Source organism: Bacillus sp. OK048 (genome assembly GCF_900103525.1).
GTDB lineage: Bacteria > Bacillota > Bacilli > Bacillales > Cytobacillaceae > Neobacillus.
In genome coordinates this window covers 230,686-346,028 of the sequence record NZ_FNHN01000003.1, presented here as the reverse complement: position 1 = coordinate 346,028, position 115,343 = coordinate 230,686, and the positions used below count along the sequence as shown (strand labels likewise).

At 36.1% G+C, this 115,343-nt stretch carries 105 protein-coding genes and 4 pseudogenes (2 of these 109 only partly in view); 88 read left to right on the top strand and 21 right to left on the bottom strand.

The window, feature by feature from the left end:
- The 5 genes from BLR86_RS07930 to BLR86_RS07910 all read left to right on the top strand — a co-directional run.
- Positions 1 to 817, top strand: partial view of a glycosyltransferase gene (locus tag BLR86_RS07930; RefSeq protein ID WP_090760057.1) — the 3' portion only. The gene continues 608 nt to the left of window position 1, outside the view; 817 of the gene's 1,425 nt are visible here — the last part of the coding sequence; its start codon lies beyond the left edge, outside the window; it ends in the stop codon at positions 815 to 817.
- 13 nt (positions 818 to 830) lie between these two features.
- A complete protein-coding gene (locus tag BLR86_RS07925; RefSeq protein ID WP_090760055.1) occupies positions 831 to 1,520 on the top strand; it encodes a glycosyltransferase family 2 protein in 690 nt (229 codons plus the stop codon).
- Positions 1,521 to 1,877: 357 nt separating this feature from the next.
- Entirely contained in the window at positions 1,878 to 3,386 is a 1,509-nt protein-coding gene (locus BLR86_RS07920; RefSeq protein WP_090760053.1) for a hypothetical protein, read from the top strand.
- Positions 3,383 to 4,129, top strand: a complete 747-nt coding sequence (locus BLR86_RS07915) for a DUF6063 family protein (RefSeq protein ID WP_090760051.1) — start codon at positions 3,383 to 3,385, stop codon at positions 4,127 to 4,129. The genes BLR86_RS07920 and BLR86_RS07915 overlap by 4 nt, the downstream gene beginning before the upstream one ends.
- A complete protein-coding gene (locus BLR86_RS07910; RefSeq protein WP_090760049.1) occupies positions 4,107 to 8,564 on the top strand; it encodes a coiled-coil domain-containing protein in 4,458 nt (1,485 codons plus the stop codon). The genes BLR86_RS07915 and BLR86_RS07910 overlap by 23 nt, the downstream gene beginning before the upstream one ends.
- Positions 8,565 to 8,915: 351 nt before the next feature.
- Here BLR86_RS07910 and BLR86_RS07905 read toward each other — a convergent pair whose 3' ends face one another.
- Entirely contained in the window at positions 8,916 to 9,554 is a 639-nt protein-coding gene (locus BLR86_RS07905) for a hypothetical protein (RefSeq protein ID WP_217642368.1), read from the bottom strand.
- A 401-nt stretch (positions 9,555 to 9,955) separates the two neighbouring features.
- Here BLR86_RS07905 and glpK point away from each other — a divergent pair, with 401 nt between their 5' ends.
- Both glpK and BLR86_RS07895 read left to right on the top strand, forming a co-directional pair.
- The gene (glpK, locus tag BLR86_RS07900; RefSeq protein ID WP_090760047.1) at positions 9,956 to 11,446 is read left to right on the top strand and encodes a glycerol kinase GlpK; all 1,491 of its coding nucleotides are present in this window, start codon (positions 9,956 to 9,958) and stop codon (positions 11,444 to 11,446) included.
- 44 nt (positions 11,447 to 11,490) lie between these two features.
- The gene (locus BLR86_RS07895) at positions 11,491 to 13,152 is read left to right on the top strand and encodes a glycerol-3-phosphate dehydrogenase/oxidase (protein ID WP_090760045.1); all 1,662 of its coding nucleotides are present in this window, start codon (positions 11,491 to 11,493) and stop codon (positions 13,150 to 13,152) included.
- A 316-nt stretch (positions 13,153 to 13,468) separates the two neighbouring features.
- On the opposite strand, the gene BLR86_RS07890 is transcribed toward BLR86_RS07895, so the two are convergent.
- The 3 genes from BLR86_RS07890 to BLR86_RS07880 all read right to left on the bottom strand — a co-directional run bounded on the left by BLR86_RS07890 (position 13,469) and on the right by BLR86_RS07880 (position 16,103).
- Entirely contained in the window at positions 13,469 to 14,344 is an 876-nt protein-coding gene (locus BLR86_RS07890; RefSeq protein WP_254782279.1) for an IS3 family transposase, read from the bottom strand.
- Between the two features lie 11 nt (positions 14,345 to 14,355).
- The gene (locus BLR86_RS07885) at positions 14,356 to 14,649 is read right to left on the bottom strand and encodes a transposase (RefSeq protein WP_175492821.1); all 294 of its coding nucleotides are present in this window, start codon (positions 14,647 to 14,649) and stop codon (positions 14,356 to 14,358) included.
- A 536-nt stretch (positions 14,650 to 15,185) separates the two neighbouring features.
- Entirely contained in the window at positions 15,186 to 16,103 is a 918-nt protein-coding gene (locus BLR86_RS07880) for a DNA-3-methyladenine glycosylase 2 (protein WP_090760364.1), read from the bottom strand.
- Positions 16,104 to 16,284: 181 nt separating this feature from the next.
- On the opposite strand from BLR86_RS07880, the gene BLR86_RS07875 reads away from it, so the two are divergent.
- Entirely contained in the window at positions 16,285 to 16,833 is a 549-nt protein-coding gene (locus BLR86_RS07875; protein WP_090760040.1) for a methylated-DNA--[protein]-cysteine S-methyltransferase, read from the top strand.
- Positions 16,834 to 16,986: 153 nt separating this feature from the next.
- On the opposite strand, the gene BLR86_RS07870 is transcribed toward BLR86_RS07875, so the two are convergent.
- Positions 16,987 to 17,556: a biotin transporter BioY gene (locus tag BLR86_RS07870; protein WP_090760038.1), complete on the bottom strand. Its 570-nt coding sequence runs from the start codon at positions 17,554 to 17,556 to the stop codon at positions 16,987 to 16,989.
- Between the two features lie 244 nt (positions 17,557 to 17,800).
- On the opposite strand from BLR86_RS07870, the gene BLR86_RS07865 reads away from it, so the two are divergent.
- From BLR86_RS07865 to BLR86_RS07855, 3 genes are all read left to right on the top strand, one after another.
- On the top strand, positions 17,801 to 18,229 hold the full coding sequence (locus BLR86_RS07865; protein WP_090760036.1) for a MarR family winged helix-turn-helix transcriptional regulator: 429 nt from the start codon (positions 17,801 to 17,803) through the stop codon (positions 18,227 to 18,229).
- A 92-nt stretch (positions 18,230 to 18,321) separates the two neighbouring features.
- Positions 18,322 to 20,085, top strand: a complete 1,764-nt coding sequence (locus BLR86_RS07860; RefSeq protein ID WP_090760034.1) for an ABC transporter ATP-binding protein — start codon at positions 18,322 to 18,324, stop codon at positions 20,083 to 20,085.
- 43 nt (positions 20,086 to 20,128) lie between these two features.
- Positions 20,129 to 21,919, top strand: a complete 1,791-nt coding sequence (locus BLR86_RS07855) for an ABC transporter ATP-binding protein (RefSeq protein ID WP_254782277.1) — start codon at positions 20,129 to 20,131, stop codon at positions 21,917 to 21,919.
- A 70-nt stretch (positions 21,920 to 21,989) separates the two neighbouring features.
- On the opposite strand, the gene BLR86_RS07850 is transcribed toward BLR86_RS07855, so the two are convergent.
- Positions 21,990 to 22,553 (bottom strand): cysteine dioxygenase, encoded by a 564-nt coding sequence (locus tag BLR86_RS07850; RefSeq protein WP_090760032.1) that lies wholly within the window; start codon positions 22,551 to 22,553, stop codon positions 21,990 to 21,992.
- A gap of 12 nt (positions 22,554 to 22,565) precedes the next feature.
- Entirely contained in the window at positions 22,566 to 23,492 is a 927-nt protein-coding gene (locus BLR86_RS07845; RefSeq protein ID WP_090760030.1) for a DMT family transporter, read from the bottom strand.
- A gap of 176 nt (positions 23,493 to 23,668) precedes the next feature.
- Between BLR86_RS07845 and BLR86_RS07840 the strand changes: the two genes are divergently transcribed.
- The 39 genes and pseudogenes from BLR86_RS07840 (at position 23,669) to BLR86_RS07650 (ending at position 73,037) form a co-directional block, all read left to right on the top strand.
- Complete coding sequence (locus BLR86_RS07840; protein ID WP_090760028.1) at positions 23,669 to 24,670, top strand: Gfo/Idh/MocA family protein; 1,002 nt, start codon at positions 23,669 to 23,671, stop codon at positions 24,668 to 24,670.
- On the top strand, positions 24,671 to 25,774 hold the full coding sequence (locus BLR86_RS07835; RefSeq protein ID WP_090760026.1) for a Gfo/Idh/MocA family protein: 1,104 nt from the start codon (positions 24,671 to 24,673) through the stop codon (positions 25,772 to 25,774).
- A gap of 117 nt (positions 25,775 to 25,891) precedes the next feature.
- Positions 25,892 to 26,242, top strand: coding sequence for a hypothetical protein (locus BLR86_RS07830; RefSeq protein ID WP_090760024.1), 351 nt, complete (start codon positions 25,892 to 25,894; stop codon positions 26,240 to 26,242).
- A 190-nt stretch (positions 26,243 to 26,432) separates the two neighbouring features.
- Positions 26,433 to 26,849 (top strand): annotated as a pseudogene (locus tag BLR86_RS07825) (PTS glucose transporter subunit IIA); the annotation flags it as partial.
- A gap of 173 nt (positions 26,850 to 27,022) precedes the next feature.
- Positions 27,023 to 27,739: a (Fe-S)-binding protein gene (locus tag BLR86_RS07820; RefSeq protein WP_090760020.1), complete on the top strand. Its 717-nt coding sequence runs from the start codon at positions 27,023 to 27,025 to the stop codon at positions 27,737 to 27,739.
- A 60-nt stretch (positions 27,740 to 27,799) separates the two neighbouring features.
- Positions 27,800 to 29,224 (top strand): LutB/LldF family L-lactate oxidation iron-sulfur protein, encoded by a 1,425-nt coding sequence (locus BLR86_RS07815; protein WP_090760018.1) that lies wholly within the window; start codon positions 27,800 to 27,802, stop codon positions 29,222 to 29,224.
- Position 29,225: 1 nt separating this feature from the next.
- Positions 29,226 to 29,945 (top strand): LutC/YkgG family protein, encoded by a 720-nt coding sequence (locus BLR86_RS07810; protein ID WP_090760016.1) that lies wholly within the window; start codon positions 29,226 to 29,228, stop codon positions 29,943 to 29,945.
- Positions 29,946 to 30,016: 71 nt separating this feature from the next.
- Entirely contained in the window at positions 30,017 to 30,991 is a 975-nt protein-coding gene (locus BLR86_RS07805) for a Gfo/Idh/MocA family protein (protein WP_368086763.1), read from the top strand.
- A 176-nt stretch (positions 30,992 to 31,167) separates the two neighbouring features.
- The gene (locus BLR86_RS07800; protein ID WP_090760012.1) at positions 31,168 to 31,830 is read left to right on the top strand and encodes a rhamnogalacturonan acetylesterase; all 663 of its coding nucleotides are present in this window, start codon (positions 31,168 to 31,170) and stop codon (positions 31,828 to 31,830) included.
- A gap of 143 nt (positions 31,831 to 31,973) precedes the next feature.
- Positions 31,974 to 33,059, top strand: coding sequence for a beta-galactosidase BglB (locus BLR86_RS07795; RefSeq protein ID WP_090760010.1), 1,086 nt, complete (start codon positions 31,974 to 31,976; stop codon positions 33,057 to 33,059).
- A gap of 451 nt (positions 33,060 to 33,510) precedes the next feature.
- The gene (locus tag BLR86_RS07790; RefSeq protein ID WP_090760009.1) at positions 33,511 to 34,830 is read left to right on the top strand and encodes a Gfo/Idh/MocA family protein; all 1,320 of its coding nucleotides are present in this window, start codon (positions 33,511 to 33,513) and stop codon (positions 34,828 to 34,830) included.
- Between the two features lie 83 nt (positions 34,831 to 34,913).
- Complete coding sequence (locus BLR86_RS07785; RefSeq protein WP_090760007.1) at positions 34,914 to 35,942, top strand: glycoside hydrolase family 88/105 protein; 1,029 nt, start codon at positions 34,914 to 34,916, stop codon at positions 35,940 to 35,942.
- Positions 35,943 to 36,002: 60 nt separating this feature from the next.
- Positions 36,003 to 38,078 (top strand): glycosyl hydrolase 115 family protein, encoded by a 2,076-nt coding sequence (locus tag BLR86_RS07780; RefSeq protein ID WP_368086762.1) that lies wholly within the window; start codon positions 36,003 to 36,005, stop codon positions 38,076 to 38,078.
- A gap of 164 nt (positions 38,079 to 38,242) precedes the next feature.
- On the top strand, positions 38,243 to 40,117 hold the full coding sequence (locus BLR86_RS07775; protein WP_090760006.1) for a rhamnogalacturonan lyase: 1,875 nt from the start codon (positions 38,243 to 38,245) through the stop codon (positions 40,115 to 40,117).
- A gap of 25 nt (positions 40,118 to 40,142) precedes the next feature.
- A complete protein-coding gene (locus BLR86_RS07770) occupies positions 40,143 to 40,808 on the top strand; it encodes a rhamnogalacturonan acetylesterase (protein ID WP_090760004.1) in 666 nt (221 codons plus the stop codon).
- Positions 40,809 to 40,845: 37 nt separating this feature from the next.
- Positions 40,846 to 42,837, top strand: coding sequence for a beta-galactosidase (locus BLR86_RS07765; RefSeq protein WP_090760002.1), 1,992 nt, complete (start codon positions 40,846 to 40,848; stop codon positions 42,835 to 42,837).
- Between the two features lie 22 nt (positions 42,838 to 42,859).
- Complete coding sequence (gene rhaM, locus BLR86_RS07760; RefSeq protein WP_090760000.1) at positions 42,860 to 43,174, top strand: L-rhamnose mutarotase; 315 nt, start codon at positions 42,860 to 42,862, stop codon at positions 43,172 to 43,174.
- A gap of 373 nt (positions 43,175 to 43,547) precedes the next feature.
- Positions 43,548 to 44,744 (top strand): oligogalacturonate lyase family protein, encoded by a 1,197-nt coding sequence (locus BLR86_RS07755; protein ID WP_090759998.1) that lies wholly within the window; start codon positions 43,548 to 43,550, stop codon positions 44,742 to 44,744.
- A gap of 218 nt (positions 44,745 to 44,962) precedes the next feature.
- The gene (locus BLR86_RS07750) at positions 44,963 to 46,492 is read left to right on the top strand and encodes an extracellular solute-binding protein (RefSeq protein WP_090759996.1); all 1,530 of its coding nucleotides are present in this window, start codon (positions 44,963 to 44,965) and stop codon (positions 46,490 to 46,492) included.
- Positions 46,493 to 46,574: 82 nt separating this feature from the next.
- Positions 46,575 to 47,567, top strand: coding sequence for an ABC transporter permease (locus BLR86_RS07745; RefSeq protein WP_090759994.1), 993 nt, complete (start codon positions 46,575 to 46,577; stop codon positions 47,565 to 47,567).
- 33 nt (positions 47,568 to 47,600) lie between these two features.
- Complete coding sequence (locus BLR86_RS07740; RefSeq protein WP_090760357.1) at positions 47,601 to 48,485, top strand: carbohydrate ABC transporter permease; 885 nt, start codon at positions 47,601 to 47,603, stop codon at positions 48,483 to 48,485.
- A gap of 195 nt (positions 48,486 to 48,680) precedes the next feature.
- Entirely contained in the window at positions 48,681 to 51,041 is a 2,361-nt protein-coding gene (locus BLR86_RS07735) for a helix-turn-helix domain-containing protein (protein WP_090759992.1), read from the top strand.
- Positions 51,042 to 51,152: 111 nt separating this feature from the next.
- On the top strand, positions 51,153 to 51,776 hold the full coding sequence (locus BLR86_RS07730) for a YesL family protein (RefSeq protein ID WP_090759989.1): 624 nt from the start codon (positions 51,153 to 51,155) through the stop codon (positions 51,774 to 51,776).
- Between the two features lie 137 nt (positions 51,777 to 51,913).
- Positions 51,914 to 53,659, top strand: a complete 1,746-nt coding sequence (locus BLR86_RS07725) for an ABC transporter ATP-binding protein (RefSeq protein ID WP_090759988.1) — start codon at positions 51,914 to 51,916, stop codon at positions 53,657 to 53,659.
- A gap of 6 nt (positions 53,660 to 53,665) precedes the next feature.
- Complete coding sequence (locus tag BLR86_RS07720; RefSeq protein WP_090759986.1) at positions 53,666 to 55,447, top strand: ABC transporter ATP-binding protein; 1,782 nt, start codon at positions 53,666 to 53,668, stop codon at positions 55,445 to 55,447.
- 235 nt (positions 55,448 to 55,682) lie between these two features.
- Entirely contained in the window at positions 55,683 to 57,455 is a 1,773-nt protein-coding gene (locus tag BLR86_RS07715; RefSeq protein ID WP_090759984.1) for a cache domain-containing sensor histidine kinase, read from the top strand.
- Positions 57,448 to 59,007, top strand: a complete 1,560-nt coding sequence (locus BLR86_RS07710; RefSeq protein ID WP_090759982.1) for a response regulator transcription factor — start codon at positions 57,448 to 57,450, stop codon at positions 59,005 to 59,007. Before BLR86_RS07715 ends, BLR86_RS07710 begins: the two co-directional genes overlap by 8 nt.
- A gap of 24 nt (positions 59,008 to 59,031) precedes the next feature.
- A complete protein-coding gene (locus BLR86_RS07705; RefSeq protein ID WP_090759980.1) occupies positions 59,032 to 60,321 on the top strand; it encodes an ABC transporter substrate-binding protein in 1,290 nt (429 codons plus the stop codon).
- 200 nt (positions 60,322 to 60,521) lie between these two features.
- Positions 60,522 to 61,823 carry an ABC transporter substrate-binding protein gene (locus BLR86_RS07700; RefSeq protein ID WP_090759978.1) on the top strand — a complete coding sequence of 434 codons (1,302 nt, stop codon included), beginning with the start codon at positions 60,522 to 60,524 and terminating at the stop codon, positions 61,821 to 61,823.
- 87 nt (positions 61,824 to 61,910) lie between these two features.
- On the top strand, positions 61,911 to 62,870 hold the full coding sequence (locus tag BLR86_RS07695) for a carbohydrate ABC transporter permease (protein WP_090759976.1): 960 nt from the start codon (positions 61,911 to 61,913) through the stop codon (positions 62,868 to 62,870).
- Between the two features lie 8 nt (positions 62,871 to 62,878).
- Positions 62,879 to 63,718 (top strand): carbohydrate ABC transporter permease, encoded by an 840-nt coding sequence (locus BLR86_RS07690; protein WP_090760354.1) that lies wholly within the window; start codon positions 62,879 to 62,881, stop codon positions 63,716 to 63,718.
- A gap of 109 nt (positions 63,719 to 63,827) precedes the next feature.
- Positions 63,828 to 64,463 (top strand): YesL family protein, encoded by a 636-nt coding sequence (locus tag BLR86_RS07685; RefSeq protein WP_090759974.1) that lies wholly within the window; start codon positions 63,828 to 63,830, stop codon positions 64,461 to 64,463.
- An 88-nt stretch (positions 64,464 to 64,551) separates the two neighbouring features.
- Positions 64,552 to 67,737 carry a glycosyl hydrolase gene (locus BLR86_RS07680; protein WP_090759972.1) on the top strand — a complete coding sequence of 1,062 codons (3,186 nt, stop codon included), beginning with the start codon at positions 64,552 to 64,554 and terminating at the stop codon, positions 67,735 to 67,737.
- 26 nt (positions 67,738 to 67,763) lie between these two features.
- A complete protein-coding gene (locus BLR86_RS07675; RefSeq protein ID WP_090759969.1) occupies positions 67,764 to 68,564 on the top strand; it encodes a polysaccharide deacetylase family protein in 801 nt (266 codons plus the stop codon).
- 27 nt (positions 68,565 to 68,591) lie between these two features.
- Positions 68,592 to 70,076 carry an alpha-N-arabinofuranosidase gene (locus tag BLR86_RS07670; protein WP_090759967.1) on the top strand — a complete coding sequence of 495 codons (1,485 nt, stop codon included), beginning with the start codon at positions 68,592 to 68,594 and terminating at the stop codon, positions 70,074 to 70,076.
- A 1-nt stretch (position 70,077) separates the two neighbouring features.
- Positions 70,078 to 70,353 carry a DUF6171 family protein gene (locus BLR86_RS07665; RefSeq protein ID WP_090759965.1) on the top strand — a complete coding sequence of 92 codons (276 nt, stop codon included), beginning with the start codon at positions 70,078 to 70,080 and terminating at the stop codon, positions 70,351 to 70,353.
- A 300-nt stretch (positions 70,354 to 70,653) separates the two neighbouring features.
- The gene (locus tag BLR86_RS07660) at positions 70,654 to 71,274 is read left to right on the top strand and encodes a hypothetical protein (protein ID WP_090759963.1); all 621 of its coding nucleotides are present in this window, start codon (positions 70,654 to 70,656) and stop codon (positions 71,272 to 71,274) included.
- Positions 71,275 to 71,360: 86 nt separating this feature from the next.
- Positions 71,361 to 72,686: a branched-chain amino acid transport system II carrier protein gene (gene brnQ / locus BLR86_RS07655; RefSeq protein WP_090759960.1), complete on the top strand. Its 1,326-nt coding sequence runs from the start codon at positions 71,361 to 71,363 to the stop codon at positions 72,684 to 72,686.
- A 105-nt stretch (positions 72,687 to 72,791) separates the two neighbouring features.
- The gene (locus BLR86_RS07650; RefSeq protein WP_254782261.1) at positions 72,792 to 73,037 is read left to right on the top strand and encodes a hypothetical protein; all 246 of its coding nucleotides are present in this window, start codon (positions 72,792 to 72,794) and stop codon (positions 73,035 to 73,037) included.
- 38 nt (positions 73,038 to 73,075) lie between these two features.
- Here BLR86_RS07650 and BLR86_RS07645 read toward each other — a convergent pair whose 3' ends face one another.
- Complete coding sequence (locus BLR86_RS07645) at positions 73,076 to 73,384, bottom strand: hypothetical protein (RefSeq protein WP_090759958.1); 309 nt, start codon at positions 73,382 to 73,384, stop codon at positions 73,076 to 73,078.
- 243 nt (positions 73,385 to 73,627) lie between these two features.
- Between BLR86_RS07645 and BLR86_RS07640 the strand changes: the two genes are divergently transcribed.
- On the top strand, positions 73,628 to 74,593 hold the full coding sequence (locus tag BLR86_RS07640; RefSeq protein ID WP_090759956.1) for a 2-hydroxyacid dehydrogenase: 966 nt from the start codon (positions 73,628 to 73,630) through the stop codon (positions 74,591 to 74,593).
- 31 nt (positions 74,594 to 74,624) lie between these two features.
- On the opposite strand, the gene BLR86_RS07635 is transcribed toward BLR86_RS07640, so the two are convergent.
- A complete protein-coding gene (locus tag BLR86_RS07635; RefSeq protein WP_090759954.1) occupies positions 74,625 to 75,413 on the bottom strand; it encodes an alpha/beta hydrolase in 789 nt (262 codons plus the stop codon).
- 292 nt (positions 75,414 to 75,705) lie between these two features.
- On the opposite strand from BLR86_RS07635, the gene BLR86_RS07630 reads away from it, so the two are divergent.
- From BLR86_RS07630 to aspA, 5 genes are all read left to right on the top strand, one after another.
- On the top strand, positions 75,706 to 76,917 hold the full coding sequence (locus tag BLR86_RS07630) for a GNAT family N-acetyltransferase (protein ID WP_090759952.1): 1,212 nt from the start codon (positions 75,706 to 75,708) through the stop codon (positions 76,915 to 76,917).
- A 389-nt stretch (positions 76,918 to 77,306) separates the two neighbouring features.
- Positions 77,307 to 79,265 carry a lipoteichoic acid synthase gene (locus tag BLR86_RS07625; protein WP_090759949.1) on the top strand — a complete coding sequence of 653 codons (1,959 nt, stop codon included), beginning with the start codon at positions 77,307 to 77,309 and terminating at the stop codon, positions 79,263 to 79,265.
- Between the two features lie 458 nt (positions 79,266 to 79,723).
- Positions 79,724 to 81,511, top strand: coding sequence for an oligoendopeptidase F (pepF, locus tag BLR86_RS07620; protein WP_090759947.1), 1,788 nt, complete (start codon positions 79,724 to 79,726; stop codon positions 81,509 to 81,511).
- 339 nt (positions 81,512 to 81,850) lie between these two features.
- Entirely contained in the window at positions 81,851 to 82,735 is an 885-nt protein-coding gene (locus BLR86_RS07615) for a YitT family protein (protein WP_090759945.1), read from the top strand.
- Between the two features lie 178 nt (positions 82,736 to 82,913).
- The gene (aspA, locus tag BLR86_RS07610) at positions 82,914 to 84,359 is read left to right on the top strand and encodes an aspartate ammonia-lyase (protein ID WP_090759943.1); all 1,446 of its coding nucleotides are present in this window, start codon (positions 82,914 to 82,916) and stop codon (positions 84,357 to 84,359) included.
- Positions 84,360 to 84,567: 208 nt separating this feature from the next.
- Here the strand turns inward: aspA and BLR86_RS07605 are convergent, their stop codons facing one another.
- Both BLR86_RS07605 and asnA read right to left on the bottom strand, forming a co-directional pair.
- Positions 84,568 to 84,906: a hypothetical protein gene (locus BLR86_RS07605; protein ID WP_090759941.1), complete on the bottom strand. Its 339-nt coding sequence runs from the start codon at positions 84,904 to 84,906 to the stop codon at positions 84,568 to 84,570.
- An 82-nt stretch (positions 84,907 to 84,988) separates the two neighbouring features.
- Positions 84,989 to 86,002 (bottom strand): aspartate--ammonia ligase, encoded by a 1,014-nt coding sequence (gene asnA / locus BLR86_RS07600; RefSeq protein WP_090759939.1) that lies wholly within the window; start codon positions 86,000 to 86,002, stop codon positions 84,989 to 84,991.
- Positions 86,003 to 86,486: 484 nt separating this feature from the next.
- On the opposite strand from asnA, the gene BLR86_RS25965 reads away from it, so the two are divergent.
- From BLR86_RS25965 to BLR86_RS07580, 4 genes are all read left to right on the top strand, one after another.
- Positions 86,487 to 86,654, top strand: a complete 168-nt coding sequence (locus BLR86_RS25965; RefSeq protein WP_175492820.1) for a hypothetical protein — start codon at positions 86,487 to 86,489, stop codon at positions 86,652 to 86,654.
- A 105-nt stretch (positions 86,655 to 86,759) separates the two neighbouring features.
- The gene (locus tag BLR86_RS07590; protein WP_090759936.1) at positions 86,760 to 87,107 is read left to right on the top strand and encodes a PadR family transcriptional regulator; all 348 of its coding nucleotides are present in this window, start codon (positions 86,760 to 86,762) and stop codon (positions 87,105 to 87,107) included.
- Positions 87,088 to 87,726, top strand: a complete 639-nt coding sequence (locus tag BLR86_RS07585; protein WP_090759933.1) for an HAAS signaling domain-containing protein — start codon at positions 87,088 to 87,090, stop codon at positions 87,724 to 87,726. Before BLR86_RS07590 ends, BLR86_RS07585 begins: the two co-directional genes overlap by 20 nt.
- A gap of 69 nt (positions 87,727 to 87,795) precedes the next feature.
- A complete protein-coding gene (locus BLR86_RS07580) occupies positions 87,796 to 89,256 on the top strand; it encodes a DUF4153 domain-containing protein (protein WP_090759931.1) in 1,461 nt (486 codons plus the stop codon).
- A gap of 94 nt (positions 89,257 to 89,350) precedes the next feature.
- Here BLR86_RS07580 and BLR86_RS07575 read toward each other — a convergent pair.
- Positions 89,351 to 89,710, bottom strand: a pseudogene (locus BLR86_RS07575) (AIM24 family protein); the annotation flags it as partial.
- 761 nt (positions 89,711 to 90,471) lie between these two features.
- Between BLR86_RS07575 and BLR86_RS07570 the strand changes: the two are divergent.
- On the top strand, positions 90,472 to 90,684 hold the full coding sequence (locus tag BLR86_RS07570; RefSeq protein WP_090759929.1) for a helix-turn-helix transcriptional regulator: 213 nt from the start codon (positions 90,472 to 90,474) through the stop codon (positions 90,682 to 90,684).
- Positions 90,685 to 90,701: 17 nt separating this feature from the next.
- Positions 90,702 to 90,989 carry a hypothetical protein gene (locus BLR86_RS07565; protein WP_090759927.1) on the top strand — a complete coding sequence of 96 codons (288 nt, stop codon included), beginning with the start codon at positions 90,702 to 90,704 and terminating at the stop codon, positions 90,987 to 90,989.
- A gap of 54 nt (positions 90,990 to 91,043) precedes the next feature.
- On the opposite strand, the pseudogene BLR86_RS07560 reads toward BLR86_RS07565, so the two are convergent.
- Positions 91,044 to 91,931: pseudogene (locus BLR86_RS07560) on the bottom strand (IS1595 family transposase); the annotation flags it as partial.
- Positions 91,932 to 92,038: 107 nt separating this feature from the next.
- On the opposite strand from BLR86_RS07560, the gene BLR86_RS07555 reads away from it, so the two are divergent.
- From BLR86_RS07555 to BLR86_RS07525, 7 genes are all read left to right on the top strand, one after another.
- Positions 92,039 to 92,242 carry a hypothetical protein gene (locus BLR86_RS07555; RefSeq protein ID WP_254782260.1) on the top strand — a complete coding sequence of 68 codons (204 nt, stop codon included), beginning with the start codon at positions 92,039 to 92,041 and terminating at the stop codon, positions 92,240 to 92,242.
- A 229-nt stretch (positions 92,243 to 92,471) separates the two neighbouring features.
- Positions 92,472 to 92,975, top strand: a complete 504-nt coding sequence (locus BLR86_RS07550; protein ID WP_090759925.1) for a hypothetical protein — start codon at positions 92,472 to 92,474, stop codon at positions 92,973 to 92,975.
- A gap of 488 nt (positions 92,976 to 93,463) precedes the next feature.
- A complete protein-coding gene (locus BLR86_RS07545; RefSeq protein WP_090759923.1) occupies positions 93,464 to 93,850 on the top strand; it encodes an ACT domain-containing protein in 387 nt (128 codons plus the stop codon).
- Positions 93,851 to 93,941: 91 nt separating this feature from the next.
- Positions 93,942 to 94,487 carry a hypothetical protein gene (locus BLR86_RS07540; RefSeq protein WP_090759921.1) on the top strand — a complete coding sequence of 182 codons (546 nt, stop codon included), beginning with the start codon at positions 93,942 to 93,944 and terminating at the stop codon, positions 94,485 to 94,487.
- A 140-nt stretch (positions 94,488 to 94,627) separates the two neighbouring features.
- Positions 94,628 to 95,098, top strand: a complete 471-nt coding sequence (locus BLR86_RS07535; protein WP_217642367.1) for a DUF3888 domain-containing protein — start codon at positions 94,628 to 94,630, stop codon at positions 95,096 to 95,098.
- Positions 95,099 to 95,343: 245 nt separating this feature from the next.
- On the top strand, positions 95,344 to 95,691 hold the full coding sequence (locus tag BLR86_RS07530; protein ID WP_254782259.1) for a DUF3888 domain-containing protein: 348 nt from the start codon (positions 95,344 to 95,346) through the stop codon (positions 95,689 to 95,691).
- Positions 95,692 to 95,852: 161 nt separating this feature from the next.
- Positions 95,853 to 96,449, top strand: a complete 597-nt coding sequence (locus BLR86_RS07525; protein WP_090759917.1) for a hypothetical protein — start codon at positions 95,853 to 95,855, stop codon at positions 96,447 to 96,449.
- 278 nt (positions 96,450 to 96,727) lie between these two features.
- Here BLR86_RS07525 and BLR86_RS07520 read toward each other — a convergent pair whose 3' ends face one another.
- Positions 96,728 to 97,423 carry a DUF2569 family protein gene (locus BLR86_RS07520; protein WP_175492819.1) on the bottom strand — a complete coding sequence of 232 codons (696 nt, stop codon included), beginning with the start codon at positions 97,421 to 97,423 and terminating at the stop codon, positions 96,728 to 96,730.
- A 481-nt stretch (positions 97,424 to 97,904) separates the two neighbouring features.
- Here BLR86_RS07520 and BLR86_RS07515 point away from each other — a divergent pair, with 481 nt between their 5' ends.
- From BLR86_RS07515 to BLR86_RS07495, 5 genes are all read left to right on the top strand, one after another.
- Positions 97,905 to 99,542 carry an SIR2 family protein gene (locus BLR86_RS07515; RefSeq protein WP_090759913.1) on the top strand — a complete coding sequence of 546 codons (1,638 nt, stop codon included), beginning with the start codon at positions 97,905 to 97,907 and terminating at the stop codon, positions 99,540 to 99,542.
- Positions 99,543 to 99,779: 237 nt separating this feature from the next.
- Positions 99,780 to 100,787, top strand: a complete 1,008-nt coding sequence (locus tag BLR86_RS07510; RefSeq protein ID WP_090759911.1) for a hypothetical protein — start codon at positions 99,780 to 99,782, stop codon at positions 100,785 to 100,787.
- Positions 100,788 to 100,875: 88 nt separating this feature from the next.
- Positions 100,876 to 101,133: a flagellin gene (locus BLR86_RS07505; RefSeq protein WP_090759909.1), complete on the top strand. Its 258-nt coding sequence runs from the start codon at positions 100,876 to 100,878 to the stop codon at positions 101,131 to 101,133.
- A gap of 502 nt (positions 101,134 to 101,635) precedes the next feature.
- Complete coding sequence (locus tag BLR86_RS07500; protein WP_090759907.1) at positions 101,636 to 102,040, top strand: hypothetical protein; 405 nt, start codon at positions 101,636 to 101,638, stop codon at positions 102,038 to 102,040.
- A 16-nt stretch (positions 102,041 to 102,056) separates the two neighbouring features.
- The gene (locus tag BLR86_RS07495) at positions 102,057 to 102,257 is read left to right on the top strand and encodes a hypothetical protein (RefSeq protein ID WP_090759905.1); all 201 of its coding nucleotides are present in this window, start codon (positions 102,057 to 102,059) and stop codon (positions 102,255 to 102,257) included.
- Between the two features lie 341 nt (positions 102,258 to 102,598).
- Here the strand turns inward: BLR86_RS07495 and BLR86_RS07490 are convergent, their stop codons facing one another.
- A complete protein-coding gene (locus BLR86_RS07490; RefSeq protein WP_090759903.1) occupies positions 102,599 to 102,808 on the bottom strand; it encodes a hypothetical protein in 210 nt (69 codons plus the stop codon).
- A 158-nt stretch (positions 102,809 to 102,966) separates the two neighbouring features.
- Here BLR86_RS07490 and BLR86_RS07485 point away from each other — a divergent pair, with 158 nt between their 5' ends.
- The 12 genes from BLR86_RS07485 (at position 102,967) to BLR86_RS25950 (ending at position 106,484) form a co-directional block, all read left to right on the top strand.
- The gene (locus BLR86_RS07485) at positions 102,967 to 103,245 is read left to right on the top strand and encodes a hypothetical protein (protein ID WP_090759901.1); all 279 of its coding nucleotides are present in this window, start codon (positions 102,967 to 102,969) and stop codon (positions 103,243 to 103,245) included.
- Positions 103,246 to 103,250: 5 nt separating this feature from the next.
- Entirely contained in the window at positions 103,251 to 103,400 is a 150-nt protein-coding gene (locus tag BLR86_RS25960) for a hypothetical protein (protein WP_175492818.1), read from the top strand.
- A gap of 130 nt (positions 103,401 to 103,530) precedes the next feature.
- Complete coding sequence (locus BLR86_RS07480) at positions 103,531 to 103,839, top strand: hypothetical protein (protein ID WP_090759899.1); 309 nt, start codon at positions 103,531 to 103,533, stop codon at positions 103,837 to 103,839.
- Positions 103,839 to 104,009, top strand: coding sequence for a hypothetical protein (locus BLR86_RS25955; protein WP_175492817.1), 171 nt, complete (start codon positions 103,839 to 103,841; stop codon positions 104,007 to 104,009). Before BLR86_RS07480 ends, BLR86_RS25955 begins: the two co-directional genes overlap by 1 nt.
- A gap of 89 nt (positions 104,010 to 104,098) precedes the next feature.
- The gene (locus BLR86_RS07475; protein WP_090759898.1) at positions 104,099 to 104,308 is read left to right on the top strand and encodes a hypothetical protein; all 210 of its coding nucleotides are present in this window, start codon (positions 104,099 to 104,101) and stop codon (positions 104,306 to 104,308) included.
- Between the two features lie 66 nt (positions 104,309 to 104,374).
- Complete coding sequence (locus tag BLR86_RS07470) at positions 104,375 to 104,701, top strand: hypothetical protein (protein ID WP_090759897.1); 327 nt, start codon at positions 104,375 to 104,377, stop codon at positions 104,699 to 104,701.
- A complete protein-coding gene (locus BLR86_RS07465) occupies positions 104,691 to 104,903 on the top strand; it encodes a hypothetical protein (protein ID WP_090759895.1) in 213 nt (70 codons plus the stop codon). The genes BLR86_RS07470 and BLR86_RS07465 overlap by 11 nt, the downstream gene beginning before the upstream one ends.
- A 20-nt stretch (positions 104,904 to 104,923) precedes the next feature.
- Entirely contained in the window at positions 104,924 to 105,415 is a 492-nt protein-coding gene (locus BLR86_RS07460) for a hypothetical protein (protein WP_090759893.1), read from the top strand.
- Complete coding sequence (locus tag BLR86_RS07455; protein ID WP_090759891.1) at positions 105,412 to 105,672, top strand: hypothetical protein; 261 nt, start codon at positions 105,412 to 105,414, stop codon at positions 105,670 to 105,672. Before BLR86_RS07460 ends, BLR86_RS07455 begins: the two co-directional genes overlap by 4 nt.
- On the top strand, positions 105,669 to 106,028 hold the full coding sequence (locus BLR86_RS07450; protein ID WP_090759889.1) for a hypothetical protein: 360 nt from the start codon (positions 105,669 to 105,671) through the stop codon (positions 106,026 to 106,028). The genes BLR86_RS07455 and BLR86_RS07450 overlap by 4 nt, the downstream gene beginning before the upstream one ends.
- The gene (locus tag BLR86_RS07445) at positions 106,018 to 106,326 is read left to right on the top strand and encodes a hypothetical protein (protein ID WP_090759887.1); all 309 of its coding nucleotides are present in this window, start codon (positions 106,018 to 106,020) and stop codon (positions 106,324 to 106,326) included. The genes BLR86_RS07450 and BLR86_RS07445 overlap by 11 nt, the downstream gene beginning before the upstream one ends.
- Entirely contained in the window at positions 106,326 to 106,484 is a 159-nt protein-coding gene (locus BLR86_RS25950; RefSeq protein ID WP_175492816.1) for a hypothetical protein, read from the top strand. The genes BLR86_RS07445 and BLR86_RS25950 overlap by 1 nt, the downstream gene beginning before the upstream one ends.
- A gap of 213 nt (positions 106,485 to 106,697) precedes the next feature.
- Here the strand turns inward: BLR86_RS25950 and BLR86_RS07440 are convergent, their stop codons facing one another.
- From BLR86_RS07440 to BLR86_RS07415, 6 genes and pseudogenes are all read right to left on the bottom strand, one after another.
- On the bottom strand, positions 106,698 to 107,264 hold the full coding sequence (locus tag BLR86_RS07440) for an MreC domain-containing protein (RefSeq protein WP_090759885.1): 567 nt from the start codon (positions 107,262 to 107,264) through the stop codon (positions 106,698 to 106,700).
- Positions 107,222 to 109,117: a site-specific integrase gene (locus BLR86_RS07435; protein ID WP_090759884.1), complete on the bottom strand. Its 1,896-nt coding sequence runs from the start codon at positions 109,115 to 109,117 to the stop codon at positions 107,222 to 107,224. The genes BLR86_RS07440 and BLR86_RS07435 overlap by 43 nt, the downstream gene beginning before the upstream one ends.
- Entirely contained in the window at positions 109,101 to 111,428 is a 2,328-nt protein-coding gene (locus tag BLR86_RS07430) for a site-specific integrase (protein ID WP_090759882.1), read from the bottom strand. Before BLR86_RS07430 ends, BLR86_RS07435 begins: the two co-directional genes overlap by 17 nt.
- On the bottom strand, positions 111,425 to 112,849 hold the full coding sequence (locus BLR86_RS07425) for a tyrosine-type recombinase/integrase (RefSeq protein ID WP_254782258.1): 1,425 nt from the start codon (positions 112,847 to 112,849) through the stop codon (positions 111,425 to 111,427). Before BLR86_RS07425 ends, BLR86_RS07430 begins: the two co-directional genes overlap by 4 nt.
- Positions 112,797 to 113,318, bottom strand: coding sequence for a helix-turn-helix domain-containing protein (locus BLR86_RS07420; RefSeq protein WP_254782256.1), 522 nt, complete (start codon positions 113,316 to 113,318; stop codon positions 112,797 to 112,799). Before BLR86_RS07420 ends, BLR86_RS07425 begins: the two co-directional genes overlap by 53 nt.
- 291 nt (positions 113,319 to 113,609) lie before the next feature.
- Positions 113,610 to 114,044: pseudogene (locus BLR86_RS07415) on the bottom strand (AIM24 family protein); the annotation flags it as partial.
- Between the two features lie 225 nt (positions 114,045 to 114,269).
- Between BLR86_RS07415 and BLR86_RS26390 the strand changes: the two are divergent.
- Both BLR86_RS26390 and BLR86_RS07410 read left to right on the top strand, forming a co-directional pair.
- Positions 114,270 to 114,482 carry a hypothetical protein gene (locus tag BLR86_RS26390; RefSeq protein ID WP_217642366.1) on the top strand — a complete coding sequence of 71 codons (213 nt, stop codon included), beginning with the start codon at positions 114,270 to 114,272 and terminating at the stop codon, positions 114,480 to 114,482.
- Between the two features lie 257 nt (positions 114,483 to 114,739).
- Positions 114,740 to 115,343, top strand: partial view of a SulP family inorganic anion transporter gene (locus BLR86_RS07410; RefSeq protein ID WP_254782255.1) — the beginning only. It continues 1,145 nt past the right edge of the window; the window shows 604 of its 1,749 coding nt (coding positions 1–604); its start codon is at positions 114,740 to 114,742; its stop codon lies beyond the right edge, outside the window.

The window sequence follows — 115,343 nt, the reverse complement described above, 5'->3', positions numbered from 1 at the left end:
AATGCACTCTAAAAATGTTATTACCTGTATTTTCCCTGAAAATAGCAAGACTACACTTAAGGTGTTAAACACGAAAAGGAATACAACAGTTTCAAATGCATTAAAAAACTATCAGCACTCCAACCAATCCCCTTATCCGCTTCTGAATAAAACGAATATATTCAATCAATCTTATAAAAGTTTAATCGTTAAGACAAATGGATGGTTTAACGTAATCACTCAAAATTTTGGTGAAGAGTTAAATGGATTCCAATTCCCATGGATGGCATTTATAACAGGAAATGTTTCATTTACTAAAGAATTAATTGAAAATTCAGGGATGTTTGACGAGGATTTTATTAAATATGGATATGAAGATTGGGAGTTAGGGTACCGTTTATATAAAAAGGGAGCAAAATTTTTCGTCAGGGATAATTTGGTCACTTATCACCAAATGCACCCTGTTGGAGAGAGAAAATGGAAAGAGGCAATTGAAAATTATCATCTTTTTATTACCAAGCACCCAGAAGTTGAACCACTAATCCTAGGAATAGAGCTTGCTCGAATGACAGATTTATTAACAATGAATAAAATTATGCAGGAATATAATCAGCTTGTCAAAAAAGGAATTTCTCGATCATTTCAAGCAAAATTTATTTCAATCCTTAAAGCTATTGCCTTACTATTGAGAGTTGATATTAGGCATTTCAATGTTTTGGGGGCTGCTGGTATTGGAACAAATCAAAAAAGGGAGCTTGAAAATGACATCTTTGCGTTGGAAAAGCTAAAATCTTATCCTACTTTAACAAAGTTTTTGACTAAAATTATAGACTCATGATGGGGGAAAAGGGATGGTTTCAGTCATTACTTGCACGATGAGAGAAAATTTCATTGACAATGTGTTTGAAAATTACTCGCGACAAACCTTAAAAAATAAAGAACTGATTATTATTTTAAATAAAAATTCAATGAATATAGATAAATGGGTAGAAAAAGGAAGTGCTTACCCTAATGTTAGAGTATATCAACTTCATGAAAAAGCTACACTAGGCGATTGTTTAAATTTTGGTGTCATAAAATCTAAATATGATATTATTGCAAAATTAGATGACGACGATTATTATGGACCAAACTATTTAACTAGTGCTATGAGGGCCTTGAGACAGGATAAAGGTTCAATTGTCGGAAAAAGTGCTTATTATATCTACTTTAAACGTAAAAATGCATTGGTCTATGTACAAGGGCCGGAGAATAGTATTACAGATTCCGTTGCAGGGGCAACATTGGCTTTTAAGAAGGAAATATTTAAAGATGTACAATTCGAAAAAGTAAATCGGGCAGAGGACTATTTTTTTATTGACCAAGCTAAACAATTTGGTCATACCGTTTATGCCCTTGATCGTAATGATTTTGTGGTAATTCGTCACGATACAGAAAATCACACTTGGAAGGTTTCTGATGAGGAATTAATGGGCTGGGGCAAATTGATTACTAATAGGGACGAAATCCGATCAATTATTTCAAATATAAAAATAGTATGAAATACATTTATTTACCGCTGATCATCTCACTTTAGCTCTCCTTACCAATAAGGAGAGTTTTTAAATGAATAAAATGGTATAGGTAATACGGATGTTCCTAAATAAGTGGAATAATCATTATTTTTAATTAACTGTACCATACTGTGATATGCACAAGACTATTAAGGAAATTTCATTTACCAACCATAACGCAACTAGTTTATAATATAAGGATGTCCAAAAAGGATAGCATGGGTCTATTCCTATGAAACTAGGAAGAACTAAGTAGGTGAAACCAATCGACATCCTTGTAACACGGGTGAGAGGTTAACGGATTCCGAAAGAAGTTTTAACAATTGAAACAAGGAGGGGATGGCTGTGAACGAATCATGGGAAGGATTTGCCCAGCGAATCCAACGACTAAATCCACTGTTTGAGCTTGGGAGGGGAATGGAAGTAGGGGAATTGAAACCTCATATTCAAACCATTCTCATGCAAGTGCTTCTTACCATCTTTTACCGAGAATTAAATGATGATGACCATCGGCGTAAGTTAGATATTAAGTATATGGTGGAAGACTCTATTAAACAAATGAAGCTGTTAGCAGATGAGAAACAGGTCGAACGGATTACCAGTGGGCTCCTATATCAGGGAAAAGAAGAGTATAGTAAACCGTTTGAAGCTTTATATTACGATGAAATTAGACAATCATGGGAAACACAGACATTCAGGTATGTCACCATGGATGACTTATATACAAATCTTGAGATGGGCGGATCGATTGTTTATAAACTAACCGATGTCGCACAGGAAATGATTTTTATGAGCAGGGAAATGGCTGAGGAATTCTCAATAACGATTGAACAACTCTATAGTATGCAGCTGATAAAGAATGGTAATTTTAGAAAAGCTACCCGAAACCTCGATCACCTCATTTCACGCGTAAACCGCTTAATGTCCAAGGAATTCTCTTTCCAAAAGGAGATGATTAATAATCCCAAAATCTTATTGATTGAAGAAGAATGGCAAAGAGCCGACAATCGTGTAGAAATTGAAAAGCAATTTGAAGAAGAAAAAAACCACTTCCGTACTATTACTAGGATGATAGATAAAACGAAACGAAGAAATGAAGAGGACGATTCTATTCAAAAAGAATTGATTCTACTTCAAGAAAAAATTGGCCATACTAGGCAACTGCATGACCGTTTTGCCAAGCTAGTCATTCAAAACATCTCCTATGAGATGAAATTAAAAGCGGAAAACCCTTCCTTGTTTTGGGAAACCAGCCTGGTTTCATTTCGAGAACATATTTATGAAAATATGCTAATGAAGGATGGAGTTCAACGTTTCGAGTCTATTGAAAGTGTACTTTCGCCTTTGTTTTCACCGAAGAATGAATTTATTTTGCCACTTGATTGGATATGGGGTGAACAAGAATTTGATGAAAAACAAGTGACGGATGCGCCAGTCGAAGAGGAACCAGCAGAAAGTATTACTCGTTCGCGAGTGACAAACTGGGATTCTGTTGTTAAGGCATGGAGTTATGTTTTTCAGCATTTACAAACATACAGAGAGTTTTCATTAGCTGATTTATCGACACTGCCATTTGAAGTGCAGGATTTATGGTTTGAAGAATCTGAAACGATTGATTTGTGGATGATGTTTGATAAAAAACCGCTGAAGGTTCAAGTGCTGCACCGGAAGGAAGAAACATTAAGTGACGAGCGAGAAATCCTTCTTCGTAAACTAATGATGGAATATCCGCAATTTCAAGTGTTTGAAGGCTTGAAAATTTTCACTATGTTTGATCATCGAGCGGAGCCGCATCATTGGTATCAAATGAAAATTACCCCGTTTAAGATATGTATGCAGGAGGAAAAAAGATGAATGCAGAATCAATCAAAAAAGCTTCAGCTGTCTATTTTACTCTATTAAAAGATAAAGTAATCGACGAAAATAGCGAACACTTCCAGACGTATTTTGATCCGGAGGTGAGACAGACCGTTCTTTTATTAGCAGACGAATCAGGTACATATATCATAGAATCGCCTAAGCGAATCCACTTGGTTGTCCAACCGACCGGATCTGTCTTTGCTACGAATTTTACACATTTGAAAGACAAGCATAAGCAAGTTGAAACGAAAAAACATTTTCATCTAATTAGCGTTGTGATTATGTCTTTTTTAGCAAGCATTGACCGTAACCAGGCTGCAAAAATCCGCACGAAGCGGGAGGGGATTAGCTACTACGCATTAGAGCGGCAGGTCAACGATCTCATCATGAGCTGGGATAACATTCTTAAAGTGAAACCTGCCTTCGGGGAAGAAGAACGTATCGATATGAAGGACGCTGTGACATCGTGGAAATACATGGAAGTGGACAGTGATGATTTTGGGGCAAAAAAAGCCAATCGACGAACGAGGATTGGTTTAATCGCTGGCGCCATGCGCTTATTAGAGACGGAGGGGTTAATCGTCATTCTGGATCGCGACGATATAGCAAAGGCGATTCCAAAACAAGAGCTTTTTGAGCGGATTGAATACCTATATCATGACTATGATCGATATGAATTATTTAAAAAATTAATGACTGTAGAGGAGAATCAGCATGCCGAAAATCCATCGAATTAGAATTGTTGGCCTGAAGTATGATGGCATGCAAAAGCAATACAAGGATACTACTTTTAACTTCCATAATGAAGAGACATCTACAAATGGTCTCATTGCGATGATGAATGGTGGCGGGAAAGGTGTATTCCTGCAAACCATCTTCCAAATACTTAAACCTGGAACCTCGTGGGGGAAACAAAACAATCGGTATTATCAGCAGTTCTTTTTTAATAATAAAGAGCAATTTATTCCCTATACCTTTCATGTTCTCATTCAATGGGAATTGGACGGTTCTGACCACCGGCACCTGGTAACCGGAGGAATGTTCTCAGCAGAACAGCGAATCTCGATGAGTGAGGAGAGTGGTAATGAAAGCAAGCCATTGGACCAGGAAGCAAAGATCCTACCCAATATTACCTTTTATACAAGAGAATTTGAGCGGAAAGAAGAGGCTTCACTTGAGCATATTCCACTCTTTGAAAATGATGAGGTGGCTGAAACCGAAAGCTTGAAGGACTATTTAAAATGGAATGGATATGATGTTTACCGAGATACGAAGAAGCACTATCGCATTCTAGATACATACGGAATTAACCGTAAAGACTGGGATATCATGAAAGAGATTAACAAGGATGAAGGCGGAGTTGGGAAATACTTTGAGGGAGCGGAGGATGATCATTCTCTATTCCAAAAACGAATTATTCCTACTGTTAGTCAAGTCTTGCATCGGACAGAACATCAAAAGAATGATCTTGTAGAGATTTTCAAAAGTCAGGCAAGTATTGCGAAGGATCTGCCTGTTCTTTTAAAAAGAGAGCAAGCACATAAAGAGTTCTTAGAAGACATTGTCCCTTTTGAAGACAATCTAGCAAAAGGAGTAGAGCATAAAGAAATTGTTACTGACAGTGTAAAGGTAGGAAGACAACTGCTTGGTGCGCTACAGCATCTGAAGCAAACCGAAGAGGAGACGCTACTTACTTTAGCGAAGGACATTGAAAAGTTAACAGTAAAGCAGTCAGATTTACGTTACCAAAAAGATAACTTAGAGTATGCAAAAGCTCACAGAGAAGTATTAGATTGGGAGAAGAAATTAGTAGAAGAAAAGAATCAGCATACTACCTTACAAGAAATTGTTAAGGAAAAACAGGAACGAAAAGAACAGCTATCCTTTCAACTACTACTGAAAGAGTGGAGTGAAAACGAACAAACGATTCGCTCTCTTTCACAGCAGATTGCGACATTGGAACAAAATAGCGGTTTAGAGCAAGTGAATCAAAGAATGGATGAAATTAAAATAGAAGCAAAAAAACAGTGGGACCAATCTTATTTATCCATACAAGAAGCAGTTAAACAGTATTTAGGATATCAAAAGTTTCTCAAGAAAAAAGGAAATGATTTATTACAGCAGGATAAACAAAAGACAAGAGATATTGTACAGCTTGGTTCTGAGGTTGATTCACTATATACGCAAATACATTCATTTGAGACTAAGGAAGAAGAGCTAATTAAGGAATTTGGTGATCGCTTAACCTATGACCTAAAGGGCTTTATCGATTTTCTTTCTAAACAAATAGAAGATAAAAAAGCTAGGATAGAAGAACTGCATGCTTCTATAAAAGACACTAGTGAATCGCAAAATCTCCTTGCAACATCACATGGTACGCTCGTCCAATCGATTCAGTTTTCAGAAGAAAAATGTGAAGAGTTAAAGACAGCAAATGAAGAGCAAAAGCAAAAAGAAGCAAAACTAGTAGAGCGACTCCATGGATTATTAGATGATATTACGGCACCGTTAACCCATGCTTTATTATCGAAATATGCAATACAGATTGAAGAAATACTAGGTAATAATCGTGAACAAGGTGAACTAATAAAGAAAGATCTATGGGAAATACAATTGGACCATACCTTAAATGATGAGCACTTCTGGATTCCTAATAAAGATGTGAAAGAATTAAAGGAATGGATTGATGAAAAGACTGGCATTGATGTGTTTTATGGAACCCAATTTCTCCAATCATTAAGTAAAGAGGAACTTGCGACCTATCTTGTAACCTATCCACTCCTGTCATATGGTTTAGTCGTAAACGGGCAGCAATGGCAAAAAATTAATCAGCAGGTACTTTCAGGTAGAATGTTTAAAAGTCCGGTTCCGATTTTCCTGCGTGAGGAAATGAACAGCGAAAATCACCAGCCATCCTTTGTGATTATTAACGGAACAGAGAAAGAGTTGTTAACTGATAAAAATCAATTTACCGACTGGAAAATAAAGATTGCTAAACAAATAGAAGAAAAGAAAGAAACTCTAATTGAAATTGAAAAAACAGAAACGTCATTACGTCGTATTTTAAAAGAAATCGATCGATTTTTATCACGTGAGCTTACTGTTGATCTTGAGAGAGCTTTCAATCAGGAACAGGACTCCCTTCTCTCCAAGAAAGCTCAATTACAAGAAATCACAACACAGCAGCAAAAAGAAAAAGAATTACAGCTTGAGCTAAAAGAAAAGTTGGAGACGACAAAGGGAAAAATCGAAAAGCTTACTACAGATGTAGAAACATTAGAGGATTATGAACGTAAAAAGCTTGTTCAACAAGAAAATAAACGTGTAAAAGGAGAGAAAGAGAAACAAAAGGAAGCCTTAGGTTTAGGGCAGCAAGAACTAGTGAAAGAGCACCAAAATATAGTTGAACTGCAAAATAAGTGGCATCAAACGTATTTAGAATGGAAGGTTTCAACCGAACAAACGATAAAAGAGATAGCCCTTTTTATTGAAACAGCGGTTTTTCCTGCTGATGAAAAAGCAGAAGGTTGTGAAGATGTGCCACGTTTATCACCACATTTATTAGAGGAGATAAATGGCAGCATTGAAGAGCTAAAGCAGCTTCAAAAATCTAAAGAAGAACAGGCTAGAGAATTACTGGTGATTCAAGCAAAAAGAGAAACAGAACAAAAGCAGCAAAAGAAATTAGAGAAAAAACTTGATACTCATAACAAGGAGTGGAAGGAAGCTCCGGAACCCAATGAACCTATAAGTATAGTAGAAAATATGCTGCAAACTGCACAGAAGGAAGCAAAAGCTGCAGATAAAGAAGAACGGGTGCAAGGAACAGCTGTAACGGTTGCTGAAACTTCACTAAAACATGCGAACGAACAGCGAGAGAAGTCTGCCAAGAAAGTAGCGAAGCATGAAAAACAGCCTGAACAATGGGAAAACCTTGACTTAGAAGTAAAGGCAATTGAAATAAAAGACCTAACCAAACAAGCGCTAGATGAAGTAAAGAAGGCTGAAAAGCTTCAAAAAGAAACTGAAACGAACATTGCTGGTTATGAGGGGGATTTGTTAACCTTATCCGTTATCCTTAAAGAGGAAGCAGCAGCATTTACAGATCACGATGTGGAAAAAATTAATAGTCAAGGAAAAGCATGTATCTTATCCTGGTGTGAACAACACCAAAACATTCAAGAAGAAGGCAAAGAGAAGCATGCGAAAATCGAACAATCGTTGCGAAATTTAAAGCTGACCATTGAAGGGAAAGATTGGGAGATTCGTTTTAAAAATGAAGTTTTAACCACATTAGACCATATGGATACGAGGCATTATTCACATATTCAAAGTGTCGTAAAAAATATGAAGCGTTTTTCACAAAGTGGATTGGAACAATTAGAACGCGACAAGGAAAGGGCAGAAAAGGCACAAAACTTCTGGGCGAGCCGTGCCAGCATGAAGGTCATGAGCATTTCAGAGGCGATTCGTTCCATGATTGCAAAAATGAAGCTGAAAAATGAACGCGGATCCTTTCCACTCGTTCAGTTAAAAGAAGACATCTTACCTAAAAAGCCTGAAGATATTGAGCCACTCTTGAAACAGCATTTTGTAGCGGCTATAAATAAAATTACTAAACAATTTGATATGATTGACGATCAAAATCGAGCCTTAGACGAAGAAATAAAACAACTAATTGGTGATGAACAGATTTTGTTTGTATCATTAAGAAATCGATATCCTGAACTTTTGGTCTACAATATGCGAACAGATAATGCCTTTATGTACGGAAAACCGCAAAGAGAGCATTATTCCACCTGGCAGACCATTAATCAAGGTTCAAAAACCAAATCCGATGGCAGCGGCGGACAAAAGCTTTCTGCCCGAATGGTGATGATGATGATGTTATTATCAGTGAAAAACGAAACAGATCAAAGCTGGGTTCCGTTAGTCTGTGACAATCCATTTGGACAAGCTGCATCAGCACATGTCCTCGACCCGATATTCTCAGTTGCAGAGAAACTGAAGTTCCAATTCATCGTCGTCACACCGCCAGAACTTGTGAAAACGGAAATCAGTCAGCGATTCGATGCCTATTATAAATTGGACTTCATTCGTGAAAAAGGAAAAGAAATTGTTTCGGATACCATCGTCCCTGCATTTCGGATTTACCAGGGAGCGCAGCTATGATGAAGCAATGATAAATCTACTTTTCTTTAAGTTTACGATAAACATATTCACCCTCTTCTGGCAGATCATACATTCAGAGAAGCAGAAAGGTTCTTGGAGATTATTGATATGTTTGAAGCTAATTTGAGTAGAACTTAATAAACTAGTTGTGGGATGATTGAAACACATAAAAAAGACTTAACCTAAGGTTAAGTCTTTTTTAAAGACCATATATTGTTAGCAATTCACCTTTAGTAGGTTGGCGCTCCTTTCCCTTTTTATGAACATATTTTTCTATCGAAAAGGATTATTCATTTAATCCTATATTTCGATAAGGATCGGTATGAAATTGTGTATAACTTAATGGATGATTTATATCACCATCCCCTCATGACAAAATAGTAGGTTATGATCACCTGGACCGATAAAATCTAATGCGGCAGGAGAATATACCGTAACTTTTCTTTTAACTTCCTCCGATAGTATTCGGATTATCCCAAAAACTCCATTATCCTGTAAGGCAATGCCTCCCAAGTTTCGGTCTAACTTAGACCTCATTCCAAGCTTCACCATATTTTTCATACTAACAGTAGTAACTGCGACATAATCTTTCTCTTTTTCTTCAATTGGAAGTGAAGCTTTCTCTGTAAGTATCACTTCATCTTCAAACGAAGCGACCATTCCAATTTCACGGTTATTTAACTCCAAGACGAGGTGATATCCTGTTTTTGTTTTCTTTTGCACGATAGCTACTTCATCTGTAATAAACGTTACATCATCTTCAATTTCATTCATAAGTGAGTCAGGTGAGGATTCTTTTTTCTTGATAACTCGGAAAAATGCTTTTGCTCCGATTGCTTCATCCGTAAAGTCAAAAGGTTTTATACTCTGTGTACGTACAAGGTACAAATTATTAACCTTTTCTTTGCTGTTTAATTGGATACATAAAGCAACTTCTTCTTTCACTGCCGTACTCACTTCGTTCGAGAGATTAGGAACATTCATCTTCATTCCTGGAAATTGAATGAAGATGTAGCTGAAGTTTTTCTTAGGTTGGACATCTAGAAGCCTCATAAACTCACAACCTTTCTAATTTGATACAAGATTATTTTCCTTGTAGGAGTATTAATTCAATATTCTTCTTTTCTTTCCTTTATTAGTATGAAGACTTTTCATCGTCACTTTCTTATGAAATGCGATGGATCATACCTTTTATTGAGTTATTATGAGTAAATCTTCTATCGAAAAACAAAGATTGAAAGTTTTTTGTCGGAGCTTTATCAAGTTAAGTTCAACTAATTATTCAAATTGGTTGCTTCTGTGTGAAGCTTTTTTTGCATAAGTTCTTTAATAATGTTTAACTTTTAATTATAAAACGAGTAGGAAATTGTAATGAAAAGGGAGAAAATGAAATGGAAAAATATATTTTGTCTTTAGATCAAGGAACGACAAGTTCAAGAGCCATTCTGTTTAATAAGAAGGGAGAAATTGTTCATTCCGTTCAAAAGGAGTTTACACAGTATTTTCCAAAACCAGGTTGGGTAGAACATGATGCCAATGAGATATGGGGCTCCGTCTTAGCCGTAATTGCGGGTGTACTAACAGAATCAGGAACTAAAGCTGAACAGATTGCGGGAATTGGAATCACGAACCAGCGTGAAACGACAGTGGTCTGGGATCGACAAACAGGAATACCGGTGTATAACGCGATTGTATGGCAATCCAGGCAAACAATGGGGATATGTGATGCGTTAGTTGAAAAAGGGTATCGTAATCTTTTTAAAGAAAAAACAGGACTGTTAATTGATGCTTATTTCTCGGCTACAAAAGTAAAATGGATCCTGGACAATGTTGAAGGAGCAAGAGAGAAAGCCGAAACAGGAAACTTGTTATTTGGAACCATTGACACATGGCTTATTTGGAAGCTGTCTGGTGGGAAGGCCCATGTCACGGACTATAGTAATGCATCCCGGACATTAATGTTTAATATTTACGATTTAAAATGGGATGAGGAATTGTTAGCAATTTTAGGAATCCCTAAATCTATGCTGCCAGAAGTGAAATCTTCTTCTGAAATTTATGCGAAAACTGTAGGTAATCAATTTTTTGGACAGGAAATTCCGATTGCAGCAGCTGCTGGTGACCAGCAAGCTGCTTTATTCGGCCAGGCGTGTTTTGAAAAGGGAATGGCCAAAAATACGTATGGGACAGGATGTTTTATGCTGATGAATACAGGTGAAAAAGCCGTAAGGTCTGAGCATGGGCTTCTCACCACTATTGCTTGGGGATTAAATGGAAAGGTTGAATATGCGCTTGAAGGTAGTATTTTTGTTGCTGGCTCTGCGCTTCAGTGGCTTCGTGATGGAATGAGGATGTTAAAAAGTGCAAAAGACAGCGAAAGTTACGCTTCTAAAGTAGAGTCCACAGACGGAGTTTATGTTGTCCCAGCATTTGTAGGCCTTGGGACACCTTATTGGGATAGTGATGTTAGAGGAGCAGTTTTCGGACTTACAAGAGGAACAAGTAAGGAACATTTTATAAGGGCAACTTTGGAATCGCTTGCTTATCAATCAAAGGATGTTTTATCTGCCATGGAGGCAGATTCTGAAATTCGTTTAAAAAGCCTCCGAGTGGATGGCGGTGCTGTCATGAATAATTTCTTAATGCAGTTCCAGAGTGATCTCCTAAATGTTCCTGTTGAAAGGCCGTTGATTAATGAAACGACTGCACTCGGTGGAGCTTATCTTGCCGGGCTTGCAACTGGTTTTTGGAGCAGCAAAGAAGACATTACAAACCAGAGGGCCATTGACAGGTGCTTTGAGCCTAAAATGGCAAAAGAACAAAGGGAAAGTCTTTATAGTGGTTGGAAAAAAGCAGTTCATGCAGCAATGGCATTTAAATAAGATTGATGGTGTTGCATCATGAAATGAGTGAGAGGGAAGAAATAATGACAAGATCATTTTCAGCGCGTATAAGAGAAAATTTACTAGGAATGATGCCGGATGAACAATATGACTTGCTCGTTATTGGAGGTGGAATCACTGGGGCAGGAATTGCGTTGGATGCATCCCTTAGAGGGATGAAAGTAGCCTTGATAGAAATGCAGGACTTTGCAGGGGGCACATCAAGTCGTTCAACAAAGCTTGTACATGGCGGTTTGCGTTATTTGAAACAATTTCAAGTAGGAATGGTAGCTGAAGTAGGGAAAGAACGGGGAATTGTTTATGAAAATGGCCCTCATGTCACTAAGCCAGAATGGATGCTCCTGCCGCTGTATAAAGGCGGAACATTCGGTCCCTTGAGCACATCTATCGGTTTACGAATATATGATTTTTTAGCTGGAGTGAAAAGGGTAGAGCGCCGAAGCATGCTTTCTAGGAAGGAAACACTTACGAAAGAACCGCTTGTCAAACGAGAGGGACTTACGGGCGGCGGCTACTATGTTGAATATCGCACCGATGATGCCCGTTTAACAATTGAAGTCATAAAGGCAGCTTTTGATAAGGGAGCTCATATCTTGAATTATGTTAAAGCAGAGGAGTTTATCTATCAAAATAAAATGATAACGGGTGTCCGGGTCAAGGATATGCTTACAAACAAGACGTTAACTCTACTGGCAAAAAAAGTGGTGAATGCGGGTGGCCCATGGGTTGATAACATTCGTAAAAAAGATTACTCGAGGAATAACAAACAGTTGCGTTTAACCAAAGGTGTTCACCTTGTGATAGATCAGTCTGTTTTCCCGCTCCGCCAAGCGGTATATTTCGATACTCCCGATGGGCGTATGATGTTCGCGATTCCCCGTGACGGAAAAACCTATGTGGGAACAACCGATACATTTTATGAGGGCGACGCATCCCATCCAAAAATGCTTGTGTCAGACCGTGAATATATTCTAAATGCGATTCATTTTATGTTTCCGGAAGTGAAGGTTACAGATAAAAATGTTGAATCCAGCTGGGCCGGTGTTCGGCCATTAATTTATGAAGAAGGAAAGGATCCTTCAGAAATATCCCGTAAAGATGAAATTTGGGAAACGGAAAGCGGACTAATCACGATTGCGGGTGGAAAGCTTACCGGGTATCGGAAGATGGCAGAATCAGTCGTGAATCTTATTGTCAAATGTCTGGGGGAGAATGGGCAAATATATAAAGGATCAAAAACGAAAACATATCCAATCTCTGGAGGGGATGTCGGGGGTTCTAAAGGCTTTTTGCAATTTATTTCAGTTAAGGAACAGGAAGCAACTGAATATGGATTCACAAAGGAAGAAGGTCGTTGGTTTGCTCAACTATACGGTTCAAATGTGAACCAAATATTTCAATACGCTAGAAACTATGATGATGAAATCGAAAAGCTAAAGCTAACAAGGAGCGTTTATTCGCAATTACTGTACGCCATCGAACATGAAATGGTGATAACTCCTGCAGACTTCTTTATCCGACGGACAGGTGCATTATTTTTTCATATTGAATGGGTCCATACATGGAAGGATGAGGTAATTTCCTTCATGGAGGATAAATTGGGTTGGAATATGGACCAAACGGCTCAATATAAAGAGGAACTTGAAAAAGAGTTAAGAGATGCGGTTACGCTTGTTGATTTATAACCTATCAAGGGCATTTGAGGGGTGAGCTTCAAAACAAATTCCCCGATTGGTGATGCTATTTCGATGAAGGACAAAACCTTTTAAAATTGCAAAAGAAATGTCCTTCATAGCGTGGATGAAGGACAAAACTTACTAAAGATTGCATAGAAATGTCCTTCATTGCGTGGATGAAGGACAAAATGGTCTTCTGTCAAGAAAGTGGACAATAAAATTTGAGACTTTTTAAACCAAAATCACTACCGCACTTCGTTTGGTACGGTTTTAGAAATGGGCAGTCAAAAACATGACTGACCATTTCTAAAACCAAATGTCTTATTTATGAGATAGATTCCACTTCATTTTGTTGGTGGTTTCTCTCAAATTGATTAGGCGAAATATTCCCTAAGGTTGAATGCCTTCGTCTCTCGTTATAAATGCAGCTAATATAATAATTTACTGCTTTTATAGCCTCTGCTTTTGTTTTAAAACGCCTTCTATAAATCAATTCTTTTTTGAGTGTGGCGTGAAATGATTCAATACAAGCATTATCGTAAGGATCACCTTTCTTGCTCATACTGATTTGCATTTCATTCCCCTTCAATATGTCAATATACTCATGTGAACAATACTGGGAACCACGGTCTGAATGATGAATCACGCCCTTACCAGGCTGTCTTTGGATAATAGCCATTTTCAATGCTTGAATAGACAATTCTTTTTTCATATGTGAATCTAGACTCCAACCAACTATCTTTCTTGAAAATAAATCCATTACGGACGATAAATAAACCCATCCTTCAAGTGTCCAAATATAAGTAATATCTGTAACCCACACCTGATTAGGCTCTTCTACGTTAAATTGACGATCTAGTACGTTAGGATAAATATTAAAGTCATGATTTGAATCTGTTGTGACTACGAACTTTTCTTCTTGTATGGCTTTCAAACCCATTTCCGACATAATCCGAGCGACTGTTTTTTGCGAGATTATAAAACCCCAGTCAATCAAATCGGCATGTACTCTGGGGCTTCCGTAGGTTCCAAGGCTCTCATGAAATGACTTGCTAATTTTCTGCTGGACCTCTAACCGATATTTTTCCTTATCGGATAGAGGACTTGATTGTTGTTTGAGCCATTTATAATAACCACTCGTGGAAACTTTTAATGCCTGGCACATCTTCAATACAGCGTGTTCATTTGAGTGGGCTTTAATAAAGGTGTAAACTACGCTTGGTTTTTGGTGAAGATGTGCATGGCCTTTTTTAAGATTTCAATTTCCTCTCTAGCTTCAGCCAATTCTTTCTCATGTTGCTTTTTTAATTTTTCAAGCTCCGTTGGTGTAATATAAGTCTCATTCGTTTTACCGACATTACTTTTTGTCCTGTAAGCTTTCACCCAGCGACTTATCGTCTTAGGTGAAAGTTCCATTTCAAAAGCAACATCTGTTGCCGTTCGCCCTTCCTCCACAACTAACTTTGAAATATAGTCCTTGTACTCCTGATCAGCACGTTTACCCAAAGTGAACACGTCCTTTTAAATGATGATTGTATTATAAACTAAATCTCATTTTTACGTGTCCACTTTTAAGACTAACCCCAAAAACTTACTAAAGATTGCGTAGAAATGTCCTTCATAACGCCGATGAAGGACAAAACTTACTAAAGATTGGTAGAAATGTCCTTCATAACGTGGATGAAGGACAAAGCTTACTAAAGATTGCGTAGAAATGTCCTTCATAGCGTGGATGAAGGACAAAGCTTACTAAAGATTGCGTAGAAATGTCCTTCATAGCGTGGATGAAGGACAAAACTTACTAAAGATTGCATAGAAATGTCCTTCATAACACCGATGAAGGACAAAACTTACTAAAGATTGCATAGAAATGTCCTTCATAGCGTGGAAACTTACTAAAGATTGCGTAGAAATGTCCTTCATAACGCCGATGAAGGACAAAACTTTTTGAAATGGCATTAGAAATGTCCTTAGAAATGTCCTTCATAATGCCGCTCCACTGCTGTGCTCCTAGCAAATAAAAGCAAGATAGTGAAGACTTTTTAGTAAAGCACTCGCCATAAATAAAACGTAGCATAGGCTTGCCAATTCTCCCACCTTTGTGACAGGTTTAAGAGCTCTTCCTTCGCAGGCTTTTTCTCGGATCTGGTTAGGTGTTTGATGGCGTTATGCAGCCCGACATCATCAATTGGATAGGCTGATGTATAGCGTAAGCAGCGCATTAGTACATAATTCGCTGTCCATGGACCAATTCCACGAATCTTTACTAAACTTTTTTCAGCTTCTTTAAGACTATCCATTCTCAATAATTTTTCCTTCGATAATTCCCCACTTGCCATTAGTTGGGCTATACCGATAATATATTCACTTTTTTTCAAGGTCATTTTAATATCTGCTAGGTCTTGAGGTGTTAATTTTGAAATTTGTTCAAAGGTCGGAAAGACCCAATATTTCTTGCCATTCCAATCGATGGATTCTCCAAAATTTTCAACAAATTGCCTCTTTAGTGTGTAGGCAAATGCTAAGTTTATTTGCTGCCCTAATACACCCCAGCAGAGGGCTTCAAATAAATCAGGAACACCAATTAGGCGTAATCCATAGAATTCCTGAACAGGCCCTTTAAGCAGCGGGTCTCCTTTTGCCATTTTATAAAATGGTGTTAAATCGCGATCAAGGTCAAACCATTCGCGAATGTATTTTACAACTTCAATTTGCTCTGACTGTTTAAGAGATCCAGAGTCGTTTAAAAGCTGCACGATCATCTGATTTCGTTCATTTACCTGTATTTGTACTATAGTTTGGATTGTGCCAACCCCAATCCCCTTTGTGATTATTCCGTTTTCGACTTCAAACATACATTCATTTTTATTACGCTCTAAATAGCCCAGATTGGCCTTTATATCAAAATCTGCTGGCAAGTTAATGATGATAACCTCATTGAAATCATGCCAACAGTTCATTTTATTTTGTCTATCAGCCACATTCAACTCTCCACATCATTTTCAATTATTATTTATAGAAATTTCATTAGCTTGCTTTTTTACTTTCCACAACGTCCATTTTACAAGACTTGGAGTTATAATAATAGTACTGGAGGTTATATGCTTCCGGAGGATTCTAGTGTCAAATGGAGGAATCAAAATGAAAACACAAAATAATAAGACTACTATTTATTGGTCACTGTTGAGTTATAAAAATTGGAGTCTATATATTGCAGCGACCGAGAAGGGACTTTGCTATGTAGGCTCAAAGACCAAATCATTTGAGGAATTGTCTTATTGGGCGGAAAAAAGGTTCCCTGGCAGCCCTCTTGTAGAAGATTGTGAGAAACTAGAGCTTTATGCAGCCGAACTAATCGAATATTTTGAGGGGAATCGAAAGAATTTCTCTGTTCCTTTTGATTATCATGGGACAGAGTTCCAAGTAGCGGTATGGAATGCGCTTTGTAAGATTCCGTTTGGAGAAACAAAATCCTACTCTGACATCGCAAATTATATCAATAAACCTGCCGCTGTTCGGGCAGTAGGAGCGGCAATTGGTGCTAATCCGGTGTTAATTACTGTACCGTGCCACCGTGTTGTCGGAAAAAATGGCTCGTTGACCGGCTATCGTGGCGGATTAGAGATGAAGACACAACTCCTTGATTTAGAGCGTCAAGTTTTAGCAGTCGTTACCGGCGGTACAAAATGAGTATCAAATAGCGATTGCATACACAAAAGTAGAACCTGCTGCCGATGATATTGAGATTATTATGGTATGAATAGATTTTAAATTGAAAAGAGTCAGCCTCTGTTCTAAATGAACGGAAACTGACTCTTTTATTTTTGGGAAAAATTTATGAAATTAACTGGACATTTGATGTGGTGAAGATAAAAGATTTGCTGAAACAAGTCTTTTATAAACTGTTATCCCAATCCATGATGCTAAAAATGCTTTTATTAAACCAACAACAATAAATGGTAAAAATCCTGACCCAAATGCAGCCGTCCAAGTCGTATCAATGGCAAATTTTAACCAAACAGTCCCAATGGACAAGGTCACAAGCATACCGATTGTATTGGCAATCATACCGTTTTTGATAGTAAAGCTAGTTTTTTCTAAATAAAGACCTATTAAAAATGCTGCAGGGATGAATCCAATTATAAAACCGCCTCTAGGACCAACAATGACCCCGAGACCACCTGACATTGCACTAAAAACCGGAATCCCAATAGCACCAATTAAGGCATATATAATGACAGATTGAGTGCCATATCTAGAGCCCAAAATGGTCGCTGCTAACCCAACTGCAAGAGTCTGTCCTGTAATTGGAACCAGTGGTAATGGGATGGTAACCTGTGCTAAAATTCCAATGATTGCAGCAAATAATGCACTCAAAATCCACATTTTTAATTGATTGTGAGATCGAAGCATAAACTATTCCCCCTTATTGACTATATGTTAACTAATATTATGTATAGGTTAACATATAAAGTATAAAATGACCTATAAATCTTTGTCAATGTTTTTCTAATAATAAAGATTAAAAATGATCCTCTTCCGTATGATTTCAGCTATACGGTAGGGGTTTTATTTTTCAACAAAAAATTATTGACAAGAAAGTTCAAACTGAATATATTTATCTAATAGTATTAGATACTTCAGAAAGGGGTTTGGAATGGATTATAATGCTTTGGCGAATGAACTAGTTAGAAATATGACAAAATCACCTAAAATGCCGTTTCAGAAAAAGGTTGACGACATTTCACAGGGAGAAAGAAGGATATTAGGGTACTTAACTTTTTTTAAAACTGAAGGTGCGTCATCAGGTGAACTCAGTGAAAAACTGTTTCTCAGCACCCCTCGTGTTGCCTCGGCACTTAAAAGTTTATCCAAAAAAGAATTTATTGAACGAAATAGGGATGAGAATGACAAACGCATTGTCATCGTGACGATAACGATAGCTGGAAAAAGCTTTATGTTGGAAGAACATGAAAAGGCAATATCCATGCTTGAGAAAACGCTAGAAAAACTAGGCGAAAAAGATGCACAGGAGTTTGTTCGAATTTTAAATAGGATTATTGAAAATACCACGGAAGATGAATGATTGTTTTGCAGGCTTAAATGAGAGGCTGCTTTATTTTGAAAAAGTATCTAACACTATTAGATTGTTGTGATTGGAACATAGGAGGTATGTGTATGCTGAAAATTTTTAAATATCTACAGAAAAAAGATTACCTGTTAATAATGTTCAGTTTGGTATTCATTGTGACACAGGTGTATCTAGATTTGAAGCTACCTGATTATATGCGTGAAATAACCATACTTGTACAGACAGAAGGTAGTAAGATGAGCGATGTGCTCATTCATGGCGGATATATGATTTTGTGTGCAGTTGGCAGTATGATAGCTTCTATCATTGTTGGCTTCTTTGCAGCTAAAGTCGCAGCAGGTTATTCTGTTCGCCTGCGTGGAATGGTGTTTGAGAAAACGATGTCTTTTTCGATTGAAGAAATCAATGGTTTTTCAACATCAAGTTTGATTACGCGATCCACAAATGATATTACCCAGATACAGCTGCTTATCGCAATGGGACTTCAAGCCATCGTAAAGGCTCCGATATTAGCTGTTTGGGCAATCTTAAAAATCATGGGTAAGAGCTGGCAATGGACGGCAGCTACTGGATTTGCGGTTTTATTCCTGCTAATTATGCTGTCTATCCTAATTTTAGTTGCACTTCCAAAATTCAAAATTATCCAGAGTTTAACAGATAACTTGAATCGGGTAACAAGAGAAAACTTGACTGGTATTCGTGTTGTTCATGCCTACAACGCAGAAGGATATCAGGAAGAAAAATTTGAAGAAGCCAACAATGCCCTTACAAAAACAAATCTATTTACCAGCCGAATGATGGCAATTATGATGCCGACGATGGGAATCATTATGTCAGGTATGAGTCTAGCCATATATTGGATTGGTGCATTCTTAATTAATGGCGCTGCACTGCCGAATAAATTACCTTTATTCTCGGACATGGTTGTATTCATGTCTTATGCCATGCAGGTGATTATGGCCTTTATGATGCTTTCTTTCGTGTTTATCATGCTTCCCCGTGCTTCTGTCTCTGCTAAACGAATTGCAGAAGTACTTGATACCAAAGCAAAAATCATTGATGGAAATGAGACAAAAGGGAAAAATGGTCTTACCGGAGAAGTTGAATTCCGGAATGTAAGCTTTAAATATCCTGATGCAGCCGAGTATATCCTTCGCAATGTGAGTTTCACTGCAAGTAAAGGTGAAACGGTGGCTTTTATAGGCTCAACTGGCAGTGGAAAAAGTACACTTCTCAACCTTATTCCTCGCTATTATGATGCAACAGAAGGGGAAGTTTTGGTTGATGGTGTCAATGTAAAAAATTATAAGCAGCAATCATTACGAAATAAGCTGGGTTATGTATCCCAAAAAGCAGTATTGTTCAGCGGTACGGTTAAGTCCAATGTAGCTTATGGGGATAATGGGAAGATGTCTTCAGATGAAACAGCGGTCAGGAAGGCAGTTGAGATTTCCCAAGGAAAAGAATTTGTTGAAAAGATGGAAGATCAATATAGTGCAGCAATTGCTCAAGGAGGTACCAATATCTCTGGTGGCCAGAAACAAAGGCTGTCCATTGCGCGTGCCGTTTTCAAACAGCCTGAAATCTATATTTTCGATGATTCTTTTTCAGCACTAGATTACAAGACGGATCGAGCATTGCGCTCCGAACTCAAAAAAGAAACGAAAGATGCTACTACACTAATTGTGGCACAGCGTATAGGTACCATTAAGGATGCAGATCGAATCGTTGTGTTGGAAGATGGCGAAGTTGTCGGTATTGGTACCCATCATGAACTTATGAAAAATTGTGAGGTCTACCAGGAAATTGCCTATTCACAGTTGTCAAAGGAGGAACTTGAAATTGGCTAAGGAAAATAATTATAGAGACGAAAACATGAAATCTCCCAGAGGCATGGGTGGCCCTGGAGGTCATATGGGTAGTCCAGGTGCTAAAGCCAAAAATTTTAAGAAAACGATCAAACAGCTTGTTTCCTATTGTAAGGTGTATTTACCGATTATTATTATCGCATTGGTACTTGCCATGGCAGGTGCAATTTTCAATATCATTGGTCCGGAGATGCTTAGTGAGATAACCGATTTAATTACTGCAGGATTATTGACAAGCATCGATCTTGATGCAGTAGTCAATGTAGCAAGCATTCTTGCTTTCCTGTATGGCCTAGGATTTTTATTTAACTATATTCAAGGCTTCATTATGGCCACGGTCACACAGCGTGTTTCAAAGAATTTAAGGACTGATATTTCAAAGAAAATTAACCGTCTGCCTTTAAAATACTTTGACTCTACTAGTACCGGGGATGTTCTAAGCCGTGTAACGAATGATGTTGATTTGATTGGGCAGACAATGAACCAGAGCTTAGGTACGCTTGTTTCTGCTATAACGATGTTCTTAGGTTCACTCATCATGATGTTTTACACAAACTGGATTATGGCTATTTCAGCAATCGTATCTACCATTTTAGGGTTTGCTTTAATGACTGTCATCATCTCAAAGTCTCAAAAATACTTCGCACAGCAGCAAAAAGAGCTTGGAAAACTGAACGGACATATTGAAGAAACGTATTCAGGTCACAATGTTGTAAAGGTGTATAACGCAGAAAAAGTAGCAAGGGAAACCTTCCATGAGATTAATACAAGACTATATAATAGCGCGTGGAAATCACAATTCATGTCAGGGTTGATGATGCCATTAATGATGTTTGTTGGTAATTTTGGCTATGTGGTAGTGAGCATTGTTGGTGCCGTACTTGCCGTGAAAGGTATCATTTCATTTGGTGTGATTGTTGCGTTTATGATATATATTCGATTGTTTACGCAGCCACTTACACAGATTGCACAAGCGGCTACAAATCTTCAGTCCACGGCGGCTGCCAGTGAACGTGTTTTTGAATTTCTTGCTGAAGACGAGCTCGCAAATGAAAGTGAAAAAAGTAAAAAGCTTAAAACGGCAACAGGTGATGTGGAGTTTAAGAATGTTCGCTTTGGCTATGGTGAAGATAAAATGGTTATCAAAAACTTTTCAGCTGTGGCAAAGGCAGGACAAAAAGTGGCGATTGTCGGTCCTACTGGTGCCGGTAAAACAACTTTGGTCAATCTGCTAATGCGTTTCTATGAAATTAACGGTGGAGAGATTTTGATTGATGGTGTTCCAATCCATGAACTCACACGGGAAAATATTCACGATTTATTCAGTATGGTGCTTCAAGACACCTGGCTATTTGAAGGAACCATTCGTGAAAATATTATCTATTCGAGACAGGGAGTTACGGATGAAGAAGTAAAGGGTGCCTGCAAAGCAGTGGGACTGCACCATTTTATTAAAACTTTACCGAATGGATATGACACGATTCTCGATGATAAAGCAAATCTGTCCGCTGGTCAAAAACAACTCATTACCATAGCGCGGGCAATGGTTGAGCATAAACCTTTATTGATTTTGGATGAGGCAACAAGTTCGGTTGATACCCGTACAGAAGTACTGATTCAGCAGGCAATGGATAAATTGACAGTCGGCAAAACCTCATTTGTGATTGCCCACAGACTTTCGACCATCAAAAATGCTGACTTGATTCTAGTTATGAAGGATGGAGACATTATTGAAAGTGGAACTCATGAAGAACTACTTTCGAAAAATGGATTCTATGCTGAGCTTTATAATAGTCAGTTTGAAGTGGCTTCATAACTTAAAAATTATTGGAAACTGCAATGGCAGTTTCCCTGAAAAGCTAAGAGAACAATTCGTAACTGGAAAATTACGATTGTTCTCTTTTAATTTTTATCTCTTTCAACTTCTGATATTGTTCATCCGGCCACCATGCTCCGCAATCATCCGATACAACACATGCAGCACATTTTTCTAGGTCATAGACGATCATGCCGGTAATAGGAGGAGAATAAAGGTGAAGAGTGACCATTTCGGTATTATTGGATGCTTTCATTTTATGGATAGACTTTTTAGGGGCAAAAAAATATTTGCCTTGTTGATGGTACTGATGAAATAATTCAGTGGGTAAGCCTTTTCCTTTCATCACATAAACAGAGTTAAGGGAAGCACCGGAGACAACTTGTATCCAGCCATGTGATTGGCCATGATCATGAGGGGCACACTCCAACTGTGACCAATTCATTACGAGCAGTTCAACTTCTTCATTTTTAAAAAGAAGCTTTCGATTGTACGGCTTTCCTTCCGTTGGTTCTGGTAAGTCAGTAAGATCATCAAGTGTCATATTCAATTGTAAAAGAGCATTTTTTAACTCTGTTATAGATGGGCTTTTTAATGGTTCAAGAACATTTTTAATTTTGCTTATCAAAGTCATGAAGCTTTCCTCCTATGGTCGTTTTTTCTTAAGTACCCTGAACAACATAGGCACAAGCTGACCGTTAACAATAATCACCCCAATTATAATTATGATTCCTCCAGCAACACTTATGAGAAAAACTTTTTCATTTAAAAGTAATACTGCAGCTATTAACGTTGCAATAGGTTCCAAATATAGAAACATCGATACCTTTGAAGCTTCTAAAACTTCAAGTGCCTTCGCCCAATACCAATAGGCAATGCCTGATACAAAGACTCCAAGAAATAACAAATGAGCCAACTCTGACTGATTTAATAAGGAGAGAGATTCCCAGCCTTTGTTTCGGATAATAAAAGGTGTAGTTAGAATCAAACCTAGCAAACACATATAAAATGTTACGACAATTGGGGGATAAGGAATCTTTAAGCTTTTTAAAAGTACCGAATAAATAGCCCAATTTAGGGTGCTCAATATCATAAGAAGAAAGCCAATATTCATGGCGATATGGAAGGATTGTCCACTTCTTGATGTTGAGACTATGAGTACACCTGTAATCGCTAGGACCATTCCAATAGCCTTCATACTACTCATTTTTTCATGCAAAAAAAGTATTGAAAGGATGACGGTGAAAATTGGGGAAAATGAAATGAGCCATCCCGCAGAGGAAGCATCAATGGTTAACAATGCTGTCGCCTGGAGCACCTGATGAACAAATACGCCAAGAATGCCAAGAACCATTAAATGTGGGACATATTTAATGGAGACAAGTAGACGATAACGCTGCATAAGTACTATCAAAAGCAAAAATAAGGCCCCAATTCCAAATCGAATAACTAGTAACGAATATGGGTCGAGCTTTCCTAGCACAGCCTTTGTTGAAACAAAAGAAACTCCCCAAAAACTAATCGACATCATCGCATACAACGATGCAGTAAGCTTCGACCTATTAGAAGGCATGAATGAGCAACCCTTTCAGAACAAAAAGATAGTTAATCAATCTTATGCTTGTCCAATAAGAAAATGATTGTTCTCGACAAAAAAACTATGTTTTTTAAATACATGGCAGGTATAATATATGAAACAATAACATTTTTACATAAATAAATATTGATTTGTTAGAGGGAGGAAACACATTGAATTTTGAAAAGGTCCAGTGGGGAATTATAGGATGCGGTAATGTTACGGAAGTGAAAAGCGGGCCGGCCTTCCAAAAGATTGAAAACTCCGAGCTCGTTGCCGTCATGCGAAGAACAGGAGAGCTTGCCAAGGATTATGCACAACGGCACCATGTTCCTAAATGGTACGATGATGCTGAAGCGCTAATTAATGATCCTGATGTCAATATCATCTATATTGCAACACCACCAGGGTCACATAAGGAATACACTGTTATGGCAGCACAGGCGGGGAAACCGGTTTATGTAGAAAAGCCGATGGCACGGAATTATGCAGAATGCCAAGAAATGATTTCTGCATGCAAGAACGCTGGAGTACCTCTATATGTAGCCTACTATCGGAGAGGGCAAGCCCGTTTTATCAAAATAAAAGAGCTCTTAGAAAGTAATACAATTGGAGACATACGGTATGTCTCTTCAACCCAGTATCAACCGGCTTCGGAAGAAATAGTTGAATCAAAAAATCTTCCTTGGAGAGTCCAACCTGAATTAGCAGGAGGAGGGCTATTTTTTGATTTAGGAAGTCATACATTAGACATATTAGACTTTTTATTGGGTCCGATTAAATCTGTTCAAGGCTTTGCATCTAATCAAGCTGGACTTTATCATGCAGAGGATATCGTTTCTGGTACATATCTTTTTGAATCGGGTATCCACGGTATCGGTAATTGGTGTTTTACTGCTTTTGAACATGTGGATGTTAATGAAATCATCGGAAGTAAAGGTAAAATAACCTTTTCAACCTTTGGGAACGATCCTGTTACTTTGACTACAGCTAAAGGAACAGAAGAGTTTAGCTTCGAACCGCCGCAACATGTCCATCAACCTCTCGTGGAAACCATTGTGAAAGAGTTAACAGGAGTTGGTAGTAAGTGTCCAAGCACAGGCATTTCAGGTGCGAGGACGAGCTGGGTCATGGATGAATTAGTGAAGAATTTTTATCAGAAAGGGGTATTGTAGATGAGCGTAGTTAAAGTTGGATTAATTGGGATAGGAAATATGGGTAAAACCTATGCACTTCAGTTGGATAAAGCTCAAGTTAAGGGGGCCGAGTTAAGCGCAATTTGTGGCCGGGAGAAACAGTCAGCTTGGGTGACAGACAATTTGTCAGAAAATGTCCAATTTTATACAGATGAAGATACATTTTTAAACGAATCGGAAATAGATGCTATTATTATTGCTACACCGCATTTTAGTCACCCGGAAATAGCAATTAAAGCCTTTGCTAAAGGAATCCATGTCCTTCTAGAAAAACCGGCGGGAGTCTTTACGAAAAATGTAATAGAAATGAACGAGGCTGCAGCAGTATCGGGAAAAACATTTGCAATGATGTATAACCAACGCACAAATCCAATTTTTCAAAAATTACGGAGTCTCATTCAATCTGGAGAACTGGGTGAAATTAAGCGAACAAATTGGATTATTACCGATTGGTACCGCTCACAAAGTTATTACGATTCCAGTAGTTGGAGAGCAACATGGCGTGGCGAAGGCGGCGGCGTTTTATTAAACCAAGCTCCTCACCAATTAGATTTAATGCAATGGACAACCGGAATGGAGTTAAAGAATGTACATGCATTTTGCCATTATGGTAAGTACCACAATATAGAGGTAGAAGATGATGTTACTGCCTATTTTGAATATGAGAATGGGGCTACTGGTGTATTTATTTCTTCAACAGCTGAAGCACCTGGAACGAATCGCTTTGAAGTGGTAGGGGATCGCGGGAAACTAGTGATTGAAAATAATGAACTTACTTTCTTCCGTTTAACACAATCAGAAAGAGAATTTAATGCAACCTATAAAGGTGGCTTCGGTGAACCGGAGTGCTGGAAAATTGATGTTCCTGTGAAAGGTGAATATTTAGGTCATATTGGTATCATTCAAAACTGGATCGATGCAATTTTGAAAGATACACCGTTACTGTCACCTGGTGATGAAGGAATAAAGGTTGTCGAGCTGGTAAACGCTATTTATTTATCATCATGGTTGAATCAGACAGTCGAATTTCCTGTTGACCCGGATGAATATCTTAAATTATTAAACGAAAAAATGAAATCCTAAGTATCCTAGAAGCTGTTCAAATTATTGAACGGCTTCTTTTTTTTCTGGGCAGTGTCATATTATCTCAAAAAACATACAATTTTCTTAAGAGGTAAGAGATATTGAGGAGATGGGAAAATGAAATTTGAAATGCAAAAAGCGATTATCTTGGCTGAAAACATAAAAGGTTTTTTATCATTTGTTCAGAATCAACAGAATAAAAATAACTTTAGGATTGATCCAAATAAATTGTATCAAGTAAAACTTTTGATTGAAGAGTATAAGTTTCACATACTTGTAGATGAACTCATTAGAATAAACCAATTTGATTGGGATGAAAAGTACACGTATTACTTAGTTGATCAATTTAATCGAGGGATCACGATTATTGATGAATACGTAAAGAATAATTCTCATGAATTATTTATTATTTCAGCTAGATTATATACACTAAAGAACCTAAGCAGTTCTTTTGGTAAAGTAGCATAATAATATCTTTATCACTATTCCGCACGCTTGTGCGTTTTTTAGTGAGCGTATATTTTGATAAAGTCCACCGAATAGGGGAAAATATTAATGGAATAGGATATTCATATTGAAAACCTTAAATATAAAAAAGGCGGTCTTATATATGTTTAAAAATTTATTCAAAAGTAAAAAGGCTGAAGATGATCCTACATTTTTACAGCCATTAGAGGGGGAACTCGTACCCTTAGATGTTGTTCCAGATCCTGTTTTTTCGCAAAAAATGATTGGCGATGGTTTTGCAGTCAAGCCGACAAATGGTACGGTTGTTTCTCCTGTTGACGGAGAAGTAATCAGTGTATTTCCTACTAAACATGCAGTAAGTCTAAAGTCCACGGGCGGAAGAGAAATATTAATCCATGTAGGACTGGAGACAGTAAGCCTAAATGGTGAAGGATTTACATCGTTTGTAAGTGATGGACAACGTGTTCAAAAGGGTCAAAAGCTGCTAGAAGTGGATTTTGATTTAATTAAAGACAAAGTACCTTCTATTATTACCCCAGTAATTTTTACTAACTTAGCTGAAAATGAAAAAGTAGTAATTGAGGAATCAGGCGTAAAAATTAAATAATAACAAAAAGAGCAAACTTTTTATGAGTTTGTTCTTTTTTCTTTAGAAGGATATTAAATTTAATATAACTATCTTTCAAAGGTAAACAAAAGTATATTATAATAAAACAAAAGTAAATAAAAATTTTATAATAAAGAGATTGGCACTAATAAAACCAAGGGGATGGAATAGAAATGAAAGTAAGTTTATTTGCAACATGCCTTGTAGATATGTTTCAAAGCAATGTTGGTAAGGCAACGGTTGAGTTGCTTGAAAGGCTTGGTTGTGAGATTGATTTCCCAGAATCACAGGTGTGTTGTGGGCAGCCAGCTTATAACAGCGGTTATACACAAGAGTCAAAAGAGGCGATGAAACGGATGATAAATACCTTCCAGGATGCAGAATATGTAGTGTCACCATCAGGTTCATGTGCCTTTATGTTTCACGAATATCCTCATGTTTTCAAAGATGATCCTATTTGGGAACCGAAGGCAAAGAAATTGGCTGAAAAAACCTATGAACTTACCCAATTTATTGTCGATGTCTTAAAGGTGGAAGACGTTGGAGCGAAACTAGAAGGGACAGCCACCTACCACACCTCCTGTCACATGACGAGATTGCTAGGAGTAAAAGAAGCTCCTATGATTCTACTGAAAAATGTAAAAGGGTTAACCTTTACAGAACTGCCAGGAAAAGAGCAATGCTGCGGGTTTGGTGGTACCTTCTCAGTAAAAATGGCGCAAATATCAGAGCAAATGGTAGATGAAAAGGTTTGCCATGTGGAAGGGACGGGTGCTGAATATCTAATCGGAGCTGATGCCGGCTGCCTTATAAATATCGGAGGACGAATTGATAGAAAAGAAAAACCGATCAAGGTTTTACATATAGCTGAGGTATTAAATAGTCGATGAAGGTGCATTCGCTCACTCGTAGATATCTGGAGTGACCAAAAATAGATGGGAGGACACCAGATGGCAATGAAAATAGGCAAGGAACAATTTAAGGAACGTGTCGACAAAGGGATACATGACGATTTTATGCGTGGTGCCGTTTCGGGTGCTCAGGATGGGATGGGTGTAAAAAGGCGACTCGTAACCGAGGATTTAGGCAACTGGGAGGACTGGCGCTCACATGGAGAAGAAATTCGCCAGCATGTACTTGAGAACCTGGATTATTATTTAGAACAATTAAGTGAAAATGTTGCTAAGCGTGGAGGGCATGTGTTTTTTGCCCAAACGAAAGAAGAAGCAAATGAATATATTCGTGGAATAGTACGCGAGAAAAACGCTAAAAAAATTGTTAAATCGAAATCAATGGTAACCGAAGAAATCAGTTTAAATGCAGCATTGGAACAAGAGGGTTGTGAGGTAATTGAAACAGACCTTGGCGAATACATTCTCCAAGTAGATGATCATGATCCCCCATCCCATATCGTCGTCCCTGCCTTACATAAAAACAAAGAGCAGATTCGGGATGTGTTCACTGATAAGCTAGGCTACACAAAAACCTCTAAGCCAGAGGAATTGGCTTGGCATGCACGGGAAATGCTGCGACAAGAATACCTGTCAGCGGATATTGGTATTACGGGCTGTAACTTTGCAATAGCAGAAACAGGTTCCTTCAGTTTAGTAACCAATGAAGGTAATGCTGATTTAGTAACGGCCTTACCAAAAACACAGATTACTGTAATGGGTATGGAACGGATTGTACCTACTTTTGAAGAAATGGAAGTGCTGGTTTCACTTTTAACTAGAAGTGCTGTTGGCCAGAAATTAACAAGTTACATTACCGTCCTTACTGGACCAAGAGAAGAATTAGATGTGGATGGCCCGGAGGAATTCCATCTGGTGATTGTTGATAACGGCCGCTCCAAAATCCTTGGGGGAGAATTCCAATCTGTCTTACAATGTATTCGTTGTGCGGCATGCGTGAACGTTTGTCCGGTGTATCGTCATGTTGGCGGCCACTCATATGGTTCGATTTATTCAGGGCCAATTGGAGCAGTCCTTTCCCCGCTTCTTGGTGGATATGACGAATATAAAGAGCTTCCATATGCATCAACACTTTGCGGAGCGTGTACGGAAGTGTGTCCAGTCAAAATTCCGTTGCATAATCTTCTTCATAAACACCGAGAAATAATTGTTGAAAAGGAGGGTAAGGCACCTATTTCTGAAAAATTAGCCATGAAGGCGTTTGGGTTAGGCGCTGCATCACCTCTCATTTATAAAATAGGCTCCAAAATTGCTCCAACGGCGATGAATCCCTTTACGACTGGAGACAAGATATCGAAGGGGCCGGGACCATTAAAGGCCTGGACAGATATTCGAGAGTTTCCAGCACCAAATAAAGAGAGATTCAGGGATTGGTTTAAAAACCGTGAAAAAGGGGGCAAATAAGTTGACTGGGACTATACAAAATCGTGATTCATTCTTAAATCAAATTGCCATCCAGCTAGGTCGACCTCGAATTTCTACGCCGGTACAACGACCAAACTGGAGATTCAGACCTCAGGACGAAGTATTAAAAGATGCCACACTGGATGAACTAGTAGAAGTGTTAAGAGAACAGTGTAATAAAATCCATACCACTCTTTATACTATTGATCTTAAAGAATTACCTTCAACCTTAAGCGAAGTAGTTGCTACTTATGGTGGAGGTCCAATCGTCACTTGGAAGGATGAGCGGTTCTCAAAATGGGGTCTTGATTCTCTATTGAAAACGGAATGGCCAAGCCAGGATATCGATGTCTATGAATGGGATCATACGAAAGGGTCAGAGAATATCACAAAAGCAGAACAGGCCAATGTGGGGATCACGATTAGTGAAATCACATTGGCAGAGTCTGGAACGGTTGTCTTGTTTAGTGATGAGAATAAGGGAAGAAGCGTAAGCTTTTTACCAGCCACCTTTATCGCATTGATCCCTAAAAGTACCCTCGTACCAAGGATGACGCAGGCTGCCAAAAAGATGCGGGAGATTCATCAAAAAACAGGCCATGTAGCTTCGTGTATCAATTTTATCACTGGTCCAAGTAATTCAGCAGATATCGAGTTAAACCTTGTGGTTGGTGTTCATGGACCAATAAGAGCATCCTATATCGTAATTAATGACCTATAAATTAAAAGAATCAGGCTGTTCAAAAGGTATTTGAACAGCCTTTGTCCTTACTTGAAAAAGGAGAGATTTCTTTGAAGATTGGCTTTATTGGTACGGGCTGGTTTGCAAAAACGCATGCTGCTCTATTGGCAAAAATGGATGGAGTGGAGGTTACAGCATTTTGTGGTACGAGTATTGAAAAGGCTGAAAAAGAAGCAAGAAACTGGTCAAATGCCAAAGGGTATACAAATGTTGAGGAGATGCTTGATAAGCAGAAACTAGATGCTGTCTATATTTGTGTACCGCCTATGGCACATGGCGCTATTGAGTTTACTTTGATAGAAAGAAACATTCCATTTTTTGTGGAAAAACCACTTGGAATCGATGAACAGCCACTTTACATTGCAAAGAAAATCGAAGAGAAGGGACTTATCACCTCGGTTGGATACCAATGGCGTTATAAAGAAACCACAAAGAAAGCTTTATCGTTACTTGAAAACCGTAATGTTGGGATGGCACTTGGCTATTGGATGGGAAACATGCCAATGGTTCCTTGGTGGAGAAATCAAAAAACATCTGGCGGACAATTTGTGGAACAAACCACACATATTGTCGATTTATTACGTTTCTTGTGCGGTGATATTACGGAAGTTTATGCAGCATACAGCAGCAACATCATGAACGAAAAGGTAAAGGGAACAACGGTGTCAGATGTGGGCACTGTCACCATGAAACTAAAGAATGGTATGGTTGCAACTGTATCAAATACCTGTATCCTGCCAGAATCGGGCAAGGTCGGACTAGACTTTTATACAGATAAAGGAGTTTTAGAGCTTGGTAATGAGGGATTACGTGAGGTTAAAGGTAATCAGATTTTAGAATATAAAGAACAGGTAAATCCATACATTGAAGAAAATAAGATTTTTCTAAATGCAATTAAAACCGGCAACCCATCCCAAATTTTATCAAACTATAAAGATGCAGTAATTACCCATCAAGTTACGATGGCCGCCAATCAGTCAGCTATAAGTGGGCAACCAATAATAGTGAAAAACTTTGCGTTGTGAATGGGTAACTAGAGTAAGGAATTTTTCCTTTATTCACAAAAGTATGATAAGGAGACAGAAAAATATCATTTCGATATTGGGGAGAACAAGAAAGTCTAATAGCAAAAAGAATGCGGTCATGTTATTGAATAGATAACGGTTTAACATTCATGCTTGGTTAAGAAGGAGGATTATTTATGGATAATGTACCAAATAGAATCTTCCTTGCAGCAGATTCAACTGTACAGGATTATGATGCCAGTGAAAAACATCAGGGAGGCTGGGGAGAGTTTCTGCAGGTCTTTTTAAATGAGGAAGTACGAGTATCTAATCACGCTATTGGTGGCCGAAGCTCGAAAACATTTATAGAGGAAGGGAGATTACTTGCCATATCAAAGGAAATAAATGCTGGTGATTATTTATTCATACAAATGGGTCATAATGATTCGACAAAAAGTAAACCTGAACGTTTTACAGAGCCATTTACAACCTATAAGCAATTTTTAAAAATGTATGTTACGAGTGCAAGAAATAATCGTGCAGTACCTGTATTCATAACCCCGCCAGCAAGGATGCACGAAAAAGATGGAAAATTTATTAATGATTTTCCTGAATACTGTGCAGCAATGAAAGAAGTTGCTTTAGAGGAAAAGGTAACTTTAATAGATTTAATGGAGAAAAGTCTTAGACTGTTGAATACCATTGGCAATAAGGAATCCTTAAGTTTATTTATGGCATCAGTAAACGGAACAGATTTTACTCATTTTACGAAAAAAGGTGCCTATCAAATGGCAGGTCTTGTGGTTGATGGGATAAAAGAAAGCAATCTGCCGTTACAGAAACAATTAATAGTGATATAGATACACTGTTTTTTAATTAATCTAATCTGAATTTTTAATTAAACTCTAAAAATAGTTTAAATATAATTAAGATGTATACTCTGGGAATCTTTTTTGAAAATTATCCTAATCACTAGTCATTAAATTTGAGGAGGAAATCATAAATGCATAGACATGAAATCGAAAAGAAAATTGATTTACTAATTGATAACCTGATTAACTTAAATGATCCAGATGGGAAATACGCCATTCCACTTGCTGATGGCAGAAAAATCGATAACAAAAGCTTTAATTATTGGGAATGGACAGCAGGCGTTGGACTGTATGGAATGATGAAATACTATAAATTAACAAAAAAAGAAGAAGTATTAACTATTATCGTAAAGTGGTTCGATGATCAATTTAAAGAACTTCCAGTAGAAAAAAACGTTAACACAATGGTACAAATGTTAACGCTTGCATATTTGTACGAAGAAATAGGTAATCCAACATACCTTCCATATCTAGAAACGTGGGGTGACTGGCTGTACCATGATATGCCGCGAACAAAGGATGGCGGAATTCAGCATGTTGTATTTGGTAATGAGAATTATCAGCAATTATGGGATGACACCTTGATGATGAGCGTTCTGCCTTTAACCAAAATCGGTTTATTGTTAAATAAACCAGAATACGTAGAAGAGGCAAAAAAACAATTTTTAATACATATTAAATATTTATTTGATAAGAAAACGGGATTATGGTTCCATGGCTGGACGTTTGAAGGCAATCATAACTTTGCCGAAGCGTTATGGGGTCGTGGAAATTCATGGGTAACCATTGCTATTCCTGAATTTTTGGATTTAGTAGAACTACCTGCAAATGACCCTGTTCGTCAGGTATTAATTGATACGTTAGAAAGTCAATTGGAAGCATTAGAAACATGCCAAAATGAAAATGGGTTATGGCATACCCTGTTACTTGACCCTAGTTCATATGTAGAAGCCTCCTGTACCGCTGGATTTGCTTTTGGAACGTTACGTTCTGTTCGTAAGCGTTACGTGGATAGTAAGTATATGGATATGGGCTTAAAAGCAATGAAGGCAGTGGTTGAAAATATAAATGAAAACGGAGAATTAGGAAACGTTTCAGCAGGAACCGCGATGGGTGAAACCCAAGATTTTTATAAACAAATTCCAGTCACTGCGATGCCGTATGGACAGTCCATGGCAATTCTATCGTTAGTAGAGTATTTGTATCACAGAATATAAGAGAATGACAAGTAATGCTAGACCCGGTCAATCTTTTAACAATAGAAACGTACAAAAATCAATCTCCTCCTTGAAGAAACCATCGAACCTTATATTGATGAGAGTGTTGGTTTTTTAAAAGAAAAATATTAACTATTAATCAATAGGCTGTGTTAAAGGTAAATGTTGATTTCACTCAATTTGAAAAATAGGCGGAGAAATTCCGTTTATTTCGGGAAATTCCCATATTTCCCTTAAAATAAGCGGAGTTTTTCCGGTTATACGTTCCAAAACGATGGCTTTTGTCTTATTGTGAACAGTTAGTCGGAATATCTCCGCTTATATCTGCTCCTTAAGCCTCACTATCGACATTAGCCGGAAATTCTCCGCTTAAAAATTTTTCTACACGGAAATCAACAATGAATAATAACAGAGCCATTCAATAAAATAAGTTGAAATAGGGTGAATAGGAATGAATAAAATTGTTGTTTGTGGATTAAGTAACAGAGCCTTAGGTATGTTTATTGATTCAATCCTTCATCAATTTGGATCACAAAATCAAATCGTCGGAGTACTTGATAATGATCCGCGAAGAATAGAGATTTTTCATGATAGTTTTCCAGAATTAATATCTGTTCCCGCTTATCATTCCGAACAATTCCAACAGATGATCGATGAGACAAATCCTGACACCGTTATTGTAACGAGCAGGGATGATACTCATATTGATTATATATTGAAAGGGTTAGAGAATAACTTAACGGTTATTACAGAAAAGCCGATGGTGACCAAAGCAGATGATGCTAGAAAAGTTATCGAAGCAGAAAAGAAAAGTAGTGGAAAAGTAATTGTCGCCTTTAATTACCGCTATAATCCGTTTCATCGGAAGATAAAAGAATTAATTCTTGAAGGGAAAATTGGCAGAGTAACTTCCGTTGATCTAAATTGGTATATTGATACGTATCATGGTGCCAGCTACTTCAAAAGATGGAACCGCAACCGGGATTTTTCAGGCGGCTTATCGATTCATAAATCTACACATCACTTTGATTTAGTCAATTGGTGGCTGGATCAAAAACCAGAAGAGGTGTTTGCATATGGGGCTTTAAATTATTTCGGGAAAGACGGAGAATTTAATCCAAGTCCGACAGACAATCGTTACTGCAGCACATGTCAGGAAAAACACTTATGTCAATACTATATGCGCTGGTCAAACCGCCGAAATAATATCACCGCGAAAGACGATCATATTAAAGCCGATAGCATAGAAAAATCATCTCAAAACTATACACATTATCGTCCAGACTCTTGTATCTTTGATCATGAAATTGAAATCGAGGATACCTATGTTGCCACCGTTAAGTATGATAAAGGTGCATTTTTAAGCTATTCCGTTAATTTCTCTCTTCCATATGAAGGCTATCGTTTAGCGATTAACGGTACAAAAGGAAGAATTGAAACTACCGAATACCATGAACCAAGCCGTATTCCATTTTCTGTTCCTGAACAAACTATTGAGTTTTATCCGTTATTTGGCGGGGCAAAGGAGACCATTCATGTTCTGCAAACTGGAGGAGGACATGGAGGGGGAGACCCAGTATTGCTAGAAGATCTCTTCATGGGAGTAGATCAAACTCGTCCTTATGAAATTTTAGCTGGTGCTGAAGCGGGCGCATACTCCATCGCTGTTGGTGAAGGTGTATGGCGTTCAGTAAAAGAAAATAAGCCAATGAAGATTGATGAACTACTGAAAAATAGCGTAGATCTTTCAATGCCAAAAGTAGTTTTATAGAGCTTTTGGTTACCGTTGAAGTAGAAAAATGAAGAAAGAGGGAATCAAACAAGCCCTTCGGTTCTTAGTTAAGGAGGATAAAAATGCCACAATTAGTACTTGAGGAAACCAAGATTTCACAGGCAATCGATAGAGTAGTAGATAGAACCTTTAATATGGATTTCAGTTGGGATTGGCCAGGAGGCGTAGCCTTCTTTGGTGTAGCGGAAGCCTACGAAGCAACCGGTGAAATGAAGTATTTACAATCTATTAAAGATTGGGTAGATGCCGAATTAGAAGATGGCCTTCCTAGGCTAACGGTAAATGCCTCCTCGATTGGTCATATCCTGTTAACGTTATACAAAGCTACAAATGAAGAAAAGTATATTGAAAATGCGATCCAAATGGCGGACTATTTGCTTCATGACGCGGAGCGCTTTGGTGATGGTGTCCTGCAGCATACTGTAAATGGAACGAAATATCAATTCCCTGAACAAGCATGGGTTGACACTATGTTTATGGCAGGATATTTTCTGTTGAGAATTGGCCACCAGTTAGACCGCGACGATTATTTCAACTTTGGATTAAAGCAATACCATGGACATGAAACGTTTCTCCAGGATGACATCACAAATCTTTATTATCATGGCTGGGATCATCTCGGACAAAACCATATGTCAGGAATTTTTTGGGCTAGAGGAAACAGCTGGGCGGCCTACACCATGGCGCGGGCACTTGAACTAATTGCGGTTCAGCATCCGTCCTATATGATTATTCAAGGTTCTTTACGTGATCAATTAAGTGCGTTAGTTCGCTTACAATCAGATACAGGTCTTTGGTATACGATTGTAGATGATCCAACGTCTTATCTTGAAACCTCGGGTTCAGCCGGGATTGCTGCTGCTTTGCTAACAAGTGGGAAGTTATATAACAAGTTTATTCAAAAATCGATTGAGGGAATTCTTGGCCAAATTCGTGAGGACGGATCGGTTATGGGAGTATCAGCAGGAACTGCCGTTATGTTTGATGCGAACGGATACAAAGAAGTTCCCTATAAACGAGTACAAGGATGGGGACAAGGTCTTGTATTAGCCTTTTTATCACTGCTATTAAAAAGAGAAAATAACAATTAGTATAGTAAACCTGTGGAAAGATGCAAACTTCCACAGGTTCTTTTAAAAGGAGGGGAAAAGTTGAGGCTGCCATTTGTGGTATTCGATAAGAACTCTGTCATTTCTATACCAGAAAATATAACAACTCCAGTCAAGCATGCAGTGGATATGATTAGCAGAGACCATAGTAAAGTATTCGGAAAACCACCAGTCCTAGAAACATCTTTATCGGAAAAAGCTGATATTGTCATTCGATATGCAGAAACGAACATTGAATGTTCTGTAAAACCTGAGGCTTATAGTTTTCGTTTTGAGGAGAAGGACGGAAAATCGCAATTGCATATTATTGGTTATGACGATTTAGGTATCATTTACGGTTTGCTCCATTACAGCCACCATTATTTAGAGGTCGATCCTTTTTGGTTTTGGGCGGACATCCCTGTTAAACCAAAATCTAACATACATATTCCAACGACTAATTTCGATTCCTTAGAAAAAGCAGTAAAATACCGGGGCTGGTTTGTGAATGATGAGGTTTGTCTCATTGGGTGGAAGGAACAATATCCTCCAACGAAAGAGATTTGGTTTCCGGTTTTCGAAGCTTTATTACGCAGTGGGGGAAATATGGTCATCCCGGGTACAGATCTTCCAAAATCAGGTATTCATGCAGAGTTAGCAGCTGAAATGGGTTTATGGGTGACGCATCACCACGCTGAGCCGTTAGGAGCAGAAATGTTTTTAAGGGCATTTCCGGGGGAAAAACCAAGTTATAAGGAAAATCCAGAACTATTTGAGTTTCTCTGGGATGAAGCTATTCAGAAACAAAAAAATGAAAAAATTGTCTGGGTACTCTCGTTTCGAGGGCAGGGAGATGCTCCCTTTTGGCAGTATGATCCAGAATTTGACACACCAGAAAAAAGGGGTGCTATGATCTCTAAAGTTGTCCACAGGCAATACAAAATGATAAACAATTCTGTGGATCAGCCTGTCTGCTGTATGGCTTTATATGGTGAAATCTCTGAATTATACAAAGCTGGTCATATTCAGGTACCTGATGGGGTTATTAAAATTTGGGCAGATAATGGCTATGGCAAAATGGTGACTCGAAGACAGGGGAATGAAAGCTACCGGATTCCTTCTTTGCCATCAGTAGATGAGAGCGGGGAACATGGGATTTATTATCATATAACATTCCATGACCTCCAGGCGTCAAATCATTTGACGATGTTTCCATCTCCACCAGAGCTAATTAAAGTAGAAGTTGAAAAGGCGTTTGAGGCAGGTGCTACGTCATATTTGCTGCTTAATAGCGGGAATATCCGTATGCATCTTTACCCACTTGATATTGTTAGTGAACTTTGGAACAAAGGCACAATAAATGTAGAAGAACATTTACAATTATTTATGGAACGTCTTTATAAAACTAAAACGAAAGAAATTGCACAGCTATACAGAAGCTATTTCCAAAAGACGATTTCTTATGGGCCTAATCCAGATGACAAGGCAGGGGAAGAATTTTATCATCATCCTGCAAGGAAGATCATTGGCCATTGGCTACAAGGGAAAACGGATGTACCAGAGAAAAGGCTATATTGGGCAACCGGTGAAATTTCTTTTACTGATCAAGTGAAATGGTTTTTGGAAAAATGCCAAAATGGTTTAGCTGGCTGGGAAGAATTTTTGAACGAGTGCAGAAATCTCTCTTTGCAGCTAACAGAAGAAGAAGCTCGACGATTCGGCGATCAGCTGTTGCTGCAAGCGGAATTACATGCTTTCGGATGTAGAGGTTTTATTTCACTATGCACCGCCTATCTTTCTTTTATCCAACATGACTTTCACCTTGCTTTTGTCCACATGTCTAGATCAATTGATCATTACAAGGATAGTAAGCAAGCTTTTAAACATGCAGAGCATGGGAAATGGCATAATTTTTATCGAGCGGATTGGTTAACAAACATAGATAGCACCATTTATTCTCTGGAAGCACTGCGTAAGTTTCTCCGAATGCAGGGAGACAGTCCAGATTTCTTCTTATGGTATAAACAATACCTGATGCCGGAAACGGAAAAATACATTTATTTGGAGAATACTCACAGGAATCCGCTGTCAGATGATGAGTTGGCAAAACGATTGGGCGAAAAGTTTCTTCAAGGTTAAACGCTTACAAACTGTAGGTAGTAAATACTTTTATCGCAAAAAAGTGCTAATCCGCAAGATAGTCTTACGTGTAATTAACAAATATTTCAAAAAAATACGATTGCTGAAAATAAAAGGGTACTTTACTCTACAGTAAAAAGCAGCACATTAGGAGGAAATGTACTATGTCGATTGATAAACAAGTTCAAGCTTCAGAATTACGTCAGATGGAAAGGTTAAATCGGGGGCTAGTTGCCGTTAAGGTTGAAACAGGAGTTTATATTGGATGGCGTTTGTTTGGAACAGACCCTGAAGAGATTTCCTTTAACGTTTACCGAGACGATATGAAAGTGAATCAAACCCCAATTACTGCAAGTACCAATTTTTTAGACAACAATGGGAATTCTAATTCCTTCTATTATATTTGTGCCGTTTTAAATGGAGTAGAACAACTCCCATCTGAAAAAGTGAATGTTTGGGATACCAATTATCTGGAACTTCCATTGAAAAAGCCGGAAGGCGGAATTTCGCCAGATGGTATCTCGTACATCTATAGTGCAAATGATGCTAGTGTTGGGGATGTGGATGGAGATGGTGAATATGAAATCATCTTAAAGTGGGATCCATCCAATTCCCATGATAACGCACACAAAGGATACACAGGTAATGTGTATCTCGATGCGTATAAACTAAACGGAACTCATTTATGGAGAATTGACTTAGGTAAAAACATCCGGGCAGGTGCACATTATACTCAATTCTTGGTCTACGATCTAGACGGTGATGGTATCGCAGAAATAGCTTGTAAAACGGCAGATGGTACGGTTGATGGACAAGGAAAGATAATCGGAAATCCAGATTCTGATTATCGAAACTCTGAAGGTTTTATTCTCGATGGTCCGGAGTATTTAACGATATTTGATGGAGCTACTGGGAAAGAGCTTATTACAACTGACTACGATCCACCTAGAGGAAAAGGGGCGGATTGGGGTGATGACGAAGGGAACCGAGTTGACCGTTTTCTTGCATGCGTTGCGTACCTTGATGGAGTAAGGCCAAGCCTTGTCATGTGCCGTGGTTATTATACAAGGGCGGTGCTGACTGCCTATAATTGGCGGGATGGTGAGCTTACAAAATTATGGAGGTTTGACAGCCTCGAGCCAGGAAATGAAGGCTATTCAGGTCAGGGAAACCATAGTGTAAGTGTTGCAGATGTTGATGATGATGGAAAAGATGAAATTATCTACGGTTCCTGTGTGATTGATCATAATGGGCAGGGATTATATACCACTGGTTTAGGACATGGAGATGCTATCCATGTAGGTAATTTGATTCCAAGCAGACCAGGTCTGGAAATTTTCCAGGTACATGAGATACCACAGGAAAATGGCACAGAAATCCATGATGCGAAAACCGGTGAGATTTTATGGGGTATTCCTTCAGTCGAAGATGTAGGAAGGGGCATGGCTGCAGATATTGACCCACGGTATGAGGGAGCAGAGGTTTGGTCATCCACGGATTGGAAGACAGGAGGGGCAGGATTGTATAGCAGCACCGGTGAGAAAATTTCGGATACCAATCCTCAGTCCTTTAATTTTGCTATTTGGTGGGATGGAGATTTACTTAGAGAACTACTAGACCATGAATATGATGTAGAAACCGGAATTGGAGTAGGGAAAATTGACAAATGGGATTATCAAAATGGCCAGCTGATTAATTTGCTGACTGCAGATGGTACAAGGTCCAATAACGGAACAAAAGGGAACCCATGTCTACAAGCTGATATTTTAGGCGATTGGCGGGAAGAAGTAATTTGGCGGACAGATGATAGCACGGCACTAAGAATCTATACAACAACTGATATAACCGATCATCGTATTTATACACTAATGCATGACCCTAACTATCGTTTAGCGATTGCCTGGCAGAATGTTGCTTATAACCAGCCACCGCATCCAGGTTTCTTTCTTGGTCATAACATGGAAAAACCGCCAACTCCGAAAATCTATGAGGTTAAATCTGAATCTGAAACAAAAAAACAAGAACAACATAGTAATTAACTATAATTAAAGGGGGGGACAAAAGTTGATTAATATATTTTTAGCAGGTGACTCTACCGTTGCTAGCTGTCCGCGAAATGAGGCGCCACTGGCCGGCTGGGGGCAAATGTTTCAATCTTTTTTTACAGAGGAAATTAGAGTTCATAACTTTGCTAAGGGTGGAGCAAGTACGAATACCTTTATTGAAATAGGATATTTAGGTATTATTCTGGATTTCATTCAGCCAAATGATTATCTATTTATTCAATTTGGACATAACGATCAAAAATCATTTGGTACCGAGCCCTTTACAACGTACCAGTCTAATTTGGCGGAATATATAAATGGTGCAAGAGAAAGAGGCGCAATCCCGATTTTGATTACCTCTGTACATCGAAGAAACTTTGATGAAAATAATTGTTTAGTCAATACACTAGGGGACTATCCAAAAGCGATGATACAGCTAGCGGAAAAACTAGATGTCCAACTTATAAATCTATTGGAAAAAACAGAAAAACTCTATCAATCATTAGGTCCTGAAGGCTCAAAACAATTGTTCACTTGGTTTGCGGCAAATGAAAGCCCAAATTATCCTGATGGAATCCAGGATAACACGCACTTTTGTGAACATGGCGCAAGGGAAGTCGGAAAATTAGTCATAGAAGGAATAAAAGAACTACAATTACCACTTGTCCCGTTTATAAAGGGATAGTTTGATAGAAAATCAACCAACATGAGGTGAAAGTAGCATGGGCAAAAAATTATATCATGGTGCGGCATATTACCCGGAGCTATGGGATGAAAAAGTAATAGAAGAAGATATTAAAGAAATGAAAAAGACAGGTATTAACGTTGTCAGGATCGGTGAATTTGCCTGGGCATCAATGGAGCCTGAAGAAGGGAAATTTGATCTCAGCTTCTTTAAGAATATCATTAACACACTTTATGAAAATGGTATCGAAACGGTTATGTGTACACCAACTCCTACGCCACCGATCTGGTATTCCCATGGCCATCCGGAGCGGATGTATGTGGATGCTGATGGGACAGTAATGGGACATGGGTCAAGGCAGCATGCCTGTACGAACCACCCTTATTTTAGGGAGAGAGCAGCACTTATCACAGAAAATATTGCAAAAGAAGTAGGTGGTTTGCCCGGTGTCATTGGTTGGCAGATTGATAATGAGTTTAAATGCCATGTTAGCGAATGTATGTGTAATACCTGTAAAGAATTATGGCAGCTATGGTTAAAGGACCGCTATGAGACAATCGAAAATCTAAATGAAGCATGGGGAACAAAAATTTGGAGCGAATATTATCATAGCTTTGAACAGGTTCCACAGCCAGGACCAGCACCATTTTTACACAATTCATCGTTACATACCATGTACCAATTGTTTTCGATGGAGAAAATTGCAGAGTTTTCTGATGGACAGGCTGAAATTATTAGAAAGTATTCTAGTGCACCCATTACACATAACAGCTCTGTGTTTTTCAGTGTTGATAATGAAAGGATATTTAAAAACCTCGATTTTGCATCCTTTGATACGTATGCAACAATCGAAAATTTTCCAGCTTACTTAATTAACAGCGACTTGTGGAGAAACTTTAAAAAGGATAGAGGGTTCTGGGTAATGGAAACAAGTCCATCCTATGCAGCATCACTAGCAAGCTATGCAGCACCACATCCAAATGGCTATTTAAAGGTAGAAGCAGCTGCGGCATACGCGTTAGGTGCTGAAGCTTTTTGTTATTGGCTATGGAGGCAGCAGCGTGCTGGTTGCGAACAGCCACACGGTTCCGTTCTTAGTGCATGGGGGAAACCGACAGTAGGCTATGAAAATGTGTTAGAAGTAGAAGCATTGAGAAAAGAAATTGAACCGATCATATTATCTACGAAGCCAAGCCAAGCCGAGTTGGCGATTACTTACTCAGATCGGGCTAAGGCATTCTTAAAAACGGAACCACATCGAAATTTAAATCATCGTAGTTTAGTCACAGACTTTTATAAACGGATTTTATATATGGGAATTCATCGGGATGTGATTCCAGAAGGGGCCGACTTAGAGGGCTATAAGGTTTTATTTACTCCATTTATCCAATATTTATCATCTGAATATATTGCAAGGGCAAAGCGGTTTGTTGAAAATGGCGGAATTTGGATTGCTGGGCCACTAACTGGTGGTCGAACAGAAAATCATACCGTGCATACTGACCGAGCATTAGGAGAACTTGAAAAAATGGCAGGCGTAGAAGTGTTATTTACTTACCCGATGGATGATTCAGGTACGATTGGACGTGCTTTTGATATCACCGCTCCTTTAGGAATGTGGAGTTCCGTTTTTGAAATGCAATCCGAAACGGCTGTAGGTATCATTGAAGAAGGCCTTTCAAAAGGGAAATCGTTTATTACAGAGCATAAGCTAGGTGCAGGGAAAATTGTAATGCTTGGATCGATGCCAGTAGGCGAAGCTGGTGATTTGCTACTGCAGAAACTAGTAGATCACTATTCGCAGGAAGCAAATATTACCATGAGGTCGGATGTTACGGAAGGAACAATCGTTGCGCCACGCCAGGGAAATGGCTTTACTGTTTGGTTTGTAATCAATATGGATGGGAATGGCGGCAGTGTTACCCTTTCACAACAAGGGATAGATTTACAGACCAATCGTGTAGTAGAACCAGGTAAACTTCAGCTTGGTAAATTTGAATATAGAATAATTCAATTTAATCAATTGTAATAGTTATAGGAGGAAAAGGAATATGATTCGAAAAGCATCCGTAATGAAAGTATTCGAAGGTTATCATGATGAATATAAAAAACGCCACGACGAATTATGGCCGGAAATGGAAGTGGAAATAAAGAAACATGGTGCTCACCATTATTCTATTTTCTTAGATGAACAGACAAATAACCTTTTCGCATATGTAGAAATTGAGAGTGAAGAAAAATGGAATGCTATAGCTCAGACAGAAATCTGTCAAAAATGGTGGGTCTATATGAAGGATATCATGGAGACAAATGAGGACAACAGCCCCGTTGCAACTGAATTAAAAAAAGTATTTTATTTAGAATAAGCCATTGTTAAAGAATAATGTTGATTTTTGACCACTTGTTGATTGGAGTGGAAGGCACGAAGACTCCTGCGGGAGAAGCGAGACAGGCGAGACCCCGCAGACACGCAGTGTCGAGGAGGCTCGGCGGTCGCCCGCGGAAAGCGAAGTGCCTGGAACGGAAATCAACAACTAAGTTTAACAGAGCCTAGATTAATAAAAACTAATCTTGAATAAGGACCATCATCTATCGTTTTAGTTGATGGTCCTTTTTTATTGAATCATTCAATTGTTGCAAAAAGGCTGCCAGCAAAAAAGTATTATTGATGGAAATGGCCAACCAATATAAGGTAATAATACAGTAAAACACATACTTTTTTGAAATGAGGAATCAACAATGGGAAAAGGGACAAAATGGCCAGCAGAATGGAAAGAGTTTCATGACCAGATTACAGGAGTAAAAATCACACAATTAACAGATTACATGGCGCATAGTTTTCATACATATTTTACAAATGATGGCGTGTATGATAACGGTTCTAAATTATTAGTTTGTTCTGACCGAGGGAACTCTACAAATCTATTTAGTTTGGATTTAACGAATGGAGAATACACCCAATTAACTGACCTAGACAAAAATGTGTCCAAGGGATTACAGGGATCGTATATAAATCCTACTAAAAATGTGGCTTACTTTACTTTGGATAAAACGATTATTGCACTTGATTTAGATGATTTAGAGGAAAAAGTAATCTATACAAAGCCTGAAGGTTTTAATTTTAGTAACCTTAGTTGTACAGCAGATGGAAACCATTTATGTTTTGGTCTATCAGAGGATTTATCTACTACCATTCATAGCAATCTATCAGGTGGATATGTTGGGTTCGAGGAAACAGAAGCAGCTAGACCGTATTGTCAGATATGTCTTCTAACATTTGAAACAGGAGAAACTAAGGTAATTCATGAAGAGAAACGGTGGATTGGACATGTTAATGCTTCTCCGACACAATCGCATCTTATTACTTTTTGTCATGAAGGGCCATGGGATAAGGTAGATCACCGCATTTGGGCAATGAATATTGAAACAGGTGATTTCTGGAAAATTAGAGAAGGTGAGCCTAACCAATTTGCTGGTCACGAATACTGGCATGCAGATGGGATCCATATTGGCTATCATGGATTTACTGAGTCATTGGATCGAAAAGATGGTAAATTTCTTGGATTTGTAAAATTCGACAATACCGATTGTCAGGAATTCGAATTCCCATATCAAAATATGCACATTCACTCGAATGATTCTGGGTTAATCGTTGGGGATGGACAGCAGTCAAGTGCCTATCATGGTGAAAGGTATCAAGATTGTATTTTTTTATGGAAGAAAACCGCTAATGGAATGGAAGGACCACGGATATTATGTAAACACCGAGGAAGCTTTCAAGTGCAGCAGCTCCATGTTCACCCGCGCTTTAGCCATAATGGAAATCAGGTGTTGTTTACCTCAGATCGGAATGGATATGGAAATGTATATCTTGCCGATGTTCCTAAATTTGAAAGCCTGCCTAAACTAGCAGATGGAAAATTAATAAAAGAATAAGGATTTTCAAGAAAGTATTAATTCGACAAGAAAGTGTTTAAACCGTTAAAAAACATGATAAGGACAAGGTTTTAGCGGGTACAAAAAAATGTAATTGTCAGAAAAATGAAAGCGGTTTACCTTGGGTATAGAACATGTTTCAGTTGCCATGACCAATAGAAGTGGAGAAAAAGCTGAACCAAGATCTAAACTTATAAATATAAATTGGGGGTAAAAAAATGAAAAAAAGAATGAGAAAAAGATTATTCGGTAAAAAGATTGCAGTTCCAGCCCTTTCAGCGATGTTATTATTCTCTTTGGCTGCATGCAGCGAGACTGAAAAGTCAAGCGGCGAAAGTAAAGAGGGAAAAAGTTCAACACCTGAAATTAGAATAATGACTACGGCGTACACTCCAGATCCGCCATCTGATGACAGTCCCGTTTTAAAAGAATTAGAAAAGTTTACAAATACGAACATTACCATGAATTGGGTATTAGATAGTGCCTATCAAGATAAGTTAAACATTACACTAGCATCTGGTGATCTTCCAGATGTCATGATGATACCTTCTAAGATTCCTAGTTTCGTCAGTGCAGTTCGAGATGGAGCATTCTGGGAGATTGGACCTTATTTAAAAGATTACCCTAATCTAAGCAAAGCAAATGAAATTACATTGCAAAATAGTGCCATTGATGGGAAAAATTACGGGATTTATCGTGCCCGTCCATTAGGAAGATTAGGTGTAACGTTCCGTAAAGATTGGTTAAACAATGTTGGATTAGAAACACCAAAAACAATTGATGATTTTTACAACGTATTAAAAGCATTTACAAAAAATGACCCAGACAAGAACGGCAAAGATGACACATATGGAATGGTTATTTCAAAATATTCTGGTCCATTTGACATCATGCAAATTTGGTTCGGCGCACCAAATAAATGGGGTGAAAAGTCTGGTGAATTACAGCCAGACTTTATGACCGAAGAATATATGAACGCATTAAAATTCTTCAAGAAATTATATGATGAAAAATTAATCAACCAAGACTTTGCTGTCATGGATCCGCAAAAATGGGGAGATCCATTATTAAATGGACAAGCAGGGGTTATTGTCGACGTACTTGACCGCGGACGCCGCGCAGATGAAGACATGAGAAAAGCCAATCCTGCATTAACAGAGCCAATTGATATTTTAGGCGCAGTAGAAGGTCCAAAAGGTCTTCGTTCACTGCCAACTGCTGGTTACTCTGGCCTGCTGGCTATCCCTAAATCAAGTGTGAAAACCGAAAAAGAGTTAAAGCAGGTATTAACTTTCTTAGACAAAGTGAATGAAGAAGAATCACAAAAATTAGCCTACAACGGTATCGAAGGCCGCCATTATGAAATCAAGGATGGTAAATTAGTCATTCTAACGAACAATGATCAAGCACTTATCAATGAATTTACTGACTTAAACCAATTCCATATGGGTATCCCGGAGGACCGATTCATTAAACCAGAAATGACAGCTGTAAGAGAAAAAGAGCAGAAAATTCTGAAGGATAATGAAAAAATAGTTGTTCCAAATCCTGCAGAGTCATTCTTATCTGATGTTTACGCTCAAAAAGGGCAGCAGTTAGATAATATTATCAATGATGCACGTATCAAATTTATTGTTGGACAAATAGATGAAGCTGGCTTTAAAGATGCGATCAAATTATGGCGTAGCACAGGCGGAGACGACTATATCAAAGAAATCAATGAATTATACAAAAAAGCGAATAAATAATATCAAGGTGTAAAACAGGCAGTGTTCATACACTGCCTGTTTTAAAAAATCCAAGTAAAGTAAATTTGAAAGGAGTGAAGATATGGACGGTCTAAAAGCTCAAAGTGTGGAAACTGTGGAAACAAGATATAGCACAGTAAAAAAGACATCAAATGCAGAAGTAAAATCGAATATTTCCAAAATCCAACGATTAAAAAGAGATAAATGGCTTTATCTGTTATTAATTCCTGGCTTAGTTTATTTTATTATTTTTAAGTATCTTCCAATGTGGGGAATTGTCATTTCCTTTCAGAACTACTCCCCATTTTTAGGAGTATTCGGAAGTAAATGGGTGGGTTTTGAAAATTTTATCGACTTCTTCAAAAACCCTGACTTTTTTAGATTACTAGAAAATACTTTTATACTTGCATGTTTGGATTTAGTATTCTTTTTCCCAGCACCAATTATTTTAGCGCTTCTATTAAATGAAATACGACTTCAAGCATACAAGAGCGTCGTGCAAACATTTATATATGTACCGCATTTTATGTCTTGGGTTATTATCGCAAGTATTACCTACATCTTTTTTACCACTAGCGGCGGTGTAGTAAACGAAATTGTATCGCTAATTTATGGAAAAGAAATTAACTTCCTCTCAGCACCAGAATGGTTCCGCCCTCTAATAATGGGACAGATCATCTGGAAAGAATCAGGCTGGGGAACCGTTATTTTCTTAGCCGCACTTGCTTCAGTTGATAAAGAGCAGTATGAAGCGGCAATTGTGGATGGCGCAGGTAGATTGAGACGTTTATGGCATGTGACTCTACCAGCAGTTAGAAGTACGATTATTGTTCTCCTTATCTTACGACTAGGTAACTTTCTTGACACAGGCTTCCAGCAAATATTCCTGATGAGCAACGCCCTAAATAGAAGTGTTGCAGATGTATTTGATACCTATGTTTACTTTGTGGGTATTACCCAAGGGGCATATAGTTATAGTACCGCAGTAGGATTATTTAAATCGATTGTCGGGGTTGTCCTCGTTTTAGGGGCAAATAAATTGGCAAAAAAAATGGGACAGGACGGAATTTTTTAAGGTTTAATGATTTAGGAGGTGGAAAGAATGTCTATGCCAAAAATGCATAATACTCCTGGTGGAAGAGTATTTGATGTTTTTAACTTTATTCTTTTGGGGATTATTGGAATTACCATGATATCCCCATTTCTTTACATTATTGCTGGCTCTTTTGCAACCGAAGCTGAATTGACAAGAAGAAGTTTCTTTATCTTTCCGGAGACATTTTCTCTTGATGCCTATAAGTATATCTTTTCTACAAATACCTTCACTCGAAGTCTTCTGGTATCCATGGGTGTCACCTTAGTAGGGACATTAGTTTGTTTATTTTTTACGTTCTCAATGGCATATCCTTTATCGAGAAAGACGCTGATGGGCCGTAACTTGTTTATGAATCTTATCGTTTTTTCAATGCTCTTCAGCGGGGGAATGATCCCCGGATATATCGTTGTAAAGTCATTAGGACTATTAGACTCTTATTGGGCATTAATTCTTCCGATTGCGATTAATCCTTTTAATCTAATTATTGTAAAAACATTTTTTCAAAATATACCGATTGAATTAGAAGAAGCTGCAAAGATAGATGGCTGTTCGGAGGTTGGTATTTTCTGGAGGATTATGCTGCCACTTTCAAAGCCAGTGCTTGCTACATTTGCTCTCTTCTACGCAGTTGCCATTTGGAATGACTTTTTCAGTGCTTTGTTATACATTAGCGACAGTGCAAAGTGGCCGGTACAAGTTCTGCTTCAACAGATTATTATTTTATCACAGGCACAGCTTGGAGATGCTGCATCGGCGAGTGCGAACTTTGTGGAACCGCCTGATCAATCATTAAAGCTAGCGGTCGTAGTGGTTGCAACCTTGCCTATATTAATTGTGTATCCTTTCCTACAGAAACACTTTGCAAAAGGTATGCTATTAGGATCAGTTAAAGGTTAATTGAAAAAATAAATTAGTAGGCCATTTGCAATGGATGATTCATCCATTGCAAATGGCTATTTGGTATTTACAAAATTCAGACATTAATAGTGAAAATTCAGACATTTTTATTAAAGCGCATTCATTTTTTTCGTAGATATGTCATAATTGGTAACAGTCGAGATTTTGTAAAGTTTCAAATCTGGAGGTGTACTAGTGAGATTTAAAAACATAAGTGAAAAACTAAAAACTCTTAGATGGAGAGGTAGTTTTCATCGTAATAGTTTTATATTAATCTTGCTAATCGCAAGTATCCCAGGCTTAATCACTGGACTGAGTATTTATTGGTTTGCAGTTGGGAAAGTAGAAGATGAATTAAGAATATTGCATACTAGTCAAATAGAGCAGAGAGCAAAAAATATTGATGAGCAGTTCAAGTATTTAGAATATTCTACATCACATTGGGCATTTGAGCCACGATTTGGAGAATCATTAAAGGATATCGATTTTGTAAAGCAGTTTACGGAAACCTATGATATATCTAAGACACTTTTGTTATTACAAGGCAGTCATAATCTTATTAAAGAAGTAGATTTATATATTGAAGGCGAAAAGCCCATTTTATTTAATAGTGAGTATAATGTATTGGATGATCCGTCGAAGACTTTTTACCATGAGAGCTTAAAAAAAGGTAAAAAACTATATTGGGAAGAGTACCCAGTAGAAGCAGGGACTAAAAAGAAAACGCTTGCATTTGTACACAGCATTCCAGCAACAAGCAAGCATCCATTCGGTTCAATCATTGTTACGATAGACCATAATAAAGCGCTTCAGCTTTTAAAGACATTAACTCCGTATGATAAGGGAGCAACATTCATTTTAGATGGAGAAAAAGAAATTTTACTTTCATCAAACAGCACAAATGACGCCTCGTTTATTAATGTATTAAAAACTGAAATGGGCATCCACAAACAAACGGAAGGTTCATTCCAAATAAAACATAATAAAAAAATGTATTCTATTTCCTATGGTCAATTTACTAGGATAGATTCGGATTGGACATATGTTTCTGCTGCTCCGATGTCTTCCATTACAGCACCATTAATACTAGTTTCCAGGTTAATATTAATTTTTAGCATATCAGCACTTATTCTTGCATTTATATTATCTTGGTTCACATCAAATCGACTTTATTCTCCTATTAATAAACTATTAAAAAATTTAGGACATGAGGATGAAGGATTATGGAGACGTAAAGGCCGGGATGTATTTACAGTAATAGAACAGCAAATGCAAAGTTTATCACAAAAAAGTGATCTGCTTCAATCACGGCTCGTCGAGCAGGTAGCACAAATCAAAAGCAGTTTTATCCTCCAGTTAATTCAAGGTTATCTATATCATCACACGGAAGAAGATTTACGGTTAAGAATGGAGAGTTATGGCTGGGAGTTAGAAGGAAAGTATTTTACAGCTTTGGAAATCCAACTAACAGGTTTAGGCGAATCAATGGATAGTTTCTCTAATAGTGATGAAAGTCTCATTACATTTACTGCATCAAATATCATGGAGGAACTGGCACATGAAATGTTTGGTCAATTTAATATTCTTACAAATACAGATTTATCAGTGGGGGTATTGGTGATACACCTAGACAGCCATTCAGTTAGAGGGGAATTACATCTCTTTGCTGAAAAAGTAACAAAAACAATAAATGAAATATTGAATATGCAGGTAACCGTTACAATCAGTGAACCTACCGAGAGTATTAAAAGAATTCCTTATATTTTTGAAGAAGTCCGAAGCGGAAAGCGGTTTAGATTATTTGAAAATAGTAATCAGGTAATTGATCTGATGGAGCATGAAAGGTTAGGAAATTTTAATCAAATCCACTACCCATTTGCGATTGAAAAGGAAATTATTCAAGCGATAAGAATGGGACATACCGCAGAGGTTGAACATTTAATTAGACCATTTTTGCAAGAACTAACGGAGAAGGGCATAAATGAAATCAATATTCATCAGGGAATTGTGCAGCTTTATAGTAGTATCCAGCATGAAATACTTCATTCTGGGATACATCCTCATGAACTGTTCGAAGGGAAAAATATGTATGAAGAACTTTCTCAAATTCGGGATACGGAAAGAATCATAAAATGGTTTACTCATCATGTAGTAGGACCGTTTATTAAGAAGTTAGAGGGTCGGATGAATATTGAATTAAAACGTGTAATTGAAAAGGTTGTCACCAAAATACAGGAAAGTTATGATGATGACATTTCCTTGGAAAGTTGTGCTGACGAGGTAGGTACCAATCCCTATTCGTTAAGTAAGGCATTTAAACAAATGGTCGGAATAAACTTTATTGATTATTTAACACAATTAAGAATTGAAAAAGCGAAAGAGCTTCTAATCAATTCTGATATGAAAATTAATGACATTGCTGAAGGTGTCGGGTACAGACACAGTTATTTTAATAGGATATTTAAAAAACAAATCGGTGTGCCACCAAGCCAATACCGCAAACTCAATCAAATTGATAATCAAATGAATTTAGAAAATGATGGTGGCAGTTTTTAAACCCATTATTTTTTATTGAAATATACTGTTTGCAAAAAAATATGGTTGCTGGAAAATCAGGTACCTTTTATATTATTTAATAAATATTATTCAGGTGAGGGGGAGACAACTATGCAGATGAAGGGAGTCATAGGAGGAATTTACTCGCTTTGTGATTGGCTCATGAAATTAGCCTATATAAATATTTTATGGATTGCATTTACATTTATTGGTTTAATCATATTTGGTCTATTCCCAGCGACAACAGCTATGTTTGTTATTATTAGGAAAATACTTATGGACAAAGATGAAATCCCAATCACGAAGACTTTTTGGGAGTCTTATAAAAAAGAATTTTTAAAAAGTAATCTTTTAGGACTTATTCTTATCATTTCAAGTTATATCCTATACATAAATATCTCCTTTTTAAGAAGCGCGACAGGACTTATTAATCTGCTTTATTATCCGACCCTTATGGTTGCTTTAGGCTTTTTCTTAACATTATTTTTTGTTTTTCCAACGTTTGTTCATTTTGACCTTAGAATTCATCAGGTAATCAAACATGCTTTCCTTATCATGCTAATGAATCCTCTCTCTACAGCATTGATGGTGATTGGAACCTTCGCAGTCTATCTTTTAATGACAACGATACCTGGGTTAATTCCAATATTTAGTGCGAGTATCTTATCATTCGTAATCATGTGGTCCTCCTTTTTTGCTTTTTCAAGATTAAAGAAACAGCAGGATGCTGCTTAATATGAACTCGAAAGACCACTGACTTTGTTGGTGGTCTTTTAAAAAGAAAATTTCATGACGCTTTTTTCTTGTCTGAATACATAACATAGCGAGATGAAAAATATGATTGATTTATGTTTGGAAAGGAGGCGAGGTTAATGCAGAGCATACGCTGGACATGGAGTTATATTAGGAATAATAAAATAAGGTTATTTTTTGGTTTGTTATTGGCACTAGTTGTTTCAGCTCTTAGTATGGCAAATCCTTATCTTGCTGGGAAAATAGTTGATGATGTCATGTATGGCCAGAATAAGGGTTTGTTGTGGCCAATGTTAGCTTTGATGATAGGTTTGACTATAGTTAGGACATTTATTCGATATGGATATCAGCTTATGTTTGAAATGTTATCCCAAGGCGTTATTTTTAAAATGAGAGAGAATCTCTATAATCGCCTACTTCAGTTGGATTTCACCTTTTATGATCGGACGAAAACCGGAGATATTATGGCCCGGATGACAGGTGATATGGAAGCCATTCGGCATTTTACCGCATGGTCCATTTATATGATCTTTGAAAACGCGGCAATATTGATCTTTGCGATTGTTTTTATGTTTTCGATTCATCCACCATTGGCGTTAGCCATTTTAGCCATTGCTCCGATTATCGGATTCTTTGCCTATCGATTATCTAATGCGGTAAAGCCGACTTTTACGGAAATTAGAAATCAGTTTGCCAAGCTCAATTCTGTGGTACAAGAGAATATTAGCGGGAATCGAGTGGTAAAAGCATTTGCAAAGGAAAGCTATGAAATTGAAAAATTTTCAATAGAAAATGAGGCATTTAAGGATCGAAATCTTCAATCGGCAAAAATATGGGAGAAGTATTTACCTGTTCTTGATTCGCTTGCAGGTGTATTAACTGTAGTGATGATATTAGTTGGAGGGATAATGGTTACGAATGGATCACTTACAATTGGAGAACTCGTCACTTTTAATTCGTTGATCTGGGCTTTAAACAACCCAATGCGGATGGCAGGATGGTTGATTAATGATGTGCAGAGGTTTATTGCTTCTGCTGAAAAAGTAGAAGATCTTCTCCTAACTGAATCAGAAATCATAAATGGCTTGGAACAAAATAATATTCATGATGCTGAAGCGACAGTTGAATTTGACCATGTTTATTTTAGCTATGGTGATGGCACGGTGTTAGAAGAAATCAGCTTTGAGGCAAACCCTGGGCAAACAGTTGGAATCATTGGGCCGACGGGTTCCGGAAAATCAACCTTAGTAAATCTATTAAGCCGCTTTTACGACACGACCAGTGGAGCCATTCATGTAGGTGGAATGAATGTTAAAGAGTGGGATATTCATAAGTTAAGATCTTCAATGGGAATGGTGATGCAGGATATTTTTCTTTTCTCAGATACCATTGAGGGGAATATTGCCTATGGAAATCCTAATGCCTCATTGGAAGACGTTCAAGCTGCAGCTAAAAAGGCTGAAGCTCATGATTTTATTAGAAACCTTCCCGAGGGCTATGACACGATTGTTGGTGAAAGGGGAGTTGGCCTTTCAGGAGGTCAAAAACAACGGATTGCTCTTGCAAGGGCCCTGCTTAAAGACCCGAGCATTCTCATTCTCGATGATACTACCTCAAGTGTGGATATGGAGACGGAGGAACGAATTCAAAAAACGTTACACTCCATCCAGCAAAATAAAACTTGTTTTATTATTGCGCACCGTATTTCCTCTGTAAAAGATGCGGATTTAATTCTTGTCATGCATGATGGAAAAATCATTGAAAGAGGTAAGCATGAAGAATTACTTTTGAAAAGAGGTTACTATTCCAACGTCTTTCAAAACCAATATGGGAACTTTGATATTCAGCTAATGGCAAGGAAGTGAGATAAATTGGCACGTAATAAATTTAATGTAGATGAAGAGCTGGAAACACCTTTTAGTATCATTCATCTAAAAAGGTTACTACTGTATATCAGACCTTATAAAAGAAAAATTATCTTCACTGTCTTGATCATGCTTGTTGCGAGTGGAGCGAATTTGATCGGTCCTTATTTAATCAAACAAGCGATTGACGATAAAATACCTGGTAAGGATATTCCAGGATTAGCGGTTTTGGCAGGAATTTATTTAGGTGCATTAATCGTTACCGGAATCTGTATGAAATACAGAATCAGAATGATGTCTGAGATCGGCCATAGTGTAATAAAAAATATCCGAAAAGATTTATTTACCCACTTACAAAAGCTTTCTTTTTCATTTTTTGACAGCCGGCCGCATGGAAAAATATTAGTGCGGGTTGTTAATTATGTAAATTCGTTAAGTGACCTGCTTTCCAACGGATTAATAAATTTAATTACGGATTTATTTAGCCTATTGGTGATCATCGGCTTTATGCTTGCCATTGATGTAAAGCTAACATTCTTTGCAATGGCAGGCTTCCCAATCCTTGTTGGAATCATCTTCTTAATTAAAAATGCCCAGCGAAAAGCTTGGCAAAATTTAAGCAATAAGCAGTCCAATTTGAATGCTTACATTCATGAGAGCATCAATGGAATTAAGGTAACTCAAGCATTTGTACGCGAAGAAGAAAATAAAAAAGTCTTTCATGGTGTTTCTAATGGATACAGAGGAGCGTGGCTTCGGGCTATCAAAGTCCACTTCCTGTTGTGGCCTGCGATCGAAAATATTTCAGTATTAACCGTTTCTCTAATTTATTTAATTGGCGTCAGCATGATTGGAAATGGAATAACCGTGGGAGCTTTAGTTGCATTTGTCGGATATATCTGGATGTTTTGGACGCCACTGGCAAACATAGGTAATTTCTACAATGCGATTATAAATGCCTCTGCATACCTGGAACGTATTTTTGAAATGATGGATGAAAAGCCAACCATCTCAAGTGAACCAGAAGCGGATGAACTTCCGCCTGTAAAAGGAAAAGTTGAATTTGAGAATGTGATCTTTGGTTATGAAGGGAATGAAAGGAACCTAGATGGCATTAACTTCAGGGTCAATCCGGGTGAATCCATTGCAATTGTAGGACCAACAGGCTCTGGAAAAACGACCATTGTAAGCTTAATCAGTCGTTTTTATGATAGTAATAGCGGACAAATAAAAATAGATGATATCAATATAAAAACAGTGACCATCTCTTCACTTAGAAAACAAATGGGCGTAATGCTACAGGACCCGTTTATCTTTTCGGGAACGATCATGGATAATATCCGCTATGGCAGGTTAGATGCAACAGATGAAGAAATAATGGACGCTTCAAAAGCAGTGCAAGCCCATCAATTTATTTGCCAGTTGAAGGATGGTTATCATACCGAAGTAAATGAGAGAGGGTCAGTCCTATCAAATGGTCAAAGGCAGCTAATCTCGTTTGCTAGAGCATTACTTGCCGACCCGAAAATTCTGATTTTAGACGAGGCAACATCATCTATCGATACCGAGACAGAACTTGCTTTACAAAAGGGACTTGAGAAGCTACTTGCAGGAAGAACTTCATTTATTATTGCCCACCGTCTTTCGACCATTCAGAATGCAACTAAGATATTATTCATTGAAAAAGGAAGAATAGTCGAAGATGGAACACATCATGAATTAATCAGCCGAAAAGGACAATATTGGAAGTTATATACCTCACACTATTCCTCACTTGATGCTGGATAAAATGAAAGCCCTCAAGACTAAATTCTTGAGGGTTTACTCATTTTACTAAAACTTTTTACTGAAAATTGGTAAATTTCAAAAAGGATTTGCGATACTCCCTATGAAATGAGTCCTTCAGATGGTAAAATTTAATTAATCTTATTAGGCATGTACGATAGGAATGATTGTTTAATGAAAAGAAAAAAATGCATGCGCTTTCAATGGTGGAAATATTACAATCGGAGAATTAATCTAAATGAAGAATGTTTTTATTCAACTAAAGAGTCATTATGATAATTTAAAAATTAAATATAAACTTTTCATTCTTGTATCTTGGATCATGTTTGTATCACTCTCTTTTACTTTTTTCGGTTTACAGTATGCATTTCAAATATACGATGAACAGATTTATAGTAAGTCATCCCAAGTATTAAGCACTTCATCTAATAGTATCGAGAGCGAATTAAAAAATCTTGAGGAAGTGACCTACAATATTTTAACAGACCCCCAAATTCAACAATACCTAGACTCTTTTAGTGAAGATGGTACAGAGTATGAAAAGTTTAGTCTACGCACAAAAATGATGGATAAGATGCTGAGTTATGTAAACAAAGAGAAATATATTCAGTTTGTTAATTTAATAGATGTTTATGGAAAAGAATACGTTGTTGGGCCAAAAAGTGTGAAATTAAATGACCAGCAAATAAAATATATTACCGGTTTAGCCAAAGCGGCAAATGGCAGCACTGTCTGGATTAACCCAAAAAATAACGATTTTACAATTGCTGTTACTAGGGAAATAAGGCAATATCGCAATTTAAGCTTTGATAATATTGGTACAATCATTATTTATGTTAATATGGAAAAACTTGTTGGTGATATTTTAGAGGGGTCAAGTAAGATTGATGGCGAAGTATTAATCAAGAGTAACGACGACAATCTTATTTTTCCAAAGGAGACAAGCATTCCGTTTAAGGAAATAGCCAAAACATTAGATACCGGGTATCAAATAAAAAAAATTAATCAAAAAAATTACTTCATAGTCCACATAAAATCTAATTATTTTGATTGGAGTTATTTAAATGTTATCCCTTTCAATCAAATCTTTGAAAATATCAATAAGGTTAAAACATTCCTAATTATCATATTCATCCTGATGTTTGTGGTTGTGTCTATTCTAGGAATGCGTTTTGCGAAGAGTATTACCAGTCCATTAGAGAATCTTGTAGCTGGTATGCAATATGTAAAAGTTGGCGATTTTAAAGAAGCAAGCAGGGAAGCTCTTAAAACATCTAATTCACAAGATGATGAGGTGGGGAAACTTCAACAAAACTTCCAGACCATGATTCAACAAATAGACGAATTAATTCATGAAAATTATTCCAAGCAGCTGACCATTAAAGAAACAGAGTTTAAGGCGCTGCAGGCCCAAATTAATCCGCATTTTTTATACAACACCTTAGAATCCATCAATTGGTTAGCAAAAGGCAACGGTCAAACACAAATTTCTAAAATGGTCGAAGCACTTGGCTATTTATTGCGAAACTCAATCAGCCTGAAAAAACCACTAATAACAATTGAAGAAGAACTTAACATTATTAAAAATTATATTATCATCCAGAAATATCGATTTGAGGAAAGATTGGAATTTACCATGGAGGTTGATTCAGCTATGTTTGGGATAGAGATCCCAAAATTAACCTTGCAGCCATTGGTTGAAAATGCAATCCATTATGCATTAGAGCCAATGATTGATCCGTGTAACATTCGCATTTACTCTATTGTTACCAATGAGGAAGTTCAATTGATTATTGAAGACAATGGCCCAGGAATGGACCCTGATATTTTAGAAAAATTAAAAAGGGGAGAAGTGAAAACCCGGGGTCAGGGTGTGGGATTATCAAATATTAACGACCGTATTAAGTTAGCTTATGGTGAAAAGTATGGAGTCGTCATTGAAAGCACAACGGGAAAAGGAACAAAGGTAATAATTGCTATACCTATCGGAAAGGAGGAAAATCATGTTTAAAGTATTGTTGGTGGATGATGAAAGAATTATTACGGATGGTATGTCAAAGGTTATTCAGTGGGAATCGATTGGGACACATTTAATTGGTACAGCAAGAAATGGGATTGAAGCCTACAGCATCATTGAGCAACAAAAGCCTGATATCGTGATTAGTGATATTAAAATGCCTGGTATGAATGGTATAGAACTAGTTTCAAAGGTTAATAGCAATTTTCCTAAAGTTCGTTTTATCTTGTTATCTGGCTTCGGTGAATTTGATTATGCTAAAAAGGCAATGGAATATGGGGTAAAGCATTATCTTTTAAAACCTTGTAATGAAAACACTATCATGGACGCTGTAACAGACCTCTGTAATGAATTTAAACAAAATCAAGAACGGGAACAATTTGTCAACAACATGAAAGGTACATTAGAAGCAGTCCTCCCTTATGCAAAGGAACAACTCCTGAAAGAGCTTATTACCAATCATTATGAAAATAAAAATTTAGATTATTATCAAAAGCTATTTCAACTAGAGGTAAACACATCAAGGGTTCGGTTACTATTATTTCAATTAGAAGGAAATTTTCAATTTGAACATATGTTTGCGATAAAAAATATAGCTGAGCATATTTTTAATTCTTATTTACTTAGCTGTACGGTCGGGGAAACCATTTTATTTCTATTAAACGATAATCATATTACCGCTAACCTTCACGCTGAAATTGAATTGATAAAAAGTACATTCTATCAATATTATCAAATCGATACTACGGTTGCCATTAGTGAGGCTGGTAATTTACTGAATGCTAATAAACTTTATAAGGAAGCACTAGACTGTCTGTCATATCGCTTTTACTTAGGTGAGGGCGGCGTGATTATGAAAAAAGATATTGCTTACCAAAGTCATTCCGATGGAGAAGAGTTCTATTATGATGACCAAAACTTTTGTAGATTAGTAAAATCTGGCTCTTGGGATGATGTTAAAGATGAACTCATTACTTTTTTTAATCGCTTAACTGAGTTAAGACTTGATATTAATAACACAAAGTCATATGTGTTCCAACTATTCAATAGTATGATTCGTTTGTGTGAACCTAAAGAGATGAACACGTATTTAACAAGATTATCTTACCTATTAGAAATGGATACAATCCAAAATGTGGAGGCACTTTTTGAAAGCGTTGCCCATGCTATTACGACCTCTTTTTATGAAAAAAATAAAAATAAACATTCTGCGATTATTAACAAAGTAATTGAAATTATTGATACTCATCTCGGAACGCAACATCTATCCCTACATTGGGTGGCAAATGAGATGTTATATATGAATGCTGATTATCTAGGAAAACTTTTTAAGAAGGAAACAGGTGAAAAGTTTTCCAATTACCTAACCCGATTAAGAATTGAGATGGCAATAAAATTAATCGAAAATGAAAATGATGTTAAAGTATTTGAAATAGCAGAAAAAATTGGCTATGGCGAAAACCCTCAATATTTTAGTCAGGTATTTAAAAAATATACTGGTTATACACCTTCAGAATATAAAAGAGAATCGTTACAAGGGTTATAAACTTATAGTCAAAGGGGAAAAACCATGAAAAAGATATTGTTTTTGGCCCTGGTAATGTTATTTTTCGCTGGTGGGTGTGTGAACTTTAAATTAAGAGATGCAGCAGCGGGAAATAAAAATGAGGATATTACTTTAAGGATTGCTTGGTGGGGGGAACAGCCAAGGCATGATTATACGTTGGAAGTTATTGAACTATTTGAAAAGAAGTATCCCTATATTCATATTGAACCAGAGTATGCCAATTGGGATGATTATTGGAAAAAACTCGCCCCATTGGCAGCCGCAAATCAACTTCCAGATATTGTGCAGATGGATCTGCTTTATTTAGCCCCCTATAGTGATATCCTTGAGGATTTATCACCATATATTAACCAAGAGATGATTAAGACAGAAGCCATTGATAAAAGGATTCTCTCAGGAGGGAAGATCGGTCAACATGTATTTGGATTTCCACTCGGTTTAAATGCTCCTGCCGTCATTGTAGATCGTGAATTACTTTTATCAAACGGGATTAATTTTCCTGACAAAAGTTGGACATGGGATGAATTTGAGAAAGTAGCTGTCCAAATTCATAAAGACAAGCGTATATTTGGTACAAATGGAATGAAATCTATTGATGTATTTTTCTCTTATTATTTACGTACAAAAGGTGAAAATTTATTTAATAAAAATGGAACTGGGTTAGGTTATGAGGATGATCAATTATTTATTGATTATTTCGAGATGCAATTAAGATTACTAGATCAAGGTGCCTTTCCTCGACCGGATGTGACGGAACAGATTCAAAGGATTGAAGATGAATTGTTAATCAATCAACAATCGTCCATGTCATGGGCGCATTCTAATCAGTATATTGGATTTTGGCAAGCAGCTAACCGACCGCTTGAGCTCATTCCACCTCCTGGTCCGGGGCAGGAAAAGGGGTTAACGGTAAAACCAAGCATGCTATTTTCAATCTCCCAAAGCTCTAAAAGCAAAGAAGCAGCTGCATTATTTATTAATTTCTTCATTAATGATGTGAAAGCAAACAAACTCATTAAAGGGGAAAGGGGAGTTCCACTATCTTCAGAGGTAGCAAATAAAATCGAAAAGGTACTAACAGCGGAACAGAAAAAAGTCTTTGATTACATTAACTCAATTAAAGATAGTACAGCCATCGTTGAAAAGGCAGATCCGTTGGGAAGCATAGAAGTAGTAAGAATATTGCAAGATGTTTCGAATCAAATATTGTTTAAAAAAATCACTCCACAAGAAGGTGCTCAACTTTTTCGGACTGAAGCAAATAATATCCTCTCAAAAGAGAATATAGAATAGTAGAAAACGTATATTTTATTAATAAATCACGCTTAGAAACAAGTTTTATAGACTTATTCTAAGGGTGTTTTTTTTGTGGAAACAGAATGTCTGATTTTTAAACAAACTAAGCGGAAATTTAGATTCAGACTATTTTGATTTGGTTGCATAATAAGAAATGTAAACACTTACATAAGTGTTAAAAAGAAGGGGGAAAAAAAATGAAGAAAATTCTAGTATTATTGTTTTCTTTTGTTTTAATTTTTTCATTAGCAGCATGTACCAGCAGTTCATCAAATGGTGAAGAGACTAAACCTAAAGATGACAAAAAAGATGAACAAGTAACTCTTCGTATTGCATGGTGGGGATCACAGCCACGACATGATTACACACTTAAAATTATTGAAATGTATCAAGAAAAAAATCCTAATGTAAAAATTGAAGCAGAATATGCAGCCTGGGATGACTACTGGAAGAAGTTAGCTCCACAAGCAGCAGCAAATGAGCTTCCAGATATTGTCCAAATGGATTTATCTTACTTTTCACAGTATGCCCAAAATAATCAAATTGCTGATTTAGCTCCATATCTGGATAAACAAATTAATACAAAGAATATTGCGGATAATATTATTAATGGCGGTAAACTTGGCGACAAGCTATATGGAATTAATGCTGGAGTAAACGTTGTTGGTTTCCATTATGATCAAGAATTGCTTAAAAAAGCAGGAGTTGATTCTCTAGATGAGAATTGGACTTGGGATGATTATAAGAAAATTGCTGGAAAGGCAGAAAAAGCAGGTCTATTCATGGATACTGGTATGAAGGCAGATGTATTCTTCAACTACTACCTAAGAACACAAGGCAAGTCACTTTATAGTAAAGATGGGTCAACACTTGGTTATACGGATGATAAATTATTCGAAGATTTCTTTAACATGAGATCTGATTTAATAAAAGAAAAAGCCGTTCCTACACCAGACTTCTTAGCACAGTTAAAAGGGATTGAAGATGATCCAGTTGTAACTCAAAAGGCGATTGGAATTTGGCAATGGTCTAACCAGTTCGTTGGTTTACAGCAGGTTGCAAACAGACCACTTGTGATTAGCGGTATGCCAGGACCTAACAGTGAAAAAGGTTTATATTTAAAACCGAGTATGTTCTGGTCTGTTGGAAATAACTCAAAACATAAAGAAGAAGCTGCGAAATTTGTTGATTTCATGATTAACGATATCGAAGCAAACAAGTTGACTCTTGGTGATCGTGGTGTACCTGGTTCTTCTACTGTAAAAGAAGCTCTAAAGCCGTTGCTTTCACCAGCACAAGTACAAGTATTTGATTATGTTGATTGGGCAGAAGAAAATAGCTCTACATTTAATGGTCCAGATCCAGTTGGTGCAGGGGAAGTTATTGAAACCCTAGACAGTCTTGCCGAACAAATGGCTTATGGAAATCTATCAGTGAAAGATGCAGCGAAACAATTCAGACAACAAGCAGAAAGTGTTTTAGCGCAGAACAAAAAATAATTACCAATTCGATAGCTGATCACTTTATTCGATCAGCTATCGTCCTTTCATCTTAGGAAATGAATCCAAAGAATAAGGAGTGAAAAAATGAGTACACCTGTAATAAAGGAAAATGTAAAAGCAGATTATGTGATAAACCCTGTTACAAAACGTAACCGTCTCATCAAGGAAACCTTGACAGGATATGCGTTCATCAGTCCGTTTATTATTGGGTTCCTTGCTTTTACTTTTATTCCCATCCTGTCATCCTTATATTTATCATTTACAAACTATAATTTATTTTCAACACCAAAATGGATAGGCTTAGATAACTACATAAAAATGTTTACTGCTGACCCTCGCTATTGGCAATCATTAAAGGTTACACTCATCTATGTGCTAGGTGGAGTTCCTTTGAGGCTTGCTTTTGCATTATTAATTGCAATCATTTTAAATACCACATCCAGAGCAGTTGGATTGTACCGTTCCTTATTTTATTTACCATCACTAATCGGTGGTAGTGTTGCCGTTGCGATTATGTGGCGTAATGTATTCGGTGATTTAGGGATTGTCAATATTGTTCTTGATTTACTAGGACTCACTGCTGTTAGATGGTTTGGTAACCCAACTGCAGCATTATGGATGCTGATCTTCTTGTCAGTATGGCAATTTGGTTCTTCGATGCTGATTTTCTTGGCAGGATTAAAAGGTATTCCAAAAAGCTATTATGAGGCAGCAAGTGTTGATGGAGCAAATGGATTACAGCAATTCATCAAAATCACGCTTCCAATGCTTAGCCCTGTTATTCTCTTTAATACCGTTATGCAAACGATTGCTGCATTTATGACATTTGTACCAGCCTTTATTATCTCAAAAGGTACGGGCGGTCCATTAGACGGAACTCTTCTTTATTCATTATATTTATTCATCCAAGGATTTGAATTCTTCAATATGGGCTATGCTTCTGCAATGGCATGGATTATGCTCATTATCGTTGGGGTTTTAACAGTTATCATCTTTACGACATCAAAATACTGGGTTCATTATGAATCAGAAGGAGGCAAATAATAATGGCGTTGAAGTTAAAATCACCAAGATGGTGGATCTACCATTTACTTGTCGGCGGGTTTGCAATTTTAATGCTTTACCCTGTTATTTGGCTCGTGATGAGCTCTTTTAAACCCAGTGATACCATCTTTATCACGGCAAAATCACTGATCCCAGAGACATGGATTTGGACAAACTTTGTAGAAGGTTGGAAGGGGATTGGCGGCAATTCCTTTGGGGTCTTCATTAAAAATACCGCAATCCTAGTAATTTTAACCCTAATTGGACAGGTAATCTCGTCTGCGTTGATTGCTTTCGGATTTGCACGCTTACAGTTTAAAGGAAAAGCACTTTGGTTTGGAATAATGATGGTTACGTTAATGCTCCCACATGATGTGTTAATGGTACCTCAATATATTATTTTCTCAAAGCTCGGATGGCTGAACTCTATTAAACCACTGGCTATACCAGCATATTTTGGACATCCATTCTTTATCTTCTTGTTAGTCCAATTTATTCGAACGATTCCTAGAGAACTTGATGAAGCTGCAATTATCGATGGCTGTGGTACCTTCAAGATTTTTACGAAGATTATTTTGCCATTAATTAAACCATCTTTAGCTACAGCTGCGATTTTCTCATTCTATTGGACTTGGGAATCACTATTAGGGCCAGTATTATATTTAAATAGCCCTACAAAATATACAGTGTCAATGGCTCTAAATATGTTCCTAAGCAATGAAACGGTATCTAACTGGGGTGCAATGTTTGCAATGTCGGTTGTCTCTTTAATTCCTGTATTTGTTATTTTCTTCCTCTTCCAGCGTCATGTAGTAGAAGGAATTAGTACAAGTGGTTTAAAAGGATAATATGGTAAGGGAAAATCATACTTAAAACTTTGCCACTTCATACCCTAAATGAAAGTGGCAAAGGCATGATTTACTAACTTAGAGTACGACGGTTTAAGGAGGATTACAAATGGACACTTCTGGATTTTTAGGCAGTTTAAATAAACTGCTTGAATGGATATCAAGACTAGCATTCTTAAATTTATTATGGATTTCCTTTTCTCTTCTAGGTCTAGTCATCTTTGGATTTTTTCCAGCAACAGTAGCCATGTTCGCAGTTGCACGAAAGTGGATGCTAGGGGATGAAGAATTGTCTATTTTTAAGACTTTTTGGACTGCATATAAACGAGAATTTTTTAAGAGCAATCTTCTAGGAATCATTCTTATTGCCATTGGTTTGATATTATATATTGACTTTAAGTTCGTATTACATTCATCCAATAGCTTTGTTTCCATTCTTTACGTACCATTATTTATCATCACTTTAATCTTTATTTCGATGATATTTTATATCATTCCAATTTTTGTGCACTATGAAATGAAAATGAATCAGGTAATTAAAAATTCCTTTTTCGTGATGATTATGAATCCGCAATCCACCTTTTATATGTTAGTAGGAAGTTTCGGTATCATCTTTGTGCTTTCCTACGCGCCGCCAATTTGTATCCTATATAGTGGGAATCTGTTAGCGCTATTTATCATGAAGCCTGCAACCACGGCCTTTGAAAAAATTAATCATAAATCTAAGTGGTTCGTACAAGGATAAAAGAAAAATCGGGCTCTCAACTTTTGAGAACCTTTTTTTTTAGAGGTATTCGATAATGGAAAAGATAAATTAAAAGGAGGGGAAACTCATGTTTGATATAAAAACTTTTAAAAATCCTCCATCTGCCTTCCGCATTCATCCTTTTTGGTTCTGGAATGGAGACATGGAAGGCCATGAAATTTCTCGCCAAATAACAGAAATGGCTGATAAGGGTGTGGGAGGATTTTTTATTTGTCCTAGGCAAGGTCTTAAAGTGCCTTACTTATCACAAGAATGGTTTCAAAAAGTGAAGTTTGCTGTAGAAAAGGCTAAAGACTGTAACATGGATGTTTGGTTATATGATGAATATCCATACCCGAGCGGAATCGCAGGTGGAGAGGTGACACTTCTTCATCCAGAAGCAAAACACTATACCTTAGTTCATAAAAGTGAAACCCTCCAAAGTAACCAAACTTGCCGTTTAGAGCTGCCATGGGGTCGTTTACTGTCAGCTAAAGCAGTTCCGATTAATCAGAAAACAGGAAGAAAATGTTGGGATGAAGCGATAAATATTGAGAAATATATCGGTAATTATCAGTCAGAGCCGGTATTTCAAAAAGTAGGGTTAACTGCCTATAATCAAAAAAGATTCTTTACATACAAGACAGTAAAAATACTAAAATGGAGTGCTCCGGAAGGGATTTGGGAGATTCACTGTTTTCTTGAAGAAGAAATCGATGATTTTAAATATTATGGTACGTTCGTTGATCCTTGTAACCATGAAGCTATTAAGGCATTTATCGAATTAACGCACGAACGCTATGCCGAAAGTTTGGGCGAAGAATTTGGAAAAACAGTTAAAGGAATTTTTACAGATGAAACAGGACTTATAGGGAGAATACCATGGTCACCACAATTACCTGCCTTTTTTCAACAGCTAAATGGCTATGACTTAAAGGATTTCCTTCATACATTGGTGGAACCTGAAGGAGAGGATACCGCAAAAGTCCGATACGATTATTTTCAATCATTACATCTCCTTTTGCGGGAGTCATATCATAAGCAAATCCATGATTGGTGTGAACAGCATGGAATCAAGTATGTAGCCGAAGTACCTTCTGTTCGAATGTCCAACCAGGTATACAGTCATATTCCTGGAGGTGACAGTGCCCATGAAAAACTTGGCCGATCATTGGAATGGATTCTTGAGCGTTATATGACTAGTTTTCGATCAAACCCTAAAATGATTAGTTCGTTAGCAAACCAGTTAGGGAGAGAGCGGGCATTGATTGAAAGCTTTCATAGTTTGGGATGGTCGATGACATTGCAGGATGCAAAATGGATGCTTGACCGGCTGGCGGCATTTGGAATCAATTTTTATAATTTCCATGCCTTTTTCTATACGCTTGATGGGCTGACAAAGCATGATGCACCACCGTCACAATTTTTTCAAAATCCATACTGGCAGCACTTCCGAGTCCTGGGAGACTATACAGGAAGACTTGGTTATGTGATGAGTTGTGGAAGACCGGTCCGTAACATAGCACTGCTTGATCCGACAACAAGTTTATGGACTCAAATGGGCAATCCATTTCATAATTTTCATTATATCGGTGATGATGAGGCTGAAAAAGTAAAACTCCAGCATTTAAAACATGATTGGTCCCTAATCACCAAACAGCTAATACTTCATCAAAAAGAATATGACCATTTGGACCCTGAAATCCTTTGTGAAGCAGAAGTTACAGATGGAAAAATAATAATTGGTCATGCAAGTTATTCTGTCCTGATTCTTCCGCCAATTACTAATATTGAAACTGCTGCGTGGGAAAAAATAAAATTGTTCCTAAAACAAGGCGGTGTGGTGATAGCGAATAAACTGCTACCTTATGAAAGTATTGAAGATAGGTTAATAGAACAAGAGATTTTGGATACATTTGGATTGGAACATTCTACGCGTTCCGATTATTGGAAGTTTTTTAAAGGCTCACTTTGCAAAGGGAAACTGAATGCATATTATATCCCTTCTGATGATTTTGAAATAACTCTTCATGTATTAAAGATGCACCTCCATGAAGATATATATTTTAAAACAGAAAGTGGACAGAAAAGTTTCTTAACCGAAAAACGTAAGGTGTCCGAGCAATCTACCCTGGTTTTTATTAGTAATCAGGAAGAGGGAAAACATCATGCAACCCTAACGGTCACTTATCCATGTGAGTTTTTTAGATTAGATTTGGACACGGGAGAAGTGGAAATTCTTGTTTCATCACAAGACGAAGGAGGGTGGAAACTGGATTTACACTTTGAAGCTTATCAAAGCTGTCTTATCCAGGTTAACCGAAAGGATGAAACAATGGTAGTAAAGGAAACAGCTGAGCCATGGATTTGGAAAGTTAAGTCTAAAGGCAATTGGGAAGTGAAGGCTCTTCAGAAAAATACCCTAAGGTTCGATCATTTTGAACTTGGATTAGATGCAGAACAGAACAACGAAATAAGGACGATTGTTCAGGCTAAAACATTTATTGATCAATGTTCAGACTTGATGAAAGAACAAACCGTGCCCATCAAATTTGGCCAGTTGTTTGGCACACCAATGAAAATGACTGTGAATTATCCACTATCTTGTACATATCAAAGGAAGTTTAATGTTGAAAAAATGCCTAAGAACTGTTCTATATTAATGGATAAAGGTGCTATTTCAGGCGATTATCAAATCTATATTAATGATCAGAGAGTAGAGGATTTTCAACACAATTTTGTCTATGACAATAGTAATCTTACAAGTGATATTTTGCCTTACTTAAATTTGGGAGAAAACATCTTGCGTATAGTAGTGAAAGTAGAACATGACTGGGATGGAGTCATAGATGCACTTTATTTAGTAGGGGATTTTGGGGTCATTTTTAACGTGGAGCAGCAGCCTGTTATTTCAAGTTATTTAACCACTTCATCATTACACCCTGGGCCATACAGCAGATATCCATATTATGCAGGGACGCTTTCATTTAGCCGGAAAGTCCATTTATACATGGTTCCGGGAGGGGAGTATTTCGAATTAATTATTGAAGATCTGGATAAACATTTTCATGACTGTATGGAGGTATTGATTAACGGAAATCAACTAGGCGTAAAGGCCTGGTCCCCTTATCAATGGAAAGGGAAATCGAACATACTTCTACCGGGAGAAAACACAGTTGAGGTAAGAATAACCAACACATTAATAGGACTTCTTGAAGGGAAATATTTTGATTATGAGGAACATCAGCTGCGTGAAGTTACAGGCTTAAAGTAATTTTAGTAGGATTGCGAGGGATAAAAATGCCAAAGGTAATGATGACTTTCCCAGAAGGAAAACATAAAGTGTTAACGTTGAGTTATGACGATGGCAGGGCAGCCGACAGAAAGTTAGTAGGTATTTTCAACCAATATGGTATTAAGGGATCCTTTCATGTTAATTCAGGGTTATTAGGAATTGAGGATCGTATCCCAGAAGCGGAAGTAGCACAAATTTATAAGGGCCATGAAATCTCAACGCATACTGTTACGCATCCAACCATAGCAAGATCACCAAAAGAACAAATTATCGATGAAATCATCGAAGACCGGAAGAATTTGGAGAAAATTGCTGGATATACAGTAAGAGGATTATCCTATCCAAATGGTTCCTATAATGCATTAATTAAAGAAATGCTGCCATATTTAGGAATCGAATATGCCAGAACCGTCCATAGTACAGGGGATTTTTCTATCCCGGACGATTTCCTGGAATGGAATCCAACCTGTCATCATAACCGGAATTTAATGAGTTGTGCAGAGGATTTTGTTCAACTCCATAAACAGCAATATTTGTATATGATGTATGTCTGGGGACATAGCTATGAGTTTGACAATGATCAAAATTGGGATTTGATTGAAAACTTTTTTGAGTTTATCGGAAATCGAAATGATATTTGGTATGCAACGAATATAGAAATCGTGGACTATATGAAGGCTTTCCAAAACTTGAAATTCGCAGCGGACAGTCATTTTGTTTATAATCCTTCTGCCATTTCCGTATGGCTGAGTGTAGACAATAATATTGTCGAGGTAAAGGCAGGCAAGCAAATTGATTTAATCTAAAAAAAAATATAGGGAGGTATTAACTTAATGAACAAAGTTGTTATTAACACAGATATCCTACAAGGGAAAATTAATAAAAATATCTATGGGCATTTTGCTGAACATCTTGGGAGATGTATATATGAAGGAATATGGGTGGGAGAGGATTCATCTATCCCTAACACTAAGGGGATTCGTAATGATGTTTTAGCTGCATTAAAACAAATTAAGGTACCCGTTCTTCGCTGGCCAGGAGGCTGTTTTGCAGACGAATACCACTGGAAGGATGGAGTAGGAGCTAAAGAAGTAAGGAAACGAATGGTTAATACACATTGGGGCGGAGTCGTCGAAAACAATCACTTTGGCACACACGAATTTATGCTTTTATGTGAATTACTTGATTGTGAACCTTATATTTGCGGAAACGTCGGTAGCGGTACAGTCCAGGAAATGTCCGAGTGGGTTGAATATATGACATTTGAAGGCGAATCGCCAATGGCAAATTGGCGCAGGGAAAATGGCCAAGATAAGCCTTGGAAATTAAAATATTTCGGGGTTGGCAATGAAAACTGGGGCTGTGGGGGAAATATGCGCCCTGAATATTATTCGGATCTCTATCGCCAATATCAAACATACGTCAGAAATTACGACGGAAATAAAATTTATAAAATTGCCGGCGGGGCTAATTCCGATGATTACAATTGGACAGAGGTGTTAATGAAAAATTCCCACAGAATGATGGATGGGCTGTCGATCCATTATTATACTGTTCCGGGAGACTGGACGGATAAAGGTTCTGCTGTTGATTTTGCAGCCGATGAATGGTTTATCACGATGAAAAAGGCTTATCGGATGGACGAACTTATCACAAAACACAGCACGATAATGGACAAATATGATCCCGGGAAGCGGGTTGGGCTTATTGTTGATGAGTGGGGCACCTGGTTTAACGTAGAAAAGGGAACAAACCCTGGTTTCTTATATCAGCAAAACACCCTTCGTGATGCCCTTGTTGCTGGATTGCATTTTAATATTTTCCATAATCACAATGATCGTGTTCAAATGGCAAACATTGCACAGACCGTAAATGTCCTCCAGGCAATGATCCTTACAGAAGGGGATAGTATGATTCTTACACCTACGTATCACGTATTTGATATGTTTAAAGTCCATCAGGATGCCGAGCGATTATCCGTTTCCACTTCTCTAGGAAACTATGAATATAGAGGAGAGACTTTACCTCAAGTAAGTGTATCAGCTTCCAAGAATGCTGCGGGGAAGGTCCATATTAGCTTCTGTAATATTGATCATATAAACAATGTAGATCTTGATATAGAGCTGCGTGGTTTAAGTTCGGAAAGAACAAAGGTGTCAGGAACGATCCTTACATCTAGTAGCATGCATGCTCATAATACGTTTGAAGAGCCCGATGTGGTTAAGCCGTTAGAATTTACTGATGTGATCATTTCAAATAACAAGCTAAACGTGAAGCTTCCAGCCAAGTCTGTGGTGACGTTAGCACTGGAATCGTAACATGGTGGGTAATGATAGGGGTTGTAAAGGTTGTTTAGAAACGGTGATGGTGACAGAAGAAGTCATTCAACAGCTGGTAAAAGAAGCAGATGAGGATTTTTCGAAAACTGTTTCTGACGAAATCTATCAAGCTAGATTAAAAGAATGCGAAAGTTGCTCTTCTCTGGTGTATGGAACTACCTGTGTCTATAGCGGATGTATCGTCCGCTACCGGGCAAAATTTAAAAATAAATGCTGCCCGAATACGGAAAAAACAAAGTGGGAAAAGGTTGTTTAACGAAAGGTTGATGCGTGATTATGGAAAAAGGATTTCTTTGAAAAATCCCATATTGCTAAGAAGATCAACGCTGTTACCAAAGAAGACTAAATATTGGCATGAAAGGGAGCTTGGATAATGGCATCCAAGCTCTTTTAAAGAAATAAATGATAAAACAGGGCCCAAATTCATTGGGCTCTCTTTTATATCCTTATATTCAACCATTAACATAAAAAAGGTAGTAGTGGAGTAAGTTTTATACTAAAATTATACTTAAGCATCATAAGAAAGCGCTTATAAGTCATGGAAGGGGTAACAACATTGAAAATAAACATAAAGGAAATCCTAGCAACCATGAGCCCAAAAGAAAGAATGGCCTATATTTGGGACTATTATAAGTTTCATATCATAGGGACCATTGTTGCTATTATCCTATTAATCTCACTAATAACTAGTTTCGATGAGAAAAAAGAAGTTTATCTTAATATGACGATTGTGGGTAATGGAGTTAATTCAGAAGGTGTAGTTCAATTACAAGAACAATTAACAAACAAGCTTGTAATAGACAAAACAAATGAAGAAGTTCTTATCCAAACATTAAACTATGATAAATCAAGTCGGGACCCGGTTTCACTTGCAGGGGTACAAAAATTGGCAGCTGAGATATCTACCGGATCTATTGATTTATTGATAGTTGATAAAGAACTATTTGAGGAATTTTCATCACAGCAATCGTTGCTGGCATTAAATGATGTAACTAGTTTCGATACTATGAATATAAAAAAACAGGAATCATCAAATAATAAAATTTATGGCCTTGACACCTCTGATCTAAATCTTTTGACTTCCTTGGAATTCGATGAAAATATGATATTGTGCATACCAGGAAATACAAAAAATTTGAACAGAATCAACGAATTTTTTACATTAATATCCGAGTAGAATAATGGGAGATCCCTTCAAATTTGGAGGAATCTCCCTTTTATATGTTATAATGAAATAATATTTTTACTTCTAAGGAGAATTGTATGGGTTTTTCTGCAAAGCATGTTGTTTTTATTAGTTTTATGTTATTTTCTATGTTTTTCGGTGCAGGCAATCTTATTTTTCCGCCTTTTCTCGGTCAATCAGCAGGGGACAATCTCTGGCTCGCACTTGCTGGTTTTATTATTTCTGCAGTTGGCCTTCCTATTTTAGGTGTGATCGCTGTTGCTAAAGCAGGAAGTCTAAATGCGTTAAACCTTAGGGTTCACCCAGTTTTCGCCTTACTTTTTCCATTTTTTATTTACATTGCGATTGGACCAGGTTTGGCGATTCCACGTGCGGGAAGTCTTGCTTTTGAAATGGGAGCTGCGCCATTTTTACCAGAAAATTTTGCTGTGAGTCCAATTTCATTATTCGTCTATAGTATCTTGTTTTTTGGGTTAGCCGCTTGGCTATGTATGTATCCTTCAAAACTGATTGATCTTTTTGGGAAATGTTTAACTCCGATATTATTAGCTCTCATTGCAATTATCTTTGTTAAGAGCTTAATCAATCCTATTGGTTCATTTGAATCACCAAAAGGGAATTATCGGGAAAATCCTTTATTTCAAGGGATATTGGAAGGATATTTAACCATGGATGCCTTAGCAGCTCTTGCATTTGGAATTGTGATCGCCAATACATTAGCTGCACAAGGGGTAGTGGATTTCAAAAAAAAATCGCAATATATGATGTATGCAGGTATTGGTGCTGGATTTTTGTTAACTGTGATTTATCTTATTTTAGGGTATTTAGGTGGCGCTAGTTCTTCCTTGGGAGAAGCAGAAAATGGGGCAATTATTCTATCTAATATCATGACGTTCCTGTTTGGGCAAAGCGGAACACTTCTATTAGGGATTGTATTTACTATCGCATGTTTTTGTGTATCGATTGGTTTAATTACATCATGTAGCCAATTTTTCTCAAATGCGATTCCAAAAATCTCATATAAATTATGGGTTATCATCCTAGCTGTTGTAAGTACTGCAATTGCCAATTTAGGATTAACACAAATCCTACAAATTTCTGTACCGATTTTGGGAATGATCTATCCGATTGCTATTGTTCTTATCTGCCTAGGACTTATGGATGACCTGATTAATAAGAACCGATATATTTATATTTCTGTTATTGGATTTGTCGGCGCTTTTAGTATTTTAGACACCATTAACAAAGTGTTTCTTGAAAATCACTTGAGCGGCGTGTTTGATATTTTACCTTTTTATATAGAGGGAATTGGGTGGCTTATCCCTGCAATAGTTGGATTAATTTTCGGGTACATTTTAAGTTGGTTAAAAAGAGATTCACCAGGTACAAAAACAGATCTGTAGTATGGAAATTAAGAATGATAAAAAAGAGTAAAATTGCCTTCCGGTGGAACAATGGACGAGGATTTTCACATATTCTATTGTATCAACAAGTGAGGGTGTTACATTGTGAGAAGGATAAGGCAAGTAGATCCGATGATAGGTCAAGCATGGGCTGGAAGGCATGTTATCCTGCTTCATTGCACGACAAATAATCATTTAATTGAAGTTTATAAAAGCTTTCATGCACCAATTGAACCTCCTCGGCAAAATTGTGCAGAAACATTGTCGCAATTACTAAGTATTGGTTATAAGATACAAGCAATTACAGCCATTTCACCAAATCGAATTCAATATTTTTTGGTCCTTGAATAAAGGCTGAAATCAAACAAAATGGCGCCGATTCGGTGCCTTTAGTTATTAAGCTTAATTTTTTTATTTAGGTAAAAGATACTCCCAGCTAGGGTCAGTACAGAAACAAACTTACTTGAAAGAATTAGGTAGCTGATGGTTTGATTATCAACAGTGATATGAGGAAGTTTAATCAAAGTAATTACGATAAGAATTCCGAAAAGTAGGATAGAATAGGCATGTTTATATGATTTGATAATAATCAAACTGCCACGTTTTTCATCTTTTTCATTTATGAAAATAAAAATCTGATAGGACATAACTAATAGTAACATATACGTTAACAAAATAATTACTAACCCAATACCCACAGTTAGAACCTCCCTTACCCTTAATAAATGTATGTTAAAGATTCAATATCATTCAAATTTTACACCTCATTCATGTTACATAATATAATTATAGCATGGCATTATGTCACATTCAATTTTTTGCCTGAAATGTTAGATGATTTTGGATTTGCTGAATGATGAAATTCCTACTACTTTGATTTCTTTTGATTTTTTTTCCTATATAATGAAGGGAGTTAAAAGTTAGGAAATGGGGTAAAGACAATGAAGCCGAAAATTATTGTTTATAAAAAAGTGGATAAAAAAGTACTAGAACTTATTGAAGAAACCTGCGAAGTTATTTATTTTGAGAAACTTGATTCGCAAAACTATCCTCTGTTTCTTGAAGAGCTGAAGGATGCTTCAGGATTAATCGGATCTGGTTTGAAGGTAGATCATAAATTTTTAGAGCAAGCACCACAGTTGAAAATTGTCTGCAATATTGCTGTTGGTTACGACAATCTAGATTTAACGGCTTTGGCAGAGAGGGGAATCATGGCCACCAATACTCCAGATGTTCTAAATGACACGGTTGCAGATACGATTATGGGATTAATTCTTGCCACGGCTAGAAGAATGCCAGAATTAGATCAATGGGTTAAAACAGGCCAGTGGAAATCCGGACTTGGGGAAAAATGGTTCGGAGTCGATGTCCATCATAAAGTACTAGGAATTATTGGTATGGGAGGAATTGGGTCAGCAGTGGCTAAAAGAGCCCATTATGGCTTTGATATGGAAATTTTATATCATAACCGTTCACGGAATAGTGAGGCAGAACAAAAGTATGGAGCTACATACTGTTCACTCGAGGAATTATTAAAAAAGTCTGATTTTGTGTGCTTAATGACACCTTTAACTCCTGAAACGATAAATTTAATAGGGAAAAGAGAATTCGAGCTCATGAAAGACACTGCAATATTTATTAATGCATCAAGAGGGAAAACCGTGGATGAAGAAGCCTTGATCTATGCACTTCAAAAAGGCCAAATATATGGTGCAGGACTCGATGTCTTTGTTCAAGAACCAGTAAATATGGACAACCCATTGCTTACTATGAGTAATGTTGTTACGCTGCCCCATATTGGCTCTGCAACATATGAAACACGATTTAAAATGGCAATGACAGCAGCAACAAACTTAGTGACCGGGTTACAGGGGGATATTCCGCCTAACTTGATAAATAGAAAATAAGGGAATACATAAAAGAACCTCGCCGTTTTATTTAATGGCGAGGTTCTTTTATACTCGAAGTATTATAAACAGAATTAGCGAGTTTATTAATAAATAGGCTGCATTGTTCACCTATTAACTCCTTATCATTGTCCATGGATGCAACATGAAAAGAATTATATAACGGAACTACTTTTTTTATTCCGGATTGAATCTTAGACATTATAAAATCAGTATTGTCTGGAGTTACTACGTGGTCTTCTTCTGATTTAAATGCCAATACTGGGCAAGTAATAGCTGGAAGTTTATCTCTCGTTTGCTCCATTAAGGCAAATAACTGACGAATGGACCGTACAGGTGCTTTTGTATAAGTAATTTCATGAATATTTTTAGCTTTTATATCAGGTGCTCCTTCAGGAACAAAACGGAGAATTTGTTTATTTTTATACCCTTCCATAGGAGGAATGGAGTTGATTGCAGCATTGATTAACATAATTCCTTTAATATTTTTGAATTTATAAGCTAAATTCAGCGTTAATGTACCACCCATTGATTGTCCGATAATGAAGATTTCACGGCATTGTTGTTGAAGAAAAGAATAACTATCTTCTAAACTTTGAATCCAATCTTGGTAGCTGCACCTCTCCATATCTTCATAATGTGTACCATGTCCTTTTAATCTAACTCCGTAGACGGTGTATCCTTTCGATGCAAGGTATTCACCTAAAAATCTAACACTCTGTGGAGTACCAACAAATCCGTGAGAGATTAAAATTCCAATTTGGTTTCCTTTAAAGAAAAAAGAGTCAGCTCCTTGCAATAACGGGTATTGTTCAACCATGATAAAATAACTCCTCTCATCCACATGTAATTATTATAAAAGCACCTTCTCGCTAGTGAGAGGTGCCTTTTGCTGTCAAATGGGCAATATAATTATTCTGTAATATTAGAATATGCAAATAATTCCGATGTGTCAAGTCGGTTTTATGATTATATAAAATAAGATTGATAACGATATAAAAGGTAAAGTGGCTTCTATAGATGGGCAACTTCATTTTTAATGGGAATTCTTATCCAGTGTGAAGCAAACAATATAGTTAGAACTATTAAGCGATTTTGTGGAGGTAATCAGAATGAGTCGAATAGACAGGCTCAAGATGGGGAATGTGGAGACGAAGCATTTTCAGCAGTTTAACCAGTTATTAAGGTATGTGTTTCAAGTAACAAAAAAGGATTTACAGATGGTAGGGTGGGAAGAACGCGAAATTGCTTTGGCTAAAAAGCCGGTTTTGGATCAGGCGGATGTGTTAGGGTGGTTTGATGGAGAAAAATTGGTATCACAATTAGCTGTTTATCCTTTTAATGTAAATATTTTTGGACGAACATTCGAGATGGGAGGGCTGACAGGTGTTGGAACATATCCAGAATACGCTAATATGGGACTTATGTATAAATTGATGGGGCAAGCACTTGCAGATATGAAGCAGCGAAAACAATCGATTTCCTATTTATTTCCCTATTCTATTCCTTATTATCACCGAAGAGGATGGGAGATTATATCGGATAAGATGACCTTTGAAGTGAAGGACGTCCAGCTGCCAAAGTTAAAGAAAGTCCCTGGATATGTGGAAAGATTGTATATTGAGCACCTAGATGTTAGAACGGTTTATCAACTATTTTCAAGTAAAATGCATGCCGCTATGATTCGAAATGATTTAGCTTGGGATGAGTATTGGCGATGGGATGTAGATGAATTAACAGCAGCTGTGTATTATGATGAGACTCACGAGGCAAATGGATATTTATTGTATTGGATTTCAGAAGATGTGCTTCATATTAAAGAAATGATCTATATAGATCAGGAGGCACGAATTGGTCTATGGAATTTCATAGGTGCTCATTTTTCTATGGTTTCAAAGGTTGTAGGTAATATTTTTATGAATGAACCCTTAGCCTTTTGGCTGGAGGATGGAGATATAAAAGAAACCATCTCTCCTTATTTTATGGCACGGATTGTCGATGCCAAGCAGTTTATTTCACAATTTCCATTTAAAGCAACAGGTACGGAAATACAATTATCGTTTAAACTTGAAGACCCGATGCTGGAGTGGAATCAGGGGATATTTAAGCTGTATGTATCTGCTGATGGTCATGGGGAGTTATTTCAAAGTAAAGATCAACCAGATTTTTCTTTAGATATTCAGACATTAACTACCATGTTACTAAGTTACAAAAGACCGGCCTATTTAGCTTCCATCTCAAGACTGAAAAGTGATGGAAAGACAGTGGAGCTATTAGAAAAAATAATTGAGAGGCAGACACCTTACTTTTCGGATTACTTTTGAGGTGGTCGATGTAGATGGGCTAATATGATTAGCGACTTATTAAACAACGTAACCTTAGAATCCACTGGTGTTCTACAAAAAGGGAATTAATTCACTCTTTGGGTAGAGGTTACTTAGGTTTAGTTCATACATAGCAAAATGACGTGTGAGTTGCACTTGTCATTTTGCTATTAAAGAATGCCAGTTACTTACTTTAGAAAGAGTAAAGTTGACATTTTGAAAAAAGTCCGTATAATATTGTTCTTGTGCTGCATTATTTTATTATTTTTGTGTTCATCTTTTGTTCATAGATTTTTAATACTTAACTGTTAAAATAAATAATAGATTAATAACCACTAAAATGAATTCAATTTAAATAAGAATTATTCGCTTTAAGGAAGGTGCAAAAAATGAATAAATTAACACTTAAGGGTCAGGGTATTTTAAATAAATATATTGGCTTTTTCTTTTTGGCTGTATTCTTCCTTTGGATGAAAACGTATATAGCTCAATTAACTCAATTTAATTTAGGAATTGAAAATCCTTTACAAAAATTCCTATTATTTATTAATCCGTTAGGATCATCTTTATTATTTTTAGGTCTTGCTTTTTTCTTTAAAGGACGGAAGAAATATATTGCGCTGCTCGTGATTGATTTCTTTTTATCATTCCTTTTATTTGCCAATGTTGTGTATTACAGATTCTTTAATGACTTTATAACTTTGCCGACATTAACGCAGACGCAAAACTTTGGAGATGTAAGCGGCAGTGTTGTAACACTATTGAGACCATATGATTTCCTATTTTTTATGGATATCATCCTGTTAATTACCTTACTAGCTTTCCGCTTTGTAAAAATTGAGATTAAAGATATGAACCGTAGAAAAGTAGTAGCGTTATTCTCATTATCATTAGCTATTTCAAGTGTAAATTTAGGACTAGCTGAAACAGACCGCCCTCAATTGTTAACAAGAGGATTTGACCGTAATTATATTGTGAAGTATTTAGGTATGTACAATTATACGATTTATGATGCAGTAAAAAGCACAAAGGCTTCGGCACAAAGAGTTATGGCCAATAGCGACGATATGACAGAAGTCATTAACTATACAAAATCTAACTATGCAGAACCTAACCCAGCATACTTTGGTATTGGAAAAGGGATGAATGTGATTTATTTACATCTTGAATCCATGCAAAACTTTCTTATTGATTACAAGTTGAATGGAGAAGAAGTAACACCGTTTCTAAATTCTTTAACAAAGGATCAAAATACACTTTACTTTGATAACTTCTTCCATCAGACTGCTCAAGGTAAAACGGCAGATGCTGAATTTATTCTTGAGAATTCTTTATATGGAATACCACAAGGTTCAGCTTTTACAACAAAAGGATTAAATACCTATCAAGCAGCACCAGCGATTTTAGGTCAACAGGGCTATACTTCTGCTGTGTTCCACGGAAACTCAGGTAGTTTCTGGAATCGAAATGAAATTTATAAATCTTTTGGATATAATCACTTTTTTGATGAAAATTTCTATAATATGAATCCAGAAGATTTAGCCGAGTATGGGCTTATGGATAAGCCGTTCTTTGAGGAATCCATTCCTATGCTGGAATCATTACCTCAGCCATTTTATACAAAGTTTATTACTGTTTCAAATCACTACCCTTATCCGCTTGCTGAAGAAGAAGCAACGATTGCACCTCATACAACAGGTGACAAATCGGTTGATACGTACTTCCAAACAGCTCGTTATGCGGACGAAGCTTTAAAACAATTCTTTGATTATCTGAAAGAATCAGGGTTATATGATAATTCCATAATAATCATGTACGGTGACCATTATGGAATTTCAAAAAATCATAATAAAGCTATGGAACAAGTACTTGGTAAAGAAATTACAAATTTTGATAGTGCTGGTTTACAACGTGTGCCATTCTTTATCCGTGTACCGGGAATGGAAGGTGGCGTTAACCATGAATATGGCGGACAAATTGATATTCTTCCGACCTTGCTTCACTTGTTAGGAACAGATACAAAAGATTATGTTCAGTTCGGTACAGACCTTTTATCTGAACAGCATGATGATCTTGTTCCTTTCCGTGATGGCAGCTTTATGAGTCCGTCCATATCATTTGTAGATGGCAAGTTTTACGACTCCACAACAGGATTGTTAATTGAAGAAAATAGGATGGAAGAGGCAGTTAATCTCCAGAATATCGTAGAAAATAAATTAGCACTTTCTGATAAAGTAGTTAACGGTGATTTATTACGGTTCTATACACCTGAAAACTTTACACCTATTGACCGAACACAATATAACTACAATCCATCTCAAAATGGTGAAGAAACTGTTGTAAAATAATAAATAAAGATTGGCCGCCTAGGAAAAATTCCTGAGGCGGCTTTTTTAAAGAAAATGTATAAGTTTTTGAACTTAGTTTACTGTCCAGCTCCAGCGCCTTAGCGGCTAGTGTCCTTCGCTCTCCGCCCTACGATAAGTCAACATCGAATCGCCAAACCTGCTCCTGCGCCAAAGCATATTCAAAGTAGCGGATGTTCAGCTCGTCGCAAAGCTACAAAGAAGTAATTCAAGTAGTGGCTTGGCTCTTCGTGTTTCCTTTATCTCGGTTGGAGCGCTCCACAAGGAACGCTCCGGCAGCATAAACTTCGCACGAAGAAAAAGCGTTAGCTTTTTCGAGGAGGCCATACGCCGCTGACCAGGGCGCTTGCGCATTTCATATTTGCACTTAGTGCTAATTTGTTGGAAAATATATGTAGGAAAGATGTTTTTTTTTACGATTCTAAAAAGGAGGGTTCTTAATGAAAGTCTACACTTCTAGAACTGAAGTACCTGGAAACGAAAAATGGAATCTTGCAGACATATATTCTGATCTAACCATGTGGGAGAATGACCTTCAGCTTGTTGAGGAAATAGCAGCCAAGTTAAAGAAATTTGATGGAGCTATACATGATGGTACGAGTCTTTATCAATACTTAATACTAAGAGAAGAATTATCTTATAAATTTAACCATATCTATGCCTACAGTATGTTGAAGGTTGACGAAGATACGAGAGATGCCAAATCACAATCCTTATTAGACCGTGCTAAAGGACTAAGTGTCAAGGTAAGTGCCGCAACTTCCTTTTTCATGCCATATTTATTAGATCTAGATAAGGAAACCTTAAGTAGCTTTATAGAGGAAGAAGAGGGGCTAAAGTATTTTGAGGAAGATCTATTCGAAGCCTTCCGCTACAAAGAACATGTGCTAAGTAAAGAACAGGAAGAAGTGCTATCACAATTAGGGGAAGCTTTGTCAGCACCAAGTACAACTTTTGGAATGATCAATAATGCGGATATTAAGTTTGGCGAAGTTACAAATGACAACGGTGAAAAGCTGCCGTTAACAAGAGGGATGTACTCAAAATTAATTGAGGATGAAGACCGCGAAAAACGCAGGGAAGCCTATAAAGCGTATTATCAGCCATATGTTGAATTAAAGAATTCTATTGCGAGTACACTTTCAGCAGCCATCAAAAATAACGTGACTGTAGCAAGGATTAGAAAATATCCTTCAGCATTAGAAAAAGCACTATTCGGAGATAGGGTGCCAAAGGAAGTATACGAGAACCTGATTAGTGCAACAAAAGAAAATATCGCACCTCTTCACAGATACTCTGAACTACGTAAACATAAGCTTCAGCTAGATGAACTTCGGCAATATGATATGTCGGTTCCATTGGTACATGGTGTGAAACAGATAATTTCATACGAGGAAGCTTATGAAATAATGATAAATGCATTGTCACCACTTGGCGAAGAGTATATATCCATTCTAAAAGAATTTAAAGAGTTAATGTATATTGATGTCCGCGAGACACCAGGCAAACGTTCAGGTGCCTATAATTTGGGGATATACGGAGTACACCCATTTATATTATTAAATCATCAAGATGACTTGGACAGTTTATTTACGCTTGCCCATGAATGTGGCCATGGAGTTCATAGTAAATTAAGCTCACAACATCAGCCGCAGATAACTGCCCGTTATAGCATTTTTGTGGCAGAGGTTGCTTCGACCGTTAATGAGATATTATTAATCAATTATTTGTTGAATAACGAAAAGAATCTCGAGGTTCGAAAGCATTTATTAAATCATTTTATTGATCAATTTAAGGGTACTTTCTTTACCCAAGTCATGTTCGCTGAATTTGAGAAAATTACTCATGGGCTGGCAGAAAAGGGTACACCATTAAACGTTGAGTCATTTAATCAAACCTATGAAGGATTGTTTCGAGAATATAATGGAGATGTAGTGATGTTTGATGATGAAGTGAAATTCGGCTGGTCAAGAATTCCCCACTTTTATCGCCCGTTTTATGTCTACAAATACGCAACTGGATTTGCTTCAGCCATCCACCTAGCAACTAAAATACTCGAAGGGGATGACGAAACATTACAATCATATTTACATTTCTTAAAAAGCGGCTGCAGCGATTATCCGCTTGAATTATTGAAAAAGACAGGTGTAGATTTAACTACCCCTGTACCCATAGAAAATGCTCTCAAAAAGTTTGGAGAACTCGTAGAGGAATTCGCGGCCATATAATTGTAAAAAATGATGTTACGAATCTAAAGCATGACATCATTTTTAACTATCATGTAAAGAGAAAACATAAGAGTAGAGAACAGTGAATTTATAAAAAGGATGCTCTGGTCTTTGGTCGACTAGAGCATTTTATTTGAAGTTCAAAAAGTATTTCCATACCACTTTCTTAATAAATATGTACTAAATTACATGTTTTAATAGATTTAATGGTAAAATTAAAAATGTTAAAATAATCTTATGTCTGTATTGTTGAATGGTAATAATAACCTAGTCTACTTATTGTAGTTGCTGATTAGTTCAGTGGGTTGTATACATAATCTTTTGATAAGGTGTGGTTTTGTGGCAGAATTAGTAAATGGAAAGATACAACATCGAAAACTTTCACTAAGTAAGAAAATCTTTCGAGGATTCTCTATTACTTTAGGGGCCGTATTAATGGCTACCGGATTGGAAATATTTTTAGTCCCAAACAAAGTAATTGACGGAGGCATTACAGGTATATCGATTATGCTCTCTCATTTAACCGGTTTAGAGCTTGGTATCTTCCTCTTCCTTTTAAACCTTCCTTTTGTTTACTTGGGTTATAAACAGATGGGTAAAACATTTGCTATTTCTACTATTTATGGAATTATTGTTTTATCTGTTTTTACTTCCCTCTTTCATCCAATACCTGCTTTTACCGATGATATCCTTCTTGCAACGATTTTTGGCGGGATGATCTTGGGAATAGGCGTCGGAGTTGTCATCCGTAGTGGTGGTGCATTGGATGGAACAGAAATACTATCACTGGTGATTACCAAAAAAGTTCCATTTTCTGTAGGTCAAATTATCATGTTTATCAATCTCTTTATTTTAGGTGCTGCAGGATTTGTTTTTAGCTGGGATCGGGCCATGTACTCCTTGTTAGCTTATGTAATCGCTGCGAAAGCAATTGATACTGTTGTTGATGGCTTCGAAGAATCCAAATCGGTCTGGATTATTAGTGATGAAGCAGAAGAAATAGGCAATGCCGTCAATGCCCGCTTAGGTCGTGGTGTTACATATCTTAAAGGTCAAGGAGCTTATACCGGAGACGATAAAAAGGTTATTTTTAGTATCATCACTCGACTAGAGGAATCGAAACTGACGACAATTGTTGAGGAAATAGATCCTTCTGCCTTTTTAGCAATCGCAGATATATCCGAAGTTCGAGGCGGTCGTTTTAAGAAACGGGACATTCATTGATCCATTTCCATGGAACAGAATTTTGAAGGGATAGTAGCTTTAAGAATAAACCTGTCTATTGGAGATGGGTTTATTTGTTTTATTAAGATACTAAACACTTTAAAAACAATCTAGGCATGTTATTATTAGAAGGGTATCTAATGATGTTATTTTATCAAGTTAGTACCAGTAAAGTTGAATGATTTTAGAAAAGGGGATTCTAATGGCAGCTGAAAAAAGAATTGAGAAGGATTTCTTAGGACAGAAGGAGATTCCGGTTGAAGCCTATTATGGGATACAAACAATAAGAGCAGTAGAGAATTTTCCGATTACCGGATATCGTATTCATGATTCATTAATTAAAGCTTTGGCAATGGTAAAAAAAGCAGCAGCTATTGCTAATATGAATACCACTCGATTATATAAAGATCTTGCTAATGTCATTATTACCGCGGCAGATGAGATCATTGATGGAAAGTGGAATGATCAATTTATCGTTGACCCCATTCAAGGTGGGGCAGGAACCTCTATGAACATGAATGTCAATGAAGTAATTGCGAACCGTGGTCTTGAAATGCTTGGTCACCCAAAAGGCGATTACTTCCATTTAAGTCCAAACACTCATGTAAATATGTCCCAATCGACGAATGATGTGTTCCCAACAGCTATACATATTGCAACGCTCACTCTTTTAGAAAAATTATTAGTAACCATGGAAGAAATGCAAAAGATGTTTAAACAAAAAGCAGATCAGTTTGAAAAAGTAATTAAGATGGGGCGGACTCATCTTCAAGATGCAGTACCTATTCGGCTTGGACAAGAATTTGAAGCATACTCAAGGGTCCTGACGCGTGATATTAATCGAATAAAGCATACAAGAGAGCATTTATTAGAAGTAAATATGGGTGCTACAGCTGTGGGAACTGGTTTAAATGCCGACCCTAAATATATTAAAGATGTAGTAAAACAACTTGCTGAAATCAGCGGATTTCCACTTGTAAATGCTGAGCACCTAGTGGATGCCACTCAAAATACGGATGCGTATACTGAAGTTTCCGCTGCATTGAAGGTTTGTATGATGAATATGTCGAAAATAGCGAACGACCTGCGCTTAATGGCTTCTGGTCCTCGTGCTGGTCTCGGTGAAATCCGTCTTCCTGCTCGTCAGCCAGGTTCTTCGATCATGCCTGGAAAAGTAAATCCAGTTATGCCAGAGCTTATTAATCAAATTGCCTTCCAGGTAATTGGAAATGATCATACCATTTGTCTTGCTTCTGAAGCTGGTCAACTAGAATTAAATGTGATGGAGCCTGTTTTAGTCTTTAATTTGCTTCAGTCCATTAGTATTATGAATAACGGGTTCCGTGTCTTTACTGATCATTGTTTGGCTGGCATTGAGGCAAACGAAGAACGCTTAAAAGAATATGTAGATAAAAGTGTTGGAATTATTACAGCAGTAAATCCGCATCTTGGATACGAGGTTGCTGCAAGAATTGCCAGAGAGGCAACCTTAACTGGAAAATCCGTTCGTGAATTATGTTTACAGTACGATGTATTAACAGAAGAGGAATTAGACATTATCTTGAATGTATATGAAATGACCGAGCCAGGAATTGCAGGAGAAGAACTTCTCGACAAAGATTAGGTGATTTCAGGTTTTAAAACTAGCGAACAGTCTCCAGCTGTTCGCTAGTTTTTTAATTCACCGAAACAGAATGAAATTCTTTAAATGAATTTCGAATAATATCTCCATCACTTTAATTGTTCGACAAAACGTTAGAAAGGGTGCCTAAGTAAAAGGGCACCCTTTTTTAAAACCAATAGAAAAGTCCGCTAGCGGTTTTCGTTATAGATTATTTATCATTTTTTTTATCAGCTTTTTTATCGCTTAATCCCCTGTATAATTGCGTGTACATACTGCCTTCTTTGATGTTTTCAAGAAAAAAGGGACCTATAAGTTCTAAATATTCCTCATCGTCAAAAAGCCTTTTGTTTTCTAACTCCATTTCTCCTAAACCATCGTATGATGTAAACAGCGCATAAGTATGATCTTCGCCTGAAATAGGGGTTAGTATCTCAACATGATGGTTGTAATTTTCATTCCTAAATTTTTTTATTTCTCTTAAGTTGTCGATCGCTTCTTTAAATTTATCCTGTTTAATAATAAACGTCTGATGAACAAATACAGACATTATTAGCACCCCCAGAGTTATATAAAGCATACATATCTTTATAAATCCCCAGAAGACTGTTATATATTCTAGATACTAAAACTTAAAGAAGAGTAATATTTGCTTTGCTACAGTTTTCAATAGTTTCATCATTCCATACCGAAACTTGAACTTCACCAATATGAACTTTTTTAAGAAAAAACATACATATTCTTGATTGTCCAATACCTCCGCCAATTGTATACGGAAGCTCAGAATTGAGAATGGCTTGATGGTATTCTAAGGCGGACCTTTCCACTTTTTTTGAATGTGTTAATTGCTTCAATAAGGCAACTTCGTCTACCCGAATTCCCATCGAGGATACCTCAATGGATTGATCCAAAGAAGGATAATAGAAAATGATATCACCATTTAATGTCCAATCATCATAATCGGGTGAGCGACCATCATGCCTTTCACCAGAGAGTAACTCCCAACCAATTTGCATAATGAACACTGCACCATATTTTTTAGCAATTTTATCTTCTCTTTGCTTTGATGAATCATCTGGATATAAGGTCTCAAGTTCTTGACTAGTTATAAAATGAATGGTATCAGGCAGGACTGGTTCCAATGTTGGATAGAGCTCGAATAAATGATTTTCTGTGTCTTTAAAAACTTGATAAATTTTTTGAACCTCGGATACTAAAGTACCTTCATTCCTCTGTTCTTTTGAAATGATTTTTTCCCAATCCCACTGATCTACATAGATTGAATGCAAGTGATCAAGAACTTCATCTCTTCTTATCGCATTCATATCTGTGTAAAGTCCTTCCCCAAGTGCAAAACCATATCTTGCTAATGCCATCCTTTTCCATTTTGCCAAAGATTGAACGATTTCAATATTGGCGTTCTTAATATCCAACGCCTCAAAGGAAACCATTCTTTCTACACCGTTTAGGTCATCATTTAAGCCTTTTCCAGATTTTAAAAGGATTGGAGCGGACACTCGCGTTAAATTTAACTTCTCCGCTAAGGAATTTTCAAAGTAATCTTTCGTTTGTTTTATTGCAACTTCTGTTTGTAATAGGTTTAATTTGGAAAGGTAACTCGTTTTTGTTGATAGTGAATTCAGCATATAATCAAAAACCCTCCAGTTAAATACTTAATAATAAAGTTTGTTTATTTATACAATCATTCGTATTCAAAAAGAATATTCTGAAATTATAGCAAAATTACGATTACCTTTCTACATTTTTGTGAAAAAAAAATCCCTTCACCAGAAAATAGATGAAGGGATATATTTATTATTTCATTTGTTCCCAATCAGAGTATACCCCGCTACCTTGACAGCCTGGACAGTCAACTGAATTATAATAGGCAAATTCATTATAGGGATAAACCGTAAAACCTCTCCCATAGCAATCAGGGCATTTGTTTTGGTTCTTCATGTGTGATACATGATTTTGGTATCTTGTTTCTCTCCACTGGTTAAAGGAGTTTATTAATCCCAATATTTTCACCTCATTCTTTTTTTATTTATTATGATGAAAAACTGGAAGATTTATGCAGATGAATGATTTTTTGCAGGATTAGCAAAATAAATGCAAGAGGTGATTGTGATGAGTAAATGGAATGAGCAGGCTGCACCGAATAATAATATACCGCCAAGAACTATCAAGCCATATGAAGGACTCGACCAACTAAGTGAACATGAGTTTTCAGAGGAATTATCAGATGGCGGGGAACGTGACGAATTTATTCAAAATCAGAAAAAAGTAAAGAAATAGTCGATAGTGGTGGCGAGATTAAAAATCGTCACTTTTTTTATTTTACAAATACGTGAGCATAGTGTAGAATTTCTATGTACCTAATAATTCTAGGTAGGTGAGAAAATGTTTAATCGTGAATTGGTAAAAGGAAGCACATCATTAATCTTACTCCAATTATTAAATGAAAGAGATATGTACGGTTACGAGTTGGTTAAAGAATTAGAGCAGCGCAGCGATAAGGGCTTAAGTGTGAAAGAGGGAACACTATACCCCGCCTTGCATAAGCTTGAAAAGCAAGAGTATATTGAATTCTATTGGCAGGAGCAGGAGAAGGGTCCGGCACGCAAGTATTACAAAATTACTGAAGCCGGTAATGAAGTACTAAATGAAAAAACCCGTGAGTGGCAGGATTTTGTAAAGGTGATGAACAAGGTTATAGGGAGATCAAAGCATGGAACGGCCGAAGAATAAATTTTTAGCAGAACTGGATAATGGGCTTGGAAATCACCAAGATAAGAAAAGTATTCTAATGGAGTATGAAGCACATATTGATGAAATTCTTATTGAATCATATGATTGTAAAGATGAGAAAGAAATGACAGAACGCATTAGATTAAGATTGGGGGCTCCAGAGGAAATTGTAGCAATCTGGAAACAGGAGCTCTCTGTGACTCCAAGTAATATGAAGTGGCTTTTTATCATTATGAATATTCTTTTTTTTGGGGGAGGAAGCTTATTAACTTATTTCCATAATGTCTTTCAATGGAAGTGGCTTACAGTTATTTGGAGCCATTTAACAGCTATCCCTACCTTGATTGCCTTTATCTATATGTTTTTTTGGGCGTTACTAGGTTATGAAATTGGAAAAGGTTTTGGACACGGTGGAAGGAGACTTCTAAATAAGACTTTTTTACTTTCGCTTATTCCAAATTTATTGTTAATGATCCTAACCGTTTTTGAAATTATACCTCATTCTTGGTTCGAACCATTATTAACGAGAACGTTTATACTTGCTTGTATCCTTTTTACCATGCTCTTATATCCAATTAGTTGGCTTGGATTTAGATGGGGTAAGAAGGCATCGATATGAGCAGCTTTTTTTACCTATATACATAGAAATTCTATGTATATAGAAATTCTATGTGAAAGAGGGATTGTCATGGAAATGAAAATAGGAAAGTCTGATTGGATATTTTTAATGTTATGCATGTTGTTAGGAATCGTTGCGGAGGAAGCCTTTTTTCGAGCAGAAATCGGCATTTCCTACCTTTTGTTTGTTACTGCTTTTTACGCTTTATTTTTTTTCCGCTATCGTGGATTTTCTTTTTCTCATCAGCGATTCGGTTATCTACTTCTCATCTGCATTTGGATCTTAGCAGCCAGCTATTTTTTGAACGATAATCAATTCTTTTTTGCTTTGAATATTCTTGTGATCCCAGCTCTTGTATTCTTTCATCTTGTGGCCATTACCAGTCAAAAAAGTATTCGCTGGAACAAGCCAGTGTTTATCACTTATATGTTCACGAGATTAGCCGCTGCGTTAAAGTATAATTTTATCTTTACATCTAAGGTGGGGAAGTTTCTAAGGCAGGGAATGGATGAAAGTAAACTTCAGGTATGGAAAAAAATATCAATTGGAATATTAATTTCGGTTCCTGTGTTATTTGTGGTTTTAGGATTACTTATATCGGCAGATGCACAATTTGAACGAATAATAGGGGGAATTCCCCAGTGGCTTCAGTTAATTAATGGGGAAGTAGTATTTAGAATCGTTGTTGTTTTGTTTTATACGTTTGCCTTTTTTGGTCTCATGCAGACTCTTTTGAAAAAACAATTAAATGCAATTATTAGTGATGGTGATAAACAGACATTTAAATTGGATTCGATCATTACCATCACTGTCCTGGTGCTAATAAATGCCGTCTATGTCCTTTTTACCATTGTCCAATTTAAATACTTTTTCAGCGGGTCACTGCAGGGAGAGTTGACGTATGCTGAATATGCTAGAAAAGGTTTTTTTGAACTTTTATTTGTAACATTAATCAATCTTTCGATCACTATTATCGTCTTAACCTTTGTGGATAGGAATTTGGGTTTTATAAAAAGATTTATTCAGTTCCTGCTAACTGCTCTTGTGCTTTCGAGTGCTGTGTTATTAAGTTCTGCTTTTATGCGGTTAAGCATGTATGAGGATGCGTATGGGTTTTCTTTTATTAGAATCATGGCACACTCGTTTATGATTTTTCTGGTCGTCATATTCATGTATACATTTATTAAAATATGGATTGAAAAATTGTCATTGTTCCATTTTTATTTTATAAGTTCATTACTTTACTACACTTTAATGAATGTAATTGATGTAGAGAAAATGATTGTGTCTAAGAATATAGACCGTTATGAACAAACAGGAAAAATCGATATTCATTATCTCAACAGCTTATCGTACACCGGTGTACTTGGCTTAATTGATTTATATGAAGATAATGCTCAGCTTCCCGGATTAAAGAATATTTTATTAGAGCGAAAAAACGCAGCTAACTTTGATTCCATTCCATGGCAGTCCTATAACTTGAAACGAGTTCAAGCCAATCAGGAATTAAGCAAGCTACAATTGGAATAGTTCAAAAAGTATGCAGGTGAAATTGAAGCATGATCGAAGTGCATATTAAAAAGGCAAGATCTGTATAGATCTTGCCTACACTTCAATTAGTTGGTTAATCCCCATTGAACATATCAAAAATTCCTCTAGCGATGCTGCCTTCATCTTTCCCGCCACCTCGGTGTGGTGCTGCAGCAAAGACTCTACTTGCAAGTCTGCTAAATGGAAGGGACTGAATCCAAACGGAACCAGGGCCTCTTAGTGTAGCAAAAAACAAGCCTTCGCCGCCAAATAGGGCTGTTTTTACTCCCTTTACGAATTCAATATCATAATCTACTCCACTAGTTATGGCCACCAAACAGCCAGTATCAACTCTTAATGTTTGACCAGGTAACAGTTCTTTTTTTGTAATCGTCCCGCCTGCGTGAACAAAAGCAAGTCCATCACCTTCTAGCTTTTGCATAATGAATCCTTCGCTTATGCTATCTTAAAATATGTCCACACTTACAAACCAAGTAAAACATTGAGTTTATTTAATAAAGTGAGTTGGACACTATTTCTAAGAAAAATAAGAAAGGAAAGGAATATATGTTCGTAAAAACAAAATAAAACACTAAATTTTAAACGTTTTAATGGACACTTTCACTCTTTTTTGTTTGTTCAAACTAAGGGTATTTATTCACAGCAATTAGATTACTTAAGCTAAATTGAGAAGGGTTCTAAATCGGTCTTTTATATTTTTTTAAACATACAGGGCGTTTGTTCCTATTTAATAAATTAAGAATGTGATCACCAAAAGTGTAGCGAATGGATAATTGCCGGAACAAAATTTGTTGCGGGAAATAGTCCTTTCGGGTAACGGGTTCTGTTTTCGAGTACAAAAAGTCTTATAACACATAAATTAGCAGTCGAATTCGCATATGAATTTGACTGCTAATTTATGTTGATATAATGGGATAATTAGTGTAATTATAAGTAATTAGCACCCTAATTAGCACCTCTTTTAGTTAGGTGACAGGAGTTTGTGTATCTTTGCTAATCCATATGTTAAAACAGTTTCAAATGTTTTACTGATTTTCTTATTCATTAAATGGATATTTCCGTTAGGCTGTTTTCTAAAAGATTGTTGCTTTTGTATAATCCTTTAAGTCTTGACTACCTGTTAAAAATATATTACAATTAGTTAAAAATACATTACAATTAAATTGGATTAGGAATGGTTGGTGAACAAATGTAATGAATAAAAACGGTGAACTATTTAACAACCTTCCCGTTCTTAGGGCTGAAAAGAAGTTGTCACAACAAGAATTGGCTAATCAAGTTGGAGTTAGCAGACAAACCATTGCATCCATAGAGGCAAACCGTTATAACCCTTCTTTGATTTTGGCGTTTGAAATCTCCCTTGTTTTTGGTAAAGAGATTCACGAAGTTTTTCAGTATAAATTGTAAAATAGGAGGTGTCTTTAATGCTTAACTTAATTGGTTCTGTTGTTTCATTTTTGGGACTTGTTACTTTCATTTTTGTTATTCGTTTTATGAAACAAGAAGGAAAAGACGAAAGAGGTGATAAAATCTTAGGAAGGGCGGGAATGGTTGGATTTGTCTCCTTCTTGCTTGGATACAATATAATCTTCCTCGTCAATGCTCTTAACGCATTAAATGGAATTCAATATACCTTTGCTTTAACCTGCCTTCTTGCTCTCGTTCTTATTTCTTATAGTGGCACAATTTTCTTTCTAAGAAAGAAATACTAATCAGTAAAACTGAGTAATCCATAATTCGACCTCTCAATGAGGTCTTTTTTATGATTATGCACTTCTATACATTTCAACCGTTGCGTAATTGGATTTTTGACACGCTGAAATAAGCATTTGTTCTACCCGTTTATCGAATGCCAAGTTTTTACCAAGTTCAAGCCAACGAAACCAGAAGAGGTAGTTATCGAGATATTTCGTTGCCACGCCTTGAAAACGTTCCATCCAAGTTTTTAAGCGACTATGAAAATTATTAACGTGTTGAATGTGGTATATCCCTTTCTTTACACGTTGTTTCTGTCGCTCATAGACCGTTTCGTGCTGTAATCCTTTGATTTTGGCGAATTTCTTATAATTCGTTGCTGTATCTGTACATAACAAAGCAGACGGGTGAATATACTCACCTATCACAGTGTCAATTTCTTCGGCTTTAACACGACCTGTTCCTGCTTTCCGAGCAATCACACTACCGTTACGGTCTTGTGCAACCACAACAGCAATTTTAAGGTTAGAAATCCCTCTCTTTACGTCTTTTTCTCCACGTTTCTTGGCTTTCCTATGAGTGATTTCACGACCTTTCATAGACTCACGAAAGAAGGTTTCGTCACTTTCAACTATTCCTTGAAGTTGATTAAAGCCAAGACTACCTAATGCGTTCAAGATTTTATGCCTCCAATAGAATGCAGTAGAGATATGAATTTTTAACCATTCAGCGATTTTTGGTAGTGTATATCCCTCTACCATTAGTTCAATGTACCTCACCCATTTTTCAGGATAGCGTGAGCCAGAAAAGGGCGTGTTGGTCATATCATTGAAGGATTTTCCGCAATCATTACATAGATAGCGTTGTCTTGAACGATATTTACCGTTTCGTTTAACCGATGTGCTTCCGCAATGAACACAACCCAAACCAGAAGCAAATCGGGCTTCACGAATGCTTTTGAGTAGTTTAGTAATTTTATCTGGTTCGTCTGGAAACAAGGATATACTCAACAAATTACAAAATGTTACAATTATGTTAGATGTGAAAAGAATTGGGTGAAATTATTTTGAGAAATGAAAATTCATCAAATTTAGAAAAATGGCGAGCGAAATATGGAGCATTAATTATTGCCTTTAGTTGTTTATGTAGTGTAATTCTAAGCTGGGGAGATAATTGGATTCTTACAGGCATATTAGGATTAGGCATTTTGATTTGTGGAACGATAGGAATTTTTAATTTTAAGCGAGCTATAGGAAAACACATAAGGTAATGGGGCAAATTTAAGTTAATCATTCGGAAATTAAGCGTTTAGATAAAACAAAGACTATAATTCATATTCATTTGAAGGGAAAATTAACAATCGAGGGCTCTTGTTAAGGATGAACGTCGCTACGGAGACCATTTTTTCTTGTTGAGCTAACGTCGCAGTTTACTTGAATAAGGATAGTTGTAATTGACTTGGGCAAAATACACTTAAATATAATTTAGGGCGATGAATAATGAACAAGAGATTTTCCCTTTTATTACTTATGTTCAGCATCATAATTTACGGAACAAATAATGTAACTGTATTTGCTAATTCAAAAGGAGGAAAGCCTCCTAAAAGCCATTGTATAGAGGAATTTGAAAAGAAATGGAAAGAATTTGATAACAGAGTGTTAAGAGATATTGTTAAAAGCTATAACTTAGATTTATCGGGGTATGAAGAATTTACGCACGATGACCTAAATTTAAAAGTAGGGGATAACCTTAATGACCATTCCGACAAAATTTCCTTACAGCATTTATTTGTAGGTAGCAGTATTGGTTCAATGAGATTGTTCTTAGAGAATGGTTTAGAAGGTACAAAGGGTTATTTTCTTTATAAAAGAACCGACGGAAACAATGTCATAAAGGAATTGCATAAAAAAGGTAAAGTTTGGGTGGCTATGTCGGTACGAGAAAAGAAAGCAAAAAGGCTTCGACTAAAGCCTTTTAATTGGGATAAGTGCTCTGAAAATTAGGATATACCTATATATGATTATTTTGTTCTTATTCAGCTATCCGGTGCATTACTTCAAGAACAGCTGCCAGTTAAGGCGGCTTTTTCTTATTGAACTAAAGAAGCAGGTCTCTAGAAGAAGGAATTATAACCATTGAAGTAGAATTTTTAGGTGTTGGGAGGGTTTATGATAGTTAAATTTATTCTAAGAGTGATGATTTTTATTATTGGAGTATTCCTTGGTAGTTACTATTTTGTAGGTATGAGTTTTACAAAGGCAATACAGTTGACATTCATAATTACACTTTTACATCTCCTATTCCTTTTTATTGATAGGAGTAAGAGAAACAGAAATAACAAATAAGACTTAATAAATTAACGGGTATCAAAAGTTGAAGAACGGAGCTGTCATTTTTGGCGGCTTTTCTTCTTGTGCTAAAGGGCAGGTTAGTGAAACAACAGTTTGACAGAATAAATGGTAAAATAACTTTTAAAAGGAGTGCTGAAAATATGAAATTAAAAATTTTAAATTCAAATTTTACCGTTGTGAAATTTCCTCCAACTGAAACAATACCATTATGGGCATTAAACTCCGATGTATTTTCTATTACCCGAACAGATGAAGAACTGTCTATCGTGTGTCCCTCTGAATGTTTACCGATAAATGAAGCATTTAATGATGTGGAAAATGATTGGAAGTGTATAAAAGTAGAGGGAATTTTAGACTTTAGCTTAACTGGGATATTATCTTCATTAGCGAATCCATTAGCAGAAAATAATATCAGTATCTTTGCTATTTCAACCTTCAATACCGATTACCTACTTGTTAAAAGCCATTCAATTGAAAAAGCAATAGTCGTATTAGAGAATGAAGGTCACATTTTTAGCGATATTTAAAACAGCTTATTGCACCCCATTACTTGAATAAGGATAGTTGTATTTGTGTTGGGGGAAAATACCCTTAAATATAGTTTAGGGGTTGATGCAAATGTATAAAGGAATCCCTCTTTTATTGCTTTTATTTAGTATCTTAATTTGTGGGATAGATACTAATACAGTCTGTGCAAAAGAAAATGACAAACCGCCGTCTTACGAAGAGTTTTTTCCTGAAATAGGATATAAAACTGCTGAAGAAGCAATAAGGGAATTTGAACAACATTTTAAACAAGATTTGAAATTGCCACTTAGAATACCGCCGATAGCATTTACTCATTCTTTCGGGCGATTTAATGATTTAGACGGCGATAATAATGATTCTCTGGAAATAGCGTTTGTAAACGAAAAATCACCAGAAAATCATTATAAAATTGATATACGTCACTTGAAAAATAAAATAACATTAAGAGATAAAGGCAATCAGCAAATCTATACACTTAAAAATGGACAGAAAGCCATTTTTATCGTTGAACGAATCCCTAATATCCTTGTTTTTGAAAAAGATAATTGGCAATATATGCTTGGAATTGATAAACGGATAGGAAGCAAGGTGACACCAGAAATATTAGTTGAAATCGCTAATTCAATTGATTACTAAACTAACGGGCAGCGATAGCTGAATAAAGCTGTCGCTTCTTTAACTATTGTGCAGGTTAGTAAAAAACTGAATTTACTTCAAAGGTGCGATTCAAAATGAATGTTAGCAGTTAATTTGGGAAAAATACCTATGGAATACAAGTGCGGAAAGTAGGTATTGATTTGAGAAAACTCATTTTGATTAGTTGTCTCATTACCTTTATTGGTATTACTCCCGTTCAAGCAGAGAATAAGGATAAAGGTTACGAGATGATGCTTGAAGATATTATTTATTCATTTTTATCACCGTTGGAATCAAAAGCGATTAAAGATTATTTTGGAGAGATATACCTATCTGATTTTTGCAGATTTGTAAATGTTAAGACAAAACCCGACCAAGCATATAGATATGAAATAACGTATCAATTCATAACCTATGAAAGAGCAATAATGCCTCCTTATCATTTGTTTACTTTAAAAGTCGAAAACAAATCTCCCGTTGATTGGGTTATAAAAGATGTAAAAGTAAGAAAATTAGCTGAGAATGAAGATTATACAAAGATGTGTAGAAAACCAAGGGTTGTTTGGCAATCAAAAAGAATTAGGGAGGTTCCAACAAAGGAGCTCCCCTAAAAATTTGTTTATTTTCAACACTGAAATTTAAACAGAGCCTATTTATTAACGAAGCATATTGTGAAGAATTGCACTTAAACTAACGGGGTGCGATAGTTTAGATCACCAGCTGCTTCGGCGGCTTTTTTTCTTGTTCCACTAACGAAGCAGGTTAATTGAATAAATCATCTTAGTTCTTAGGAAACTAAAATGAGGTGATTCTTACGAAAAAAATTGCAGTTATACTTATGATTGGAATGTTTTTAATGATTAATTACACAATAGTTAATGCAAAAACAGTAAATGAAGCTGATACAGAATTGTGTGAAACGCTAAAAATGGCACTTATAACTAGCAATAGAAAACCAGTAGATAAAGCAATTACTGAAATCTATAAAGACGACAAAAAAGCACAGGAACTCGGTCTTACTTGGGCTTCCGATGGCACAGAAATTCTTAAAATAAAACAGTTGTATGGGATTGGTGGATTATATGAGATAACGTTGAAGGTGTACCCTTATTATCGTGCTCATAACAGTTATGGGGAAGATGAGGTTGTGATTAATACAAATGGTGAACTAATCAGTTATAAACACTTAAAAACATATCCTTGAACTACAACTACCGTGTACAATAGTAATCAAAGGGGTTGCCTATGGCTGCTCCTTTCTTTATTGAGGTAACGAAGCAGGCTAGTTGTACAAAGCTAAGTAACCTTTTGTTCCATAATATGTTAATCTTAAGACAGGCTAATATTACTTGAGGTGAGAATGTAATGAAACGAATACCATTTGAGAAACCGACTGAGCATTATGATGAACGGTTATATCCAATTGATGAGCAATTATGTTCCTTATTAAAACAAAGAAAAGATACGTCAAACAATAACCCAGGTTTTCCACCACTTGAGCATATTTCAAAATGGGCAGAAAAATATGAACTTTATGAAAACCTATTAAGAACAATATTTGGTGTTCTAAGAGATGAAGACGATTTTCGACCACGAGTGGAACCAACCAATTTTCAAAAGTATATACCAGTCCTAAAGTCAGTAGAAAAAGAACAGTGTTTGTATACCGTAACTTGCATTCGACAATATACAAATGCAAGTGTTGTTAATTTCATTATTGAATGGGAACCAGGTGAAGAAGAGCAATTCCCTCGACACAGTTATTGGCATTTATGGTTAGGGGAGGAATATGATTGTAGACAAACTGGCGGAGGAGGTTCTGAAGGTCACATTAGTTATAACTTTATTGTGTCACCTCCATTACCAGATGATATTTCAGGGTTGGATTTGATTTTTAGAGAAACTCTAACTCCTTTCAAAAGAAAATCAACAGGTCTTGAGATTGTTATGCATATAGAGTAATAAAAATAAGTTTTATCTTCAAAAGGTAAGCCCCTTTTTCAAAAGAATGTATTATTGAAATTGTGAAGAATAATACTTAGGCTAACGGGTGCGTTTCTTTAATAAGAATATACAAAAAAGGCTTAGAGAAATTTCATCTCTGAGCCTTTTTCCTGTGAATTGAGTTGTGAATTTTAAGTGATTTGTTCTGAGAATTTGTCAGTGATTTACCGTTTTGCACCTCACAAGTAAATCCGTTACTATTTTCATTACGGTTTTTTATCACGAACAAATAAAAATCACAAGAAGTTGTTCCATAACCATCGTACAAGTAAACCGGCTGCAATTGCTGAAATTATGGATATTGCAATTGGAAGAAATTTATTCAAAATTATATCCTTTATTTTAGATACTTCTTTGTTTTCTATTACTGCTGTATCTTTTTCTATCTTGCTAATGATGTTGTTTTCTTCAACAGCATATGCAGTTTCAATAGGTTCATCGAGATAAACTTTAACATATTTATATTTTCTTTTAGAGTGTGTAAATGTATTTTTAACTTTTTTTGATTTTAAAATGTAAATAGATAATGGTAAATACATTACTAGAGCGATTATGGTTTGAGAGTACATATGATATTCAATGATATTTAAATGGAGTTCACTAGTGGCTATTGCAAATAGGTAAAAACTATATACGATCGGATAGGCAATTATAAATGCCTTTTGCTTTTTAAAAAACAACATTACAAGCATAATCTGTAAAATAAAAATTATTAAACCGGAAACTAAGTTAAATTCAAATGATTTTTTTACTACATTTAAAAGTAGATAACCTTCTTCTTTTAATGCCTCCGTATTTAAATCAATATATCGGATAAAAGTTTTAGCAAAACGCAAAAATGAATAGAGTAATTCAAAAATTAGTAAAGCTCCTATAAAAATTAAAAAACCAGATATTTTTCCATTTTGGTTTTTCATCATCGTGTCATCCATTTTCCCCATCCTTGTTCTTATATTTATATAATACGATTTTCCTATATAATCCAAATACAAGCAATAGATTTACTGAAAAATGTTGTATAATTATGGTATTGTTGTAGCTAGATAGAAAGGGGATTTTAATGGGTAAGGTGGAATTAAATTAGATTTTATTAAAATATATGTGTTTTGTAATTATCAGAGAGTAGCACTGAAATATATCTCGATAGGGAAACCAATATGAAGTTTATTTTGAAAAAAGTAAAAGACCTAATCCGATTTATACCTCAAGCTTTAAACGTAACCAGCTTTACTTCTATTGCGATTCGTTTTGAACCTCACTAATTATTGGTCGAAGGCTTCGATTATCTTACACAGGCCTCCAGGTACGGGAAAACGGAGGATTTCCTCATTGAAAAAGAAATAAGAAAATAAGAAATCCACGTTCCATATTAGAAGATAACAGCAGATCACGTTTGAAAAAAGGAGATAAAAAATGAATGACATTGAGCAATTATTAACCAATCATCTAAAAAACTTTGATTCGGCTCCATTTCTTTTTATTGGTTCTGGTTTTTCGAGAAGATATATTGGATTAGAAGACTGGGCAGGTCTATTAGAGAAATTCTGTGTATATTTGTCAAGAGATTTTGACTATTACTCTTCTAGAGGGGAAAGAAACTGGCCAGTAGTAGCACGCTTAATGGCAGAGGATTTTTTTGAGATTTGGTGGGAAAAGGATGAATTTCAGGACAGTAGGGAAGAATATAAGGGCAAAATCTTGAATAGAACAACACCGTTAAAAATTGAAATTGCTAAATATTTAAGGGGAAAGACATTTGAATATGGTAAGGATTCCAAACTTGATAACGAAATCAGTCATTTAAAAGAAGTTGTGATAGATGGAATAATAACGACTAACTGGGATTTATTATTAGAACAGCTATTTGAAGAACAAATAACTACTACCTATGTTGGTCAAGAAGAACTGTTGTTTTCAAATCCAAAGGAAATAGCTGAGATTTATAAAATACACGGGTCTTCACTTTCCCCTAATTCATTAGTGTTATCAGATAGGGACTACAAAGGATTCAAAGATAAAAATGCATATTTAGCTGCAAAACTTATGACCATTTTTATTGAACATCCTGTAATTTTTATCGGCTACTCTATGTCTGATGATAATATCATCGAGATACTACAAGCAATAACCTCTTGTTTGTCTGAAGATAACCTTTATAAATTAAAAGATCGGTTGATATTCATACAAAGGGATTCACGCCAAGAAGGAGATTCCTTTCAAACTACCACAATGGTTATTAAGGATACTACATTAAGTGTAACTAGTATAAAAACAAATGACTTTGAAAAAGTTTATAAAGGGATGGCAGGTTTAAAAAGAAAAATTCCAGCTAAAGTACTGAGGCAGATGAAATCACAAATCTATGAACTTGTAAGGACTAACGACCCAAGAGGACAAATTTATGTAGCAACTGATCTTGAAAAGGATACCGATCCATCAAAAATTGAATTTGTTTATGGTGTTGGTATTACTGAAAAACTAGGTGCAGTAGGGTATAAAGGGATTTCACCGGATGAATTATTTAGAGAGATAGTCTTGGATACAAGAAAATATCAATACTCTCACATTGTCCTTGAATCCTTGCCTGAAGCTCTTAGGATTGACAGGCTTATCCCGGTTTTTAAGTATTGTGCTTTAAGTGAAATTTCTTTAGAGCAAATGGATTATAAAGTACAAAACGCACTCCAACTTAAATTGTCTGATATACATAATAGATGGCAAAAGAACAATCTTCAATGGGTACGAAAAAAGTATAAAAGTATACAACAACTAGAAAATGACTATGAAGGAAAAGAACATTATCTTTATCAGTTTATTACAATGTTAGACTCAGAAAACATTGATCAAGAGTATTTAAAAGAATTTATTGTAAAAAATTTAACATCGTTAGATAAGCTAGAATCGGGAATTCGTTCTCATTTCCGTAAATTGATAAGATTCTACGATTGGCTGGTTTATAAAGAGAAAAAAAGTATTGTATCTCCCCAGCAAAAAAGACTGGGTAAAGCTAAAGTTACAACTAAAGTTAAAGACGGTTTAGATATATCATAACTTTTTCGAATTGACTGCGAAGAAAATACTGTAAAGTATTTGAAGCTATAGCTATGGAACCTGTTATTAAACTAAACGAGGACAAGAATTAGAGATAGAGATCGCTGCGGCGATTTTTTTGCTTGTTGTGCTAACCAAACAGTTTAGTACCATAAGAATTAGTGCACATAGTAAAACCAAAAATTACACAATTTATGGTCTATAATAAGAATCAACGAATAAAAGGAGAAGAATTAAATGACTTATTCAAATGGTACATTTAACTTAACGGCAACAAAACTCTCCTATTGGCATAGAAACGTTTTACATACTGATAAAAAATGTTTTGTTTGCGAAGAAGATTTTAAGGAGATTGCTAGGTATTTAACTAATGCCGGACTGGAAGTGCTTGAACAGGGGAGTAATTTCTTAAGAATTGGAGCTGTTACTGGTTACCGAGATGAATTCGGTGGGAGAACAGATGAAACAGATTACCTTTACAATTTAATTACAGCTTCAAGTGAAGAAGAGAGAAATAAGATTATTAAGGAAAGACCTCATTTCGATAAATTTGATCCAAACTATAAGAAGACAAAATGGGCCGCTTCAGAAGAGCAAATAAAGTATCTTCAACAATTGTATAAAAGAATTTACGGGAAGGAACTTGATATAACTGGAGAAGAAGACAGATTTTCAATATCAAACAAAATTGACGAGCTTTTAAAGCTAATCGAAAAGGAACAAATAAGCAATTCTAAGAAAATCAAAGAAAGTTTTAAACGTTGGTTAAATGGATATCTTTATCAGTTTTTGCAGGAAAGTCACTATCCATTTGTCACTTTTGAAGAAATGACAGATGATTTCATTAAAGAATTACAAGATAAAATAAAAAAGGTAAGCAAATCTGAAGACACAATATGGGTAAAAGGCAAGTTTAGTCCAACACCTATTGAGTTGAAAAAAAGTACAGAAAGCGAAATAAAAAGGTTACAGAAAAAGAAGCCAAGCGAAAAACAGATTGGTCTTTTTTTGAATTTATGTGAACGACTATCAATAGTTGAAAGTATTCCAGATAATTACTTACTTTTGTCCAAAAAAATTGCAGACTATTCTCAAAAAACTTTTGATTTAAAACCGGCTACTGAAAAACAAATCACCACCATAAAAAGATTATGGAAAACTTATTTCAATGAAAATATAGATTTAACGAATGCTACTCAAACTGATATTCAGAAATATTTCAAAGAAATAGAAAATAGAAAATAGGTCAATAAAAGCGAGAAAGTTTTATTAAGTTTGTCCGATCAAAATACCACTTTTGAAAAATGGTTATATAGGAGATTATTTTAAATGTATGACAAGGAGTTTAAAGAGCTACGCTGAAAACCGTTCAACAGCAGGAACTAAAATAAATACTTTAAATTTCGGTATTCAAAATGAATCTACTAGTGTTGTTGATGAATCACAAGCACATCCAGGGATAAAAGATGCCGATTTCGCAAAAGTATCCAGCGAGTTAGTAAAATCAGAAATAATTATTCAGAGTAATATGTCGATGCTGCAAAATAATATTAAAAATCAGCAAAACAAAATCCAGCTTTTACAGGGATAAAAACTAGTAACAATTATTTAATCTTACTGAATTGAACTAAATGTAAAGGTATAAAAACTCGTCAAAAACTGACGAGTTTTTATTATGGTGGATTGAGAATTGTAAACTTCCAATGGGTATCAACTATAAAGAATAAAGTTAAAGAAACCAGGTGCCTTTATTTCTTGAAGAAGAAAAACTGGTAGGAAATGGGGGGGAATGTGAAGTATAAAAAAAGTGTATTAATGTTCTAGATAATGGATATCCAGAATTATTAAAGAGAATATTTTGAGATTTTTGGTTTGAAATTGAAAAGTGGTTTTATTTAATAGATTCTGTTTATAAATAGAGTAGGAAATATTTTCAATACCAAGGCATTATAGAAAAAATCTATTTATCTTAAAAAGGGAGAATTGTCAAAAGAAAAGAGTTTTAAAAATATGTAAAGGAAATAAAGCTACCTTATTGGGTGTACTTTATACCGAATTTAGGGTTAAGTTAACTTAAGATAAGAGGTGTTCATATGGGGATGGTTCAGGTGTATTTGGATGATGAATTAAATGATAACTTAGAAAAAGTGTCGGATGAATTGAATGTAAGCAAAACTGTAATTGGGGCAATAACAATCTATAGTCTATTAAGTTATTATGAAGCAAAATCGAGTTTTGCCTTATTGGATATTGATTGCAGAATTACTAGAGGAAATGAAAAGAAATTAAAGATAGACGTACCAGACAACTTAAAGGGACTTCTTAAAAAGATGGCCAATGAACAAGCACGCAGTATGAATCAATTGGTGGTAGGAGCTTTGAGGAGTTTTATCAAGGAATACAATAAATTTGGTTATCGAGTCTTTGCGAATTTAGTAGCACCTAAAGATCAAATTATTTCATTCACCAGTAGCAAAACCAGAAAGAGTTTCTTATAAAAAGGAGTTAAGGATTTTGAACTTATCTGATATTGAAAAAGAATATGCAACAATACTGCATTCATCGGACGAGCAAAAAGATGTTAAACTCGCAGGACTTATGACTAAATTGGAAAGGGAATTTTCTATCCCGATGTTAAAAGATGAACAATGGGAACGTAATAACAAAGCAGTAATAGCGATGTATAGAAAAATATCAATAAGTAGAGATTTGTGAAAAATGGAGGGCTTTAAGGAAGGAATGGGTTGAATATCAGGAGTTTAAAAGAGATAACCCCAACTATAAATCATTTCCACCTATAATTACTAAGGCAAACGGTGAAGTTATTTTAAGTAATTAAGTTATAAGAAAATATAGATTTAGAAAAAAACCAATAATGACCAGATTCTTAATGTTTAAAAGGCAAACATTGAAGAGTTTGGTCATTTTTCGTTGTTTTCGAAATCAATTCAAATTAAAACCACCCCGGCGTAGTTTTAGGGTGGTCCTGGTGATAACAGACCAAATGGAGTTTCTAAGAATCTTATTTTACCACCTTTAGCCAAATTTATACACAATTATAAAGTCAAAAATTCAAAATCTGGGTGTAACGGTGGAATAACAAATTCCTCCGGCAACGGATCCTCTGGGTAAAACTCTGGCTCTACATAATATACAAGTGAATTGTAATCAAACCCTGTAATTTTATATATCTCCCCTGATTTGAAAATTACTAGACCATCTTCTATGACATCTCTTAAACATTTCGCGTGCGTGTATCTCTTCATATCGTTCACCCTCTAAATAGAAGAACTCTTGTTCAGACCATTATAAAATACGATTCTCTTAATTTCTAGGGTTTACACAGGAATTTTTTGGTAGTAGAATAAGAAATAAACGAACAAACGTTCTTGTTTAAATTCCTATAATAGGAGGTCTAAAACTCTTGAATTCCGATACGATAGTTTTACAAAAACAAAGAAATTTTTTGTACCAAGATATTCAAGATTTGATGTTGAGTTCAAACTATCCTATGTCAGAAAAACAACGTATTTTTGTTGAATTTAAGACTATGCTCGAAGGGATCAATAAAAGTGCAGTTATCGTAACAATAACAGATTACATATACCAAAACGAAGAGATGGATTGCTGCCGGAACCTGGAGTACTTATTGAAAAACTATAATAAAAAATTTCGTAAAGGAAAAACAAGCATAAGAAGGTGATAATTATGAAACTGGATCTTTATGATTTGGTGTTCGGTGAAGTTATAGAAGTTGATGATACGGGCATTGATTGGCGTTCGACGAATTACTTGATTTTTTTTGGAGAGGGTGGAGATAAGTATGAACTGTTCATTCTGTTGCAGGAGCTGTTTTAAACCCGAGGAATTAAAGCCTATGAAAAATGATGATAATCCTAAATTAAAAAGAGTATACTGCCAACGTTGTTTAGATATGTATATTGAAAATAAACCCGAATATCTCTGGAAACAGAAATGGTGAAATATTGTGTGGCTTAAAAAACTCATAACTCAATACAAAGATTTAGCGTTGCATCTAACTGAAATTGAATTTTCCCTGGACATATATGAACGAATACACAAAGAATATCAGCAATTTGGACGGGAATATCTTATCAAAAAATATAATTATAACCCAACGATCGCGTACAAATATTTAAATTCAAACATTTATGAGCAGTGCCAAGAGGATTATCGTTTTGTTTACGAGAAATTTAAAGAATGTGAAAGAGTATTAACGATGGTCGCTTATTTCAGTCCTGATTTAGATCCTGATGATTTCCAAAACGAGGTTTAATGATGAAATATTGGATTATCTATACTCAAGACAACAAACATCCAGAAGTTTTAGCGATACTAAAAAGAAGAACTCTAGAGGGTGCAAATTTCACTGCTTCCTTAGTCCATAAGACGAATTTTAAAGGCGAGAAACAGCAATTTGATATAAGTTGGACCTTTCAGGACTGAAAGTGAAGCAGAAGGCGAAATTGAACGTCTAGGATGGCTTTATATTAAACCGGAACGCGGTCACCGTCTCATTCATCAATTGGAAAAAAATGCTCGAAGATAAGAAATTTTCTTCTGCTCATCAACTTGAAAACAAAATTGAAGAATTAATAACCAATTATTGGACCAACAAAGTCAATCGTAATGATTATCGTAAACACGATAGTCGTCAAATCTTCGGAGATAAACTTATAGATGCCATTGAAGAAGCTATTCTTACACTTGAATCAAGGTTTCCGGGTGAGAGAAATGAGAAATAATAAATCAATTTATTATCAGATGTAGGGAAACGTACATCGCTGTTATAAGAACGAGTGGAGGATATTATGAAAAAAGATGAATACAAAAAAGAGGTTATTGACCGAATTAAGAGTGAAAAAGCAAAAGATTTTAAGAGCGAAAAGGTAAAGCTGAGTAGTGACGATCCCATCCTCCAATCCACTAAAAGGATGGCTGGTGATATTCCAATTGATTATGTTATTAGGCAAGCTGAGGCCTTTCTAAACGCTTCACCTGACCCAAATTTCGGCTACAAAGGCAGGAAGACCCGTACCATAATCAAAGTAGTTGAAAGTCCTGGTAAGTTTTATGGTGTTAGATTCGGAAAAATCCGGATAGGGATTTGGTGTGAGGTTGAACGAGATGAACAATAAAAAAATGTCCGAAGAAGAGATACAACGATGGGCTGAATATTCACGAATGGTTTTATATCCCACACCCGAAGAGAAAGCTGAACTAGAAGCTAAATGCAGAAAACTAGATGAACAATTTAAGCGTAGAACAGTTGAACGTAAAAGGCGGATACAGGAGCAATACACAAAGGCATTACAACAGCAGCAACGTCCTAAAGAATAAAATAGGTTGGTGGTGGTAGTATGACTAATAAAAATCAACTGGTTTCTATACTAAAAAAAGCAATCGACGAATCTGAAAATAATAAAGTTATCATAGATTTGGATGTTGCTGATTCCATTTTAGAAACATTAGAGAATGATGAATACCACAAAAATAGGCGAAGGCTAGGTTACCTCCTTTTATCTTGTAAGGAAGCTAAGATACCAAAGTCAATTGTGTCAAAAATGGTAAACGGGTTTGGTGATGTACTTAAAAAATATGATGAAGAAGATATTGAAGAACTAGGCATTGAATATCAACTAGGTTTGGACGTTGAGGGATACGGTGTTTTCGGTAAACAGATAATGGAAGAAATATACCCTGAAAGAATGTACACATACGAAAAACTGTTTCAATGGGAAAATACAGAAAAGGGTGACCAGGCTATTGAAACCACTTCTATTATTCAACCTATCCGAAAAGCAGACCTTGAAATGCTAAGGAATAAGTATAGAGGAGGAAAGGTGGAATGAGTATTTTTGATGATTTTCGTAATGAATTTGAAAAGAAACGAGAAGAAGGAAGAAGATACGGCAGGTTATGGTATAGGTTAAATACCTTTAAAAAAATTGTAACCAGTGGGCACAAAGATAAATATAGCGATGAAGACCTTATGTTTATCCTAGATGTAGATGAAGTTGGCTACCAGGAATTAAATAAGAAGTTAGAAGAGATACTGAACGATCCTAAAAAACTTGAACTATTCGAGAAGGAGGAACTAGAGCTATGACCTCCGAAAAAGAGATAAACAAACCGATTTCTGCCTTTTTACGTGATTTCCAAAATATAAAGAAATTAGAAGCTATCCCTACTGGCGATATTGCTCGAGCTGACATAGCTGGCGATCCGACCAAACATATCATTTATTACGAAGATGGCGTACTAACAACGGAAACCGGATTAGGATTAAAAACACGATATGTAAAAGGGTTTTTTGAGTTGCGAATGGAAGGATTAAAAGAAGAAATAAAACAAGTCGTGATTAAAAGTGACGCACCGTATGATTTACAAGATAAACTTATCAACGAAATCAAAAAAATTATTGATAATTATGTAGAAGAAAAGGAAGAATCTAATGATTTATAAAATTATTTATCGCGACGATGACGCTATACACGAGAGTATCGTATCAGCTGAATCGGAATTCCAAGCTCTTCTACTGGTCAAAAAAGAAAACCCCATAGATGTTAAGTTTGATGTAAATGAAGTAACGGAGATTACCGGAAATGGCATACTGTCATCTAAGACAATTAAAAGGTTCAAAAAACCTGGTGAACTGATTTATCGTCCTGGTGCAGCTGTTGAACACTTTGAAAGAGAAAAGCAAAGTGACAGCTATAAGAAGTATGTAAAAAATTTAAAGAAAATGATTGAGGAACTGTAATGAACCAGATAGAAAAAGCGATGAAACAAGCTGAGTCTTCATTAAGAATCGAAGGCATTATCCTAAAAGAAGAACAAAAAAAATTAGTAAAATCACTGTTAAATAACGAAATTTCAGAAGAAGAATTTCAGAAAAAAGTGAAAGAACTGTTGAAATGAAAAAAGGATCACTGGTTTCTCTAACTGGTACCATTTCCAATAGGAAACGGAACCAGTTATGAAGCCTCAGTAGTCCTTTTTTTGTAAAGATGAAGGTTGTTGGTTGATTCATTCGCTACTTTATCGTGTCTATCTATTTTGCACCCAAAAATGTCAAAATTATCTCAACAATGTTATTACAGACAAATATAAATTCCATCAGGAGTGTCATAATCATATTTTATCTGAATTAAGTAAAACAACATTTCCTTTTTTATTCCGTAATCGCCTAAGTTCTAGTTCCAAGTCGTTTAATTTTTTAATATGCTTATTACGTTCCAAACTTAATAACTCAATTTTCTCGGCAAGCCGATTAACCTCTGCTCTTAACTCCTCATTTTGCAGTTTTAGGTTATTAAATTCTATTTGATCTATAATTGCTCTATCAAGAAAACCCTCAAGATCTGACATTCGTTTTTGTGTTTTTTCTTGTTTGTTTTTTGGTAAAAGGTCTAGTTTTTCAATATTATCAATACGTTTTTCAATATATAAACGAAGCGTATTCGGATTATTGTAGACTGTGCTTTTAGATATGTTTATCGCAAGACAGACCCCACGCATATTGAAGTTTATGGAATTTATTTCTTCAAGTGCCTTTTTAATACGCTCCTCTACTTCAAGGAAGTATTTTTCAATCGTAATAAACTGCTCTTGAGTATTTTCGTTATATTGTTCAAAATTGCTCATACCAAACTGTTTTAAACGGTTATGAGTTGCAGCAATAATGTTTTCTCTATCCATTTCTGTGCTTCCTCTTCAATAGATTTAATGTTCCTTATAATATCTGCTAGTTGGGGATACTTGTTGTATACTTCTTCAAGTCCATTTATACTGATCTCATCTTTAAGCAACAATAACTCTGGATTCAACTTTCGCTCAATGTACTTCTTTATGCCTTTTAATTCTCGCTCAAACTCATTTCGGTACTTAGGGTTTTTCTTGTATAAACGTTCATTATATGCAATGATATCAGATTTCTCCTGAAATCTTTTTATCGAAAATGGCAAATCATCCAAAGTGTGTATTTGAACTCCGAGATAGTAAGCATCATTAATGCTAGATATATACTGATTTCGTTCACATAGCTTGTTGAATGATTTCGCACAAATCCCTAGTTCCATATCTGCTATCGGGTTATCAGTTCTTGAAAGTTTGGATATGATCTCTTTTATATCCGTAAAAATATTTAATTTATTTTTCTTCAAAAACTTATTTATACTGTCATAAATTTCTTGATATTGTTCAGATTGAAGTTCTTCTTTTAAATGTTTATTAGAGGATTCATTTAAATCCGTGTTAAGTGCAGTACCGTCTTTCGATGACCTTTTAATCAACGTTTCGACGGCATTTACCTCTAAGTTATTAATCTCATCAAGTCGAATATAATGTTTGGTCATTGCTTCGGTTAAATGGTTCATATGTTGGCGAATAAAATCTAGATAATACCCCTTCTCGTATAAAATTGTAGCCAATACGACTCGATATTGATGGAAAGTAATATAATAAATATCTTTATCGATTTCATCATCTGGAACAAATTTTAGTGCACTAAAATTTCTCTTTCTTGTTACGGAAAATTGGTTTTCTTCGTAATCGATAATTTTATCGAACTGAATTTCATTTTGGTGTCGATAGAAAAATTGGACTAGACGTATACGTAATAACGTTTTTGATACTTCTGAACCTTTATTATTAACATATAAGTATTGTGAATTTCTTCTTTCTCTAAATATTTCTGTAAGGGTTTCATAAGCAATTTTGGCGTTTTCTGTAATAAAACTTCTAGTCCATTTAAAATCTTTTTCTTTCACTGTCTTGTAAGTTTTAAAGTTGAGATAATAAAAAACCTCAGACTCAACTTTCACACTTATTTCCTCCAACATATTAACTTCTAAAATTCTAAATTCGCCAATACGCATTCCAGTTTCAGCTAATAAAACAATCATACAGGCAGCTGCACGTTGAGTGAAAGGTAGGTCCTCATTTCGTAAATCTTTAATGGCTAAAGAGATAATTTTATTGTGTACCTGTTTCGGAACAAATTTATGTTTTCCTTTTTCTCTTTCAGCTTTAACCTTGACCGTATCAATAACTTTAAGATAATCGTAACAATCCGAAAAATTAACACCAGATACCCTCAGTTCAATCTCTGATAAAAACATTCTAAGAGCCTGTTTTTTGTCTGTAAGATTCCGTTCAGATGGAACGTGTGCTAAAAATACTTTAAGAAAAGCAGTATCGATAAGATTTGGAAAGAACATATGATGTTCAGATAAAAAATTAATGAAATCTTTTATAACATAGAATTTAGCCTTTACAGTGGTAAAATGATTATTTTTTTTAAACAACTCTCTTAACATCATATATTTTGCATAATTTTTATACGTTGGGTCTAGTTGGGTAAAGTCGTAGTTATATGCCCAATCCTCACCTGAAAATCTTTTAAATTCGTCAAACATCCACACGTTATCTGCAAAAAGTATGTTAGGAGTTATAGTGAAATTCACAAATTTTCTAGGTGTTATATCGATAAGTTTTGATCTTACATTTGTGTAGGTTGGTAATTCCTTTACGGACTCAAATGTTTGTAACATCTTGCTCACCTCCGACCTTTTCTAGCAATTTAAAATAATAGGCAGTATATAATTTAAGTTGAGCATCAATAAAACTTCGTTCCTGGCTATTTAATGTACTCTCTTTAAGATTTTTTAGCCTTGTAATGTTCTCCTTAAATAACGGTATTCTACTTACAGTGGTAGCGAAATGGGGGCACATAAGGCAATCGTATTTTTCGTCGTCAATTACACAACCTTTAAACTCGCATCCACCTAGTCCTTGTTTTACTGGATTGCGTTCTTCAACATCTTTTTCTTCTAGGATGTTACCGTAAACATCAACAGAGGAAACTGTTACCCCTGCAAACATTTCTGCATATTCCTGAGCTCCAGTTGGTTTGCGATAGTACCTTGAAGCTGTTTGAACTCCATTACCAGACATTTCAGCGAGTACAGCACTTGGTAGACCATCTTTTATACCTTCGGTATATATATTATCTATAAAAGTAGTGCGAAGATTATAAGCACGATATTTGCCATCAAGTTGACCTTCGAGTTCTTTTTGAATCTTTGAAAACCTATTTCTAAATTGAAAGACTAACTCTATGATCCTATTTTTTTTACGATCATCTTCTTTCACAAATATATATTTTGCTGTGTCTCCAATAGCTTTACTATGTGCATATTCAGTGAGGCGTATAGATGTTTCAATAAGATTAATTTTTTCAATTGCTATAGTTAACTTAATCTTTTGGTTGCCGGATACTTTAGAATAATATTCAATAACACCAGCTTGTTCAAATTTTTCTAGGATACAGTTTCTTTCTAAAGCTAATATTTCTCCTGAACGAAGTTTGGTTGTTGCAGCTAAATTAAAAATTATATAACATAGTTCTCCGATGATTCCTTGAGATCTTTGTTCTTGGAACTTTCGAGAAAATAAGTTGACATCGTGTTTAGTCATAGGATTGCCACCATCATAATCTTTGGGTGAGTATGTGATGGAATCGATTAACAATTCCGGAATTCGATATTTTTTTTTATAGAATCTCAAATAACTTTTACATAACTTACTATAATGATTTTTTGTACCTGTTTCTTTACTTCCTATATAGAAACCCCATTGTTCCAATAATTCTAAATCAACATAATCATCACCATTAAGTTCGTTTAATTGTTTATAGTTCGTGATAAAATTTAGAAAGTGAATTAGTGTATAAATACCGATTGTTACAGTGCTTACAGCCATACTAGACTGTTTCCAAACATAGGTTTTTAAATCTTCACGTAATGACTTATCAATGACTTGTGAAAAATCAATACCTCGAGGCTGATTTTTCCTTTGATTAGCATAACCATCAGTAGTTATTAATTGCCAACGGTTTTCAAAAGGTACTTCTTCAAAATCATTATGGACTAGTAATCTATATCCTCTTTCATAAAAAGAAGCGAAAAGATTGTTAGCTAAAATGTTCTCATTGTAGTGTGTACCCTCAAAGATATTGTGTTGGATGTTCTGCTCTTTGATAAGCTTACATAGATACAAATAAAAACGAATAAGATAATAAGTGAATTTCATTGACCCAATGGGGTTTAAAAAATTCGTATTCTGATAAAATCTATACTGCTTTTTAAAGACCTCAAATTTAAATTCAGTAATAGATTGGGGTTCTTTTTCTACAGCCAATAAACTGTACCGAAATAAATAAATGAATTGTCTTAAACCAAAGTGTACTCTACTAGAAATTTCACTCTGATAATACCCTAAAAGTAGACTCTTCATTTCGTCGTTAAAAATATTTAAGTTAAGTATGATAGAATCACTCTGATTATCACCTCGGATAAAATGAAGTTGTTCTGGTGAACTATCAAGAGGGTAGTTAGTTCCAATTTTATCTATCTGATTATCGCTAAGGAAATCGTTCAACTTAGAAGATTTTCTTTCTTCATAAATTAGAATTTCTTTATGTTCTTTGATTTCAGAGAGGCCTTTTGTATCAAGATTTACATTTTCTATTAAGTAATGATATAGGTCGCACAACATTATTCTTGCGACCCTTTTAGTTCGTTTATCCCAATTTTGAACACGGATAGACTTCATACTTAAACAATACTGTCTCCAAGAAATGTGTTCGATAGTGTAGTTTCTGAATAGGGTGATTAAAAATCCCTCGAAATATTTATGAATTACAGTACGGTGATGTGCTGTAAAAACTTGTTGTGAATATTGTTCTTCTAGAAAATCTGAAAATATTAATTTGAACTTTTCATCCTTTAGGTGGGACTGAATGTGCTCTTTAAAAGTAGAAACTATTTGAATACTTAATTTATCACTCTTACCTACCGTCATAGGTTTAAGCCTCTCTTTGTGAGTTCATCTTGCTTGATAGCGAATTCAATTAGGTCATCTTCCGTTGGTTTAAAATACATTTTAACGCTTTTCGTATCTGAATGACGCATAACGTGGGATAACTTTAACTCATCATATCCTTCGTGTAACACTTTAAACATTGCAAAACCGTGACGAAAGCGATGGTTTAAATTGTCAGTTCTCTTTTCTTTATCAATTTTAAGTCCAACTTTTATAAAAATTTCTTTTACGATCGTATTCCACCCTCCACCGGTTATCGGTGTATAGTTCTTACTAATAAAAACGTATGCGTTTCTATCAATATCGATTTGACTAACTTTATCGGCTATATTTTTCTCCAAATAATTTTGAGATGCCCTATCACTCATTGAAAAGGGGGAGGTAGTATCATCAATATATTCTTGAAGTAAATCGAACGTTTCTGGTGAAATTTTAATATAGTGAAAATAACCGTTATTTTTCTTTGGTAGTTCATCAATATTGAAACCAATTGGCGTAATTTCTAAATTTTTTGCGTGCTGCCAAGCTTTATCTGAAAAGCGATTCCTTATGACTAATCGGCATTTTCCTTTTTTCTTCGTTATATCCTCGCCTTGAATGTCTTCCAATGTTAAACCTAAAACCTCGCCAATTCTAAGCCCGTATTCGTACATCAATTTAATAATAATCTTCTCTCGAAGTGTAAATTTTTCATCAATTATTTTTTTAATATCCAAATACTCAGCGTACCTTATGTAACTAGGAACTTCATTAGATTCTATTTCTTCTAAGTTCATTGAGTACGTTGGCACTACTAGTGAAGTAGATTTAGAGATAAAAGCACTTCCAATATCAATGATTGTATTCGATCCACTTATTTCTTCAAATATGTTTTCTTTTAACCCTAAATAACAATAAAAACTTCTATAAACGCCTAAATAATTATTTACAGTGTTATTCTTACGAAGGGTCTTAAAGTCATAGGAAATATATTGTCCATTACCTTGACCACCTTTAAGGAAAGCTATAATTTTATTCCTATCATCCGCATCTATATATCTTATCTCTGTGTTAAAAAGCTCAATGTAGGAATAAAGAAATTTCAAGGCACGAAGTGCTAATTCTCTTTTACTAAATCCCTCTTCTTTTAAATATTCATTCAGATATTTATAAGTTTCTGAATAAACTTTCCCATAAGACCCAATAACCATCATATATGTAAAATCGTTATATTCTTTAGTGATACCTACTACCGTAACTTCATATTGCTTATTATCTCTATGCCGTTTATATTTAGTTCCAAAATACCCTTTATACTCGATAATTTTATCCATAAATTCTCCTATTCTCTTTATTGCCAAAATTACATTATTCTTCAAGCCAGTTGTAAAAGGGAGTTGGTTTGTTTCTCTGGTCATCATTGTTCTTCATTTTTCGAACGATATTTCTTTCCTTCTTAATAGGGAGAGTTGTAGGTGTCCAACCTTGTGTTATTGCTTTTTTAATAAACCCAATCGGGTTTTTAACAGGTGTAGGAGATTGCTGCATAGTAAGAAGTATTTCTAGAGTTCTTTTAATTCCTACGTAAGATAAGTATCCAATTAATTCTTCTGTTGGTGAAGTCATTGTTACAGCTTCATAAGCTAATATGACTAATTCTCTGTCGCTCTGATGGAATTCAAGTGTAGAATCTCGTGATAGGGGAGAGGATTGATGGTTAAATTTCTTTGATGATTGAAAAAGGTCTAAATCGTTTTTTGGGATTTGCCAGCCTTTTTTGTCATTTTCTTTTACAGCGTTCGGAAACTTTCCAGACCTTAGCCATCGTTTTATTGTTTCTTCGCTTTTGTTGAATAATTGTGCTACTTCCATTACGTTTAAATATTGCACTAAAATAAACCTCCTAAAAATGAAATCAAAGCTTAATACTAGAAAAGCACATATGTTTGGTTTGTGGTTATAAAAAAAGGCCTTTGGTACAACAACAACAAAAATTTTAAAAATATGTTGTTGTAGTAGTAGAGGTCTACTCTTAGTAATAATATGTCATTATATGAAAATATTACCATAAGCTCTATGGGTTTACAAGGACAAATATCAAGATAGCATAAGGGACAAATAACTAGTATACATTTATACTATTAAACTATACTTTTGGACAGGATCGTAAGATAGCATAACTTCACCACCGAAGAACCCGGCACCAATTTTTCGTTGAAATTCTATCCCAACTGAAACACCATTAGCCGCGGCTAAAAAGGCATCCTTTTGGCAAATGATTTTTCCACCCAATTCACTAAGATCCATCGGAATGATTTTACCAGGATAGGGTGAGGCAAAGGAAACATGCTTTTTACCATGACCTTGATTGGTAAATGCGGTCATGAACAAGCTTTCACCTGTAATGACCCGTTTACCGGCACTGAATAGTTTGCCCATTAGTCCGCTGCTGGAGTTACCCGAGCCATCGCCAAATATCGTTTCCATATGTATATCATCTTCCATCATCATAAAGCTTCCTGCTTCAGCAATCACGGTTTCTTGCGGATCAAGTTCAACCTCTACAAATTGCATATCATCCCCATAAATTTGGTAGTCAATCTCATGGTTATTCATCAGTATCCCTCCCATTCTTTTATAAATCTATTCTAATAGAAATAGGAAAAAAGTGCTAATTTTAACAGGGTATATATTAAAATTGAAAGTTCATCTGGGGTTCACATTAAAGGCATGCATGATGATAACCATTTTCAATGCTGTCGGGCTGGTTTTTGGTCATCATAAGCTAGATGATGACCATTTTCAGGGATCTTTGGTGTGGGTTTGGTCATCATAAACGTGATGATGACATTTTCCAGGGGCTCTGGCGTGGGTTTGGTCATCATAAACGGGATGATGACCAATTTCAGGGATCTCGGTTGTGGGTTTGGTCATCATAAAAGTGATGAGCGCAGTCTAGCGGAGTTTGAGCTTCATTCATCCTCTTTGAGGCATTCCTTTTCACAGATAAACATAAAAAAGACGTCTGCATACACAGACGTCTTTGCGTATTGAGGCGAAAAACCACACTCCACATAGTGTGCTCCAAAAAGGAATGTTTCTCGACTTACACAACTCAGCTCATCGCTTAATTACTATACCACAAGTTTAGGAAATAATACAACTGGAAATTTTTAAAAAAAGAACTTAATGATTTCCTCTATTTCCATATAAAAAATCACCTGTATAAAACAATAGTCTTGATTATTGATCCGTATTACTATATATTCAAATAATCAGATATACAAATAAAGATGATAAGAAGGGTGAATATGTTTAGTGACAAAAGATTCCATCAATATTCCTTAAGTAATGTGCCAAAAGATGTCCTATCAGGACTTATTGTCGGTGTTATTGCCATACCACTTGGGATGGCCTTCGCAATTGCTTCAGGGGTGAAGCCGGAATATGGAATCTACACAACTATTGTTGCCGGGATCCTCATCTCCCTGTTTGGAGGGTCAAAGTACCAAATTGGCGGTCCAACAGGTGCGTTTATTCCGATATTATTTGGAATCGTTATGACATACGGATATGAAAATCTGTTAATTGCAGGATTTTTAGCCGGAGTCATGCTGGTCTTAATGGGAATTTTCAAGCTGGGATCATTAATTAAGTTTATTCCAAGACCAGTAACAATAGGTTTTACAACGGGGATAGCGATTACCATTTTCACAGGACAAATTGCTAGTTTCCTAGGGTTGACGGGAATTGAGAAACACGAAGAATTTATCAATAATTTGACAGAACTTATAATCCATTTGGACACCATAAATCTTTTTAGCATCCTAACAGCGGTCATCTGTTTAGCAACTATTATTTTAACGCCAAAGATTGCCCCTAAGGTTCCTGGTCCGCTCATTGGATTAGTCGTTT

What these genes read in the sequence shown, in the direction of transcription:
- BLR86_RS07875 (WP_090760040.1), top strand. Translation starts at nt 16,285, where the DNA reads ATGAAAACACAAAATAATAAGACTACTATTTATTGGTCACTGTTGAGT.
- BLR86_RS07785 (WP_090760007.1), top strand. Translation starts at nt 34,914, where the DNA reads ATGCCACAATTAGTACTTGAGGAAACCAAGATTTCACAGGCAATCGAT.
- BLR86_RS07910 (WP_090760049.1), top strand. Translation starts at nt 4,107, where the DNA reads ATGCCGAAAATCCATCGAATTAGAATTGTTGGCCTGAAGTATGATGGC.
- BLR86_RS07740 (WP_090760357.1), top strand. Translation starts at nt 47,601, where the DNA reads ATGCCAAAAATGCATAATACTCCTGGTGGAAGAGTATTTGATGTTTTT.
- BLR86_RS07815 (WP_090760018.1), top strand. Translation starts at nt 27,800, where the DNA reads ATGGCAATGAAAATAGGCAAGGAACAATTTAAGGAACGTGTCGACAAA.
- BLR86_RS07850 (WP_090760032.1), bottom strand. Translation starts at nt 22,553, where the DNA reads ATGACTTTGATAAGCAAAATTAAAAATGTTCTTGAACCATTAAAAAGC.
- BLR86_RS07570 (WP_090759929.1), top strand. Translation starts at nt 90,472, where the DNA reads ATGAATAAAAACGGTGAACTATTTAACAACCTTCCCGTTCTTAGGGCT.
- BLR86_RS07465 (WP_090759895.1), top strand. Translation starts at nt 104,691, where the DNA reads ATGAACAATAAAAAAATGTCCGAAGAAGAGATACAACGATGGGCTGAA.
- pepF (WP_090759947.1), top strand. Translation starts at nt 79,724, where the DNA reads ATGAAAGTCTACACTTCTAGAACTGAAGTACCTGGAAACGAAAAATGG.
- BLR86_RS07550 (WP_090759925.1), top strand. Translation starts at nt 92,472, where the DNA reads ATGAACAAGAGATTTTCCCTTTTATTACTTATGTTCAGCATCATAATT.
- BLR86_RS07625 (WP_090759949.1), top strand. Translation starts at nt 77,307, where the DNA reads ATGAATAAATTAACACTTAAGGGTCAGGGTATTTTAAATAAATATATT.
- glpK (WP_090760047.1), top strand. Translation starts at nt 9,956, where the DNA reads ATGGAAAAATATATTTTGTCTTTAGATCAAGGAACGACAAGTTCAAGA.
- BLR86_RS07545 (WP_090759923.1), top strand. Translation starts at nt 93,464, where the DNA reads ATGAAATTAAAAATTTTAAATTCAAATTTTACCGTTGTGAAATTTCCT.
- BLR86_RS07860 (WP_090760034.1), top strand. Translation starts at nt 18,322, where the DNA reads ATGCTGAAAATTTTTAAATATCTACAGAAAAAAGATTACCTGTTAATA.
- BLR86_RS07525 (WP_090759917.1), top strand. Translation starts at nt 95,853, where the DNA reads ATGAAACGAATACCATTTGAGAAACCGACTGAGCATTATGATGAACGG.
- BLR86_RS25960 (WP_175492818.1), top strand. Translation starts at nt 103,251, where the DNA reads ATGAAACTGGATCTTTATGATTTGGTGTTCGGTGAAGTTATAGAAGTT.
- BLR86_RS07765 (WP_090760002.1), top strand. Translation starts at nt 40,846, where the DNA reads ATGGGCAAAAAATTATATCATGGTGCGGCATATTACCCGGAGCTATGG.
- BLR86_RS07490 (WP_090759903.1), bottom strand. Translation starts at nt 102,808, where the DNA reads ATGAAGAGATACACGCACGCGAAATGTTTAAGAGATGTCATAGAAGAT.
- BLR86_RS07730 (WP_090759989.1), top strand. Translation starts at nt 51,153, where the DNA reads ATGCAGATGAAGGGAGTCATAGGAGGAATTTACTCGCTTTGTGATTGG.
- BLR86_RS07605 (WP_090759941.1), bottom strand. Translation starts at nt 84,906, where the DNA reads ATGTCTGTATTTGTTCATCAGACGTTTATTATTAAACAGGATAAATTT.
- BLR86_RS07530 (WP_254782259.1), top strand. Translation starts at nt 95,344, where the DNA reads ATGATTAATTACACAATAGTTAATGCAAAAACAGTAAATGAAGCTGAT.
- BLR86_RS07870 (WP_090760038.1), bottom strand. Translation starts at nt 17,556, where the DNA reads ATGCTTCGATCTCACAATCAATTAAAAATGTGGATTTTGAGTGCATTA.
- BLR86_RS07505 (WP_090759909.1), top strand. Translation starts at nt 100,876, where the DNA reads ATGACAAGGAGTTTAAAGAGCTACGCTGAAAACCGTTCAACAGCAGGA.
- BLR86_RS07640 (WP_090759956.1), top strand. Translation starts at nt 73,628, where the DNA reads ATGAAGCCGAAAATTATTGTTTATAAAAAAGTGGATAAAAAAGTACTA.
- BLR86_RS07460 (WP_090759893.1), top strand. Translation starts at nt 104,924, where the DNA reads ATGACTAATAAAAATCAACTGGTTTCTATACTAAAAAAAGCAATCGAC.
- BLR86_RS07500 (WP_090759907.1), top strand. Translation starts at nt 101,636, where the DNA reads ATGGGGATGGTTCAGGTGTATTTGGATGATGAATTAAATGATAACTTA.
- BLR86_RS07685 (WP_090759974.1), top strand. Translation starts at nt 63,828, where the DNA reads ATGGACACTTCTGGATTTTTAGGCAGTTTAAATAAACTGCTTGAATGG.
- BLR86_RS07915 (WP_090760051.1), top strand. Translation starts at nt 3,383, where the DNA reads ATGAATGCAGAATCAATCAAAAAAGCTTCAGCTGTCTATTTTACTCTA.
- BLR86_RS07680 (WP_090759972.1), top strand. Translation starts at nt 64,552, where the DNA reads ATGTTTGATATAAAAACTTTTAAAAATCCTCCATCTGCCTTCCGCATT.
- BLR86_RS07700 (WP_090759978.1), top strand. Translation starts at nt 60,522, where the DNA reads ATGAAGAAAATTCTAGTATTATTGTTTTCTTTTGTTTTAATTTTTTCA.
- BLR86_RS07715 (WP_090759984.1), top strand. Translation starts at nt 55,683, where the DNA reads ATGAAGAATGTTTTTATTCAACTAAAGAGTCATTATGATAATTTAAAA.
- BLR86_RS07830 (WP_090760024.1), top strand. Translation starts at nt 25,892, where the DNA reads ATGAAATTTGAAATGCAAAAAGCGATTATCTTGGCTGAAAACATAAAA.
- BLR86_RS25955 (WP_175492817.1), top strand. Translation starts at nt 103,839, where the DNA reads ATGATGAAATATTGGATTATCTATACTCAAGACAACAAACATCCAGAA.
- aspA (WP_090759943.1), top strand. Translation starts at nt 82,914, where the DNA reads ATGATTTTAGAAAAGGGGATTCTAATGGCAGCTGAAAAAAGAATTGAG.
- BLR86_RS26390 (WP_217642366.1), top strand. Translation starts at nt 114,270, where the DNA reads ATGATGACATTTTCCAGGGGCTCTGGCGTGGGTTTGGTCATCATAAAC.
- BLR86_RS07750 (WP_090759996.1), top strand. Translation starts at nt 44,963, where the DNA reads ATGAAAAAAAGAATGAGAAAAAGATTATTCGGTAAAAAGATTGCAGTT.
- BLR86_RS07695 (WP_090759976.1), top strand. Translation starts at nt 61,911, where the DNA reads ATGAGTACACCTGTAATAAAGGAAAATGTAAAAGCAGATTATGTGATA.
- BLR86_RS07775 (WP_090760006.1), top strand. Translation starts at nt 38,243, where the DNA reads ATGTCGATTGATAAACAAGTTCAAGCTTCAGAATTACGTCAGATGGAA.
- brnQ (WP_090759960.1), top strand. Translation starts at nt 71,361, where the DNA reads ATGGGTTTTTCTGCAAAGCATGTTGTTTTTATTAGTTTTATGTTATTT.
- BLR86_RS07440 (WP_090759885.1), bottom strand. Translation starts at nt 107,264, where the DNA reads ATGGATAGAGAAAACATTATTGCTGCAACTCATAACCGTTTAAAACAG.
- BLR86_RS07705 (WP_090759980.1), top strand. Translation starts at nt 59,032, where the DNA reads ATGAAAAAGATATTGTTTTTGGCCCTGGTAATGTTATTTTTCGCTGGT.
- BLR86_RS07540 (WP_090759921.1), top strand. Translation starts at nt 93,942, where the DNA reads ATGTATAAAGGAATCCCTCTTTTATTGCTTTTATTTAGTATCTTAATT.
- BLR86_RS07800 (WP_090760012.1), top strand. Translation starts at nt 31,168, where the DNA reads ATGGATAATGTACCAAATAGAATCTTCCTTGCAGCAGATTCAACTGTA.
- BLR86_RS07865 (WP_090760036.1), top strand. Translation starts at nt 17,801, where the DNA reads ATGGATTATAATGCTTTGGCGAATGAACTAGTTAGAAATATGACAAAA.
- BLR86_RS07585 (WP_090759933.1), top strand. Translation starts at nt 87,088, where the DNA reads ATGGAACGGCCGAAGAATAAATTTTTAGCAGAACTGGATAATGGGCTT.
- BLR86_RS07510 (WP_090759911.1), top strand. Translation starts at nt 99,780, where the DNA reads ATGACTTATTCAAATGGTACATTTAACTTAACGGCAACAAAACTCTCC.
- BLR86_RS07515 (WP_090759913.1), top strand. Translation starts at nt 97,905, where the DNA reads ATGAATGACATTGAGCAATTATTAACCAATCATCTAAAAAACTTTGAT.
- BLR86_RS07925 (WP_090760055.1), top strand. Translation starts at nt 831, where the DNA reads ATGGTTTCAGTCATTACTTGCACGATGAGAGAAAATTTCATTGACAAT.
- BLR86_RS07450 (WP_090759889.1), top strand. Translation starts at nt 105,669, where the DNA reads ATGACCTCCGAAAAAGAGATAAACAAACCGATTTCTGCCTTTTTACGT.
- BLR86_RS07590 (WP_090759936.1), top strand. Translation starts at nt 86,760, where the DNA reads ATGTTTAATCGTGAATTGGTAAAAGGAAGCACATCATTAATCTTACTC.
- BLR86_RS07820 (WP_090760020.1), top strand. Translation starts at nt 27,023, where the DNA reads ATGAAAGTAAGTTTATTTGCAACATGCCTTGTAGATATGTTTCAAAGC.
- BLR86_RS07855 (WP_254782277.1), top strand. Translation starts at nt 20,129, where the DNA reads ATGGGTGGCCCTGGAGGTCATATGGGTAGTCCAGGTGCTAAAGCCAAA.
- BLR86_RS07755 (WP_090759998.1), top strand. Translation starts at nt 43,548, where the DNA reads ATGGGAAAAGGGACAAAATGGCCAGCAGAATGGAAAGAGTTTCATGAC.
- BLR86_RS07455 (WP_090759891.1), top strand. Translation starts at nt 105,412, where the DNA reads ATGAGTATTTTTGATGATTTTCGTAATGAATTTGAAAAGAAACGAGAA.
- BLR86_RS07470 (WP_090759897.1), top strand. Translation starts at nt 104,375, where the DNA reads ATGAAAAAAGATGAATACAAAAAAGAGGTTATTGACCGAATTAAGAGT.
- BLR86_RS07895 (WP_090760045.1), top strand. Translation starts at nt 11,491, where the DNA reads ATGACAAGATCATTTTCAGCGCGTATAAGAGAAAATTTACTAGGAATG.
- BLR86_RS07435 (WP_090759884.1), bottom strand. Translation starts at nt 109,117, where the DNA reads ATGTTACAAACATTTGAGTCCGTAAAGGAATTACCAACCTACACAAAT.
- asnA (WP_090759939.1), bottom strand. Translation starts at nt 86,002, where the DNA reads ATGCTGAATTCACTATCAACAAAAACGAGTTACCTTTCCAAATTAAAC.
- BLR86_RS25950 (WP_175492816.1), top strand. Translation starts at nt 106,326, where the DNA reads ATGAACCAGATAGAAAAAGCGATGAAACAAGCTGAGTCTTCATTAAGA.
- BLR86_RS07565 (WP_090759927.1), top strand. Translation starts at nt 90,702, where the DNA reads ATGCTTAACTTAATTGGTTCTGTTGTTTCATTTTTGGGACTTGTTACT.
- BLR86_RS07880 (WP_090760364.1), bottom strand. Translation starts at nt 16,103, where the DNA reads ATGAACTGTTGGCATGATTTCAATGAGGTTATCATCATTAACTTGCCA.
- BLR86_RS07520 (WP_175492819.1), bottom strand. Translation starts at nt 97,423, where the DNA reads ATGGATGACACGATGATGAAAAACCAAAATGGAAAAATATCTGGTTTT.
- BLR86_RS07745 (WP_090759994.1), top strand. Translation starts at nt 46,575, where the DNA reads ATGGACGGTCTAAAAGCTCAAAGTGTGGAAACTGTGGAAACAAGATAT.
- BLR86_RS07675 (WP_090759969.1), top strand. Translation starts at nt 67,764, where the DNA reads ATGCCAAAGGTAATGATGACTTTCCCAGAAGGAAAACATAAAGTGTTA.
- BLR86_RS07905 (WP_217642368.1), bottom strand. Translation starts at nt 9,554, where the DNA reads ATGAAGATGAATGTTCCTAATCTCTCGAACGAAGTGAGTACGGCAGTG.
- BLR86_RS07790 (WP_090760009.1), top strand. Translation starts at nt 33,511, where the DNA reads ATGAATAAAATTGTTGTTTGTGGATTAAGTAACAGAGCCTTAGGTATG.
- BLR86_RS07425 (WP_254782258.1), bottom strand. Translation starts at nt 112,849, where the DNA reads ATGATGACCAGAGAAACAAACCAACTCCCTTTTACAACTGGCTTGAAG.
- rhaM (WP_090760000.1), top strand. Translation starts at nt 42,860, where the DNA reads ATGATTCGAAAAGCATCCGTAATGAAAGTATTCGAAGGTTATCATGAT.
- BLR86_RS07475 (WP_090759898.1), top strand. Translation starts at nt 104,099, where the DNA reads ATGCTCGAAGATAAGAAATTTTCTTCTGCTCATCAACTTGAAAACAAA.
- BLR86_RS07710 (WP_090759982.1), top strand. Translation starts at nt 57,448, where the DNA reads ATGTTTAAAGTATTGTTGGTGGATGATGAAAGAATTATTACGGATGGT.
- BLR86_RS07430 (WP_090759882.1), bottom strand. Translation starts at nt 111,428, where the DNA reads ATGACGGTAGGTAAGAGTGATAAATTAAGTATTCAAATAGTTTCTACT.
- BLR86_RS07845 (WP_090760030.1), bottom strand. Translation starts at nt 23,492, where the DNA reads ATGCCTTCTAATAGGTCGAAGCTTACTGCATCGTTGTATGCGATGATG.
- BLR86_RS07665 (WP_090759965.1), top strand. Translation starts at nt 70,078, where the DNA reads ATGGTGGGTAATGATAGGGGTTGTAAAGGTTGTTTAGAAACGGTGATG.
- BLR86_RS07670 (WP_090759967.1), top strand. Translation starts at nt 68,592, where the DNA reads ATGAACAAAGTTGTTATTAACACAGATATCCTACAAGGGAAAATTAAT.
- BLR86_RS07635 (WP_090759954.1), bottom strand. Translation starts at nt 75,413, where the DNA reads ATGGTTGAACAATACCCGTTATTGCAAGGAGCTGACTCTTTTTTCTTT.
- BLR86_RS07835 (WP_090760026.1), top strand. Translation starts at nt 24,671, where the DNA reads ATGAGCGTAGTTAAAGTTGGATTAATTGGGATAGGAAATATGGGTAAA.
- BLR86_RS07795 (WP_090760010.1), top strand. Translation starts at nt 31,974, where the DNA reads ATGCATAGACATGAAATCGAAAAGAAAATTGATTTACTAATTGATAAC.
- BLR86_RS25965 (WP_175492820.1), top strand. Translation starts at nt 86,487, where the DNA reads ATGAGTAAATGGAATGAGCAGGCTGCACCGAATAATAATATACCGCCA.
- BLR86_RS07725 (WP_090759988.1), top strand. Translation starts at nt 51,914, where the DNA reads ATGCAGAGCATACGCTGGACATGGAGTTATATTAGGAATAATAAAATA.
- BLR86_RS07445 (WP_090759887.1), top strand. Translation starts at nt 106,018, where the DNA reads ATGATTTATAAAATTATTTATCGCGACGATGACGCTATACACGAGAGT.
- BLR86_RS07580 (WP_090759931.1), top strand. Translation starts at nt 87,796, where the DNA reads ATGGAAATGAAAATAGGAAAGTCTGATTGGATATTTTTAATGTTATGC.
- BLR86_RS07630 (WP_090759952.1), top strand. Translation starts at nt 75,706, where the DNA reads ATGAGTCGAATAGACAGGCTCAAGATGGGGAATGTGGAGACGAAGCAT.